The 115,343-nt window shown below is 52.4% G+C and carries 106 protein-coding genes and 2 tRNA genes (1 of these 108 running past the window's edge); 68 read left to right on the top strand and 40 right to left on the bottom strand.

Annotated features, from left to right (window positions below):
- Nucleotides 1-461: 461 nt before the first annotated feature.
- From JW885_06355 to JW885_06440, 18 genes are all read left to right on the top strand, one after another.
- A complete protein-coding gene (locus JW885_06355; protein ID MBN1881778.1) occupies nucleotides 462-2,216 on the top strand; it encodes a FecR domain-containing protein in 1,755 nt (584 codons plus the stop codon).
- 341 nt (nucleotides 2,217-2,557) lie between these two features.
- On the top strand, nucleotides 2,558-3,514 hold the full coding sequence (locus JW885_06360; protein MBN1881779.1) for a P1 family peptidase: 957 nt from the start codon (nucleotides 2,558-2,560) through the stop codon (nucleotides 3,512-3,514).
- A gap of 675 nt (nucleotides 3,515-4,189) precedes the next feature.
- The gene (locus JW885_06365; protein ID MBN1881780.1) at nucleotides 4,190-5,476 is read left to right on the top strand and encodes a DUF1015 domain-containing protein; all 1,287 of its coding nucleotides are present in this window, start codon (nucleotides 4,190-4,192) and stop codon (nucleotides 5,474-5,476) included.
- Between the two features lie 42 nt (nucleotides 5,477-5,518).
- Complete coding sequence (locus JW885_06370) at nucleotides 5,519-6,229, top strand: methyltransferase (protein MBN1881781.1); 711 nt, start codon at nucleotides 5,519-5,521, stop codon at nucleotides 6,227-6,229.
- A gap of 93 nt (nucleotides 6,230-6,322) precedes the next feature.
- Nucleotides 6,323-7,723: an RNA polymerase factor sigma-54 gene (gene rpoN / locus JW885_06375; GenBank protein ID MBN1881782.1), complete on the top strand. Its 1,401-nt coding sequence runs from the start codon at nucleotides 6,323-6,325 to the stop codon at nucleotides 7,721-7,723.
- Complete coding sequence (gene raiA, locus JW885_06380) at nucleotides 7,723-8,277, top strand: ribosome-associated translation inhibitor RaiA (protein ID MBN1881783.1); 555 nt, start codon at nucleotides 7,723-7,725, stop codon at nucleotides 8,275-8,277. The genes rpoN and raiA overlap by 1 nt, the downstream gene beginning before the upstream one ends.
- 20 nt (nucleotides 8,278-8,297) lie before the next feature.
- Complete coding sequence (locus JW885_06385; protein MBN1881784.1) at nucleotides 8,298-8,756, top strand: PTS sugar transporter subunit IIA; 459 nt, start codon at nucleotides 8,298-8,300, stop codon at nucleotides 8,754-8,756.
- A gap of 24 nt (nucleotides 8,757-8,780) precedes the next feature.
- Nucleotides 8,781-9,317 carry a hypothetical protein gene (locus JW885_06390; GenBank protein ID MBN1881785.1) on the top strand — a complete coding sequence of 179 codons (537 nt, stop codon included), beginning with the start codon at nucleotides 8,781-8,783 and terminating at the stop codon, nucleotides 9,315-9,317.
- A complete protein-coding gene (gene rapZ / locus JW885_06395; protein MBN1881786.1) occupies nucleotides 9,314-10,189 on the top strand; it encodes an RNase adapter RapZ in 876 nt (291 codons plus the stop codon). Before JW885_06390 ends, rapZ begins: the two co-directional genes overlap by 4 nt.
- A gap of 16 nt (nucleotides 10,190-10,205) precedes the next feature.
- Nucleotides 10,206-10,607: a PTS sugar transporter subunit IIA gene (locus JW885_06400; protein MBN1881787.1), complete on the top strand. Its 402-nt coding sequence runs from the start codon at nucleotides 10,206-10,208 to the stop codon at nucleotides 10,605-10,607.
- Between the two features lies 1 nt (nucleotide 10,608).
- The gene (locus tag JW885_06405) at nucleotides 10,609-11,103 is read left to right on the top strand and encodes a PTS sugar transporter subunit IIB (protein MBN1881788.1); all 495 of its coding nucleotides are present in this window, start codon (nucleotides 10,609-10,611) and stop codon (nucleotides 11,101-11,103) included.
- Nucleotides 11,104-11,108: 5 nt separating this feature from the next.
- On the top strand, nucleotides 11,109-11,828 hold the full coding sequence (locus JW885_06410) for a PTS sugar transporter subunit IIC (protein ID MBN1881789.1): 720 nt from the start codon (nucleotides 11,109-11,111) through the stop codon (nucleotides 11,826-11,828).
- Nucleotides 11,829-11,868: 40 nt separating this feature from the next.
- Nucleotides 11,869-12,570, top strand: coding sequence for a PTS system mannose/fructose/sorbose family transporter subunit IID (locus JW885_06415; GenBank protein MBN1881790.1), 702 nt, complete (start codon nucleotides 11,869-11,871; stop codon nucleotides 12,568-12,570).
- Nucleotides 12,571-12,598: 28 nt separating this feature from the next.
- Nucleotides 12,599-12,898 (top strand): HPr family phosphocarrier protein, encoded by a 300-nt coding sequence (locus tag JW885_06420; GenBank protein MBN1881791.1) that lies wholly within the window; start codon nucleotides 12,599-12,601, stop codon nucleotides 12,896-12,898.
- 10 nt (nucleotides 12,899-12,908) lie between these two features.
- Nucleotides 12,909-14,669 carry a phosphoenolpyruvate--protein phosphotransferase gene (gene ptsP / locus JW885_06425; GenBank protein ID MBN1881792.1) on the top strand — a complete coding sequence of 587 codons (1,761 nt, stop codon included), beginning with the start codon at nucleotides 12,909-12,911 and terminating at the stop codon, nucleotides 14,667-14,669.
- Nucleotides 14,670-14,801: 132 nt separating this feature from the next.
- The gene (locus JW885_06430) at nucleotides 14,802-15,971 is read left to right on the top strand and encodes a methionine adenosyltransferase (protein MBN1881793.1); all 1,170 of its coding nucleotides are present in this window, start codon (nucleotides 14,802-14,804) and stop codon (nucleotides 15,969-15,971) included.
- Between the two features lie 100 nt (nucleotides 15,972-16,071).
- Nucleotides 16,072-17,328, top strand: coding sequence for an adenosylhomocysteinase (locus JW885_06435; GenBank protein ID MBN1881794.1), 1,257 nt, complete (start codon nucleotides 16,072-16,074; stop codon nucleotides 17,326-17,328).
- A 79-nt stretch (nucleotides 17,329-17,407) separates the two neighbouring features.
- A complete protein-coding gene (locus JW885_06440) occupies nucleotides 17,408-18,340 on the top strand; it encodes a DMT family transporter (protein ID MBN1881795.1) in 933 nt (310 codons plus the stop codon).
- Between the two features lie 195 nt (nucleotides 18,341-18,535).
- On the opposite strand, the gene JW885_06445 is transcribed toward JW885_06440, so the two are convergent.
- From JW885_06445 to JW885_06460, 4 genes are all read right to left on the bottom strand, one after another.
- Nucleotides 18,536-19,126, bottom strand: coding sequence for a hypothetical protein (locus JW885_06445; protein ID MBN1881796.1), 591 nt, complete (start codon nucleotides 19,124-19,126; stop codon nucleotides 18,536-18,538).
- A 293-nt stretch (nucleotides 19,127-19,419) separates the two neighbouring features.
- Nucleotides 19,420-19,971 (bottom strand): CDP-diacylglycerol--glycerol-3-phosphate 3-phosphatidyltransferase, encoded by a 552-nt coding sequence (gene pgsA / locus JW885_06450; protein MBN1881797.1) that lies wholly within the window; start codon nucleotides 19,969-19,971, stop codon nucleotides 19,420-19,422.
- A 43-nt stretch (nucleotides 19,972-20,014) separates the two neighbouring features.
- On the bottom strand, nucleotides 20,015-21,361 hold the full coding sequence (locus JW885_06455) for a tetratricopeptide repeat protein (protein ID MBN1881798.1): 1,347 nt from the start codon (nucleotides 21,359-21,361) through the stop codon (nucleotides 20,015-20,017).
- A 42-nt stretch (nucleotides 21,362-21,403) separates the two neighbouring features.
- On the bottom strand, nucleotides 21,404-21,991 hold the full coding sequence (locus JW885_06460; protein ID MBN1881799.1) for a lytic transglycosylase domain-containing protein: 588 nt from the start codon (nucleotides 21,989-21,991) through the stop codon (nucleotides 21,404-21,406).
- A 356-nt stretch (nucleotides 21,992-22,347) separates the two neighbouring features.
- Here JW885_06460 and nadB point away from each other — a divergent pair, with 356 nt between their 5' ends.
- The 3 genes from nadB to JW885_06475 all read left to right on the top strand — a co-directional run bounded on the left by nadB (nucleotide 22,348) and on the right by JW885_06475 (nucleotide 26,627).
- Nucleotides 22,348-23,964, top strand: coding sequence for an L-aspartate oxidase (gene nadB, locus JW885_06465; GenBank protein MBN1881800.1), 1,617 nt, complete (start codon nucleotides 22,348-22,350; stop codon nucleotides 23,962-23,964).
- 612 nt (nucleotides 23,965-24,576) lie between these two features.
- Complete coding sequence (locus tag JW885_06470; protein MBN1881801.1) at nucleotides 24,577-25,026, top strand: YbhB/YbcL family Raf kinase inhibitor-like protein; 450 nt, start codon at nucleotides 24,577-24,579, stop codon at nucleotides 25,024-25,026.
- A gap of 104 nt (nucleotides 25,027-25,130) precedes the next feature.
- Nucleotides 25,131-26,627 carry a polysaccharide biosynthesis C-terminal domain-containing protein gene (locus tag JW885_06475; protein MBN1881802.1) on the top strand — a complete coding sequence of 499 codons (1,497 nt, stop codon included), beginning with the start codon at nucleotides 25,131-25,133 and terminating at the stop codon, nucleotides 26,625-26,627.
- Nucleotides 26,628-26,726: 99 nt separating this feature from the next.
- On the opposite strand, the gene hisB is transcribed toward JW885_06475, so the two are convergent.
- From hisB to JW885_06490, 3 genes are all read right to left on the bottom strand, one after another.
- Nucleotides 26,727-27,320, bottom strand: coding sequence for an imidazoleglycerol-phosphate dehydratase HisB (gene hisB / locus JW885_06480; protein ID MBN1881803.1), 594 nt, complete (start codon nucleotides 27,318-27,320; stop codon nucleotides 26,727-26,729).
- 73 nt (nucleotides 27,321-27,393) lie between these two features.
- Nucleotides 27,394-29,454, bottom strand: coding sequence for a hypothetical protein (locus JW885_06485; protein MBN1881804.1), 2,061 nt, complete (start codon nucleotides 29,452-29,454; stop codon nucleotides 27,394-27,396).
- A gap of 33 nt (nucleotides 29,455-29,487) precedes the next feature.
- Nucleotides 29,488-31,497, bottom strand: a complete 2,010-nt coding sequence (locus JW885_06490; protein ID MBN1881805.1) for a hypothetical protein — start codon at nucleotides 31,495-31,497, stop codon at nucleotides 29,488-29,490.
- Between the two features lie 727 nt (nucleotides 31,498-32,224).
- Here JW885_06490 and JW885_06495 point away from each other — a divergent pair.
- On the top strand, nucleotides 32,225-32,854 hold the full coding sequence (locus tag JW885_06495) for a 4-vinyl reductase (protein MBN1881806.1): 630 nt from the start codon (nucleotides 32,225-32,227) through the stop codon (nucleotides 32,852-32,854).
- 31 nt (nucleotides 32,855-32,885) lie between these two features.
- Here JW885_06495 and JW885_06500 read toward each other — a convergent pair whose 3' ends face one another.
- From JW885_06500 to xseA, 9 genes are all read right to left on the bottom strand, one after another.
- A complete protein-coding gene (locus JW885_06500; protein ID MBN1881807.1) occupies nucleotides 32,886-33,200 on the bottom strand; it encodes a hypothetical protein in 315 nt (104 codons plus the stop codon).
- 121 nt (nucleotides 33,201-33,321) lie between these two features.
- A complete protein-coding gene (locus JW885_06505) occupies nucleotides 33,322-34,158 on the bottom strand; it encodes a glycerophosphodiester phosphodiesterase (protein ID MBN1881808.1) in 837 nt (278 codons plus the stop codon).
- Nucleotides 34,151-34,921, bottom strand: coding sequence for a TlyA family RNA methyltransferase (locus JW885_06510; GenBank protein ID MBN1881809.1), 771 nt, complete (start codon nucleotides 34,919-34,921; stop codon nucleotides 34,151-34,153). Before JW885_06510 ends, JW885_06505 begins: the two co-directional genes overlap by 8 nt.
- Nucleotides 34,896-36,827 carry a 1-deoxy-D-xylulose-5-phosphate synthase gene (locus JW885_06515; protein MBN1881810.1) on the bottom strand — a complete coding sequence of 644 codons (1,932 nt, stop codon included), beginning with the start codon at nucleotides 36,825-36,827 and terminating at the stop codon, nucleotides 34,896-34,898. Before JW885_06515 ends, JW885_06510 begins: the two co-directional genes overlap by 26 nt.
- Before the next feature lie 6 nt (nucleotides 36,828-36,833).
- Nucleotides 36,834-37,730 carry a polyprenyl synthetase family protein gene (locus JW885_06520; protein MBN1881811.1) on the bottom strand — a complete coding sequence of 299 codons (897 nt, stop codon included), beginning with the start codon at nucleotides 37,728-37,730 and terminating at the stop codon, nucleotides 36,834-36,836.
- An 80-nt stretch (nucleotides 37,731-37,810) separates the two neighbouring features.
- Nucleotides 37,811-38,047: an exodeoxyribonuclease VII small subunit gene (locus JW885_06525; GenBank protein ID MBN1881812.1), complete on the bottom strand. Its 237-nt coding sequence runs from the start codon at nucleotides 38,045-38,047 to the stop codon at nucleotides 37,811-37,813.
- Nucleotides 38,048-38,283: 236 nt separating this feature from the next.
- Complete coding sequence (locus JW885_06530; protein MBN1881813.1) at nucleotides 38,284-39,141, bottom strand: M23 family metallopeptidase; 858 nt, start codon at nucleotides 39,139-39,141, stop codon at nucleotides 38,284-38,286.
- A 31-nt stretch (nucleotides 39,142-39,172) separates the two neighbouring features.
- Nucleotides 39,173-40,078, bottom strand: a complete 906-nt coding sequence (locus tag JW885_06535) for a M23 family metallopeptidase (GenBank protein MBN1881814.1) — start codon at nucleotides 40,076-40,078, stop codon at nucleotides 39,173-39,175.
- A complete protein-coding gene (xseA, locus tag JW885_06540; GenBank protein MBN1881815.1) occupies nucleotides 40,071-41,381 on the bottom strand; it encodes an exodeoxyribonuclease VII large subunit in 1,311 nt (436 codons plus the stop codon). The genes JW885_06535 and xseA overlap by 8 nt, the downstream gene beginning before the upstream one ends.
- Before the next feature lie 148 nt (nucleotides 41,382-41,529).
- Here xseA and JW885_06545 point away from each other — a divergent pair, with 148 nt between their 5' ends.
- The 4 genes from JW885_06545 to rsmA all read left to right on the top strand — a co-directional run bounded on the left by JW885_06545 (nucleotide 41,530) and on the right by rsmA (nucleotide 45,027).
- Nucleotides 41,530-42,264, top strand: coding sequence for a tetratricopeptide repeat protein (locus tag JW885_06545; GenBank protein ID MBN1881816.1), 735 nt, complete (start codon nucleotides 41,530-41,532; stop codon nucleotides 42,262-42,264).
- A 381-nt stretch (nucleotides 42,265-42,645) separates the two neighbouring features.
- On the top strand, nucleotides 42,646-43,644 hold the full coding sequence (tsaD, locus tag JW885_06550) for a tRNA (adenosine(37)-N6)-threonylcarbamoyltransferase complex transferase subunit TsaD (protein ID MBN1881817.1): 999 nt from the start codon (nucleotides 42,646-42,648) through the stop codon (nucleotides 43,642-43,644).
- On the top strand, nucleotides 43,641-44,186 hold the full coding sequence (locus JW885_06555; protein ID MBN1881818.1) for a DUF2062 domain-containing protein: 546 nt from the start codon (nucleotides 43,641-43,643) through the stop codon (nucleotides 44,184-44,186). Before tsaD ends, JW885_06555 begins: the two co-directional genes overlap by 4 nt.
- Complete coding sequence (gene rsmA, locus JW885_06560) at nucleotides 44,170-45,027, top strand: ribosomal RNA small subunit methyltransferase A (GenBank protein MBN1881819.1); 858 nt, start codon at nucleotides 44,170-44,172, stop codon at nucleotides 45,025-45,027. The genes JW885_06555 and rsmA overlap by 17 nt, the downstream gene beginning before the upstream one ends.
- A gap of 111 nt (nucleotides 45,028-45,138) precedes the next feature.
- Here rsmA and JW885_06565 read toward each other — a convergent pair whose 3' ends face one another.
- Nucleotides 45,139-45,762, bottom strand: a complete 624-nt coding sequence (locus JW885_06565) for an MBL fold metallo-hydrolase (GenBank protein ID MBN1881820.1) — start codon at nucleotides 45,760-45,762, stop codon at nucleotides 45,139-45,141.
- 461 nt (nucleotides 45,763-46,223) lie between these two features.
- Here JW885_06565 and JW885_06570 point away from each other — a divergent pair, with 461 nt between their 5' ends.
- From JW885_06570 to JW885_06620, 11 genes are all read left to right on the top strand, one after another.
- Entirely contained in the window at nucleotides 46,224-46,721 is a 498-nt protein-coding gene (locus JW885_06570; GenBank protein MBN1881821.1) for a chemotaxis protein CheW, read from the top strand.
- Nucleotides 46,722-46,742: 21 nt separating this feature from the next.
- Nucleotides 46,743-47,168: a chemotaxis protein CheW gene (locus JW885_06575; GenBank protein MBN1881822.1), complete on the top strand. Its 426-nt coding sequence runs from the start codon at nucleotides 46,743-46,745 to the stop codon at nucleotides 47,166-47,168.
- A gap of 71 nt (nucleotides 47,169-47,239) precedes the next feature.
- Complete coding sequence (locus JW885_06580; protein MBN1881823.1) at nucleotides 47,240-49,147, top strand: response regulator; 1,908 nt, start codon at nucleotides 47,240-47,242, stop codon at nucleotides 49,145-49,147.
- A 109-nt stretch (nucleotides 49,148-49,256) separates the two neighbouring features.
- Nucleotides 49,257-51,923 carry a valine--tRNA ligase gene (locus JW885_06585; protein MBN1881824.1) on the top strand — a complete coding sequence of 889 codons (2,667 nt, stop codon included), beginning with the start codon at nucleotides 49,257-49,259 and terminating at the stop codon, nucleotides 51,921-51,923.
- 37 nt (nucleotides 51,924-51,960) lie between these two features.
- Nucleotides 51,961-52,800, top strand: a complete 840-nt coding sequence (gene nadC / locus JW885_06590; GenBank protein ID MBN1881825.1) for a carboxylating nicotinate-nucleotide diphosphorylase — start codon at nucleotides 51,961-51,963, stop codon at nucleotides 52,798-52,800.
- On the top strand, nucleotides 52,797-53,600 hold the full coding sequence (locus tag JW885_06595) for a biotin--[acetyl-CoA-carboxylase] ligase (GenBank protein MBN1881826.1): 804 nt from the start codon (nucleotides 52,797-52,799) through the stop codon (nucleotides 53,598-53,600). Before nadC ends, JW885_06595 begins: the two co-directional genes overlap by 4 nt.
- Before the next feature lies 1 nt (nucleotide 53,601).
- A complete protein-coding gene (locus JW885_06600) occupies nucleotides 53,602-54,369 on the top strand; it encodes a type III pantothenate kinase (GenBank protein MBN1881827.1) in 768 nt (255 codons plus the stop codon).
- Between the two features lie 120 nt (nucleotides 54,370-54,489).
- Complete coding sequence (gene fusA / locus JW885_06605) at nucleotides 54,490-56,568, top strand: elongation factor G (protein ID MBN1881828.1); 2,079 nt, start codon at nucleotides 54,490-54,492, stop codon at nucleotides 56,566-56,568.
- A 155-nt stretch (nucleotides 56,569-56,723) separates the two neighbouring features.
- Nucleotides 56,724-57,635: an SPOR domain-containing protein gene (locus JW885_06610; protein ID MBN1881829.1), complete on the top strand. Its 912-nt coding sequence runs from the start codon at nucleotides 56,724-56,726 to the stop codon at nucleotides 57,633-57,635.
- Nucleotides 57,632-58,693, top strand: coding sequence for a hypothetical protein (locus JW885_06615; GenBank protein ID MBN1881830.1), 1,062 nt, complete (start codon nucleotides 57,632-57,634; stop codon nucleotides 58,691-58,693). Before JW885_06610 ends, JW885_06615 begins: the two co-directional genes overlap by 4 nt.
- Nucleotides 58,694-58,709: 16 nt before the next feature.
- Nucleotides 58,710-59,792 carry a hypothetical protein gene (locus tag JW885_06620; GenBank protein ID MBN1881831.1) on the top strand — a complete coding sequence of 361 codons (1,083 nt, stop codon included), beginning with the start codon at nucleotides 58,710-58,712 and terminating at the stop codon, nucleotides 59,790-59,792.
- A gap of 208 nt (nucleotides 59,793-60,000) precedes the next feature.
- On the opposite strand, the gene JW885_06625 is transcribed toward JW885_06620, so the two are convergent.
- The 3 genes from JW885_06625 to JW885_06635 form a co-directional block, all read right to left on the bottom strand.
- Nucleotides 60,001-60,453 (bottom strand): hypothetical protein, encoded by a 453-nt coding sequence (locus JW885_06625; GenBank protein MBN1881832.1) that lies wholly within the window; start codon nucleotides 60,451-60,453, stop codon nucleotides 60,001-60,003.
- A 107-nt stretch (nucleotides 60,454-60,560) separates the two neighbouring features.
- The gene (locus JW885_06630) at nucleotides 60,561-61,022 is read right to left on the bottom strand and encodes a hypothetical protein (GenBank protein MBN1881833.1); all 462 of its coding nucleotides are present in this window, start codon (nucleotides 61,020-61,022) and stop codon (nucleotides 60,561-60,563) included.
- Nucleotides 61,019-61,279 (bottom strand): hypothetical protein, encoded by a 261-nt coding sequence (locus JW885_06635; GenBank protein MBN1881834.1) that lies wholly within the window; start codon nucleotides 61,277-61,279, stop codon nucleotides 61,019-61,021. Before JW885_06635 ends, JW885_06630 begins: the two co-directional genes overlap by 4 nt.
- 226 nt (nucleotides 61,280-61,505) lie before the next feature.
- Here JW885_06635 and JW885_06640 point away from each other — a divergent pair, with 226 nt between their 5' ends.
- The 11 genes from JW885_06640 (at nucleotide 61,506) to mltG (ending at nucleotide 74,061) form a co-directional block, all read left to right on the top strand.
- On the top strand, nucleotides 61,506-62,489 hold the full coding sequence (locus JW885_06640; protein MBN1881835.1) for a MoxR family ATPase: 984 nt from the start codon (nucleotides 61,506-61,508) through the stop codon (nucleotides 62,487-62,489).
- 81 nt (nucleotides 62,490-62,570) lie between these two features.
- A complete protein-coding gene (locus tag JW885_06645; GenBank protein ID MBN1881836.1) occupies nucleotides 62,571-63,569 on the top strand; it encodes a DUF58 domain-containing protein in 999 nt (332 codons plus the stop codon).
- 62 nt (nucleotides 63,570-63,631) lie between these two features.
- A complete protein-coding gene (locus JW885_06650; GenBank protein ID MBN1881837.1) occupies nucleotides 63,632-65,737 on the top strand; it encodes a DUF3488 domain-containing protein in 2,106 nt (701 codons plus the stop codon).
- A gap of 108 nt (nucleotides 65,738-65,845) precedes the next feature.
- The gene (locus JW885_06655) at nucleotides 65,846-66,616 is read left to right on the top strand and encodes a glucose 1-dehydrogenase (GenBank protein MBN1881838.1); all 771 of its coding nucleotides are present in this window, start codon (nucleotides 65,846-65,848) and stop codon (nucleotides 66,614-66,616) included.
- 99 nt (nucleotides 66,617-66,715) lie between these two features.
- The gene (locus tag JW885_06660) at nucleotides 66,716-67,435 is read left to right on the top strand and encodes a creatininase family protein (GenBank protein ID MBN1881839.1); all 720 of its coding nucleotides are present in this window, start codon (nucleotides 66,716-66,718) and stop codon (nucleotides 67,433-67,435) included.
- A gap of 371 nt (nucleotides 67,436-67,806) precedes the next feature.
- A complete protein-coding gene (locus JW885_06665; GenBank protein ID MBN1881840.1) occupies nucleotides 67,807-68,634 on the top strand; it encodes a basic amino acid ABC transporter substrate-binding protein in 828 nt (275 codons plus the stop codon).
- Between the two features lie 1,228 nt (nucleotides 68,635-69,862).
- The gene (locus tag JW885_06670; GenBank protein ID MBN1881841.1) at nucleotides 69,863-70,627 is read left to right on the top strand and encodes an amino acid ABC transporter permease; all 765 of its coding nucleotides are present in this window, start codon (nucleotides 69,863-69,865) and stop codon (nucleotides 70,625-70,627) included.
- Between the two features lie 35 nt (nucleotides 70,628-70,662).
- On the top strand, nucleotides 70,663-71,385 hold the full coding sequence (locus tag JW885_06675) for an amino acid ABC transporter ATP-binding protein (GenBank protein MBN1881842.1): 723 nt from the start codon (nucleotides 70,663-70,665) through the stop codon (nucleotides 71,383-71,385).
- A 130-nt stretch (nucleotides 71,386-71,515) separates the two neighbouring features.
- Entirely contained in the window at nucleotides 71,516-72,439 is a 924-nt protein-coding gene (locus tag JW885_06680) for a transporter substrate-binding domain-containing protein (protein ID MBN1881843.1), read from the top strand.
- Nucleotides 72,440-72,582: 143 nt separating this feature from the next.
- A complete protein-coding gene (ruvX, locus tag JW885_06685; protein ID MBN1881844.1) occupies nucleotides 72,583-72,996 on the top strand; it encodes a Holliday junction resolvase RuvX in 414 nt (137 codons plus the stop codon).
- 48 nt (nucleotides 72,997-73,044) lie between these two features.
- Nucleotides 73,045-74,061, top strand: a complete 1,017-nt coding sequence (gene mltG / locus JW885_06690; GenBank protein MBN1881845.1) for an endolytic transglycosylase MltG — start codon at nucleotides 73,045-73,047, stop codon at nucleotides 74,059-74,061.
- 99 nt (nucleotides 74,062-74,160) lie between these two features.
- Here mltG and JW885_06695 read toward each other — a convergent pair whose 3' ends face one another.
- From JW885_06695 to JW885_06705, 3 genes are read right to left on the bottom strand one after another with little or no spacing between them, the layout of a single operon-like run.
- Complete coding sequence (locus JW885_06695) at nucleotides 74,161-74,757, bottom strand: hypothetical protein (protein ID MBN1881846.1); 597 nt, start codon at nucleotides 74,755-74,757, stop codon at nucleotides 74,161-74,163.
- A 36-nt stretch (nucleotides 74,758-74,793) separates the two neighbouring features.
- Nucleotides 74,794-75,390, bottom strand: coding sequence for a zf-HC2 domain-containing protein (locus JW885_06700; GenBank protein MBN1881847.1), 597 nt, complete (start codon nucleotides 75,388-75,390; stop codon nucleotides 74,794-74,796).
- Nucleotides 75,390-75,950 carry an RNA polymerase sigma factor gene (locus tag JW885_06705; GenBank protein MBN1881848.1) on the bottom strand — a complete coding sequence of 187 codons (561 nt, stop codon included), beginning with the start codon at nucleotides 75,948-75,950 and terminating at the stop codon, nucleotides 75,390-75,392. The genes JW885_06700 and JW885_06705 overlap by 1 nt, the downstream gene beginning before the upstream one ends.
- A 205-nt stretch (nucleotides 75,951-76,155) precedes the next feature.
- Between JW885_06705 and serS the strand changes: the two genes are divergently transcribed.
- The 7 genes from serS to JW885_06740 all read left to right on the top strand — a co-directional run bounded on the left by serS (nucleotide 76,156) and on the right by JW885_06740 (nucleotide 81,427).
- Nucleotides 76,156-77,427 (top strand): serine--tRNA ligase, encoded by a 1,272-nt coding sequence (serS, locus tag JW885_06710; protein MBN1881849.1) that lies wholly within the window; start codon nucleotides 76,156-76,158, stop codon nucleotides 77,425-77,427.
- Between the two features lie 91 nt (nucleotides 77,428-77,518).
- Nucleotides 77,519-77,604: transfer RNA gene (locus tag JW885_06715), tRNA-Ser, on the top strand.
- Nucleotides 77,605-77,735: 131 nt separating this feature from the next.
- A tRNA-Ser gene (locus tag JW885_06720) sits at nucleotides 77,736-77,829 on the top strand.
- Between the two features lie 106 nt (nucleotides 77,830-77,935).
- Nucleotides 77,936-78,382, top strand: coding sequence for a DUF3788 domain-containing protein (locus JW885_06725; protein ID MBN1881850.1), 447 nt, complete (start codon nucleotides 77,936-77,938; stop codon nucleotides 78,380-78,382).
- Nucleotides 78,383-78,685: 303 nt separating this feature from the next.
- Nucleotides 78,686-79,837, top strand: coding sequence for a tetratricopeptide repeat protein (locus JW885_06730; protein ID MBN1881851.1), 1,152 nt, complete (start codon nucleotides 78,686-78,688; stop codon nucleotides 79,835-79,837).
- Nucleotides 79,838-79,879: 42 nt separating this feature from the next.
- On the top strand, nucleotides 79,880-80,851 hold the full coding sequence (locus tag JW885_06735; GenBank protein MBN1881852.1) for a response regulator: 972 nt from the start codon (nucleotides 79,880-79,882) through the stop codon (nucleotides 80,849-80,851).
- A 15-nt stretch (nucleotides 80,852-80,866) separates the two neighbouring features.
- Nucleotides 80,867-81,427, top strand: coding sequence for a QueT transporter family protein (locus JW885_06740; GenBank protein ID MBN1881853.1), 561 nt, complete (start codon nucleotides 80,867-80,869; stop codon nucleotides 81,425-81,427).
- 82 nt (nucleotides 81,428-81,509) lie between these two features.
- Here the strand turns inward: JW885_06740 and JW885_06745 are convergent, their stop codons facing one another.
- A complete protein-coding gene (locus JW885_06745; protein MBN1881854.1) occupies nucleotides 81,510-82,388 on the bottom strand; it encodes a phosphoribosylaminoimidazolesuccinocarboxamide synthase in 879 nt (292 codons plus the stop codon).
- A 449-nt stretch (nucleotides 82,389-82,837) separates the two neighbouring features.
- Between JW885_06745 and JW885_06750 the strand changes: the two genes are divergently transcribed.
- The gene (locus JW885_06750) at nucleotides 82,838-83,323 is read left to right on the top strand and encodes a lytic transglycosylase domain-containing protein (protein ID MBN1881855.1); all 486 of its coding nucleotides are present in this window, start codon (nucleotides 82,838-82,840) and stop codon (nucleotides 83,321-83,323) included.
- A 529-nt stretch (nucleotides 83,324-83,852) separates the two neighbouring features.
- On the opposite strand, the gene JW885_06755 is transcribed toward JW885_06750, so the two are convergent.
- The 3 genes from JW885_06755 to JW885_06765 are packed head-to-tail and all read right to left on the bottom strand — an operon-like array spanning nucleotide 83,853 to nucleotide 86,665.
- Nucleotides 83,853-84,881: an AIR synthase family protein gene (locus JW885_06755; GenBank protein MBN1881856.1), complete on the bottom strand. Its 1,029-nt coding sequence runs from the start codon at nucleotides 84,879-84,881 to the stop codon at nucleotides 83,853-83,855.
- Nucleotides 84,882-84,896: 15 nt separating this feature from the next.
- Nucleotides 84,897-85,568 (bottom strand): HAD family hydrolase, encoded by a 672-nt coding sequence (locus JW885_06760; protein MBN1881857.1) that lies wholly within the window; start codon nucleotides 85,566-85,568, stop codon nucleotides 84,897-84,899.
- The gene (locus JW885_06765; protein ID MBN1881858.1) at nucleotides 85,565-86,665 is read right to left on the bottom strand and encodes a DUF763 domain-containing protein; all 1,101 of its coding nucleotides are present in this window, start codon (nucleotides 86,663-86,665) and stop codon (nucleotides 85,565-85,567) included. The genes JW885_06760 and JW885_06765 overlap by 4 nt, the downstream gene beginning before the upstream one ends.
- A 271-nt stretch (nucleotides 86,666-86,936) precedes the next feature.
- On the opposite strand from JW885_06765, the gene hflX reads away from it, so the two are divergent.
- From hflX to JW885_06785, 4 genes are all read left to right on the top strand, one after another.
- The gene (gene hflX, locus JW885_06770; GenBank protein MBN1881859.1) at nucleotides 86,937-88,616 is read left to right on the top strand and encodes a GTPase HflX; all 1,680 of its coding nucleotides are present in this window, start codon (nucleotides 86,937-86,939) and stop codon (nucleotides 88,614-88,616) included.
- 151 nt (nucleotides 88,617-88,767) lie between these two features.
- Nucleotides 88,768-89,724 carry an ATP-binding cassette domain-containing protein gene (locus JW885_06775; GenBank protein ID MBN1881860.1) on the top strand — a complete coding sequence of 319 codons (957 nt, stop codon included), beginning with the start codon at nucleotides 88,768-88,770 and terminating at the stop codon, nucleotides 89,722-89,724.
- Nucleotides 89,721-90,482 (top strand): ABC transporter permease, encoded by a 762-nt coding sequence (locus JW885_06780; protein ID MBN1881861.1) that lies wholly within the window; start codon nucleotides 89,721-89,723, stop codon nucleotides 90,480-90,482. Before JW885_06775 ends, JW885_06780 begins: the two co-directional genes overlap by 4 nt.
- 55 nt (nucleotides 90,483-90,537) lie before the next feature.
- Nucleotides 90,538-90,822, top strand: a complete 285-nt coding sequence (locus tag JW885_06785; protein ID MBN1881862.1) for a hypothetical protein — start codon at nucleotides 90,538-90,540, stop codon at nucleotides 90,820-90,822.
- Between the two features lie 63 nt (nucleotides 90,823-90,885).
- On the opposite strand, the gene JW885_06790 is transcribed toward JW885_06785, so the two are convergent.
- From JW885_06790 to JW885_06830, 9 genes are all read right to left on the bottom strand, one after another.
- Nucleotides 90,886-92,352, bottom strand: coding sequence for an AsmA family protein (locus tag JW885_06790; protein MBN1881863.1), 1,467 nt, complete (start codon nucleotides 92,350-92,352; stop codon nucleotides 90,886-90,888).
- A complete protein-coding gene (locus tag JW885_06795; GenBank protein MBN1881864.1) occupies nucleotides 92,349-92,903 on the bottom strand; it encodes a DUF4125 family protein in 555 nt (184 codons plus the stop codon). Before JW885_06795 ends, JW885_06790 begins: the two co-directional genes overlap by 4 nt.
- A 50-nt stretch (nucleotides 92,904-92,953) precedes the next feature.
- Nucleotides 92,954-94,064, bottom strand: a protein-coding gene (gene prfB / locus JW885_06800) for a peptide chain release factor 2 (protein MBN1881865.1) whose coding sequence is annotated in 2 segments (ribosomal slippage) — nucleotides 92,954-93,991 and nucleotides 93,993-94,064 — 1,110 coding nt in all. Because the reading frame shifts where the segments join, the coding sequence is not laid out codon by codon here.
- Nucleotides 94,061-95,704, bottom strand: a complete 1,644-nt coding sequence (gene lnt, locus JW885_06805; GenBank protein MBN1881866.1) for an apolipoprotein N-acyltransferase — start codon at nucleotides 95,702-95,704, stop codon at nucleotides 94,061-94,063. Before lnt ends, prfB begins: the two co-directional genes overlap by 4 nt.
- Nucleotides 95,705-95,749: 45 nt before the next feature.
- Nucleotides 95,750-96,193, bottom strand: coding sequence for an rRNA maturation RNase YbeY (ybeY, locus tag JW885_06810; GenBank protein MBN1881867.1), 444 nt, complete (start codon nucleotides 96,191-96,193; stop codon nucleotides 95,750-95,752).
- Entirely contained in the window at nucleotides 96,162-98,576 is a 2,415-nt protein-coding gene (locus JW885_06815) for an HDIG domain-containing protein (GenBank protein MBN1881868.1), read from the bottom strand. Before JW885_06815 ends, ybeY begins: the two co-directional genes overlap by 32 nt.
- The gene (locus JW885_06820) at nucleotides 98,563-99,555 is read right to left on the bottom strand and encodes a PhoH family protein (GenBank protein ID MBN1881869.1); all 993 of its coding nucleotides are present in this window, start codon (nucleotides 99,553-99,555) and stop codon (nucleotides 98,563-98,565) included. The genes JW885_06815 and JW885_06820 overlap by 14 nt, the downstream gene beginning before the upstream one ends.
- Before the next feature lie 4 nt (nucleotides 99,556-99,559).
- Nucleotides 99,560-100,708: a DUF4388 domain-containing protein gene (locus JW885_06825; GenBank protein MBN1881870.1), complete on the bottom strand. Its 1,149-nt coding sequence runs from the start codon at nucleotides 100,706-100,708 to the stop codon at nucleotides 99,560-99,562.
- 12 nt (nucleotides 100,709-100,720) lie between these two features.
- A complete protein-coding gene (locus JW885_06830; GenBank protein ID MBN1881871.1) occupies nucleotides 100,721-102,340 on the bottom strand; it encodes a tetratricopeptide repeat protein in 1,620 nt (539 codons plus the stop codon).
- 479 nt (nucleotides 102,341-102,819) lie between these two features.
- Here JW885_06830 and mazG point away from each other — a divergent pair, with 479 nt between their 5' ends.
- From mazG to JW885_06850, 4 genes are all read left to right on the top strand, one after another.
- On the top strand, nucleotides 102,820-103,605 hold the full coding sequence (gene mazG, locus JW885_06835; protein MBN1881872.1) for a nucleoside triphosphate pyrophosphohydrolase: 786 nt from the start codon (nucleotides 102,820-102,822) through the stop codon (nucleotides 103,603-103,605).
- Between the two features lie 111 nt (nucleotides 103,606-103,716).
- Nucleotides 103,717-104,046, top strand: a complete 330-nt coding sequence (locus JW885_06840) for a hypothetical protein (GenBank protein ID MBN1881873.1) — start codon at nucleotides 103,717-103,719, stop codon at nucleotides 104,044-104,046.
- Nucleotides 104,047-104,333: 287 nt separating this feature from the next.
- Entirely contained in the window at nucleotides 104,334-106,880 is a 2,547-nt protein-coding gene (locus JW885_06845) for a sigma 54-interacting transcriptional regulator (protein ID MBN1881874.1), read from the top strand.
- Between the two features lie 216 nt (nucleotides 106,881-107,096).
- Nucleotides 107,097-107,900 (top strand): response regulator, encoded by an 804-nt coding sequence (locus tag JW885_06850; GenBank protein ID MBN1881875.1) that lies wholly within the window; start codon nucleotides 107,097-107,099, stop codon nucleotides 107,898-107,900.
- A gap of 370 nt (nucleotides 107,901-108,270) precedes the next feature.
- Here JW885_06850 and JW885_06855 read toward each other — a convergent pair whose 3' ends face one another.
- The 3 genes from JW885_06855 to JW885_06865 form a co-directional block, all read right to left on the bottom strand.
- On the bottom strand, nucleotides 108,271-109,389 hold the full coding sequence (locus JW885_06855) for a 2-hydroxyacyl-CoA dehydratase (protein ID MBN1881876.1): 1,119 nt from the start codon (nucleotides 109,387-109,389) through the stop codon (nucleotides 108,271-108,273).
- 172 nt (nucleotides 109,390-109,561) lie between these two features.
- Nucleotides 109,562-110,029, bottom strand: coding sequence for a hypothetical protein (locus JW885_06860; protein ID MBN1881877.1), 468 nt, complete (start codon nucleotides 110,027-110,029; stop codon nucleotides 109,562-109,564).
- A gap of 3 nt (nucleotides 110,030-110,032) precedes the next feature.
- Nucleotides 110,033-110,869 (bottom strand): RNA polymerase sigma factor, encoded by an 837-nt coding sequence (locus tag JW885_06865; GenBank protein MBN1881878.1) that lies wholly within the window; start codon nucleotides 110,867-110,869, stop codon nucleotides 110,033-110,035.
- A 208-nt stretch (nucleotides 110,870-111,077) separates the two neighbouring features.
- Between JW885_06865 and JW885_06870 the strand changes: the two genes are divergently transcribed.
- Entirely contained in the window at nucleotides 111,078-112,565 is a 1,488-nt protein-coding gene (locus JW885_06870; protein ID MBN1881879.1) for a MerR family transcriptional regulator, read from the top strand.
- Nucleotides 112,566-112,705: 140 nt separating this feature from the next.
- On the opposite strand, the gene JW885_06875 is transcribed toward JW885_06870, so the two are convergent.
- Nucleotides 112,706-112,894, bottom strand: a complete 189-nt coding sequence (locus tag JW885_06875) for a hypothetical protein (protein MBN1881880.1) — start codon at nucleotides 112,892-112,894, stop codon at nucleotides 112,706-112,708.
- A 35-nt stretch (nucleotides 112,895-112,929) separates the two neighbouring features.
- Between JW885_06875 and JW885_06880 the strand changes: the two genes are divergently transcribed.
- The 3 genes in view from JW885_06880 to JW885_06890 are tightly spaced (at most 49 nt apart) and all read left to right on the top strand, a layout consistent with a single transcriptional unit that may run on beyond the window.
- Nucleotides 112,930-113,751, top strand: coding sequence for an MFS transporter (locus tag JW885_06880; protein ID MBN1881881.1), 822 nt, complete (start codon nucleotides 112,930-112,932; stop codon nucleotides 113,749-113,751).
- A complete protein-coding gene (locus JW885_06885; protein ID MBN1881882.1) occupies nucleotides 113,745-113,897 on the top strand; it encodes a hypothetical protein in 153 nt (50 codons plus the stop codon). Before JW885_06880 ends, JW885_06885 begins: the two co-directional genes overlap by 7 nt.
- Nucleotides 113,898-113,946: 49 nt before the next feature.
- Nucleotides 113,947-115,343: the 5' portion of a thiamine pyrophosphate-binding protein gene (locus tag JW885_06890; protein MBN1881883.1), read on the top strand. It continues 298 nt past the right edge of the window; only the first 1,397 of its 1,695 coding nucleotides appear in the window; its start codon is at nucleotides 113,947-113,949; the stop codon falls past the right edge of the window.

Here is a 115,343-nt window from a genome sequence, read left to right on the forward strand (position 1 = left end):
ATCAAGGGCGATTGCCGGTAGGCCATGTGAATGCACTCATCCAGCGTGTAGGTCAACTCCACCTTGCCGTCGGATATCCCCTCGTCCTGAGACAGGGCGGTATACGGTGCTGAAAACAAGAAAGCGAGAAGAAGTGAAATCAATACAGATGTGCGCAATAGTTTCATATATTTTCTCTGTTAAAATACGATAAGAAAAGAGCGTTTATTCAGAAATCATTACGGGACGGAAAAAACCGTGAGGAGAACAAATAACATGTATATGCATCAAGTAATCGATTATAACAATAGATGTGGTTTTGTCAAGACAAACAAAATAGGAGAGATAAGAAGATGAAAAATATTGATGATATCGGTACCTGTATTGTACGAGAGGGTGTTCCGAGTGTCCGGTAACGGGTTATTTTTTTCCTTGTATTTTTTTGATTATGATTTTATTGTGTAAAAAAGTTGAGAATGACCATGAAATATTCAATTAAGACGGCAAGAAATTGGATTTTTGCAGCCGTGGTACTGCTTGTACTGGTAGTGGGGATATTACCGGCTGTATTTCCACAACAGACAGACGGGAACGCGTTTGTTACACACATTGAGGGATTCGTGGACCTGAAGAAGGTCGGCGGTGATGAATGGGTGTCTCTCGTGGAAGGGTATGTGCCGAAAATAGGAGATGAGATTCAAACCGGATCGGAGGGGTGGGTGGAAATCACCCTGAAAGATTCAAGCCTGATGAAAATAGGACCGGACAGTTATGTTGTTATAAAGGAATTGGGCTATTTTGAGGTCACAAAGACGAGCACGAGCGTCATAGAACTGGTACAGGGGAAGGTCAGGGCATGGGTTACGCCGTTTCAGACAAAGGGAGCCGCTTTCTTTATCGAGACGGAAAACGCCTCAATCGGTGTAAGGGGAACGGACTTTGGGGCGATGTTCGATCCCGACTCACTGAGGACGACGATTATCGGCATAGAGAGCTGTGTAACGGTGGAATATCGCGACATTCCGGGCGCCGTAACGGCCATGGTATGCGAAGACAAGATGTTGGATGTGATCACCGGCGAGGCCCCCGGCGCGGTGGGAAATATAGACCCTGCACTCCTTCGTCAGTTTCTCGAGGAGATGAGTTTTTCCGATGTGTCGGGGGCAGGAGACTCGGGCGGAGCCGGTGACCCGTATATCGACAGGGCGTTCATAAACAACCGTATCGAACTTGATGATATATATGAAATAATCGTGAACAGGAGTAATATCTCTCCCACAGGAGAGATCGAAGTAAACGGAACCGCCGCCGACGATTCATACCCGGTGAGCGCCGTGGAGTACAGTCTCAACGGCGGCCTGAGCTGGGACCGGGCCGACGGAACGGAAAACTGGAGGTTTTCATTTATTCCTGAAGAAACCCGGGAGTACGAATTGATGCTCCGTGCGATCAACAGCCGGGGTACCTCGTCCGGGCCGTACGATATCGGTCCCTGGACCATCACATATCTGGATGTCGATACGGAAGAGATCGCCAAGGAATTTCTTGATTCCTTCATTATGTATCTTGAAACGGAAAACCAGAGCGGCCTTGAAGATCTTATCTCCGAAGAGTATGACGGCAACGTCGGCGGATACTACTCCAAGGGTGAACTGATATCTGAAAGCATCGAGCCGTTTTTCGACGGTGTATCGACGATCACGGTGAACTACAACGTGGACAGAGTGAATGAATCGAGCATTGTGGTGGAGACCACATGGAATACGACAATCGCGGGATTCAACAACGACGGCCGCACCACATGGTGGTTGAAAGGGGAGGATCAGTATCGGTTGACGCATGCGGAGGGTGATTGGCTCCTGGGGGGGAAAACCGCCGGTGTCAAAGAATCGCTGGAGTTGACCTATGCGTATCTTAACCTGGGTTCATGTGATCATGTCGTCAGGGTTTTATTGACCGTTCCGGATATCCCTCTGAACGTGACCGAAGTGGAGGTGGAACTCGAGGCGGAAACCTGTGCTTCCGAGTATCGGACGCTGACCCGGTCATATTATAAGAATTTTACCGGGTCCAGTGCCGGATTCGGGGGTGAATTTGTCGTAGAGAGTGTTACCAACTGTACGGATCCGCACCTGTGCGGCAGCGAAAGTATCATGTATATTTCAACCAATTCCTGGTTGGACGGCTATTTCTATGATTACGGGTACGATCTTTCAGGCTTCGTCGATCTGCCGTGATAGAGGGCATTGTTTCGATGGTTTGTCTCCGATAACGGGATGGGCGACTTCGAGTCGGATATAAGTATCCAGGCGGACGGAATTCACCGGCTGAGACGGTGATCGAATGATACACGGATATCGCATCCGCGGTCGGAAGAATGTGTCGCGTATCGATGCGGAATGGGGATGGCGCGTTCGAACGTGAACGATGCAGAGCGATATACCTGGCTACGCAGAAAAGCTCGTTCTGCGCGTTGACGGAAGAGACATGCCGATGTTGATTGACGTCGTTCTTTGTGGTGACGGGATCGGCGGTATCGATGGTGAGGATGCGGTAAAACCGAAACGAGGACATAACGATGGGTGCCATAACCGATATCGACGGAATACTTCTGGGGCATGCGACCGATGAGAAACATCATACCGGGACGACGGTGCTGGTGTGTGAGCGGCCAATGCCGTGCGGCGTGGATGTGCGGGGCGGCGCGCCCGGAACCCGGGAGACGGACGTCTTTTTATCTATGAATCTGGTCGAAACCGCCGATGCCGTCGTGCTGTCCGGCGGGAGCGCCTTCGGTCTCGACACCGCCTCTGGGGTTATGGCATGGCTGAAGGAAGAGGGCCGGGGGATGGATACCGGGTACGGCATAGTGCCCCTGGTGCCTGCGGCGGTGATCTTCGATCTCCCCGTCAGTAAAGGTGCCGTACATCCCGATGCCGATATGGGATATCGGGCGGCGAAAGGGGCCGTGTCCGGGGATGTGCCGATGGGGAATGTGGGGGCAGGGAGCGGGGCAACCGTGGGCAAGCTCTACGGTATGGAGTTCGCCGTAAAATCCGGCATCGGCACGGCGTCCGTCGTTGGGGCCGGTGGGGTGGTCGTCGGGGCGGTCGCCGCGGTCAATGCGCTGGGAGATGTCATCGATCCGGAGACGGGACGGGTAATCGCCGGGACGCTCAATCGGGAGCGAAACGGTTTTGTCGACGCCAGAAAGGTCATCCATGATGTCAGCTTTCCATTTATGCCCCCCGGCACGGCCACGATTATCGGTGTGGTCGCCGTCAATGTGTCTTTCGGAAAGACGGATATGAACCGAATTGCACGAATGGCACACGACGGCCTCGCCCGGGCGGTATTTCCCTCTCACACCATGCTTGACGGCGATACCATTTTCGCCGTTGCGGCGGGAGGAATTGCATATGCGGATGTCAGCATATGCGGTACGCTGGCGAATGAGGCCATGAGCCTGGCGGTCATCGATGCGGTCAAGAAGGCGGAAAGCATAGAAGGATATCCGGCGATCAGAGACCTGTGAGTGCGGGTATCCGGCGTCGTCCCGAGTCGATCATCAGACGGGAGGTACGCCCCGGATAAGGGTGAATATAAGGACGTACAAGGAGTGTGTTGTTGTCACAAAGAGCACTCGTATCTCTGACGTCTATCTGCACGTGTTACCTCTTGTCAAACGACGTCATGAAGACTCCAAGGAGCAAGACGGTGTACAGGATGACCATGATTCCGAGTACCCATAACGACCATTGACCTACCATTTTAAATATCACTCCTTTCTGAATTCAGCCGCACGTTCTATGACATTTATAGCCGATGTTTGTTTCATATATTCACTCCCTTTTGTATATTCTAGCATGTAAAATATAAAGAAGTTCAAATATTATTATATATTTCTATTTTTATCCTTTTATAGCTATATCGTAGCATTGTCATTTGGGGCGGTCTGTGACTCCGATTACATTACGAATTATTTTCGTACCCGCCGGAGTATGAGGCCGGACGGGAAATATACAGTGCTCCCTTTTCGACTCCGAATATTCGTACGCTTCATACTGAAACACCTGTTTTTTAAAACGGGTGAAGATAAAAGGATGAATACGGGTGGAATGCTGTTTTGCTTGACATCAATACACATATTCTATAACATTAGCAATTTATCGTTTGTGGCCATTCATGACGAAAAATGAGGTGAAAACATATGGCGGATATTAAACCTTTTCGGGCTTTTCGATATAACGAGAGACTGCTTAGTGCAGCCGAGCGGGTGACGACACCGCCGTATGATGTCATTTCCGATCGCGATCAGGAGTATTATTACGACCAGAGTCCCCATAATGTTATCCGATTGATTTTGGGCAAAAAATTTCCGGATGATACCGAGGTACAGAACCAATATACCCGGGCCAGAGAATTTTTGGACATGTGGATCAATGAGGGGATTCTCGTTCGGGAAGAGTCCAATTGTCTGTATGGATACACACAGACATTTGTAACGGATACTGGAGTAACGTTGACACGACGCGGATTTGTGGGATTGATGAAGCTCACAAATTGGGATACCGGTACGATCTTTCCCCACGAACGAACCTTTTCCAAACATAAAACCGACCGGCTTAACCTCATGCGTGAGGTGCGGGGCCAGTTGAGCACGGTCTTCGCCCTCTACGCAGATACGGAGAGGAAGACGGTGGATCTGGTGGATACGGTGGTTTCGAGCACGAAACTGGCGAAATTTACCGATGCGAAGGGGGTGGAGCATCGCCTGACACGATGTGATGATACGGAAGTGATCTCCTCGCTCACCGATCTGCTTGTCGATCTTCCCGTCTTTATCGCCGACGGACATCATCGCTACGAGACGGCGCTCATGTATCGGGATGAGATGGATGAAAAGGGCGCGTCCGGGGACGCCCACAGGTATATCATGATAAACTTCACGCCGATGGAAGACAGCGGGGTATACGTGTTGGCGCCCCATCGGGTGATTTCTACTCCCGCCGGATTCGATGAATCGGCGTTTCTTGGGCGTGCGGGGGAACATTTCAAAATAGAAGAATACACAATACAAGGAAGCGACCTCGATGAGTTTATGACATCGATGGAACGGTCAGGAAAGGGACATTTCGGGTATTATTCGGGAGGGGATACCGCGTATCTTCTTTCCATCAGGGACACCGATTCCATTATGAAGCTTATGCCCGATGATATGCATGAAGTCGTCAAGTCCCTTGATGTATCGGTTCTCCGCGAGGCGATCATCGGAAAAATCATGAACGTGTCGCTTGGTGAGATATCCTATACCCGGGAGCTGGACGAGGCTCTTGGAATGCTGCGCTCAGGAAACCGGGTCGTTTTTTTCATCAATCCGACAACGATCGAAGAAGTCAGGGACGTATCCATGGAGGGGCAGCTCATGCCGCAAAAGAGTACGTTTTTCTACCCGAAGGTATGTTCCGGACTGCTGTTTAACCTGATACGTGAGTAACGTGGTCGGTCGGCCCAAGGGTGTGAAAGGAGGGCGAAGCCGATGGGGGGGCTCGTCCTGGAACAGCCGTCTGACGGCTATCGATATTGTTTGGATCCGTTTTTGCTGGCGGATTTCGTCATCCCAAAAGATGCCGAGCGAATACTGGATGTGGGATGCGGTGTGGGTGTGATTGGTCTGGTCATCGCGTGGCTCTGGAAGAACGTCTCGATCGTCGGCGTGGAGATTCAACGGCGGCTGTTCGATTTTGCACGGGACAACACGGAAAAAAACGATTTGAGTGATCGCGTGGAGATGCTTCACGGCGATTTCCGTGAGATTTCACGTTTCATCTCCTCCGGCTCCATCACCTCCATTGTATCAAATCCACCGTTTCAACCAATCGGCACCGGAAGGATAAGCAAAAACAGCGAGGCGGCCGTCGCCCGGCACGAGATGTGTGGAGGCGTCGGGGATTTCATAGAGGCAGCGACCGCGGTGTTGGGGAAGGGCGGAGGCATATTCCTCGTGTATCCGGCTCATCGGTGGACACGACTTTCCGCACAGCTTGAGGATGCCGGTTTCGGGCCGAAGCGGATTCGGTTTGTTTATCCACGGCCGAAGGCCGCAGCACACCTTGTTCTTGTGGAAGCGGAATACCGCAAGGAACACGAGCTTGAAATGTCAACCCCGCTCGTCATATATAACGAGAACGGTGAATATACAAAAGAAGTTGGCAAGCTTTTTGCTAAATTATCAACACATTGTTATTGACAGACATGTCGTGAAGTGGTTTAATGAAATCGAGTAATGAGATGACACAGAGAAACAGTATAAGAAGAATAAGCCGAACACGGCTGATGTTCCATGGCTCAGGAATTACGACAAGAGTTAAAACTCGCCCAGAAACTGGTGCTGACACCCCAATTGCAGCAGGCCATAAAACTTCTTCAATTGACCAGACTGGAGCTGAGAGAACACATTAGCCAGGAATTGACGGAAAATCCGGTTCTTGAAGAAACTCTCGAAGCGTCGGACGGCGGTTCCGCCGAAGAATCCCTTGTTGAAAAGTTGATACAAGATGATGGAGTATACGGCTTCCCGGATGGGTATTCCTATCGTGACGGTTTTACCGATTCGGATGAAAAACAGAGTTTTATAGAGAACTCCGCACGGAAAAGCGGATCGCTGATGGATCATCTCATATGGCAGATTAGCATGAGCGATCTTGACAAATATAAAGTCCAGATCGCTGTGGAAATCGCTGGAAATCTCAATGACGACGGGTATCTCTCGGCGACGCTGGATGAAATTGCCGAAAACAACAATGTGCCGATATCGGGTGTGGAATCGGTATTGAAGAAGGTTCAGCTCATGGATCCGGTGGGGGTGGCCGCCAGGGGGTTGCAGGAATGTCTCATGGTGCAGGCACAATATCTCAACATGGCAACGCCACTGGTGCAGGGAATTATCGATGAATATCTGCCGAAGCTGCAAAACAGAAACTACTCCTTCATCGCAAAAAAGATGGGGGTGGATATTGGTGAGGTTATTGAAGCGGTTGAGGTGATAACCGGTTTGGATCCGAAGCCGGGAAGAGCATTCAACATCGAAGAGCCGCAATACATTATTCCGGACGTGTTTGTCTACAAGGTAGACAATGAATACATTATCAATCTGAACGATAACGGTTTGCCCCGGCTCAGAATCAGCAAATTGTATAAAGATATGCTCAACAGCGGCACTGAGCTACCGGACGCCACAAAAGATTTCATCATGGAGCGGATACGTTCCGCCACCTGGTTGATAAAAAGCATCCATCAGCGACAGCGGACAATACAGAAGGTATCGCAAAGTATCGTGGAGCACCAGAAGGATTTTCTCGATCGGGGTATCGAGTATCTGAAACCGATGGTGCTTCGGGACATCGCGGATGACGTGGGGGTTCATGAATCCACCGTCAGCCGGGTGACGAACGGGAAGTATATGTATACGCCACGGGGGGTATTTGAACTCAAGTATTTTTTTACGGGAAAGGTCAGCTCTGATATTGGTGAAGACAAATCGGTCGAGACAGTGAAGAATCGCATCAAGGAAATCATCAATGAAGAAAATTCCGCCCGGCCCATCAGCGATCAACTGATAACCAGGATGCTTAAAGAGGAAGGGATCAACATCGCTCGAAGGACGGTTGCAAAATATCGTGAGCAGTTGGGAATTCTTTCCTCGTCCCGAAGGAAAATATATACAGTCAAGGAGGCCAATTAATGCGGGTCAATGTTACGTTTAGACATATGGAGAATACCGAGGCGCTTCGGCAGTATGCCGAGGAAAAGCTTCAAAGAATCAAGAAATATCTCTATACCCCCGCCGATATTTCGGTCGTGTTGTCTGTTGAAAAACATCGGCACATTGCAGAGGTGATAATAAACGCGGAAAAGATGACCATTAAGGGCAAGGAAGCCACAGACGATATGTATTCGGCCATCGATATTGTTATTGAAAAAATCGAGAAACAGGCGAAGAAACATAAGGACAAGATGGTCGGCCATAACAAGGCGAATGTCAAAGATCGCCCGCTGGGGATGAATCCGTCTGAATCCGATTTCTCCGGCGATGTGTCTAACGATGCAACAATTAATATCGTTACACAGACCATCGACGGAAAACCGATGACGGCGGAAGAGGCGGCGATGCAGTTGGATGATTCCGGAAGGGAGTTTCTCGTCTTTATCAACGCCGAGTCGAAAGATGTCAACGTTGTATATAAGCGCAGGGATGGAGACTACGGCCTTATTATTCCCTCTGAAGAGCGAAGCTGATCATACGAAAAAGGTGATGGATGAAGATTCTGGACATTATCAACGAAGATCTCATCAAACCGGATCTTTCGGCGACGAACAAGGAAGAGGCTCTGGCGGAATTGGCGAGTCTGATCGCCACGAAGGAGGGCCTTGACGAGAATAGAATCGTGGGGGTGCTCAGAGAACGGGAAAAGCTGGGAAGCACGGGTATCGGAGACGGTATCGCCATTCCTCACGGGAAGCTCAAGGGACTCAAGAAGCTTGTCGCATCATTTGGAAGATCAACAAAGGGCATTGACTTTCAATCCATTGACGGAAGGCCCACGCATTTATTTTTCCTGTTGATGGCTCCCGAAAACACCGCCGGTGTGCATTTGAAGGCGCTTGCCCGCATTTCCAGGCTGCTCAAGGATAAAAAATTTCGGGAATCACTCCTGGTTGCCGGCACCACCGAGGAGATATTTCAGGCGTTGCAAGACCAGGATGAAAAATTATAATAAAGCAGTAATACAGACCGGCCCGTGAAAATCACGCGCAGAACAATTCACGGCACTCTCCTGTATATATTCAATCGAGGCGTTCTGATTATCGGGGAGAGCGGTACCGGTAAAAGCCGCATTGCCAGGGATATTCTCGGACATATGGACTTTTTCGGGCAATGCGGCTTGGTTCGTTCCGGGAGGCTTGTCGCGGACGATATTATAGAACTGGAGATGACATCGGAGGGCCTCGTTGGTGCGGCGCCACACACCCTCTTCGGGCTTTTGGAAATCTCGGGTGTGGGGATCATCGACGTACGACGGGTGTTCGGCCCCTCTCTGGTTCGGCGATCATCTTCCATCGACATCATTGTACGTCTGGAGGAATCGCCGGATGTATTGACGGCCGCTCCAAAAATGACGGTATCAATCAACTCTCACGGAGAGGAAGATATCCCGGTCATTTATATCGCTGCAGGGGTGTCCGGTGATGCGGTCGCGGCGGCGGTTATCGAACATATCATGATCGAGGCGGGCGTCGAGGCGCCGGTCCTCGATGAACTTGTAAAGCAGAGATGACATTCAGTGCACCAAGTATACATCTCTTTATTGTGACCGGGCTTTCGGGATCGGGAAAAAGCACCGTTATCAACGCCCTGGAGGATATCGGTTTTTTCTGCATCGATAATATGCCGGTCGTACTCCTGCCGACGTTTGTGGATCTGCTCCATCAATCAAGCTGGGATATCAACAAAGTCGCCATTGTGATGGACGTGAGGGAGCGGAGGTTTTTGTCTGAGTTCCCGGACGTTTTTGAAGAACTTACGGAAAAGGGACAGCCATACCATATCATCTTTCTCGAAGCCACAGATGATATCCTGATTCGCCGGTACAAGGAAACAAGACGCTCCCATCCCATGGCGGAAAATCCCCGGGAGGGCATCGCCCGGGAGCGAAAAGCCCTGGGCGAGCTGAAAGGCCAGGCGCATCTGATCATCGATACGTCTGATTTCACACCGCACCAGCTCAGGGACCGCATCTTCGATTATTTCAAGGAGCTCGTCCCGAAGCGTAAGCTGAGGGTGACGGTCATGTCGTTCGGGTATCGCCATGGGACCCCGTCGGAAGCGGACGTGATGATGGACGTTCGGTTTTTACCGAATCCGTTCTTCGTGGAGACGCTGAAAAAGAAGACGGGAATGGACGGGCAGGTAAAGAAATTCGTCCTGGGAAAACAGGAGACGAGCGAATTTCTTCAGTTGTTCAAGAACCTTCTTTCGTACCTGATCCCCCGGTACGTCGAGGAGGGGAGGTCCTATCTGACCGTGGCGTTGGGATGTACCGGAGGCATACACAGGTCGGTGGTTCTGGCGGGTGAGGTGGCTCGGTGGCTCGGAGATTCGGAAGACTGTATCATAAACGTGGTACACAGGGATATTAACAAAAAATAAAAAAATGAGTGACTGTATGGTGGGTATAGTGATCGTTTCCCATTTAAAGCTTGCAGAAGAAATGTTGAAAACGGCGGAGCTGATCGTCGGTCCCATAGAGAAGGCGAAAGCGCTTTCCCTTGATCCGAAGAAGGACGTCGACGTGATGCGAAATGAAATAAAAAAGGCCATAAAGGAAGTCCAGACGGGTGAGGGAGTCATCGTGCTGACGGACATGTTCGGCGGAACACCATCCAATCTTGCCCTGACATTTCTTGATGCGGGTATTGAAGTAATCTCGGGTTTCAATCTTCCGATGCTGATAAAGATCGCGACACACCGGGAAGGGTTGGAAGTAAAGGAGGTCGCGCGCATCGCCAAAACATACGGCATCAGTAATATCAACGTGGCCACTGAATTTTTGAGCACGAAGAAATAGTATGGGCATTATCCTGGTACGAGTGGACAGTCGTCTAATCCATGGACAAATCCTTGAGGCATGGATTCCGCATACCGGATCGGACGCTTTGATGGTGGTGGACGACGAGGTGGCGGGAGACCTGCTCCGCCGTACCGTCATGCAGATGGCGGTGCCAAGCAGTATCAGCGTGTCATTCGAAACCGTCCAGGACGCCGTAAGTCAATATAAACAAAACGGGTTTCAAGGCAGGAAAATGATGCTGCTGTTTTCGAAACTCGATGACGCCGTCAATGCATTCAGGAACGGCCTCAATTTCAACGCATTGAACCTGGGCAACATGCATTACTGCGAAGGAAAGGTCCAGGTGTGTGCGAATATCTGCCTGGATTCGGATGACCTGACCCGCATCATGTACCTGGAAAAAATGGGCGTATACATCGATTCCCGCTCGGTTCCGGGGGAGAAGAAGCTCGATCTTTCGAAGACCGCGTTTCTGAAGAAACAGCTTTTTTAACGAAGATGAGTATTTATTCATTTACCATACCATATGTGCTTCTTGGAATCGTCGGTGCCGTCCTGCATCTTGATCGGACGTACGTTTTGCAGGTCATGATATCCCGTCCGTTGATCGCCTCCTCGATCGCCGGTGCGATTCTGGGCGATGTTCTCATCGGGCTGACCGCGGGAATGACCCTTGAGTTGCTCTGGCTGGGGATACAGCCCCTGGGTACATCAATCCCCCCTCATGATACGCTCGTATCTCTGGTCGCTCCGTCCGCCGTGATACTTTCACTGAGGATCGTCGATACTCCACAGGAGAGCACCCTGGCGGGCATGATCGCGCTCTCCATACTCCTGTCGCTTCCCCTGGGAGAGATCGGACGAATCGCCGACATACAATTGCGCAAAAAGAACGGCACCATGCTGGCCGAGGTGAAAGAGGAAATCGGCTCCGGAGACGTCGCCCCCGTTGCGAGAAAGGTGTTCAAAAGCATCGGCATGGCGGGGATATGTTTTTTTGTGTTGTCCCTTATTTCCGTGGCGCTGATAACGATGATTCTGGCGCTTGTTGTCCCACTGCTTCCCGAAAGATTGTGGACCGGGCTGGAGATCATTTGCCTTTCCATACCGATTTTCGGCGTTGTTTCAATGATCGCCGCCGGCATGTCTCCGGTCAGGTTCGGTGTTTCATTCCTGGCGGCGTGTGCCGCGCTCTTTCTGATTGTGGGGGTAGTATAACGTGAGGGGAACGCTGGGACGAATATTTTTCCGGAGCTTCTTGATTCAGGCGGCATGGACGTTTGAAGGATTGCAGAGTATCGGTTTTACCTACGGCATCGCGCCGCTTCTCAAGCAGGTATATCCCGATCCCCGGGAGCGGGCAAAGGTGGTTGGAAAATATTTGGACTTTTTTAATTCACATCCATATATGTCTACAGCGATCCTCGGAGCCACGGCATCGCTGGAGCTTGCGGAGAAGCGGGAGAATAGGGGGACACCGGAACAGCTCAAGAATACCGTCTCCGGCCCGCTGGCGGCGATTGGTGATGCGCTGTTCTGGACGGGATTGAAACCACTTTTTTCCATCATCGCGGTTATTGCCTCGTTCCTTGGATACATGGCGGGCCCGCTTATATTTCTGGTGTTGTTTAACGCCTTTCACATCTGGATGCGGATCGTTGGATTCATCCAGGGATTGCACCACGGTTTCGGCCTGGTGCGTTTCGTGGATGCCCTGAAGCTGCCGGAGCTGACTCGATTTATCAAGCAGGTGACGACGATTCTCTTGGGTGTATTCAGTGCGTGTTTTTTGTTTTTTTTGCCGAATATTTCTACACTTTCAATACCACCGTTGTTTCGAATGCTGGCTGTCTGTCCTTTTTTCTGTGTCTATCTGTTGATAAAAAGGCGGGTGCCGGTGCTTGTCCAGATTTATGTTTACTCTGTAGCGGTTCTTGCATTCTTTCTCTTGTGGGGATGAGTATTCTGAAATGTGTGAAATAAGTGACATGACAAAGAAAAATCAAAACGAAGATCAGAGTACTGTTTCGGAACAATTCGAAATCGTCAACACGCTGGGCCTCCATGCCCGGGCGGCAGTGCTGTTCATCAAGGTTGCAAAGGAATATCAATCCGATATTCAGGTCGTCAAAGACGGGCTGGAGGTTAACGGAAAGAGTATTATGGGTATTCTTATGCTGGCGGCGACTAAAGGCAGCATAATCACAATCAATGCCCAGGGCACGGACGCCGAGGATGCCATACGTGAGCTGGGGAAATTGATTGAGAACAAGTTTGGAGAAGAGTAACGTGACTGCCATGAAGGAACTACATGGAATCGGTGTTTCTTCCGGTATCGCCATGGGGAAGGTACATCTGATAGATCGCAGTAAGGTCAAATATACCCCCCGTTTTATACGAGATGAAAACATTGATTCGGAAATCAGACGTTTCAGTCTGGCCATTGAGGATTCGTACAACCAGCTTCAGGAAGCACAGGAAAAAATATCCGAAGAGCATTTTCAGGACTTCAAGCACATTATTGAAGCGCATATGTTCATTTTGAAGGATCGAATGCTCAACAGTGAGACCATCAAGACCATCGCTGAAGAACGCGTGAACGCCGAGTGGGCGTTGAGAATGGTTCACGAAAATATCGTCAGCTTTTTCAAAAAGCTCGATGACGATTACATATCGGAACGCGTGAGCGATGTGGATTACGTCGTCGAACGGGTCATGAGAAATCTCGTGGGCAAAGAGCAGGAGAGCATAACCGGGATCAAGGAAAACGTCATCATCGTCTCTCATGATCTTTCTCCGGCGGATACCGCCCAGATTGACAGGAGCGTCATCAAGGGATTCATCACCGACATCGGCGGAAGAACGTCTCACACCGCTATTATGGCCAGGTCTCTCGAGATACCGGCGGTCGTGGGTCTTGAGTATGTCAGCGAGGAGACCAAGAGTGGAGATTACATCATCCTCGACGGCAAGAAGGGGGTTGTCGTTATCAATCCCACAGAGGAAGTCAAGGACATATACAACGAATGCCTGAAGCGATTTGAGGAGGAAGAGCGGGAGCTTCTGCTGCTCAGGGAGCTTCCCAGCATTACCACGGACAGCCACGCCGTTACGCTCATGGCGAATATCGAGATGCCCCAGGAGCTGGAATCGGTCATTGAACACGGCGCCGAGGGCATCGGCCTGTATCGAACCGAGTTTCTCTATCTGAACCGCCTGGAGCTTCCCAGTGAAGAAGATCACTTCGAGGTTTACAAGTACGTTGTGGAAAAAATTCAGCCGATGGTCACCACCATTCGGACTTTCGACCTCGGCGGAGACCGGTTCCTCTCTCCGGTTCACCTGGCCAAGGAGATGAATCCGGCGATGGGGCTTCGCGCCATCCGATTCTGTCTTCGAGAGCTGGAAATATTCAAGGATCAATTGCGAGCCATTTTGCGGGTCAGCGCGTATGGGCCGGTTCGAGTGCTGTTTCCCATGATCAGCGGTGTGGGAGAGATCAGGGAGACGAAAGTAATTCTGGATCAGGTTAAGGAGGAGTTGAAAAAACGGGGCACGCCGTTCGATGAAAACATCCAGATCGGTTCGATGATGGAGATTCCATCGGCGATGGCCATTGCGGACCTTCTGGCCAAGGAGGTGGATTTCTTCAGCATCGGTACAAACGACCTTATCCAGTATTCTCTGGCGATCGACAGGGTGAACGAGCACGTCAATTATCTGTATGAGCCGTTGCACCCTGCGGTCCTCAGGATGATAAAGGGCGTCGTCACCTCCGCCAAGGTATCGGGCGTCAACATCGCCATCTGTGGAGAGATGGCGGGCGAATCGATATATCTGCCGATACTGCTCGGCCTGGGACTCAAAGAACTCTCCATGAACGCACTCTCCATCCTGAGGGTGAAAAATATTCTCAGAGAGATGTCCTATCAGGAATGTAAGGAGATAACCGAGAAGGCACTCGGCTTTTCAACGGCGACGGAAATACATAATTTCGTCTTCACGAAAATGAGCGAACGGTTTCCTCACATTTTTGGACCACCGGATCAGAATGGATAATAGCCCTTGACGGAATGGTGTGAATAGGGATATACTTTATAGTTTGAAAAAAAGTACGAGTAATAAATGTGGCGTCGGGGTATTTTGTTTTGGCGTCATTTCGTATACAGAGAATAGGAGGGAAAACAAATCATGTCAATGACCGACTTTCTTTTCACTTCAGAATCAGTTACTGAAGGTCATCCGGATAAAGTTGCGGACCAGATTTCCGACGCCATCCTAGACGCGATGTTGGAAAACGATCCTGCCTCCAGGGTTGCATGTGAGACGCTGGTAACCACCGGCATGGCCATTATCGCCGGTGAAATCACCACACAGACATGGGTGGATATGCCTGAAATTATCAGGCAGACGATAAAGGAAATTGGGTACAATGATGCCGCAATGGGATTTGATTGGGAGACCTGCGCCGTTCTGACCTCTATCGACAAGCAGTCTCCCGATATCGCGCAGGGTGTGGATACCGGGAGAGGACTGCACGAAGAACAGGGCGCCGGCGACCAGGGGCTGATGTTCGGATACGCCTGCGACGATACGCCCGAGTTGATGCCGATGTCCATCAGTTTCGCCCACAAACTCTGCCGTCGGCTGGCGGATGTGAGAAAGCAGAATATCCTGGATTTCCTCAGACCGGATGGGAAATCCCAGGTTACCGTTCAGTACGTGGATGACAAACCCGTGCGGGTGGATGCGGTGGTTATCGCCGCCCAGCATTCGCCGGATGTTCCCTACAAAAAGCTGGAGGAGGGGATCATCGAGGAGGTTATCAAGAAAATTATTCCACGGGAGCTGATCGATAAAGACACGAAGTATCATGTAAACGCCACCGGCCGGTTTGTTTTGGGAGGACCTCACGCCGACTGTGGTCTGACGGGAAGGAAGATCATCGTCGACACCTACGGCGGTCAGGGCAGTCACGGCGGTGGGGCCTTTTCGGGAAAAGACCCCTCAAAGGTGGACCGATCCGGTTCCTATATGGCTCGATATGTTGCTAAAAATATCGTCGCAGCGGGACTTGCCAGGAAGTGCGAGGTCCAGGTTGCATACGCAATCGGCGTGGCCGAGCCGGTATCGCTGATGGTCGACACGGGGGGCACCAGCGTCATTCCTCCAGATGAAATTGCACGAATCATTCGGGAAATGTTCGATTTCCGTCCGGCGATGATGATACAGAACCTGGAACTTCTCAATCCCATTTTCCGAAAAACCGCCGCATACGGTCACTTCGGCAGGGAAGACGAGGGATTTCGCTGGGAAGAGACCGACATGGTGGACAAGTTGAAAAAAACGGCTGGGGTGTAGGATATCCCAGAGTTCTCGTCTTATCGGATCCACTATTCGATGAGATACGTCGAAAACAGTATCGGGCCGGGTGTGAATCCGGTCGTGGAGGCAATACACGGTGAAATGTGATATCAAGAACAAGGGACTTAAGGATATCGGCGTCAAGCGCATTGAATGGGCGCACATGGCCATGCCCGTGCTCGAGTCCATCAGGAAGAGATTTGAAAAGGAGCGGCCCCTTGAAGGACTGACACTGGGAGCGTGCCTTCACGTCACGACGGAGACCGCGAATCTCGCCATCACCCTCAATGCAGGCGGCGCCCGAGTATTCCTCTGTGCGTCCAATCCGCTCTCGACCCAGGACGATGTCGCGGCGGCGCTGGTAACGGAATTCGAGATACCTGTTTTCGCCATCAAGGGCGAAAACGACAAGACATATTACGAGCATATCAACGCCGTCATAGACGAAAAGCCGAATGTCACCATGGACGACGGCGCGGACCTGGTATCGGTACTCCACAGCAAGAGGACCGATGACCTGAAGAACGTCATGGGGGGCACGGAGGAGACCACCACCGGCGTCATCCGCCTCACCAGCATGGCCGAAAACGGCGTGCTCAATTACCCGATCGTCGCGGTAAACGATGCCAGCACAAAGCACTTCTTCGACAACCGCTACGGCACGGGACAATCGACCCTGGACGGCGTTGTGAGGGCCACCAATCGCCTGATCGCGGGATCGGTGTTCGTCGTGTGCGGATACGGATGGTGCGGCAAGGGACTGGCAATGCGGGCCTCGGGCATGGGCGCGAACGTCGTCGTGACAGAGGTGGACCCGCTTATGGCCCTGGAGGCGGTGATGGACGGTTTTCGGGTCATGCCGATTGCCGAGGCCGCGGAAATCGGCGACTTTTTCGTGACCGTCACGGGTGACATCAACGTCATCTCCGTGGAGTCTTTCGAGCGTATGAAGGACGGCGCGGTGGTGGCCAACTCGGGACACTTCAATGTCGAGCTCGACCTCGGGGGCCTTGAAAAGATAACCGAAAAGAAGAGGGAAATACGGGATTTTACCGTCGAACATACCCTCAAGAACGGAAAAAGGGTCTATGTGCTGGGTGAGGGAAGGCTCATCAACCTGGCGGCCGCCGAGGGACACCCGGCGGCGGTTATGGACATGAGTTTCGCAAATCAGGCCCTCTGCTCCGAGTACATCTTCAATAACTACAAGAAGCTGGAAAACAAGGTCTACCCGGTACCCATTGACATCGACAGAGAGATTGCTCGATTGAAGCTTGCGTCGATGGGGGTGAGAATCGACACGCTGACTCGCGAGCAGCAGGAATATCTCAGCTCCTGGCATATCGGAACGTAATCGCGGCGTTCATGTATCGAAAGATACGATCATGCGGGGGCATCGATACTGATGTCCCCGTTTTTTATGAGAGAAAAAAATGACTCCGAAAAAGGGATATATCGCAGACCTGTCTCTGGTGCTGATTTGTCTTTTCTGGGGCACCTCATTTATCCTGGTAAAAATGGCAATCATGGAGGTGGACCTCTACTATTTCGTCTTTCTCAGGTTTATCCTGGCGGTGTTTATCGTCGGGGGGCTGTTTTATCGGCGGCTTCCGCACTACAATCTCAAAATACTGAGGGACGGCGTCATCATGGGCGCGGCCCTGTTCGGGGCGTTTGCCCTTCAGACCATCGGCTTGAAGTATACCAGCGCCTCAAATGCCGGCTTCATTACCGGGCTGCATGTTGTGCTGGTGCCCCTGATGCTGGCACTGATATTCAAAAGAAAGCCGGCCCTGAACGCCACGATGGGCGCCGTGGTGTGTGCAATCGGTCTTTTTTTCCTCACCGTTGGAGACACGTTCACGATCAACCGGGGTGATGTCTGGGTGGTGCTGTGCGCCGTGTTCGTCGGACTGCATGTGATTTTTACCGGGTGGTTCGCCGTTCGCCACGATGTCTACCTCTTGGCCCTGACACAACTGGTGACCGTCATGGTTCTTTCCCTGGCGTCGTCGTTCATTCTGGGGGAGGGACCGGTCTCTCCATTCGCCCTCTCACCCTTCGTCATCCTGGTTGTGGTGGTCATGGGGATATTCGCCACCGCCTTCAATTTTACCGTGCAAACCTGGGCACAGCAATACACCACGCCCACCCGTGCGGCGGTGATATTCACCATGGAGCCGGTATTTGCGGCGATATTCGCATATTGGTGGGGTTCCGAGGTGCTGGGTTCCCGGGGATACCTGGGTGCGGCATTGATCCTTGCGGGCATCATTCTTACCGAAATCAAGATCACCGAATGGAGGGAGGGAAAGAACGGCTCACATACGGATGACAGGGCGGACACCGAAGGGTCCAGTTTGTGACGGGATCGTATCGCACGGGAAGGGAGATGGGCGCATTTCGCAGACAACGGAGCGGGCGTTAAAAAAAACGGGTCGTTCCCCTCAGCGGTACAGGATCATAAAAACGTCCCTTTTTCATCGGAATGTCGCCGTGGGGATTTTTCCCCGTCTGACTGATCAAAAAATCAGGAATTTTCGCCCACGGCAAGATCATCGTCAATGATCGGTATCGATCAGTCTATTGATAAGGATTTTCGTGGCGGTTGATATGAGGTCATCCCCGTCGGTGATTGTGAGCTTCTCTGTTCTCACTCCCTCGAGCGTGTCGATTAGGTCGGTCAGGATCTTGGGGGATTCAACGATCTCTCGCACCTCCATTAGAAAGGGCCCAATCTCACCCTCGGGCGCTCCGCCCGTCACCGATTTTACCGCGATCAGGTACAGTTGAAAGACCATACCGTACTGGTCGGCTTCGGAGATGATTTTCAGAGCCTCTTCGAAAGGGCGTTCCTGGGGGGTGCCGTTAACGATGAACTGGAGTCCGGACGTTAGGTATTTTTCCAGGGCTTGTTGGGCGAGTTCGGAGGTATCGGTCAGCGGCATGAGGCGTGCCATGACGTTCGCCCAGTTGTGATACGCCTCGGGAAATATATTCCTCTTCTGCACGGCGGATTCATACAGATCCGCGGCCTGTATGAAATGATCCACCGCCTCTTTATACCGCTTTTTGGAGATCATTTCCTGTGCGGTGCGATAATGTATGTTCCCCGCCTCGTAGTGGCGGTTTGCTTCAGTAGTATCGTCCATGAAGAGGGATCCTTTGTGGAGATCTATACGCAATTACGTCGTGACGTCGATTTGGTGTAAGGCCGTATCGCCCAAGGTGCCGTATGACGCACGGTAATGATGGGGATAACGAAACCGTGCCGTTTAGTCAAGGAAGATGAGGAGGTGGTGCGAAGTCGTTTCTTTGTATGTGCACGCTACCGCCTCATAGGTATCGACACCGATCGGTGGGGTGTCTGTCGGAAAAACGCATGTGCTGAGGGCTCAGACAGATACAGGCTCCGGAGATTTCGGCGTCCGGTCGTTTCGATCTTTTAATGCGAAGACTCGTCGTCACTGAGACGATAGAGCTTGAAAAAGTAATCGATTCCCGACCAGACGGTGAAGACCAGGGCGACCCACATCACCAGGATTCCCGCCGCGTGAAAATTAAATGATATAGGAAAATTGTTAATAGTGATGACCTGATAGTTGTGATGAACTATGAGAAACAAGGTGGCGATGACCTGGAACATGTTCTTGTATTTTCCCAGGAAACTGGCGGCTATGACGGTGCCGTCGGCGGCGGCGACGGCGCGCAGGCTCGTCACGCCGGTTTCCCTGAGGACGATGACGGCGACCATCCATGCCGGGACACGATCTAAGGGGATTAACATAATGAGCGCCGTCAATACCAGGAGCTTATCCGCAAGGGGATCGAGAATCTTACCCAGATTGGTAATCAGGTTGTATTTTCTTGCGATGTATCCATCGACGATATCGGTGAGAGAGGCGAGTAAAAACAGTATGCCGGTGAACAGGTTTATCCAGAATCCGGTGTGTATAAGCATAACCATGATGACCGGAATGATGAATATCCGAAACATGGTCAAAACATTCGGGACGTTAAAATTCTTCGGTTCTTTCTGACTATTCAATGATTACTTTTCCTTCTCCGTTCAATTCAATAAATGGGACGGTTATATGCCCGTCTTTACCCTTTTTCTGTGAAATCTCCGTCACCTTGGGAATGATTTTCCCCTCCCACCCGATAATCGAGGATGCGTTTACTTTTAAGGGTGTTTTTTTCGTGATTTCTTTTATAACCGGTGTTTTTTCGGACTGAATCGCAACGTCTCCCGCCCCCTTCAGGTGCACGATTTCCAGTGCCGTGGAATCGTCTATCCGGATAGCCCCGTTTTCCCACGAAATTCCGGATTGGAACGCCATGATCGCAGATTCCTTGATATAAAACACCGTGTCGGCGCTCAGTGTAATGATCTTCACCATTCTGTTTCCTGTGGAGAGCATGATTCTGCCAACGCCGTTTATCTCCACAAGCGGGTCATCATCCCCCCCCAGATCTTCAGCGGCTGTCTTTCCCTTGAAGATTCTTTTCGCGGCGTTGAAGGAGACATCACCTTCAACGGCTATCAAACCGCCCACCCTCCCGTAGGATATCCCGGTGGAATCGATGTTCAGTATATTCGGTTGCAGGTCCGGCTGTTTTGATTGATCCGTATCGACGCTGAATGTGGATGTTACCGATGGTGATGTGTCCGTCGTGGTTGAGGTGTCATTGGTCGAGTGGGTTTCGGCCTCGAGGAGGCCGTCGGTGCCCCGTTTCAATCCGATATGTTCTACCTGGGTGGAATTCTCGTAGACATCCAATGATTTGCCTTGTCTGAAATCATCGAGCATCTGCTTGAGTTCCGGATCGAGACTCAAATCACCCACGGGTACGGCGCCCTGGGGCGTATCTCCTTCATCCCGCTGGTCGATCATGATGGTTGACGGATCACGGTTTCCCGCGATTACCTCGTCAACCTTCTTCGCCATTGTTCGTGATCCGGCCCGGAGAAACTCCTCCCGTGCGCTCTTGTATTTTCCCAGTTCGGTATACACGAGGCCCAAGTAGTTGTGTGCCCGGGCGTAGTCCTGTTTGAGATTGACCGCCTCGTTGAGTTCCCGAACCGCGTCAAAGTATTTCTCTTCCTTGAAATAGACGAGGCCCAGATTGGCCCGGAGGGTGAACATGTCCGGATTTTTCTTGACGAGTTCACGATAGACGGATTCACACTTGTTGTATATCTCAAGGCGGAAGTATATCAATCCCAGTAGATTTTGAACCGCTTCGTTGCCCGGAGAGAGCTTATTGGCCTCTTCGAGGTTTTGCAGAGCCGAATCGTAGTTACCCTGGTCAAGATCAGTGCGACCCTGCTTGAACAGCCTGAGGAATTCTTCATCCTTCACAAATTTTTCCTCAACGGTGGACACGAAGCGTGAATTCCTCCTTCTTTTGGAACGAAAGAACGGGAACTATCGATAGTATTCCCAGAACTTCAGTACCTTTTTAACATAATTTTGCGTTTCTTTGTAGGGGGGAATTTGATTATCGTACTTGATAACCGCATTTTCTCCCGCATTATATCCGGCCAGGGCGAGTTCTGTATCTCCTTTGAACAGATTCAACAAATAGCTGAGATATTCGGTTCCGCCGTATATATTCTGACGGGGATCGAAGATGTCGGTTACGGAGAATCTCTCGGCGGTTTCAGGTATCAGCTGCATCAGGCCGCATGCGCCCTTATTCGACATCGCATTGGGATCGAAATTTGATTCGGTTTTAATGACCGCCTTTATTAATGATGGATCGACCGCATAGAGCATGGCGGCGGTGTTTATGATTGTGTCATAATCGCTTACGGAATAGTAGTAATAATCATAGGTGACATATTCATCCTCCAGCTCGTCGTAGATCATGACGAAGCCGCCGGTATTTGGAACATTGGTAAAGACGATACAGCCGTCGGGATCCACCTTCATGTAGAAATCGGCAGGTGCCGTCATTGGAGTGAACAGGCATAAAACAACCAGAGACAGAAGGACCAGATACAGATGTTTCATGATACTACTGTGTAAAAGTTAGGTATAAATATCTCTAATTACCTCAAAATTATAAACAGTTTAGTATAAATAAAACAAGATTACAAGTTTTTTATAACCATATGCGGAAAACGCATGAAAAAAGCAAAATAATAAGAAGTTTCGAGAAATTTATTATACACAAAACCGAGTAAAATGAAAACATAACTTGAATGGACACAGTACATTTTATATGGAAAGAACCACAAAAGGACAAATATGACGGTCATCTAGAAAGAAAAACGCATTTTCCGTATCAGCCGACTTGACGGTGTCTCGCCTGACTGATATAACATGAATGCACATGAGCATTCTGTTTCTATTGGTATGGAAGAGTTGTGAGCACACAATCGTATCGGTATGATTACCTCGTTATAGGCAGCGGTATTGCGGGGCTCTCGTTCGCCCTTGAGGCGGCGAGGAGCGGGCGGGTTGCCGTGATTACCAAGAAGGAAGAAAAGGAATCGAACACAAATTACGCCCAGGGGGGGATCGCCTCGGTCATGTCTCCGGATGATTCATTTCAGAATCATGTGATAGACACCCTCGAATGCGGGGCGGGGCTGTGCCATGAAGATGTGGTGGAGATGGTCGTGACCAGCGGGCCGGATATGATCCGGCGGCTGATTGATCTGGGTGTTCATTTCTCGAAATCGAAAAAGAGTGATGAGTCATATGACCTGGGGATGGAGGGCGGTCATTCCCATCGACGCATCCTCCATGCAAAGGATCTGACCGGGGCGGAAATCGAACAGGCCCTGGTGAATCAGGTGCGCGAGCACCAAAACATCGATGTCTTTGAAGATCACCTGGCGGTGAATCTCATCACCGATCGCACGGTGTCCGGAAAGCCGATCGCTCCCGAGAGGGTGTGGGGGGCGTATGTCTTGTCCAAGGAGGAAAACAGGATCGAGACATATCTCGCCAAGATCACATTTCTCGCCACCGGCGGGTCGGGAAAGGTCTATCTCTATACGTCGAACCCTGATATCGCCAGCGGGGATGGAGTGGCGATGGCGTATCGATCGGGCGCGACTGTGGCGAATCTCGAATTCGTCCAGTTTCATCCCACCTGTCTTTTTCACCCTGATGCGAAATCATTCTTGATCTCCGAGGCGGTCCGGGGTGAGGGCGGTATCCTCCGCCTGAAAAACGGCCGGGAATTCATGAAGGAGTACGATCAAAGGGGAGAGCTTGCGCCCCGGGATATCGTGGCGCGCTCCATAGACATGGAATTGAAGAAGAGCGGTGATGACTGTGTGTTTCTTGATATATCCCATCGGAGTGAGACATTCATCAGGGATCGATTCCCGAATATTTACCAATCCTGTCTGCAATTCGGCATCGATATCACCGCGCAGCCCATACCGGTGGTACCGGCGGCCCATTATATCTGCGGCGGGGTTGTTGTGGACATGGATGGAAGGACCAGTATTCGGGGATTATACGCCGCGGGGGAGGTGACATGCACGGGTCTGCACGGCGCAAATCGGCTGGCCTCAAACTCGCTTTTAGAGGCGGTGGTCTATGCCGACCGGGCGTCACGGTCGGCGAAGGAAGAGATGCTGGACACATCGGATCCGCCGGATGCACCGCCCTGGGATCCCAAGGGGGCGGTGGACAGTGACGAGCAGGTGGTTATTACCCAGAACTGGGAAGAAATCCGGAGATTCATGTGGAATTATGTCGGGATCGTGAGGTCCGACAAGAGACTAGAACGGGCCATGCGCAGGTCCACGGCCCTGTTCGAAGAAATTCAGGAATACTACTGGAACTTCACCATAACATCCGACCTGATTGAACTCAGGAACCTGGCACTGGTGGCTAACCTGATTGTCAGGAGCGCCCGGTGGCGAAAGGAAAGCAGGGGGCTTCACAGCACCATCGATTACCCGAAACGGGACGACAAACGATTTCACCGTGATACGGTATTGATGCGGACGGACTGGGATTGAAGCGGGGCAGCTTATGAGAAGAGGGAACGATATCCATACCATATATGACCTGACCTCATAGTTTGCATGCGGCCCGATACCCGGATGTGCCGCGTGACTTCAAGAAAAAAATTCTGTTTTCCTCATTGTCGAGGCCGATGGGGTTCGTGTGCCGTGCCAATGAGAGATGGTTGGAGGTTGTTCACAATGGTGTGTGTGCGGCGACTTTCTCTGATGCGGACACGATATGATTCCAGGCCTCCACATCATCCGAGAGGACGCATTTACAGACAACACCGCCGCCGACGATAATCGGGTTTCTCATCATATTGATGTCTCCGGGTAAGGGGACGAGAATTTTTTTGCTTGTCGCCGTCCCGACCGTTGATACCATTTCAGGCCCGTGATGCTTTCGCGATATCCACAGACGACAGCCCTTCACGTGAAAAGGAAGATGACATATCCGCCCGAATGTAACGTATTGTATTTGTACAGTATTATGCTATAGTATAAAAATATTATCTCATTCCTACTGGGAGGTTCGCCATGTGCAAAGCATTGAGATTCGGCATACTGGTGTCGTGTGTCTTTTTCCTGATGCTGGGGACCGCCGTCGCCCAGGAGATGGGGGACATGTCTTTTTCACTCATAAGCTCAGCATTCGATGACGGCCAGAGAATACCGAGCAAATACACTTGCAGCGGTATGGACGTGACACCGCCCCTTGAGTGGTCTGGGGTGCCGGAGGGGTGTGTAACCCTTGCCATTATCATGGACGATCTGGACGCACCCGGCGGCGTCTGGGTGCACTGGGTCATCTGGAACATCGATCCGGCCCTGGGGGGCCTGGACGAGGCACTGGATACGGAGGCGATCGGCGCCGTGCTGGGGAAAAACTCCTGGGGTAAGGCCGCATACGGAGGCCCATGTCCGCCCAGCGGCGTTCATCGATACAACTTCAAGATATACGCCCTGTCCGACTATCCCGACGTTGATCCCGGAGCGTCCAAGAGCAAGCTGAAACGAGCGATCAAGGACATCACTCTGGCCGAATATACACTGATGGGCACCTACAGCAAGTAGACGAAAAGAGACATTCGCCCTCCCGCTCACCTCGATTTTTCTCTCTCCTGTATGGGGCGGGTGACCGACATTGAAGACACCGCATCACCCGGAGCAGACAATTTATGATCGATCGTCCCCGCACGGGTATCATGTCCGATACGTATGCCGGAATAAGGACCGACCTGATTTTATTCGTGCTCGGATTCTTCCTCACCGTCTTCATCGGCAACCGATTCGGTCCCGGGGGGCTTGGTTTCTTCTCCATGGCCCTGACCATGTACGTCCTGGGGGTGTTGGCATGCTCCTCCGGCGTGACGCATGTGTTTGTCCCGAAACTCACCGGCATCCCGAAGAATGAGCAAAGGCGGCTCGTCACGACAGCGCTCCTGTTTGTCGTGGTATTCGGCCTAGCGGCGACCGTCTTCGGTTTCATGATATCGAGGCGGATCTCCCAGGCGTTTGATATCTACGATCTGTGGCGGGTGGTGTGTCTGGTATCCCTTGCGTTTGTTCCCGGTGTGTTCAACGAGACGATATGCAACTTCCTTGCGGTTCTGGACGGGCACAAGACGGCGAATCGATACCGGATGAAAAAGCGTATCATCTTCCTGTGTGTCGCCGTCGTCATGAGTGTGACCAAAAACATCTACCTGGTGCTCACCGCGTTTTTCATATCGGATCTGATTCTGACCATCACCCTCATACGCCGCGAGCGGGCTTGGTTCTTTCCGCTGGATTTCAGCGGATTTTCGGAAACGGCGCCGGGACTTCTTCTCTCTTCGGTACGAAGAAGCTTTTCCGGAAGCGCCGGTGAGGTGAACGTCCGTATCGATGTGCTTATCATCGGCTACTTCATGTCGGCCTCATCGGTGGGCGTCTATGCGGTTGCGATACTGGTGACTCGTCTGATCCTTCTTCCCTGGGAGGTGATCCGAGAGGTGATGCTGACGCGGCCGAAAGACACGGGCGATACAGGGATCGGCGTGGATGCGAAAAGAGGCATCCGGGGATACTTCGCATACGGGACGGCGGCGATGCTGGTGATCGCCGTGTGTACGGCGATCCTGTATAAAAAGATTATCGGTGTGATATTTCCATCCACCCACGACTATTTGGCGTCCACGGGGGCGTTCCTGTTTCTTTTACCGGGGGTCGTACTGTACGGCGCAACGACGATATATGAGGGAATACTTGTGAGGACGGGAAAGTCTGAAACGGTCGGCATTATCTCGATCCAGACACTTCTGATCAATTTTATTCTCAGTGTATTGATGGTCCACGCCTTCGGGATATACGGAGCGGCGCTTGCGGGCACGCTCTCATTTTTCTGGTATTACCTCGCCATGACCGAAACGCTGAATGATGTGAACATGCCGGTCGATCGATGGACGACGATCCTCTATGGGATCGTGGCCGCCGGTATCGCCGTGATTCTGGTAGATCTTCTGGGAGAATCGTTTCTTGTGGCTGTGCTTGCGGGAGTGACGACGCTTCTCATGCTCGTCTTCGTCGGATATCTTGATCTCTCCGTGGAAATCGGAAACGTCACACCGATGAATGTGATCGAGAAGGTCTGGGAGTCGGCGAGAAAGACAAGAGACACATCGCGACTTCACTGACCAATGCCCGCCCCGGATGAGGCGGATACTGTGTCCGGTGAGTGCCGAACAAAAGGAATCGACCGCCTCACGGGCGCATGCCCGTGAGGCGGAATGCTTTTATTCGGTGAGCGTTCCCTTGGTGGAGAGAACGCCGGAAAAACGGGGATCGAGACTCACCGCATTGGACAGCGCCCGGGCGAACGCCTTGAAACAGGCCTCGGCGATGTGATGGGCGTTGGCGCCGTGTTCCAGGACGATATGCACCGTGGCCCTGGCATGGTTTGCGAAGGCCCTGAAGAACTCCTCGAAAAGCTCGACGTCGAACTCCCCAACCTTGTTGGACGAAAACGATACATCGTATACCAGGTAGGGACGCCCGGAGAGGTCCACCGCGGCGGTGGCCAGGGACTCATCCATGGGGACCCGTGCGCTGCCGTATCTCGCGATGCCGGATTTATCACTTAATGCCTTCAGAACCGCCTCGCCGAGACAGATGCCGATATCCTCCACGGTATGGTGGAGGTCCACATGATGATCGCCTTCAGCGGCAACGGTCAGATTGAACATGCCGTGCCGGGCGAGCAGCTCCAGCATGTGGTTGAGAAATCCCGCGGGTCCGGAAACGGAATAATCGCCCGTGCCGTCCAGATCGATGGAGAGACGGATATTCGTCTCCGCAGTGGTCCTGGTGATCTCGGCCTTTCTCTTCATTGCTTCCTCATCTCTCATCTCGTTCGATGAATGTGTTTCTTACAGGTTTGGTACACACGCCAAGGGACGGCTTCTATCTCCCGTTCTCGGCGATGTCCGTGTAGATTTCCTTCAGGGTCTCATATGAGTGCTTCGGAATGCGATCTTTGGAGACGACTCCCTTCATGTTGTAATAGGGGACGACGTTCCCCGGAAACCAGGGGCAGTAGAAGTCGGCGAATATCCAGGGAGAAACACCCACGATGTACTCTCGCTCACGAAACGCATTGAGGTACGTGCGGATGACATATTCCTGATATTCTTCCGAGTATGTTTTCCCCGGGCTGACGCGATCGGCCACGTAGCTCCCGTCCTCGTCCGTTCGCCCGGGGGCGGCGCTGGCGCCGAACTCGGAGAGAAACACCAGTCGGTCCGGGTGCTGTTCGTGATAGGTGTCTAGCTTCATTCCTGCGTCTTTTGCCGTGCCGTAATACCAGCCGTAATAGCTGTTGACCGACGCGATGTCGAGATAGTCGGCCGACATGCGCTTGGTATCGAAGAAGGGAATGTCATAGGTGACTTCAGCCTTCGTTACCGGGCGCGAGTCGTCGAAGGCCCTGATGACATCCCTCAGGTGGCCGTAAAAACGGCCGCCGGATGTATACAGCGAGTAGCTCTCGTTGGAGACGAACCAGAGAACGACCGCCGGGTTGTTGATGTCCCGCTCCACCATTTCGATGAGCTGGCGACGGGTTGAGACGACCAGGGATTCTGAATGCAACTGCTTCATCCCGAAGGTCGAGGCGGGGAACCGAAAGAGCTCCCTGCCGGTCCCGAACCAGGTGGTCCAGCCAAGGCCGACCTGGTAATGGGGGATTTCCTCGGAAACCATGATTCCCCTGTCACGACAGGCCCTGATTTCCCGGATGTCGTGGGGGTAATGGGACATCCTGATGAAATTCGCACCCATCTCCTCTATCAGGTCGAGATCCCTGTCGATAACGGCCTCGTTCTGGGTGGCGCCAAGATACGGGTCGTCTTCGTGTTTCGATATGCCCAACAGCACCGTCTCCTCACCGTTTATCAGGAGCGCGTCATTTGTGATCTCGATGGTGCGAAAACCGGTCACCACCGACACCCGGTCATCAGACATACGGTCCTGGAGGTGGAGCTTCACGGTGTAGGTTGCGGGATCCTTCGTTGACCAGAGCCGCGGTGCGGGGATCGAGGCGCCGGCGGGATACAGCCGATATTCCCCTTCGGCAATCGGCGTATCGATGTCTATGGGATAGATCATTCCATCCGGACCGACGACCTCTCCCTCGATCGTACATTCGGTGCCGCCGGCAAGACGATGCACGACGATAGTCATGTCCAAAGTGCCGCCGGTTTCCTCCGGGACGGCCCGCGCCACGACCTTGCACAGGTACTGTCCGGGCAGCTTCTCCAGGTACACATCACGGTAGATGCCGCCGTATTCCCCCCAGCCTCCCTGGGTGTGGTACCTGTACTGTTTCGGGGGCAGGGTGTCGAATCTGATGCGATTGTCCGCCCGGACGATCAGGGTGTTCGTCTCGCCGGGCCTGATGAAGTCGGTGACGTTGAAGTAAAACGGCGTGTAGCCCCCGTCCCGGTGCCCCAGGTGGTTGCCGTTGAGCCACACATCCGAGGTCAGGAGCACGCCCCGAAAGCAGAGCCGGGTGATCGGGTTGGGAGGTGACGACCCATCCGCGGTAAAGGTGAGCATGTACCAGGTCACGCCGGTATGATGGCGATAGGGACCCTCGAATGCGTTGTACGTTGAGGGAACGGTGTAGTCCTCCCAGGAGTCGTCCGCATCCCGTATGAGGAACCATTCCTCATCCAGTCCCACCTCGTCGGGATCAAACCGCATCTTCCAGGAGCCGGAGAGATCCTGGATCGGGCGGTTGGTGTCCTCGAAGACCGTGGGGTAGGGGAGGCCGTATTCCACCAGGATGTTCGTATCCCCCACGGTGACGATGGTGAAGTCTCCGTCGCTGTCGGTATCCGGGAAGGTGTAGTCGACCCGGGGATATACCCAGGTCAGATACAGCCATGCACAGACGACGATGACGATCGCCGCGAGAATCACAGAAAAGATTCCGCATACGATTTTCTTCACGATCGATTTCATGGTATCCTCGCTTGAGGGGCTACAGGATTCGGTCTATCTTCCGTTTGTCTTGATGTCGTGATACATCTGTGTGAGAACATCATAGGCGGCCTTCGGTTCACGCCCCGAGGTCATCACTCCCGAAGAGTGTAAGAACGGTGCCGAGTCGCCGGGATACAGACTATCTGCGAAGACGGCGGGACATACGCCGGCGATGTAATTTTTTGAACGGGCGATCTCCATATATTCCTCGATGAGCATCGCCTGGTCTTCTTCCGAGTACGTGCCGTCTGCATCAATACAGTCGAGTCCGGCCGGGACACAGAAGTCTGAAAGAAATAGGAGCCTGTCGGGATATCGCCTGTGAATACGGTCGAGGTACAGTCCCAGGTCTTCGGGGCCGCCGGCGTGGAGGTCGGAGGAAGAATCGACGGCGATCAGATCCATGGAGGGCGCCGCTCGTTTTTCGGCGTCCAGAAGGCGAATGTCATAGGTGTATTCGAACGTGCAAACCGGGCGGGTGGAATCGAACGATCGTATCACATCACGCATCCAGCCGTGGAAACGCCCCCCCTCATCGAAGAGGGTGTACGACTCAGAGCCCGCAATCCATATGATCACCGCCGGATTGTTGATGTCCCGCTCCACCATCTCGATGAGCATGCGCTGGGCCAGGGACATGAGGTGTGGGTCGTTAAGCTGGCGCATCCCGAAAGTCCGCACCGGCAGCTCGAACAGGGTCCCCTTTTTATTGTACCAGTCCACCCAGCCCATGCCGATGTTGTTGTACGGAATCTCCTCGGAGACCATGATTCCCAGGTCACGGCACGCCCTGATTTCACGGACGTCGTGGGAGGAGTGGGCCATGCGAATGAAATTTGCGTTCATATCCTGTATCAGACCGAGGTCTTTGGCGATGTTATCAGTCATCGGCTCCGATCCCGAATCCACGACGTCCTCGTATCGAGAGACGCCCCTGATGAAGGTGTTGATGTCGTTGATGTAGACGCCCGGGTCGGTTCCGTAGCCCACGATCCGAACGGTGCGAAATCCGGTTTTCGTCTCCAGTGTTTCCACTCGACTCTTCGTCTTCAGGGTGAGCATGAGACGATAGAGCCGCGGGTGGTTCGGCGACCAGGTCTTCGGATTATCCACCTCGCACTTCAATGTGTGCAGTTCGAATTCATCGGACGATTCAAAGATGTACGATCCCAGGTCTATTTCCTCACCGTCAGGGGAGATGAGCGCTCCCGAAAGGATGTAGGGGCCGGTGAGATCGTGATTGTGGATGACCACCGAGACCGACACATCGCCTTTGTTTTTGGAGAGGGACATATCCGCCACTGCCTTACAGATGTAATGTCTCGGAATGCTTTCGAGAACGACGTCTCGATGAATGCCCCCGACACATTCCCGTTCGGGGCTTTGACGTTCCCATGTTTTTACCGGCAGTGTGTCGTAATCGGGACGATTGTCCGACCGAACAATGAGGATATTTTTATTGCGCTCAAGGTGGTCCGAGACGTCGAAATAGAAGGGGGTGTCTCCCCCCCGGTGACCGCCCAGGTATGTGCCGTTGAGCCAGACGTCCGCGCACATGTGCACGCCGTCAAACCCGAGGCGGGTGAAGGTCTCGGTATCTGTGTTGAGATCGGATGAAAAATCGAGAAAATACCAGGTAACGCCTCGATAGTTCGAAAAAGAACCGTCGGTGCCGACGTACGATGATGGAACGACGATGTCCATCCAGTCATCGCCGGGCTCGGTCGTGTGCTGCCACCCGTCGTCCATCCCCGTATCGTTCGGGTCCGTTTTCATCTTCCAGGTTCCGCCCAGGTTTTGAGCGGGGTAGGTCGATGCCTCAAAATCGGTTGGATAGGGGAGATTGTGATATACCAGGAGATTGATTCCGTCCACGGATTCAATGTGATAGTCGTTCTCCGTGCTTGTGAACGGAACCGTATAATCCGCCTTTGGATATACCTTGAACAGGTGGACCAAGAAACCTGCGATGATCACCAGTGCCGCAATAACACTGACACAGAGCAGTTTTATAATCTTCATGAAAAACTCAGAGCGTCAGAAAAGATGGACGTGAATTGTATATATGCGTATATATGATAGGTTATAAGTCGCTTGGGGTCCCATGTCAAGGGTAAAAGCCTTTCAGTCGTTGTGGAACACTCCTGTGATGCGTTTCCCTTTTGACTTTATCAAAAAATTTTGTTATAAAAAAAAAAGCATCATCAAAGAGAGAACGAAGCCGAATTCTCTGTTCCCTGTGATGCTGACTATCCTGGATGATATGATGAGGAAAAACGGTCCTCATCCCATTCTTAACATATCCGAAATGTCGACATTCAGGGATTTATATCCCCCGAATAACAAAAAACAGAAGCAAAAGTCTTCGGGCATCAGCCCCCTGATAAGTGGATTGATCGACCTTATCGGCGGAGACTGTGCTAAAAGTCCTACTGAGGAAGGCTGGTCGGCAGGAGGTCGGGCTCGCACGTAAGGATGGACCGGAACATGTGGGCATATTCGCCCGTAAGCTTGAAAAAGGTGGCACTGGGTCGGGGACATATTGCCCATGGATTCTCGGCGTACTGACATTATCCGGTGGAGGAAATCGACTGCCGGGACGCCGCTACAAAAAAGTGTGTTTTTCATATAGATAGATATTACCGAAACATTAGAAAGGAGGTGAACGGACGGATTCGTCTCTCAGGAATTTTTTTCGGAGTGATAGTGATTTTTTAATAATTCCTTCTCAATAGGTGTGAGAACTACTATGCTTGAAAAACAAAACATTCCCAACTCGCTTCTGTATATTGCGCTGGTGACGATTGAGGACGTTATGGGGAAAAACGGACTCAATGCGATTCTGAATGTCAGCTCGATGACAAAATTTCGTGATAACATCCCCCCGAACGACGCGGAACAAGTATACCCGGCAACGGATTTTTCATTCCTCGTGAAAGGATTGATTGAAGTTATAGGAGAAAAGGGCGCCCGGGCGATCATGACCAATGCCGGACGCAAGGGATTTCGAAACGTTGTTGAAAAGAGCCCGGAGCTGTTCGGCCTGGTGGGGATCGAACTTGAGAAGATGGCCGCGGACAGGGAGCGTATCTCGACATTGCTTAATGCTATTACATACGAAACAAATCAAATATTCGGAGAGGGGCATCAGACCTTCGAGGAAGTCGACGGTTCATTTATCGTCAGCATACATCGATGCAGCTGGTGCCACAGCATAGAGAACTCAAAAACCCCTATCTGTTACGGTGAGGTGGGATTTGACGACGAGGCGGTGTTCTGGGCCACGAAAAAAAGGTACAAGGTGACGGAGACCGCCTGTCGGGCAATGGGGGACCCGGCATGTGTATTTGAGATCAAGGAAAATCAGGGTGACGACTGAACACAACTGAAGCAGGGCATTCCCTGATGTGTCAGTCGATCTCCCTGGGAGAAACCACCTTATCCATCACCCGACGGAACTGATTGAGTTCCTTGATGATGGAAGGGTGGTTTCCTTTTTCGGAGATGAGTTTGGGAAGGTCCCGGGTTGCGTATATATGCATGGTGGCGGGGAGTCCCTTCACGTCCACAAGGATTTTTCCCTGGTCATGAAGGGATTTCGCGGCGTCAACCGCCCGGGAAAAATCGGACTGGGCGTCAAGAATACCGTCGCTGTTCTCCGACTCGAGGGAAGCAATAAGGTGAGTGAGAGAAGATCGTATGGCGTCTATGGACGATTGGGACATAATGAATCTCCGCTGCATGGGTGTAGAAAAAGAGAATCCAATCTCTGCGGGCATCTTTCAGCTTTTGATGTCGGTGAGTGAAAAACGATTCAGGGTCCGAAGGAGAGAAGAAGAATTTCGCCTATGCCGTGCGTCTCTCTTCGAGAACGGCCAGCGCCCGTTCGGGATGGTCTGTGAAGATACCGTCAACGCCCATATCAAAGAGCCGTCGCATATCCGATTCCTCGTTGATGGTCCACACGTGTACGTGAACGCCGTATCTATGTGCGTATGAGAGAAATCGGCGGGTGACGACGGGAATGATCGATTGCCGCTCCGGGACCTGCAGAGCGGTGAAGGGATAGTCACGGATCTTTCTGTCGCACCGGGCGGATCGAACAAGTACACGCAGTACGTCTTCCTTGCACGCACCGGTGAGGGTGGTCGGTCTCTCTCTTTGAATATATCTCATCGCATCAGGCGGGAACGACGCCAATAGAAACCGATCCAGGGCGTTGTTCGATTCGAGCACGTCAAGCACAATCTTCGTGCTCTGTTCGGTTCCCGCCTTGATTTCCATATTCACCGGGATATCCTGAAACGTCTGAACGAACTCCTCAAGGGTGGGGACCTGAACCCCCGTGCCGCGGAATGGATGCGTCGAACCATTGTCGGGAGAGAATGAATACCCTGCGTCTAAATCCTTCAGTTCCTTCAGCGTCAGGTCTTCGACATGCACGTCAACCCCGGCGGTGCGAAGGAGGCTTGGATCGTGGGCGAGCACCGGGATACCGTCTCGTGTGATGCGGGTGTCCGTCTCCAGCACGTGGGCGCCGATCTGTACCGCGGCCTGGAATGAGGGGAGGGTGTTTTCGGGATACGTTCCCGAGGCGCCTCGATGGGCGAAAATGATCGGTCGGGGAAGACCGAAGAATGATTTCATGGGAATGGTCTTTTTGGACGCATGTTTTTTAGACATTGACCCGCTCCGATGGTTTGTAAAGATAAATGAAAAATTCCGTGTTTCCCTTGGGACCCATTAAAGGTGAGGTGCAGGTGCCTTTCACGACGAAGCCCAGCTCCTGTGCAGCCGCGGCGACGGAGTCGACGGCTTTTTTGTGTTTTTTTTCATCCCGCACCACACCACCCTTTCCCACATCACCCCTTCCCACCTCGAACTGTGGTTTGATAAGGGCGATGGCGTAACCACCGGAGGTGAGGATGTCAAAGACCCTCGGCAGCACCAGTGAGAGCGAGACGAAGGATACATCGATGACCGCGAGGTCTATCGGTTCGGGAAAGGCATCGATAGTAGTGTGGCGGATGTTCGTGCGTTCCATGAGCACGACCTTAGGATCCGACCGGAGGCTCCAGGCAAACTGGCCATATCCCACATCCAGTGAGTAGACCCTCTGTGCGCCGCTTTTGAGGAGACAATCGGTGAAGCCGCCGGTGGACGCTCCCACATCCAGGGCGACGGCATTACCCGGGTCATGCCCGAATTCGTCCAGAGCGCCCTGGAGCTTTACACCGCCCCTGCTCACGTACGGGTGCGGCGGGGAGACGATCGAAAGGTCGTCATCGGTGCTCACCCGAAATCCCGCCTTGTCGACGCGGTCGCCGTTTACAAGAACGTGTCCCGCCATGATGACCGCACGGGCCTTCTCCCTGGAAGGAACCAGGCCCCCCTCGACAAGGGCCGTATCGAGGCGCAGTTTATCGCGTGCCGTGTACGGTTTCATCAATATCGGTAGGTGCCTTTTCTCTTGTACCGAGAAGGTCCAGGGCGGCCTGAAAGATGCCCCGGGATGACAGGTCGTATCGATCTCTGAGTACGCTCTGGGGGCCGTGCTCCACAAACCGGTCGCCGATGCCCAATCGTTTTATCGACCGGGGGAGGGCGGAGTCCGCAGCGAGCCCCTCGAGGATCGCGCTGGAAAAGCCGCCGCTCAAAATCCCCTCTTCGATCGTCAAAAGAGCGCCGGTTTTTTGTACCGATGCGCTGATGGCGCGGATGTCCAGCGGCTTGACGAAACGGGCATCGATGACCGTTGCGGTTATTTTTCTGGTTAAGAGTCGCCGGGCCGCATCCATGGCTGGCTCCACCATCGAACCGATGGCGACGATGGTCAGGTCATTGCCTTCGATGAGTGTTTCGGAGGTTCCGATGGGAATGGGCTGAGGATCGTCGTCCACAGCGACACCCAGGGCTTTCCCCCTCGGATATCGAACGGCGATCGGTTTTTTGCACTCGACCGCCGTGACAAGCATGCGGGCGAACTCGTTTTCATCCCGGGGGGCCATGATAATGAGGTTTGGAATGTTCCTGAGATAGGACATGTCAAACAGCCCGTGATGGGTGGGGCCGTCTTCTCCCACAATGCCGCCGCGATCTATGGCGAAGATCACCGGGAGGTCCTGCAGGGCAACGTCATGGAGTATCTGGTCGTAGGCGCGCTGGAGAAAGGTGGAATACACCGCGACGATGGGGATGAGCCCCTGAGTCGCCAGGCCCGCCGCAAAGGTGACCGCGTGCTGCTCGGCGATGCCCACATCGAAGAATCTGTCCGGGAAACGACCGGAAAAGGTGGTAAGCCCCGTACCCTCCGCCATGGCGGCCGTGATTGCCACGATGGAATCATGTTTTTTCGCTAGCTCCACTATCACATCACTGAACACCTTGGTGTAGGTGGGGATATCATTCTTCGGCCCGATGGGACTGCCGGTTTCCACATCGAATACCCCCACACCATGATACCGGGAGGGATTCTCCTCAGCCGGGAGGTAGCCCTTTCCTTTTTTTGTCAGGACATGAAGGAGGATCGGCCCCTCGATGTCCTTTATATTTGTAAGGGTCTCTATGAGTCGGTCTATGCGATGTCCGTCTATGGGACCGAAATACTGGAAATTCATCGCTTCAAAGAGCATACCCGGCATCAAAAAGCCCTTGATGGCGTCTTCGGCGCGTTTTGCGACCTTATAGATATCTTCGCCGATGCCGGGCACCGATTTGAGCAGGTGAACGATCTCTTTTTTAAGATTCATCACCGGACGGGTGGAGAGCTTGCGGGAGAGGAACGACGACAGCGCCCCGACATTGGGAGAGATGGACATCTCGTTGTCATTGACGATGACGATGACGTCCTTGACGAGATGTCCCGCCTGGTTGAGCGCCTCAAATGCCTGGCCCCCGGTGAGTGAGCCGTCGCCGATAACCGCCAGCGCCCGGGAGTCCTCGGGTTTCTTTTGGATATCCCAGGCGGTGCTGATGCCCAGGGCAGCGGATATCGAGGTGGAACTGTGACCGGTCCCGAAGACGTCTTCGGGGCATTCGGAGCGCTTGGGGAAGCCCGATATACCGTCGAGACACCTGAGTGTCCCGAAACAGTCCTTTCTTCCGGTGAGGATCTTATGGGTGTATGCCTGATGTCCCACATCCCATATGATCAGGTCTTTTGGCGGCTGAAACACGTGATACAGCGCGATGGTCAGCTCGACGGTGCCGAGGCTCGACGCCAAATGCCCCCCGGTTTTGGAGACCGTATCTATAATCAACTCGCGGATCTCCGCGGCGAGGAGCTCCATCTCCTCAATCGACAATGATTTCAGGTCTTCCGGACCGTTGATGGTGTCAAGTATGTTTTTCATGGTGTATTACGCCTGTCGTTCTATAACGTATCTGCCGATGGCCCTCAGCGCCTCGGCCCGCTCGCCGAATGATGAAAGGGCGTCGATCGCCCGTTCTATCAGGTCTTTGGATCTCTTTCGGGATTCCTCGAGGCCCAACAGAGAGATAAAGGTTCGCTTCCCCCGAGCCTCATCCATGCCGGTTCTCTTGCCCAGCTTTCCCTGATCCCCCACCACATCGAGAATATCGTCGGATATCTGAAACGCGAGGCCCACACATTCGCCGTATTCGCACAATTGTTTCACTTGTATCTCGTCCCCGCCCCCCAGGATCGCCCCCGTCCGAACCGAGACGATAATGAGGGCGCCGGTCTTTTTTCGGTGAAGCATCGTGAGCGTGTCAAGGTCTATGTCCCGATGTTCCGATTCCATATCTAGCATTTGCCCGCCGACCATGCCGGCGTCACCGGCGGCCCGGGCGATCTCGGACGAAATCTGAAGGAGAGAGGTCGGATCGGCGGCGAACCGTGTGATGTCTGAGAGCACCTCGAACGCCTTCGTTAAAAGCGCGTCACCTGCAAGAATGGCCGTCGCCTCGCCGAATACCTTGTGGTTGGTCAGGACACCCCGGCGGTAGTCGTCATTATCCATGGCGGGAAGATCGTCGTGTATGAGCGAGTAGGTGTGTATCAATTCCAAGGCGCACGCCGCCGGGAGGACCTGTCCCAGAGAGCCGCCCACGGTTTCGGAGGCGGCGATGGCGAACATGGGTCGGAGTCGCTTTCCTCCGGCGAAGATGCTGTATCTCATGGCCCGCCTCAGGTCGCCGGATGAATCGTCGATGGAATCGATGATGCCCGTGAGATACTCGTCCACCCGGCCGATCCGTTCTTTGAGATATGCGCTCAGGTCGAAGGATGACATCATCTCGACGCCGTCACGTAGGAGTCATGGAAAAGTGGCAACGATCCATCCTGTATGGTTTCGAGTGGGTTTCTCATCTATCACGATCCCGAATCGTCGGCGTCGAAACCGTCGAGGGTAATGTGTCCGTTTTCGCTGCTTGTGAGAATCTCGATTTTCTTTTCAGCCTCTTCGATGTGCCGCGTGAGGGTACGGGTCAGCTTGATGCCTTCCTCAAAAATTGAAAGGGACTCCTCGAGGGTAAGCTCCCCCCGATCGAGACGCTCCACTATCTCTTCCAGCTTTTTGAGGCCGTCGTCAAAATCAATATTCGACATTTGGTGTTCCATACAATACTGACGCGTCGGCACCGCGCACCCTAAAAAACGATTTTGTGTGCGCAATCCGACCGGTTACTCCATATCACATTTATAACACGAAATGGTTGGTATTTCAATATTATCATTGTCAACGCCATATACCCTCAGACGTATATTCGGTGTCTGTCTCCGTCCACACGGCGATAAAGATGAGTCTACTCGATTTCCCGATGTGTCGAAACGATCTCCAAATGTTACGGAGAGAGGGCGTTCACCAAGTCCCATGGATTGACCTTGTTGTTTGTGTGTCTCACGCCGAAGTGGAGGTGCGCCCCGGTTACCCGGCCGGTGGCCCCCACCAGGGCGACGGTATCGCCCCGGCGGACGTCGTCTCCTTCCTCCACCAGCACATCCGACAGGTGAAAGTACATGGTGTAGAGTCCCTGGCCGTGATCAATGAAAAGGGAGAGGCCGGAGAAGAACATATCCATGACGAGCACGGTACGGCCGTCGTTGGCCGCGAGGATAGGCGTGCCGGTGACGGCGCTGATATCGATCCCGCTGTGGGGCGATCGCGGCTCGTCGTTGATGTATCTCCTCAGACCGAACTCCCCGGTGATGCGTCCTAAAAGCGGCATCATGAAGGGCTCCGTCCAGAGCTTATCCGGCGTTTCGGTCTTGAATAGGGCGCCGATGATATTGTTTTCCCGCTGAATCCGGGCGAGGGTTTCCTCGTCATAACTGGTCCACTTCTCATCCAGTGTAAGATACTGGGTTTCGTAATCGCCGTCGACGATTGCAATCGATCGGCTGATGATCTCACTCGTGCCGTCAACGTACGAGATCTCGACTCTCAGGCTCGCGTCCTTCGGATCCGTCTGGAGGTGGGCGCTGACGAGGCCCAGGTATTCGGTGTCCGATGATGCCGGATTGAAATAGACGGTCCTGCCGTTGAAGGAGCCGACGGCGGTGCTGATGGGGCCGCCCCCGATGATGGTGACCACGTCGACCCCCCCCTGTTTAATGGAGGCGGGATAGGTGATCTCGGCGGAGAGGCCCTTGACGCCGAAGCATGCGAGTATTACGCAGCAGAAAATCAGAATGTGTTTCATTCGTCTTCCGGTGTGATGGAGAGAATACATGTCAGTCCGTTTCATTATCGTTTCCGTGGCGTTTGATTCCGGGGAGGTTTTCTGGATTCACGCAGGCGCCGTTCAGGAAGACACTGAAATGAAGGTGCACGCCGGTCACCCGTCCGGTGCCGCCAACCCACCCGATCTCATCGCCCCGCTCGACTGTGTCCCCCTCATCTATTGTGATGTGAGAGAGGTGGCAATAGAAGGTATACAGTCCTTTTCCGTGGTCGAGGACGACGGTCTTTCCTGAAATCACCCCTTCATACACCAGGGCCACACGCCCCCGGTTAGAAGCCGGCACCGGCGTGCCCAGGTTCGCGGCGATGTCGATGCCGCCGTGGGGATACTGGACCGTACCGTTTATGGTGCGGCGGGCGCCGAACTCCGTCGAAATACGTCCTTCCGCGGGCCAGAGAAAGGGCTCCTTCCAGAGGCGGTCGGGACTGTTTGTCAATAAAAGGTCTTCAAGAGTTTTATGTTGTTCTTTCAACAAAGCCTTGGTCGCTTCGTCGAACGAAATCCATCCTGAATCCATCGTGAGATTCTGCGTTTTAAAATCCGTCGGGGCCACCGTGATATCGCAGGCGGCCCTCTCTATGGTTCCGCCGGCGTAACATGCGCTGATGGAAAAGGACGTCGTTCCCGTCTCTTCCACCATGTCGATTCCCAGGTACCCGGTAAACGCCCCCGGGTAGTCGCTCTGGAAAAACGGGACGGTTCTGTCCATGAAGGAGCCGGTGACCGAGACGGCGTCCTCTCCGACCCAGACGCCGACGGTGTGAATCTCTCCCTGGTGGACGACATCGGGGCAGTTGATGCGGATGGAGCCGTCGTCGGCCCGGAGCGGTGAGGAGCAGATGATACAAAGAAACACGTAAAGCGATATGAACAGGGATCGTCTGCCGTCATTCATCTGTCAGGGTCCTTTTTTCTACAACGGTAACGAGGCTTCCCCGCATCAGCCGGATATCGGCCCGATCTCCCGGCTGGATGTCTCCCGCATCTCGAAGGATTCGGCCGTCTTCCGTCCTGATGACGATGGCGTATCCCCGTGAGAGCACACCCAGCGGGCTCAGGCGATCCATTGCGGCGGTCAGGGAAAAGAGACGTTCCCTCCTCGTTTGAAGGGACCGGTTTATGGAAAAGGTCATCACATCTGAGATGCGATCGATCTTCTCCCGGGCGTAGGCCAGGGATACGGCGGGACTCCCGAGCGATCGTCTGAGCCGGATGACATCGACCCGGGCGCGTTCTGTGCGTCTTTTCACGGCGTGGATGAGTCTGGTCGCCGCCTCGTCCAGGTCCATTAGTATCTCGTCCGTACGGGGCACCACCATCTGGGCTGCGGCGGTGGGGGTGGCCGCCCGCACGTCCGCGGTCAGGTCGGAGATCGTCACATCGATTTCATGGCCCACGGCGGATATAACGGGGATATCGGAGTTGTATATCGCATCGGCGACGATTTTTGTATTAAAGGCGAGAAGGTCCTCGAAGCTTCCGCCCCCCCTGCCGACGATGATCACATCACTAAGCCCATGGGCGTTGACCGTCTCGATGCCCTCGGCGATTCTTTTCGGGGCGTCTTCCCCCTGGACGAGGCACGGCACCACCACCACGTGGGCGCCCGGCATCCGCTGGTAGATGACGCGAATCATGTCAAACAGCGCCGCACCGGTCGGGGATGTGACCAGGGCGATGGTGGAGGGAAGGGTCGGGATCGGCTTTTTCCTCGATTCGTCGAAATAGCCCGCCTCAAAGAGCTCCCGTTTGAGCTCCTCGAGGGCCGCGGTCACGGCACCCATTCCCACCGGCTCCACCGTCTCGACAATGATCTGGTACTCGCCTCGGGCGGCGTAGACCCCGAGTCTTCCGAAGAGGACTACCTGCCGCCCCTCTTCCAGGAGAGGGGGCGGGCCGCCTGTGGCCTCCAAATCGGGAAACAGTGAATCGTTTCCGGGCCGCCCGCCCCGCTCAGCCGGCGTCTGAAGGAGATCCGATCCCTTTTTCAATCGCGCGGCCTGGTGGCGGAACAGGACCGCCCGAATCTGGGCGGCGTCGTCCTTGAGGGTGAAGTAGATGTGTCCAGAAGAGGGGGTGCGCAGGCCCGAGATCTCTCCCTGTACCCAGACGAAGGGGAATGAGGATTCGAGGATATCGGATATCTCCGAGGTCAGATCGGAAACGTTCCATATCGTATGAATAAGGTTGTCCTGCACGGATAATGCGTCCCCCCTTGACGCTGACTGTCTTCCGATGTATTGTGCCAGTGTAATCCAAAAGGAAGAGTGCCGCAAGGTGAATTTTTTACTTCCGGCGCATCTTATGTCGATTGTTTGATGGTACAACGTATGGGAGGGCGATGGGGTGAAATTCTGGAGTGGTGTCATCGGCGTGGCGGGTGCGCTCCTTATCATTCTTTCAGCTGCGGCATGGGCCGAGAGTCCGTGGTACTGGCTGGATAAAGGGATTGAGTATTCATCACAGGGGAAGTATCGGAAGGCGATCAGGTGTGACACGAAGGCGATAGAGCTCGCTCCCGACTGGGCGTGGGCATATTACTATCGGGCGATTGATTATGCGGATGCGGGCCGCTCCGATGACGCAATCGATGACTACACGAGGGCCGTCACGCTGGACCCGGAATTTCGTGACGCCTATTACAATCGGGGGATCGTCTACGATGAGATGGGGCGCTATGGTGATGCCGTCGATGACTATACAAGGGCCATCGATCTGGATCCGGCGTTTGTCGAGGCGTACAACAACCGGGGACTTATCCGCTTGCAGATGGACGACTATGAGGGCGCCCTGGAGGACGTCGCCCGTGCCGCCAGTCTCGTCGGCACCGACGAGACGCATCACCTTTCCGTCATCCTCGATACCCGGGCGAACATCTACCGGGAGATGGGGAGATATGACGAGGCTATGGCCGATATCGAGCGGGCGATCGCGCTGGAGGAGAATGCCGCCTCGTACTATACCCGCGGCCTGATCTATCGTGACATGGGGGATATGGAGAGGACGGAGGTCGATTTCGAGCGTGCATGCAACGGAGGCGTCACCGAGGCGTGTGCGACCCTGGAGGAGTTGTATAAATAGGATTGTGAAAAAGGAGCGTTGGGAAGCGTAAGGATGCCAAGATGTTTTGTCGTTGTCAGTACGGGGGGAGGGTGGTACAATATGCCGGTGAGGGGGTGGTCTGCTCTCAGTGTGTGGTTCGATTTGTGTATCAAAAAGCTGAAACGGCGTGACGCTGATTTGCCATACATCGGCGTTTTTTTAGCGCCGCGTGCCCGGCGGTCACTGTGGGCGGGGATGGGGTGAGTATGCGGTGTCGCAAGCGCCCAGAGGTCGCCGACATCGGAAATGATGTGCGGTGCATGCCGCAACATCGGTGGTATCGTGAGCGCCAGGGGCACACGCAGCGCGGCACGGACGGGGAGACCGCCTTATCGATAAGATTTCAGAAAACGGTTCTGCATGTATATTCTCGGTATTGATACGTCCTGCGACGACACATCGGCGGCGGTGGTGACGGACGATCTCACGATCAAATCCAACATCGTCTCGTCCCAGCATGAGATTCACGGAAAATTCGGCGGGGTGGTGCCGGAGTTGGCGTCAAGGCGGCATTTGGAAAACATTATCCCCGTCATCGACCACGCCCTGAGGACGGCCGACGTCTCCATCGATGAGATCGACCTCATCGCGGTAACCCGTGGACCGGGTCTCGTGGGATCGCTGGTGGTGGGGGTCTCCGCCGCAAAGGCGATCTGTGAGGCGAGGGGGATTCCCATCATCGGCGTCAATCACATCGAGGGGCACATCACCTCGAGCCTCATGACCGAGCATCCTTTGGAATTTCCCTTCGTGTGCCTCGTGGTGTCCGGGGGACACACCAACCTCTACCTGGCCGAATCCACCGGCACGTATCGATTGGTGGGCCGGACACGGGACGACGCCGCGGGGGAGGCATTCGACAAGGTGGCGAAGCTTTTGAATTTGGGATATCCCGGCGGACGCCCCATTGAGGAGAAGGCAAGAGAATACACGGGCGAGACGCTATCCTTCCCCCGGGCGTACCTGGAAAAAGACTCGTTTGATTTCTCATTTTCCGGCGTCAAGACGGCGGTGAGGAATTATATCAAGAAAAAGGCACGGATTTCGGACATTGATGTGGCCCGGATCGCCCACGGCTTCCAGGAGGCGGTGGTTGAGGTGCTGGTGGATAAGACGATTCGCCTCGCGGAGGAACACGGCGTTGACGCCGTGACACTGACCGGGGGTGTTGCGGCGAACGGCAGGCTGAGGGAGGAGATGGAAAAACAGGCGGTCCGCAACGGCATGCGCGTCGTCGCCCCGCCGATCAAACTGTGCACCGATAACGCCGCCATGATCGCCGCCGTGGGTGTCCTGAGGCGGGCCGAGGCGAAGGAGCACGATCTCTTCATGAACGCGATTTCCCGATGGAAACTATGACCAGAACGAATTCCTCAAAAGACCTCACTCCCGAATCAGTGAGAGGGGGGAAGGAAGAAAAGCGGCCGCTCTTTGAAAAGGGAGACAGCTTTCGCACCCTCCTGAAGAAGGCGTTTCTTTCCGACGACAGCCCCCGGCAGATAGCTCTGGGCGCCGCTATCGGGATGTTCGTCGCCTGCTCGCCCTTTATCGGGCTCCAGGCGTGGATCGCCCTTCCCATCGCCCTGGGAGTGCGGGCGAATAGATTGTCGACCCTCGGGTTCACACTCCTGGCCAATCCCTTCACCATGCCGATACTCTATACCGCAGAAGGACTTCTGGGAGGATATATCCTCGGCATCTCTCATCCCCTGCCGTCCGGGGGATTCTCGAATCTGTCCGGCTTTCTCGCCCTGGGAACGGATATCCTCCTTGCCGTCCTGGCGGGGTTTGTCATTATCGGCGCAGTCAGCGCCGTCATTACCTACGTGGTGACTCTGAATATCGCCGTCGTCATGAAGAGAAAGAAAAAATCGAGGCGGGTCGATGACGAAGACGTCTGATGTCCTGACCGCACTGGGCGCCTCCCCGTACCACGGGAGGGGGCAGCACTTCCTGACCAATAGGAATATCGCCCAGCGCATCGTGGACATCACGGCGCCGGGACCGGAGAGTGTGGTGGTGGAAATCGGACCGGGGACCGGCGCCTTGACGGATCTGCTCACGGAACGGGCGGGCCGGGTGATCGCCATCGAGTCCGACCGAAAGCTCGCCTGTTACCTGACCGACGCCTTTCGGGACAGGGCCGAGATCGTCTTCGGCGACGCCCTGTCGTTTGATTACCGGGAGCTGGGAAAGGGGATCGGCGCTTCCTTCCTGGTGGTGGCGAATCTCCCCTATAATATTTCGACGGAGCTGATATTCAGGCTCCTCGACGTCCGGGAGCATGTCGAAAGGATGGTCCTGATGCTCCAGAAGGAGGTGGCCCAAAGGCTCGTGGCGAAACCGGGGACGAAGGAGTACGGGGTGCTGACGGTGTTGGTGACGATGCTGTGTGACGTGTCCACGGCCCTTTCCGTGGGACCGGGGAATTTCCACCCAAGGCCGAAGGTCGACTCCCGGGTCGTCGTGTTCGATATGCTCCGTGAATCACGGGTACCCGTCAAAGATATGCAGCTGTTCCGGCGGGTGGTTCGTGCGTCCTTCGGAACCAGGAGAAAGACCCTTCGCAATGCCCTTAGGTCCCTCTCGGATATCATCGAACGGGATGCGCTTTCAGAAATCGAGGGGATAACCGGACTGGATTTCACGAGAAGGGGGGAGACGCTGACCATCGGCGAATTCGCGATTATCGCCGATACCCTGCATGACATCCTGCACCCGGATGCTCCTGATCAGTCATGATCCGTCGGGGGAAGAAAGCGGATACCGTATGGTGGGAGGCGTGCCGGCCGGGGTTCTGGGGATGGATGAAGGACTCACCACTGTCGTTGTGAAATCTGTCCGGGGATGTGCTTATTTTTTTTCCTTGATGACGACCCGGGCAAAACCACCGACAAGCTTCTCGAATTCGACGGCGTCGTTTCTCTCCCCCACGATTTCCCCCCAGTGCATGGGAACGGCGCTCACGGCGTTCATGAGCTTCACAGCCCGGGCGGCCTCGGAGGCGCTCATGGTGTAGGTGCCGCCCACCGGGACAAGGGCAACGTCAGGCCCGATTCCCTCCATCTCAGGTATAACGTCTGTATCTCCGGTGTGGTAGATCTTGTTCCCGCCCATGGTGAGGACGTATCCGACCCACCGATTTTCCTTCGGATGAAACGACTTGTTCGTATTGTACGCGGCGACGGCCGATACCCGGACACCCTTGACATCCAGGGTTTTGCCGGGCGCCGCACGAACCACATCGATATCGCCGGGGACATCCGCATCCCCGGTGATAACCAGTGTGGTGTCGGGGCCGGTGATTTTCTTGATATCCTCGGGGGAGTAGTGATCGTAATGGGTATGGGTGACGAGGATAAGGTCGGCGGTGGGGCCGTCGGAAAGATGAAAGGGGTCGAAATAGACGGTGATGTCTCCGTCGATGCGAAACGCCGCATGGCCGAGCCAGGATATGGTATCCATGATATCGTTCATGACGTAGATATCTCCCGTAATGTTCCGATGAAATGAGTCTCCTTTTTTACAAAATACTATGCCGATACGGTCGTGTCAAGGGTCTTCCATGACGTCGTGAAGGAAAGGCGTGTGTGGGAGAAAAGGGGGAATGAGGGAGACGAAATCGTTGCATATATATTCCATTGAAATAAACATATGTTGATATTTATGTGTGTCGAGTCGCAGATTTCTTTTTTATATCTTGACACTTACTGGTGATTGTGATACTGTTTTTAGCATAAAATATTAAAAAAAGTATAGTATTTGCAATGTTCTTCAGGATGAAGGAAAGACCGTTCAAGAAGTCCTGTCGGGCGGCAATGTAATGCATTTGGGCCGATGGAAACGAACCGTTTTCGGTCATGAATGCATCATTTAGTCAATATTCGCTTACATTACACATTTTGTAAAACGTTGATGACCCCGGAACAGGGAGAGATGTGCTTCATCGCGGAAGACATTTTCAGGATTCAAACAGGAATCTTGTTATTATTTTCTCGGTGGCTGATATCTTCTTCGCCCTCCAGGCTCAATACCTGGTGGAGATAATCCAGGTATCCGCCGTAGAGCCGGAGATGGCCGATGATAATTTTGTCGGATCGGTTAATCTCAGGGGATGGTCGATACCGGTATTCAATTTTCGAAAATTCATGCAACTAAGTGACGACATCACTGTTTCACCAGAGAATACGGCATTACTCAGTATGCTCGTGCTGAGAGGCGATCCGGGTGAATCAAAAAAGATACCATGGATAGGCATAGAAGCGGATCATATCTCCGGTGTTGTGGATGAAACGGAATGTCCACAGTTCGGAATGCCGGATAAAGTCAAGGACGAGCAAAGCGACGTATACAAGGGAATTTTGTTACGCGAAGATACGGTGATTTACCTCCTCAATATCCCCTGGTTGGTTGATACGTTTTCGCCTTTACAATGATAGAATACTCCCCCGGATTATATGGGATTACTGGACGGAAACATTGAGAGGCAATATTTTGTCTTTACCCTGGGGTCAAGATATTTCGGTCTATCAATATCCCATGTACGAAAGGTTATTTCAGTGGAGAGGCTGTTTCATGCGCCTCTGCTGAAAGAGTATTACCTTGGTTTTTTTATTCACGAAGATGCTCCCGTACCGCTTATCAGCATCAAGAAGCGTCTTGGTTTGGGAGGAGAAGATATCGGGAAAATGTCGGTGTTGATCACCATCGGATCTGAGACGTTCGGTCTTTCAATCGACGGGAATTATCAGGTTGTAGAGATTGAAAACGAACCGGAGCCGATACCCGAAAAATTTACCGGAGCGGTAAGAAAATACTTCATCGGACGCGGCGCAATGAATGAAATGAAATTTATAATCCTCAATGTTGAAGCATTGATGTAGTATCGATTTGTTTTATGAGTATGGGTATTTTTTTATCGAAACCGAAGTTAAAGAAAAAACGGTAACACACTATGTCAAAAAAGATTCTTTTGGCGGACGACAGTGTCACCATACAAAAAGTCGTCAGCATCACTCTCGCCCATGAAGACATCGACCTGACGATTGTCGATAACGGCGCGGAAGCGTTTGCAAAGGCACAGCAGATACAGCCTGATATTATTCTGCTTGACGTCGTTATGCCCGACAAGGATGGATATCAGGTGTGTGAAAAGATAAAGCAGATGCCGGAACTTTCCCATATCCCGATTATCCTCCTGACCGGGACGTTTGAACCCTTTGATGAAGAAAAGGCGGAACAGGTCGGAGCGAATGATTACCTCAAGAAACCCTTTGAGTCCCACGCCCTTATCAATAAAATAAAGGAAATGTCGTTCAAGGGTGCCGGAACTCCCGCCGCATCGCCTGTGCGGCCGGAACATGGTGCACCTGGCGCTGCGGGAGATTCATCAGGTTTTATCATGGGTGGTGAGATGGAGATCGGATCGGACGCGGCGATCCCTCCTCAACCCAAAGTGGAAAAGTCCGGATTTGAAACACCCCGGGAATCAGCCCCGGAGATGCAGACACCAAAGGAAGCGCCCGTACAGAGAGGACAGTCAGAGGATATCTGGTCCGTCGAGGAATTTGAAGATATCGCAGGACCCGCTCAAAAGAGTGAGGATTTCACTCCGGTCCAGGAGGAGTCGGATCCCTGGGGAGATGTGACGATTGAAACCGATTCCGTCCCTGAAGGATTTGATATCGGATCGGATTATGCAGAAGCAACACCGCAATCGCGGGATGCCGGAGAGCCTTCCCGGACGGGTGAGAGTGCACGGATGGATTCGAGCGGCTTTGAACTTGGTGAAGAAATATCCGAAGACGAGCTGTCGCAGTTTCTGGATGAAGAGGGGCTTGACATCGACGGGGGGGATGAAGCGACACCCGAGTTTGTCGCGGCTCCGCTTTCTGAGGGAGAAGTCGGAGCGGATACATCCTTTGATGAGATCGAGTTGGTAGAGGGAGAGCGATCGGTCATTAGTGACGATTTCAATATGGCGGATTTCGAAGAACCGTCATTGGATACGGCGATGTCTGAAGAAAGAGACGGCGTATTCCAGTTGAGTGACGATGATATGGAAATCCCCCTGGAAGATGTGGAGGATATCAGCCTCGGAGACGGGATGGATATTTCGGCGAACTTTGATGATGATTTTTCCAGTGAGGCTGAAATTCAGGTATCAGGAGATTTCGATGATGTGTCGGTCGAAGACACAGGCTCGGACGATGACTCCTTATCTCTCGATGACGTGGAGATACCGCCGGAATTCATGGAGGATATTTCCGAAGAAGAGCCGGATCTCGACCGGCGGGAAACGCCGGAATCCGCTTTCGAGATGGATGTGACAGAACCGTTTGAGCCGGAAACGAGAACGATTTTCGATGAAGTTGAAATGCCCGAAACATCCGGCAACGATGACATGTTCATTCCGGACGACTCCACAGATACTGATTTCCTCTGGGAAAACAATTCTCAAGGAGATGCGTCGAATCAGTTTACGGATGATATCGATGTCGACACCGCCGAGATTGATACATCCTTTTCAGAGAGAAGCGAAGAATTTGAAAGTCAGCACCGTTTCGAGTCGACTCGAATGCCTGAAAGGCTTCAAGATGATTCGGAATTCGACATTCAGGAGGAAACGGCGAACGTCGATGAGCAGATTATAACACGGGCCATGGAGGAGGTAAGCTCCAGGGTGGCGGGCTCGATGCCCGGAGGTTTGGGCGGGGCCGAGCCGGGTACCGAAGAATATGACCAGGCGGTGAACAAAATCGCCCGTGAGATCATTGAAAAGGTCGCATGGGAGGTGGTTCCCGAGCTGGCGGAGGTGCTGATAAAGGAAGAGATAAAGCGGCTTAAGGGAGAAAAGGGTTAATCGCCTTTTCATAGCGCACTAAAAAAACAGGGGAACACATATTCCCCTGATTTTTTTACATAGCGGACGACATACGAGATCACAGAATGTGGAGATGAGCGGACAGAAAATGAAGGAATCTACCGGATTGGACAGGGGATACGACCCCCGGGACATTGAAGACAAGTGGTATTCCGAGTGGGAAAAACAAGAAGTCTTTCGGGCCGATAATACATCCACGGCATCACATTATTCAATCGTCATTCCGCCCCCAAACGTGACCGGTTCACTGCACATGGGGCACGCATTGAATAATACCCTCCAGGATATTCTTATTCGATATCACAGGATGCAGGGAAAAAATACATTATGGATGCCCGGCACCGATCACGCCGGCATCGCCACTCAGAACGTGGTGGAAAAAGAACTGGCCGGCGAAGGGAAAACAAGGCACGATCTGGGAAGGGATGCGTTCATCGAAAGGGTGTGGGAGTGGCGAAAACAGTACGGCGGCGTAATCATCAATCAGCTCAAGAAGCTCGGCGCGTCGTGCGACTGGAGCCGAGAGCGCTTTACCATGGACGAGGGGCTCTCTCGGGCGGTCAGGCTGGTATTCGTGAGCCTGTACGAAAAGGGACTCCTCTACCGGGACGACCGTATCATCAACTGGTGTCCCCGGTGTCACACGGCCCTGGCCGACCTTGAGGTCGAGCACGAGGACAGCGCCGGAAGTCTCTACTATATCCGGTACCCGGTGAAGGGTGATCCGAGTGATTTCGTCACCGTGGCGACGACCCGTCCCGAGACTATGTTCGGGGATACGGCGGTTGCGGTGAATCCGGACGACCCAAGATACACACGTCTCAAGGGAAAAACAGTCATCCTCCCGATCATCGAGAGGGAGCTGCCCGTCATATTCGACCCCTACGTCAGCACCGAATTCGGCACCGGCGCCCTGAAGATAACCCCCGCCCATGATCCGAACGACTTCGAGATCGGCAACGATCACGAGCTCGAGCGGGTGGTGGTCATAAACGAGGACGGCACCATGAACGCCGACGCCGGTCCCTATGAGGGGCTCGACCGGTACGAGGCGAGGGAGCAGGTGCTTGAAGACCTGAAGGAACAGGGACTCCTTGAGAAGATCGAGGCCTACACGGTACCACAGGGGCACTGCTATCGATGCCGCACGGTCATCGAGCCGTTGCTCTCCAAGCAGTGGTTCGTGAACGCGGAAGTTCTGGCCGAGGAGGCGATCAGTGCCGTGGAGGACGGCAGGACGCGCATCGTTCCCGTCCAGTGGGAAAAGACATATTTCGAGTGGATGAGAAACATCAGGCCCTGGTGCGTTTCCCGGCAGATATGGTGGGGACACCAGATACCCGCATGGTATTGCGACGAGTGCGGCGAGGTGATCGTAGCCATGGAGGAGCCGACCGACTGCACCGCCTGCAAGGCGAGCTCCCTCACCAGAGAAACCGACGTCCTGGATACCTGGTTCAGCTCGGCGCTCTGGCCTTTTTCGACCCTGGGGTGGCCGGATGAGACAAAAGACCTGGCGACCTACTACCCCACGTCGTGTCTCGTCACCGGCTTCGATATCCTCTTTTTCTGGGTGGCCCGGATGATGATGATGGGCCTCTTCTGCATGAAGGAGGTCCCATTCACGGACGTCTACATTCACGCCCTCGTCAGGGACGAGCACGGCCAGAAGATGAGCAAGTCCAAGGGGAACATCATCGATCCCCTGGAGGTTATTGACAAGTTCGGTGCAGACGCCTTTCGGTTCGCACTGACGGCCTTCGCGGCCATGGGACGGGACGTCAGGCTGAGCGAGGGGCGAATCGAGGGATATCGATTCTTCGTCAATAAGCTCTGGAATGCGGCGCGGTTCGTCATGATGAATACGGGTGACGACTACCGTCCGGACTTCGATTTTGCGAAGCGTGAGTTGTCCCTGTCGGACCGGTGGATACTGGAGCGAACGGCCCAGGTCACGGAAGAGGTGCGCCGGGCGCTGGATACGTATGAATTCAACGCCGCCGCGGGGGCGGCATATCAATTCGTCTGGCATGAATTCTGTGACTGGTACCTTGAGCTGAGCAAGATCTATCTCGGGTCCGAGACTCCGGAGGATAAGAAACGGAGTCAGGATGTCTTGATGTTCGTGCTCGATACGATCGTCCGGCTCCTGCACCCGATCATCCCGTTCGTGACCGAGGAGATATTTCAGGCCATCCCCAAATCTGCGGGAAGCATCGTGAAGGCGGAGTATCCCGATGCCTCCGGAATGCCGAGATTCCCGGACGCCGTCGATGAGTTCGACCGCGTACAGAGCCTCATTACCGGCATACGGAACATTCGGGGCGAAATGAATATCCACCCGAAGAAGATGCTTTCGGCCATTGTGTCCTCACCGGACGCCGCGGTGCTCGACGGATTGCAGGACAATACCACGTATATCAAGACGCTGGCGGGCGTTGACTCCATCGAGTTCGGGGTGGATCTTCCCCAACCCGGCGCATCGGCCACCGTCGTGACCGGTCCTCTGACGGTATACGTTCCTTTGATAGGGGTCATCGATTTTGATGAGGAAAAGGCCCGCCTTGAAAAGGAACTCTCAAAAGTCACGGACGATCTATCCCGTGTGAGGAATAAGCTCTCCACCGAGAAATTCATCACGAAGGCTCCGGCTGAGGTGGTCCAAAAGGAGCGGGACAAGGAATCCACCCTCGTCTCGAAACAGGAGCGACTCACCGAAAGTATCGACCGGGTTGCGGAATATATCGGAAAATAGAAACGGCCGACGGCCCGCATCATGTGGATAGAAAAATATGGAGCTCACGGCGCATACACGGGCACTCATAGAACTGGCCCTCATGGAGGACATGAGCGGCGGCGACATCACCACCCGGGCGACGATCACCGATGACCATGGGTCGAGGGCGGTGGTCACCGCCAAGGAAGATATCGTGCTGGCGGGGATTGAGGTATTCAAAGCCGTTTTTAAACAGCTGGGGGGGGATGTTCTGTGCACCGAAAAAGTCACAGACGGGGATTTCATCTCCGGCGGGATGGCGGTTATGGAGGTGGAGGGGTCGACGGCGACGCTTCTCGGTGGCGAGCGGACGGCCCTGAATTTTCTCATGAGGCTCTCCGGCATTGCGACCCTCACACGGAGATGCGTGGATTCAATCGCGGGCACGGGAGCGACGGTGGTGGATACCAGGAAGACCACACCCGGTTGGAGATATCTGGAAAAATACGCCGTGAGGATGGGAGGGGGACGGAATCATAGGTATTCCCTGTCGGACGGCGTGCTCATCAAGGACAATCATATTACCGCGTCGGGCGGGATAACAGAGGCGGTCAATCGGGCGAAAAAAACCGCTCCCCATACCTCGCGAATAGAGGTGGAGGTATCGACCACGGAACAGATAACCGAAGCGCTGAATGTCGGTGCGGATATTCTGCTTCTGGATAATATGACGCCCGATGAGATCGCCGATGCCGTAACACTCATAGACGGACGGGCGTTGATCGAGGCGTCGGGCGGAATCACCCTCGAAAACATCAGGAAATATGCCGAGGCGGGGGTTGATTTCATATCATTGGGGGCGCTGACACACGGCGCTCGATCCGTTGATATCAATATGAAGATCGTGGCCGTATGAACGAGGACCTTCCCTTTTTCATAAAATCAAGGCTCAAAACGCGTATAGTCGGGAGCGAGGTCGTCTATTATCGGGAGACCGATTCCACGAACGATGATGCCGTGCAATTTGCGTCCCGGGGCGTTGAAGAGGGTTGGGTGATTATCGCCGGAAATCAGCGATCCGGTAAGGGGAGGCGGGGGAAAACGTGGAACGCCCCGGGGGGGCAGAACGTGTATCTCTCACTGATTCTTCGCCCCCGGATATCGACGAAACGGGCATCGCTGTTGACGATCCTTGCGGCCCTGGCGGTTGCCGAAGTCCTGGGAGAATATATCTTAAAGGACAGTGGACAGGTCTCCATAAAATGGCCGAATGATGTGATGATCGGCGATAAAAAAATATCCGGTATTCTCCTGGAGATGGGAAAGGATAAAAACAACGCATTGTTTTACGTTATCGGAATCGGCATTAATATAAACGCCCGCATTCAGGATATGCCGGAGGCGATACGAAATATCGCCACGTCCCTCTACATGGAACTCGGATACGCGGTTTCAGTGAAGGATGTTCTTTTTAAGCTTCTGTACCGCCTCGATTACTGGTATCGTTTGTATTGCGGACAGAGGTTCGATGAGATCATCGCCCGGTTTCGGACATATGAAAACACCACCGGAAAACGGGTCAGTGTGATGGTAGCGGGAAACATCATCGAGGGGGAGGCCATCGGCGTAGATGATAACGGATTCTTGCATGTACGGGACGATTACGGCAAGGTGCACATATCGACTTCAGGTGAGCTGACTATTGAGGATGAATAATATGCTGTTAGTGCTGGATATAGGAAATACCAATACCGTCGTCGGTGTGTATGACGGTGAAGATCTGGTCAGTGACTGGCGTGTTATGACGCTTCCCGAGCGGACGGCGGATGAATACGGAGTCCTGGTCCAGAGTCTCTACCATTCTTCCAGAATAAGCTCGAGGGATATCAAGGACATCATCGTTTCATGCGTGGTGCCGCCGATGGTCGGGATAGTAGATGAACTGTGCGAAAAGTATTTTCATCTGCATCCCATGTTCGTTGAGCCGGGAATCAAGACCGGTATGCCGGTTCTCTACGACAATCCCCGGGAGGTGGGCGCGGATCGCATCGTCAACTCGGTTGCGGCGTATCGAAGGTGTCAAAGGGATCTGATAGTGGTTGATTTCGGTACGGCAACGACGTTCGATTATGTCAGCGCCAAGGGAGAATACCTCGGTGGAATTATTGCACCGGGTTTGACCACATCCAGCGAGGCGCTTTTCTCCCGGGCCAGCAAGCTGCCGAAGGTCGAGCTCGTCAGACCAAAGACGGTTATCGGAAAGAATACGATTCACAGCATGCAAGCCGGAATCGTTTTCGGGTATGTTGATATGGTTGATGGTATCATTCAACGCATCAAGGATGAGACCGGCAGCGATCCATATGTCATCGCCACAGGGGGGCTTGCGGACCTGATAGCAAATGAATCGAAAATGATCCAGGAGGTGGATCATTACCTGACGCTGGAGGGTCTCAAGGAACTGTACAAGATGAACAAGGCGTAGAGCAAACAGTACGGGCATCCGGTAATTGTCCGGAAAATGTACGAGATGTCAAACTATCCTTGATTTTTTCCATCTGCATATATAAGATAAGTAAAATTTTTGCGCGAAGGAGCATGGTGTATGAAATTTGAAAGTGCAGATATTAGAAATGTTGCGTTTGTCGGTCATTCAGGATGCGGAAAGACAAGCCTGGCCGAGGCGATACTGTTTGACACCAAGGCCATAGACCGACTGGGGAAGGTGGACGACGGAAACAGCGCAATGGACTTCGATCCGGAGGAAACCAATAGAAATATATCGATCAGTTCGGCTTTATTCGATTTTGAATGGAAGAAAAAGAAAATAAACCTGATCGACACGCCCGGTGACGCGGACTTCAACACAGACGCACAGATATGCCTTTCGGTGGCGGACAACGCCGTGATCATCGTCGACGCTGTGAGCGGTATTGAAATCCAGACGGAAAGGATGTGGAAGAAGGCCGAGGAGCTGGGAATCCCGAAAATTGTTTTCATTTCCAAGCTGGATCGAGAGCGGGCGGATTTCACCAGGGCGCTTGATGCATTGAAGGCAGGCTTCAAGGGAAGTTTTGCACCGATCACCTTTCCGGTAGGGAAGGAGACGGACTTTAAAGGCGTCGTGGATATTTTCGCCAACAAGGCGTTGATATATGCCGATGATCACTCCGGGAACTACGAAACAGTCGATATCCCGGGAGATATCGCATCGACCGTCGAGGAGATGAGAAACGAGATGATCGAATCCATCGCCGAGTCGGACGATGAGTTGTTGGAGAAATATCTCGATGGAGGTGAGCTGACTCCCGAAGAGCTTGCAAATGGAATGAAAAGCGGTGTGATGAACGGAACCGTTATCCCGGTATTTTGCGGGTCCGGGCTGAAGAACATCGGCGCACAGCCGCTGGTTGATTTTCTGGCCCAGGCGGGCATATCACCCCTGGAGCGGCCGGAGATAACCGCCACGGACAAATCCGGAAATGCCATAACGGTACATCCCGATCCGGACGGCCCCCTGGCCGCCCAGGTGTTCAAGACCATCGCCGATCCGTATGCGGGAAAGCTCTCTATCTTTCGCGTGTTTTCAGGGTCCATGAAGGCGGACTCGAACCTGGTAAATAACACAAAAGATATCAAGGAGCGTGTGGGGCAGCTTCTCCACATCAGGGGCAAGGGGCAGAACCCCACGAACATCGCACCCACGGGAGACATCGCAGCGGTGGCAAAACTGAAAGAGACCGTCACGGGCGACACGCTTGCCGACCCGAACAACGATGTCATATTCCCCCAATTTGAGATGCCGACGAGGATCATGTCGTTCGCTCTTGTTCCCAAGAGTAAGGGCGATGAGGACAAGGTGATGACCTCCATCCACCGATTGATGGAAGAAGACCCCACAGTCAAGATCCACAGGGACGAGCAGACAAAGCAGCTGTTGCTGTCGGGTATGGGCCAGGTGCACCTTGAGGTGATCATCGCAAAGCTGAAGAGCAAGTTCGGCGTCGAGGTGGACCTTTTTCTCCCAAAGGTGCCGTATAAGGAAACCATCAAAGGAAAGGCCAGGGTTCAGGGACGGTACAAAAAGCAGACGGGAGGTCGGGGACAGTTCGGCGATACTTGGATGGAAATCGAGCCGCTTCCCAGGGGAGGGGGGTTCGAATTCGTCGATAAGATCGTCGGCGGCGTCATCCCGAGACAGTACATCCCCGCCTGCCAGAAGGGCATCGAGGAAGCCATGCTGGGAGGCGTCATGGCCGGGTATCCGGTGGTGGATGTGAAGGTGGATTTGGTAGACGGCTCATACCATGCGGTCGACTCTTCAGAAATGGCGTTTAAGATAGCCGCGTCCATGGGATTTAAAAAGGGCTTCATGGACTGTAATCCGGTTATGCTGGAACCGATCATGAAGATGGAAATAATCGTTCCGGAAGAGAACGTGGGTGATGTCATGGGAGATCTCAACAGCCGCCGGGGCCGGGTGGCGGGCGTGGACGTAAGGGACGGCATCCAGGTCATCAAGGCGCTCGTTCCCATGGTGGAAGTACTGACATATGCGCCGGACCTCAGGTCCATATCCAGCGGCAGGGGGACGTTTTCCATGGAACTGGATCACTATGAGGAGGTTCCCGCCCACCTTGTCGATAAGATCATCCAGGAGGCTGAAGAGGAAAAGAACGACTAACGGCATTCCCTGGGATTGAATCGAAGGCTTCCTGTCGCTCGCATGATGGTGTATAATTCGATAGTATACTTCGGCACCGTTATGTTTGAAGAGGTGTGCGGGTGAGAACGTTGTCGTGGCGATAACGTGAACATCGGTGGGGGTGGGAGAAGGCGATGGCGTTGTTGAATGCGGTTTCAAAGAACATACACCTACAAGCGAAAGAAAGTTTTTTCGCCGAGTGGGCGGAGCGGAGAACCGCTGCGGTTGATGGTATGCCGGGAAACAGGCGGCATATAGAGACGCGGCGGTTTTTTCATTTCACACGATCTTTTCTGTTTCTGGTCTCTGCCTTTCTGCTGTTATCCGGATGTGAATCGGATCATACACCGAGCGAAAAACCTGAGGGGCATCTTGTTATAACCGACGACGAAATCCTTCTTACCCTGCCGCGGGAATCGACCGAGGAGCCGTATTCCACCGTATCCTCGGCACCGATAGATGAGAATACCTTTTATGATTCGCTTTCCGATATTGGAGTCGAGAACGGGGTTCTTTCGGATGATGATTCCACATTAAAAGACGGGGATGATGGCGGCGTGACGACGAACGAATCCCCCGATGATCGGGCGCTTTTTTCACTGCAGGTCGGGGCATTCATCTTCGATCGAAACCTGGAAAAACAGGCCGAAGAACTGGAGGAGCACGGGTTTACCCACTACGTGGATGAAACGGAGAGGGTGGTGTTGATGTTTTGTCCGATCGTATCCCGTGGACTTTCCAGGGACGGCGCGGAATCGTTCATGGAGCGATTTCCCACGGACGTCGTCGATCCGGTGATGATTCCGATGGAAAAAGGGGCGTTTGACGTCACTGCGGGGCTTTTTTATTATAGGGAGGATGCGGATGTGATCGCCGGACGCCTGAAGGATTTTGGCTATGATCCGACGATCGAAGAGAGAACGGTGGAAGTGGTGATAAAGCGATTGCGGATCGGGTATTATGAAGAAATCGAACATGCAAAAAGTGATTCCCGGCTTTTGGAAAAACTGGGCTATGAGCCGATTATCGTGAAAGTAGAGAAGTGAAAATCAAACTCTCAAAGGAAGCGCTGAAATTCGTTCAACCGAACTCTCCCAGACAGGTCAAGCTCATGGCGGCCTCGGGATCGATCCCGCTCAATCCGAAAGAGCTCGTCGTGGTGCTGTATGTATTGTGCACCGACAAGGATGTGGAGATCAAAAAAAAGGCGATTCAGACACTCAGAACATTCTCAAAAAAGCTGATCGTCAATGTAATGGATGACAATCTTCATCCGGGCATTATAGATTTTCTTGTTCGATATCATGTAGACAGCCGCTCCTTCTATGAGAAGGCCGTTTTCAATAAAAACACGTCGGAAAAAACCATTTTGTTTCTGGCTTCGCTTACCGATCGCGACCTGTTGGAGCTGATCATCTCCAACCAGGAACGGTTACTGCAATCAAGGCTTCTGTATGACACACTTATCAAGAATGAGGCGGTTTCCGGCGCACTGAGGAGCAAATTAGTGGAGCTGGTGGAGGGACGGTATGTCGCAGACTCCCAGGTGGAAAAAATGCCTGTGGAAATCGAGCGTCAAAAAACGGAAGATGACACGGAAGACGAGTCGGAGGATCTGGCCGACCGGGAGACGGAAGAGACTCCGAAAGAGGGCGAGGACGAGGAAAGTCAAGAAGGGGACGATGCCGATCTCAACCTTGACCAGAAAATCAGAAAGATGTCCGTGGCGGAAAGAATCAGATACGCCTCTCTCGGGAACAAGGAGGCACGTACTCTTCTTTTGAGAGATGCCAGCAGGACGGTCATTAGAGCGGTTATGAACAGCCCGAAGCTGACAGAGGAGGAGGTCATTGCGATCGCCAAATCGAAACAGAGCAATGATGAAGCCGTACGAATGGTAACCAGAAATAAGGAATGGATGAAGATATACGCGGTGAAACACGGGCTTGTGAGCAACCCGAAAACACCAACGGGCATCGCAATGAGGCTTATTCCATATTTGAACGTAAAAGATATAAAAGAGATTGCGAAGAGCAAGAACGTACCGGGCGTTATAGCAAATACGGCGAAAAAGGCGTTGCAGAGCAAGGAAAAGAAACACTAACAAAGGATGGCGGAGAATGGCACTGATTAACTATGCAAATAAAGAGATAAACGCCAAGATTGTCTATTATGGTCCCGGGCTTTCGGGAAAGACGACGAACATTCAGTTTATCCATTCAAAGCTGAAACCGGAACATCGTGGAAAGCTGATCACTCTGCCCACTCAGACCGACAGGACGCTCTTTTTCGATTTTTTGCCGGTTGAAATACCGAACGTCAAGGGATTTACCACACGGTTCCACTTGTATACGGTTCCGGGACAGGTTTTCTATAACGCCACCAGGAAGATGGTTCTCAAGGGTGTCGACGGTGTGGTATTCGTCGCCGATTCCCAGGTCGAGAAATTGGACGATAACATCGAGAGCCTCAAGAACCTCGATGAGAACCTCCAGGAATACGGCAAGTCCATCAAGGCTCTTCCCCTCGTTATTCAGTACAACAAACGGGACCTGAAAAACATCAGCAAGATCATCGATTTGACGAAACAAATCAATCCATTGGGATATCCTTCCTTCGAAGCGATCGCGACAGAGGGAAAGGGAGTGATGGAAACCCTGGCCGCCATTTCACGTCAAGTACTCAAGCATCTGAAAGAATCCTACGACTCTCAGAAAATTCTGCGCATGTCCGAAGAACATGCAAAGATTATCGGGAAGGAGAAAGCACAACAAGTTGTCACGGAAGAGGTGGGGCAGGCGGATCGGTCATCCGTCATGCTTGGCGGCGGTGGATTGACAAATGGTATTGATATTAATAAAGTGAACTCAGTTATCGATGATCGGATAGACAGGAAGGACGATCAGCTTGGGGTGATGGGGGAATTCGATAACAACAACGATTCGACCGCCGGTGCTGCTTCAGATTCGGCGCCGGCTCCCGGCGGGGCGGCGGCCGAGACGGCCACCCCGCAACCGGGCGACTTCAAAACCCCAAGGGAGGCTGAACATGTCGAGTTGGTTCTTGGGGGAGAGATAGAGCGGATGGGTGTCAGTACATTCAAAATACCATTGACATTTCAGGTCGATGCCATAAAAAAAGACATCGTATTGAACATTTCCGTTCAAATTACCGACAGTGAAAAGGACCGGGACATCTTTTAATCCCGGCCCCAATATCTTTTTCTGACATATTGATACAAAAACTCCACGTTTAAAAAAGGGTGTTTCAATCGGATACCCTTTTTTTATATCTGGCACCTGGATTGTTTCACCGGCACATGACAGCTCATGGATGGATGAATCATTCATGAATCAGCCTATATCAGCGTCAAGTCGGTGACGGTCAGGTCCATTTCAGCATGCCTTCTTATTACGAAGTCTCCTGCTTATCTGTGTCCGGTTTCTTTTTGGGCGTGGTGGTTTTCTTGGGGGTGGTGCTCTTCTTGGGAGCAGTGGATGTTTTCGGCGCTTCCTTCGGCTCCGGCTGATCGCTCATGTGTTCCTTGATACTGCTGATCTCCTTTTCGATGGCGTCGACCTCGGCCTTGTATCCCTTTATCTCTTCGATCGCCGCTTTCACATCCGGATCAGTCAGGATCGCGGTTTCCTTTCCATCCTCGATGTGTTCGTAGACGAGTCCGCCGAGCTTGGTAAATCCCTGGTGAACCTTTCGCTGAATGGTCGACAGGTCGATTTTCTTTCTCAGTATCTTGCCCTGGCTCTCAACCTGTTTGCTGAGTTTTCCCAGTTCATCCTTGAGCACCCCAAATCCCTCGACGGCGTTTGTCTTGATGTCCTCCCACAGTTCATTGATTTCACTCATATCTCATATGCTCCTATTGAAAATGGTTACTACATAACAGACGGTCGGCGAAACGAGCGACCGTGTTCATACCGTGTTAATTAATATAAGCACCGGGCACATTATTTTCAAGAAGGTGAAAAGATCCGCGCAATGCGTACTTCCATATTATCCCGATGTGTGCCCGGCCATAGTATCTTTTTGCATTCGGGACACCGGGTAAATTCGGTGTGAACGCCGGAGACATACTCCGGCACAAGATCCGCCACATCATCCCGATTCACTGTTTCGACCGGTCGATTGCAGTCGATGCACCGGGTAAAGGAGCATCGGTTTTCATATATCGGCAGCAGAAGGTTGAGAAGTCGCAGCTGATCCTCCCAGAGATTCTGATCGAGAAAAACCACCGGGCGCCCCCTGAACGTGTGACGTCTGACGATATAAATGCGTTCATCCGGATCGGAGAGATCATCGACGGTGACCGATGTATCGTCGATGTCGTTCAGGATGACCGGATAGAGAGAATCGTATCCCATAATCCGGAGCCACTTCGCCAGCTTTCCTAGGGGGGGCGACACGGAAAACTTCATCGATTGTCTCTTTTAAATGTACCGTCACCAGGGAGGGCGCCGTCCTCGATGGCCGTGGAAATCAGTGATTCCGCCCGCTCAACCATGGAGAGGGGCACGGCGAATCGCTGTTCGGGGAAATGGTCGATGGTCAGGGGGTAGGGGGTGATCCGCTGGTCTCTGAGGATATACGGAATATTGTTTTTAGACAGGATATCTTCGATGAGATCCGCCTCGAAATCGTTGTACGCGAGGTATATTTCTTCATAACTCTCCATGGTTCATATTGTACCGTGAACCGGAATGTTTGACAAGACAAATAACCCGCCCAGGTGTGTGGACACGAACAAGCGGCATATATTATACGTATCCTGAGAAGAACGAATATCTCCGACATTGACGTAAGTGGAGAAGATGATTATAATAATAACATTACAATAGGGATATTATTATAACCCTCAACCTGAAACACCGGCACATTCTCGGAGAAAGCACATATAAGAGATGGACGGAACAAAGCTTCATGTGACACATGCAAAGCCGGAATCCGGCACAGCACAGATCATTGACACTCTGATCGAAAATGTCGAGTCGGTAATATTCGGAAAAACCGACGTCATTCGACGCGCCGTCACAACACTCATCGCGGGCGGGCATTTGCTCATCGAGGATATCCCCGGTGTTGGGAAGTCCACCCTCGCCCATACGTTGGCACGATCTGTCGGAGGGAGTTTTCGCAGGATACAATTCACCTCGGATATGCTGCCGTCGGACATCATCGGCATATCGGTGTTCAAAAAGGAGAGTGACTCGTTCGAGTTCGTTCCCGGGCCGATATTCGCCAACTTCGTGCTTGCCGATGAGATCAACAGGACATCGCCCAGGACACAGAGCGCCCTTCTGGAGGCGATGAACGACGCGCAAGTCTCGATCGAAAACACCACACACAGGCTGCCCCGACCGTTCATGATCCTCGCCACCCAGAACCCCCTGGAATCCCATGGCACCTACCCGCTCCCGGAGTCCCAGCTGGATCGCTTCATGATGAGCGTCACCATAGGCTATCCGAATACAAGCGATGAGATGAGGGCGGTTGTTTCCCAGGGACGTGAGACCGGTGTGGATGATATACAGCCTGTCATGAATACGACGGAGCTGGAGGTTCTCCAACGGCAGGTGGACCGGATACACATCCATGAGGATGTCCTTGATTACCTGATGCGAATGGTCAACGCCTCACGACTGTCACGGCACATTCGCCTCGGTGTGTCGACTCGGGGGGCGATCTTCCTCAAACGAGCCGCACAGGCGTCGGCCCTCATGAACGGGCGGTCATACGTGACGCCCGGAGACGTCAAGGAGCTGGTTAAACCGGTATTCACCCATCGTGTGATTCTCGCGTCAAATTCGCTATCCGAGAGAGACCGCATCGTGGAGACATCCCACGTGCTTGACGATATCATTGAATCCCAGAACGCTCCCTATTGACGATCCGTTCGTGAAATACATCGAAGAGACCTCGTTTCACGGAACAGGGAACGGATCGGCGGGGAGGATATTGAAACATACATGGGACGCACAATCGTAAAGATCAGGGCATTCTTCGTCAGGATTTTCACACCGCCAAGAACCCTCAAGATAAACACTTCGGGCAGGTACTTCATCGGCATTACCCTGGCCGTCGGGCTGGCCGCGACCAATACCGGCAATAACCTCCTGTATATTATTCTCGGGGCGCTCCTTTCGTTCGTTGTCGCATCGGGTATTCTTTCAAACAGCGCCCTGAAGAAGCTTCAATTCTCCCGGGTTCTTCCAGACCGGGTATTTTCTCGAACCCCAATCCTGTACGGTGTCTCCGTTTTCAATCAGAAGAAGTACGCCCCCTCGTATCTCATCACGATACGTGACGGATCGGTGGCCGAGCGATCCGGCCTTTTTCCCATCGTCACCGCAGGAGAGACGGCGTCCACGGTAATGGAGGCGGTATTTCCCAAAAGGGGCCGGCATACGATGGAAAAGCTCACGGTAACCACCACCTTCCCCTTCGGACTGTTTACCAAGGGGATGACCGTCGATCCCGGCGATGAAGTGATGGTTCTGCCCCGAATTAAAAACGTCGTCCGGCTCCCCGAGGAACTCAGGACGATCTCCGGGGACGAATCGAGATCGGCGTCCGGAACGGGTGAGGAACCGTGGAACATCGTCGAGTTTGCATCGGGAGACAATCCGAGGCACATCCACTGGAAGAGCAGTGCGAAGCGAGACGAGATAATGAAAAAGGAGTTTATGGCTCAGGCGGAACGGATGATGACTTTCAGGCTTGTCGATATCGAGGGTGACGAAGATATATTAGAGGAACGCATTGAGCAGGCGGCGACACTGACCGATCACTTTATACGAAAGGGACATCCAGTGGGCCTGTGGCTTCCCGATCGTTTCATCGCCCCGAAGCGGGGCGCGGCCCAGTGTACAGAGATCCTCGAGGCGCTGGCGCTCTTTGAGCCACACGGCGGGACGACCATCACGACGCCCAACCCCGACATCACCGGGATGGTGATTGATGTGTGAAAAAAGGGTAGGTGTCTATTTTTTATGTGAATGACGAATGACGGCGCACCCGTGACATGTCTATGCGCATCAACACACAGTTCAAAATAGCCAGTTACGGCGTTATCGCCGCAGGCTTCATCACCCTTCTTTTGACGGGAAGGCTCGGTATCGTCCAGACCGGTGTCATGGCGGTATCGTTCATTGTCAGCTGGAGGTTCGGATCGAGGATTGCCGATCTCCCGCATGCAACGAAGGCGGCGAACGTTCTGATCGTGTCGATACTCGGGATATTGCTTGTCAGGTTCATTTTTCTAGACGCCTCGTTCGTCACGACCACCGTGGACTTCTTCATCTTCGTACAGGCGATCCGCATACTGTTTCTCACCCAGTTGCGTCATTATCTCCAGTCCTACCTTATCAGTCTGTTTTCAGTCCTGGTCGCCACGGTGTTGACGTTTTCCCCGATCTTTTTTGCGATGTTCGTCGTGTATCTCTTTGTGGCGACATACGCCATGATCCTGTTTACCATGGTTTCCGAGATACACCGCATAAAGGGAGCGGTGAACGACGACCTGAAAATGCACGGCCGTCCGCTCATCGTCATGACGTTTCTGACGACGCTGTTCGTCATTGTTTCAGGATCGCTGGTGTTTATTACGTTTCCCCGGCTCTCGTTCGGATTTCTTCCCTCATCGATTATGGAGCCCGTGGGTATCACCGGTTTTTCCGAAAATGTGGCGCTGGGAGAGGTCGGTGAGCTGAAAATCTCCGAGGCCGTGATCATGCGGGTGGTTATCGGGGAGGACGACCTTGAACGAATGGGGGCGGGGCCCTACTATTTCAAGGGCACCGCGTTTGATCATTTCGACGGAACATACTGGGAAAGGACCGTCGTCGGGAGGACAACGATAGCGAAGCGATACAATCGGTTTATTCTTGAAAAAGACACCTCGGGTACCGTTATCACACAGGAATATTTTATGGAGCCCACGGACAGCAGGGTTCTGTTTACCTGGGGAACGCCGATAATCGTCGATGGGCCGTTTGTGAATCTTCATCATGATGCATACGGCACACTGGAGTTTTCCCGGTCGTTTCTGGATAAAATTCGATACACGGTTTATTCCGTCCCGACAGATGAGGTGTGGGCGAACGATTGGAGAGGCGATTTTCGCTCCGGACTCGATAATCGAGAGGAATATCTGCAGCTTCCCGTGGGGCTGGACCCGCGGATACCGGCGCTCACGGGGGATTTGACCGACGGACTGACCGGTGATGAAATAAAAACCGAGGCGATCCGTGATTACCTGATAGAATATCTCGCATATGATCTCAATACCGGTATGAGCGGCGATGATCCCCTGGCCGATTTTCTTTTTGAGGAAAAAAAGGGATACTGCGAGCATTTCGCCACCGCGATGACGATTATGCTCCGGACACAGGGTATCCCCGCCCGCCTTGCGACCGGGTTTCTCTCGGGAGAATTCAACGAATACGGATCGTTTTTTATCATACGGGCCAGCGACGCCCACGCCTGGGTGGAGGTCTACCTGGATGGGCGGGGGTGGGTGATATTCGATCCCACACCTCCCGCGGGCCGGACGACATTCACACGGAGGCCGGGCCTCCGAGCACTCGTGGATACCCTGATCATGCGTTGGAACATATACGTGGTCAATTACGAGATACAGGATCAGCTGGGTATGATCGAGGGGACGATCGAGGCGACGGAGAGGGGGAAGAAGAAGCTTTTTTCATGGAAGGGCGGTATCGACAAGATTGTCCTTCGAATACAGTCGCTTCGGTCGGGCGATGTCACACTCCCGGTCGTGGGGATTATCGGCATCGGCATGATCACAGCGGCGGTTTTCATCTGGTTTCTGGTTCAGGTCGTCGTCTTGAGACGCTCGCGAAGGCGTGCAGGGGTGGCCGGGGAATATGATCGTCTGGTGAAGCTCGCAAAAAGGAAAGGAGTAGTAAGGGAAAAATGGATTACCCACCGGGAATTTGCGGAGAAACTCGCCGATCACTGGCCGGGTATCGCAGATGATGTGTTTGATGTGACCGATATTTACAGCGGCGTTCGATTCGGCGACGTATCCGAAACCGAAGAGGAAATCAGAGATGTTCACCTGATGGTATCGCGGATCGCCGCAGTCATGAAAAACGAGACAATGATGAATTAATCGACGCTTTTTATGACATGATACGTCTTGCGTTTCGGGTATGGTCGTGATACAAGTACAGATACTTTGTGCGGCATTCAGAAAACCTCTTTGAAGGGGGTATGATCCATGGACGCCAACTTGTTCTCTTTGGATGGGAAAAAGATCCTGATTACCGGGGGGAGTCGCGGAATCGGTCGGGCCATCGCGGAAGGATTCGCCCTTGCGGGTGCGGATGAAATCGCGATCTGCGCCAGGAAAGAGGAAAGCCTTGCCGAAGCCGCGAGCGCCGTCGAGAAGAAGGGGGCTCGGGTCCTGTCGATATCGGCACATCTTGGCAAACTTGAGGATATAGACGGGATGTTCGAGACCATACAGATGGAATTCAATGGTCTGGACGTCCTGGTCAACAACATGGGCATGAATATCTTTACCCCTTCGGTGGTGGACGCCGACGAGGCGCTGTGGGACAAAATCATGGACCTCAACCTCAAGTCGGTGTTTCTCGTCTCCCAGCGGGCGGCGAAGATCATGAAAAACTCATCGAGGGGAAAGATCATCAACATCAGCACGGTTGCTGCACGCAAGGCGACGCCCGGGCTGGGCATCTACGGTGTCGCCAAGGCGGGGGTGGAGATGCTCACAAAGGTGCTGGCGGCGGAGCTCTCTCCGTTCAACATCCAGGTGAACGCCATCGCCCTGGCGATGATAAAGACGAAGTTTTCAGAGCCCCTCTGGTCGAACGATGTCCTCAAGCAGCAGATCGAGGCCAGCAACCTCATGGGACGTATCGCGGAGCCCGAAGAGGTTGTCGGCGCGGCGCTCTATCTGGCTTCCGAAGCATCGAGCTTCATGACCGGGTCGGTTCTGACCCTTGACGGGGGAACCACCGCAAAGTAGTCGTCTGTATGATGGGGGGCTCTTGTGGGGAGCCGCCGATTTCGTGGGAAGAGGGGCTCTGGTGAAATACCGCCGATCTGAGAACAGGGGAATTCTCTGATGATTATCGAAAATATATCCACCGTCGCATTCGAGGAGGGACTCAAGAAAACCCGTACCGTCATCATCCCCCTGGGGGCCGTGGAGGAGCACGGCCCACATCTTCCGATGAACACCGATATCCTCCACGCGTATGTGATTGCGAAAAAGACGTCGGAGAATATAGACGTGTTCGTGGCGCCGCCGATCTATTTCGGCGTGTGCAGAAGCACCGCCCGATTTCCGGGGACCATAGACATACGCCCGGAAACCCTTGAGATGCTCATCATCGATGTGGTGAGCTCGCTGTATAGACACGGCCTGCGGCGTTTCATCCTGTACTCCGGCCATGCCGGCATGAATCATCGGGCGTCGATGCTCAACTCCTCGGACGCGCTGCTTGAAATGTTTGACGATATCGTCGTCTCATCGATAACGGATGCGGATCTCGTGGACCGGGAGTTTGTCGAACTTGTGGAAACCGCCGGCGATTCGCACGCAGGCGAAATTGAGACGTCTCTTATGATGAGTATCGTACCGGAGCTTGTGGGTGATCCGCCGAAGGCGGACGCCCCGGTATTTCCAAGATCGATGGTGGTGAAGGATACCCGAACATACTGGAAAAGCGGCGTGTGGGGAAATCCTCAAAAGGCAACGGCGGACAAGGGCCGTCGCATGATGGAGATACTGGCCAAAAACCTCGAGACGCTTGTGACCCGTGTTGGATCTTTTTCGGAATGACTGACGAGCCTCTCACGAATAAAGGGTGCGGGTCGCTCACGCCATTGGTATAACGCATATTTGGAATAACAAAAACAAAATATCTATTGACATTGGATATGTTTATTGATATTTTGCAAAAAAGGTGGGTCTGCGGTGCATCCATCGAGTGGGCGTATCGCGCTGGTTAGAGATCAGGTGGGCATGAGAACTGCGGTGCTATAATTCACGGTTGAGTATGTAGTAAGTAGATACGGCTGGGATGAAGCGCTCTGCGGTTATCTGTATATTTCTGTGCGTACCCGATCGAACAATCCTGAACGAAAAGAAAGTACGAAAGTACGGTGTTTATTTTTTATCGTGACTTACAGTCTGATAAAGGAGGAACTTTAATGAACAGAAAAGTATTGTCTTTGCTTTTTGCATTCATCTTGATTTTCAGCCTGAGCGTGGTCCTGACCGGGTGTGCACCCAAGGAAGAGCCGGTCGAACCGACGGAAGGTGTGGTTGAAGGTGGGGAAGAGGCCGTGGAGATGGTGAAGATCACCGTCGGTACCGACGCGGCGTATCCGCCCTTTGAGCTCATCGACGAAGAAACCGGCGAAATCGTCGGATTCGACATCGACCTGATGAATAAGATCGCCGAGACAGGCGGATTTGAGGTCGAGTACAAGAACGTAAACTGGGACGGAATCTTCGTGGGCCTTGACAATGAGGACTACGACGCCGTTATCTCCGCCGTCAGCATCACAGAAGAGCGCATGGAAGTGTATGACTTCTCCGATCCCTACTACGCCATCAGCCAGGCCCTGATCGTTCCCATCGAGGATGTGGAAGCCATCGCCGGCGTCGATGACCTGGCGGGCAAGAAGGTGGGAGCCCAGATCGGCACCACCGGCGCCATCTTTGTCAGCGAGCTGGAAGGCGTTGAGCTGGTCAATTATGACGACAACGCTCTTGCCATAGAAGCCCTGCTTCGCGGCGACGTGGACGCGGTGGTCTGCGACCATCCGGTGGCTTATGACTACGCTCTGGTCAACGAGTCCTATGTCGGCAAGCTGGAAGTTGTCAACGACAACCTGAACGAGGGCGACCTGGAAAATTACGGCATCGTGGTCAAGAAGGGCAACGCCGCCGTTCTGGCACTCATCAATGAAAACCTGGCGAAGGTTCTCGATGAGGGCATCGAAGACATTGAGAAGAAATGGAAGCTGAAATAATTCAAGACGCTTCAAAAAAGGCGGGATCTCAACAGAGGTCCCGCCGATTTTTTTACCATAACCGGAAAATCATGTCATGACAGGCATCAGTCTTATTGAAATAGCGTTTTTTACGTTCTGGATCTGGACGTTGATGGATCTCATCAACCAGGAGGGTATTGAAGAACATCGCAAGGCCAGGATGACAACGTTCCATGCCTTTTTGGGCCTTATCGGCATCGCATTCTATTTCTTTTTATTGATATCCGTCTTCGCCTCCGAGGAAGTACTCAACCTCAAGGTCAAGGGGGTTGTCGCTATTAATAAGGCCACATACCTCCAGATTGCATATCATCTTCAGCCGGCGCTTGTCTTCGCGTTCGTCGTCATACTGCTCTTTCCGGTCGTTGCGGGTATCAACCTGATATTCAAGAAGAACCTAAAGGCGAAGCGATACATTACGGCGGCGAATGTCCTGGAGGGACTGGCGATACTTGGATCATTTATTTATATACTTTTTGTGACGTCGAGGCTTGAGGATATTAATTCTATAGGGCCTTTTATTTACAACGAATCAAATCTGACGCTTGTTAAAGGGATATTTTTTGGCATTGATTTCGATATTACCGCCATCAGTACGACATTTTGCATTGTCTTTTATCTCTTCTCCTTCACAATTCTCCTCTGGGTCTTGGTTGCGCTCCATTATCTGCTCACCTTAAAGATCCCGATCAAGAAAAGGGAGGTCATCATCCTCAACACCGAGGAGGTGAAGAAGATCACCGAGATGGCGAGTATTTATAGAAGCTCCTTATACTTCCTCATACCGGCGGCGATTATCCTCTTTCGAGACGTCTGGGACATGCTGACAGGATTTCGCATCAAGGCCTTCTTTATTAATCTGATCTCACGGTCTTCGGCCTTGGGACAAGACATCCTGGATTTACATCTCAGCAAAAAGGTGTTTAAAAACCTGCTTGTCGGCAAGACCCCGGCCTCTCTCCTGGATCGACCGGACGTCATTGAGGCCCTCAGGTCCACCGCCGAAACAACGTCGTGGTTCCGAGTTCGTTTCGATGTGGCTGTCTATAAGTTTTTCGACAACTTCTTCAACGGTTCAATGGAAGGCGTCATCTCCGCTGGATTCGTCATCGCGTGCATCCTGACGATATTCGCCCTGTTCATTACGGTCCTGATTACACGCATCAACAAGGATCTGGATGATATTCACGAAACCCACGAAGTGAATATGAACGGCGTCAAACACGCCCTGTACATGAATTCCTTTGACGCATGGCGGGTCTCCCTCTTCGCGGCGATCGTGACAATTACCCTGTTGAACGTATTCGGAGCCAATGAATCCGGGATAAATTACTTTCATGGAACATTCAAATTTGTCCCGGACGGTATCGTTGTCACCTTCGAGGTAACGGTGGCGGCAATGATCCTGTCTCTGATACTGGGACTGTTCGCAGGATTGGGAAAACTCTCCAGCAACGCCTTCATTAAGGGGATCGCGTCGGTATATATTGAAGTGATCCGGGGCGTACCGCTGTTGGTACAGTTGTTCTGGATTCATTTCGGGCTTGGGCGGGTGTTATTGAATCTTCCCGCCATGGGCTCCGCCATCTCGGCCATGGCCATCTGCTACGGCGCTTACATGGGCGAGATATTCCGGGCCGGCATTCAGTCCATATCCCACGGACAGGTGGAGGCAGCGAAATCCCTGGGCATGACCAACTACCAGACCATGCGTCAGGTCATTCTCCCCCAGGCCTTCAAGGTTATCCTGCCGCCGGTGGGCAACGAATTCATCGCGTTGTTGAAAGACTCGTCCCTGGTTTCCATTATCGCGGTAGGCGACCTGTTGAGGCGGGGTCGTGAATTTGTGGCGATCAATTTCAGTGCATTCCAAACATATACAATGGTGGCGCTGATATACCTGGTCATCACGCTGGTGCTTTCAAAGGTCGTTTGGAATATGGAAAAAATCATGGCCACGGAAAAGAAATAGAGGCCGATCTCGAGGTATCCACTATGGCAGAACCGATCATCAAGGTACGAAATATTTACAAAAATTTCGGTCATGTGCGGGCGCTCATCGACGTCAGCAACGACATCGACCCGGGTGAGGTGGTGGTTGTGTGCGGCCCCTCGGGCTCCGGTAAATCCACGTTTCTTCGCTGTCTGAACAAGCTCGAGGAAATCGATAAAGGGACGATCGCCATCGACGGAATGAACATAAACGATCCGGAGGTGAAAATACACAAGGTCAGGGAAGAGATCGGGATGGTCTTTCAACATTTCAATCTTTTTCCCCACAAAACAGTGATTGAAAACATCACTCTGGCGCAAATCGTGGTCAGAAAACGTACCCCTGAGAATTCTCAAAAGATCGCCCAGGAGCTTCTGGAGAAGGTCGGCATCCATGAAAAGGCGGAGGCCTATCCCTCCCAGCTTTCCGGAGGCCAGCAGCAGCGGGTGGCCATCGCCCGGGCACTGGCCATGCAGCCGAAGATCATGCTGTTCGACGAGCCCACCTCCGCCCTGGATCCGGAGATGATCGGAGAGGTGCTGGAAGTGATGAAAACCCTCGCCAGGGAAGGGATGACAATGGTGGTGGTGACCCACGAGATGGGATTCGCGCGGGAAGTGTGTGATCGAATCATTTTTATGGACGAGGGGAGCATCGTCGAGGAGAACTCGCCCAAGGAGTTTTTCAACAATCCAAAAAGCGACAGGACGAAGATTTTCCTGAGTCAGATTCTCTAGCATCGAATAATGATAACTGAGATAGTGATCCAAACCGGTTGGGAGCGGCGAGTAGGCGCTTTCAACCGGTTCATGCGTGAGGGAGGGAAATACAATCATGGAGCCGGTGAGAGGGAAGAGAGGAGGTACCATGCGGTTTGATACGATAAAAGACCAAAGGGGGAAAACATATCGATATGAGGGGGAGACTCGCAACTTCGGTCTGGGATCTGTTGCGTGGGTGGTGATCATCGCTGTTCTCACCGCTCTGCTCTCGATGTCATGTTCAAACAATGAAAACAATACCGTGACCGTCTCTCCGGACAGCTTGAGCGAGATGTCGACACTCAACACGATTCTGAAGCGTGGGAAACTGATCGTGGGTATGGATGTCTCCGATGTCCGGTATCAGCCCTTCGAAATGAAGAACGCGAACGGCGAGCTGATCGGATTCGACGTGGATCTGGCGCAGTTGATGGCCGATGAGCTCGGCGTAAGCCTCGAGATCGTGCAAACCGGGTGGGACGGTATCATACCCGCGCTGATAAACAGGAAGTTCGATGTGATCATCTCGGGGATGGGGGTAACCACCGAGCGAAATAAAGTCGTCAACTTTTCCGATCCATATTATTTATCGGGGAAGTGTCTGCTCATTCACATCAACAGCGCCGGCATTATCACCTCGTACAGGGACCTGAACACCGAGGATATGGTCGTGGCAACGGCGTTCTACAGCGATATGGCCCTTGATCGATACATCCCGAACGCCAGCGTCATACGATACGCCTCCGATGAAGAGGCGGTGATGGATGTCATAGAGGGAAATTCTGATGCGTATATCGCCGATAAGGCGCGGGTCGCTATTTACGCCAGAAGCTATCCGGACAATACTCTGGCGCTCCTGACGCCCTTCACATATGAACCCATAGCGATCGGTGTTCGAAAGGGCGATCCGGATTTTCTCAACTGGATTAACAACTTTATCAGGATCATCAACGGAGACGGACGACTCGCGATGCTGGAACAGAAGTGGATGGTCGATTACGTATACACAACCGACTGGGACCTGGAATAGCGACACCCGCCGAAACCGACTCTATACGGGGAATGTGGGCTTCTGTCGGTCATGAAATCCGGCGAAAAAAACGTGATAAAATAATAAAAAATGCGGCGTAAAGAGATAATTTTTTCCAAATCGGCGCCGTGGGGAGTGTAAACGTGCGTCTTTTAGGGCTCGACGTGGGTGAAAAACGAATCGGCGTGGCGGTGACCGATCCCACGGGGATATTCACTCAGCCCATCTCAACCATCATGCGCGGTACCGATGACATCGAAAAGATTCTTGATCTTGTGAGGGAATACGATATTACAGAGGTGGTCGTGGGGCTTCCGGTGAACATGAACGGAACGCTCGGTCCCGGAGCGCAGAAGGTCCAGGAGTTTGCACAGAGGCTGGAGGCGGTGCTCACGATACCGATCGTATTTGAGGATGAGCGCCTCACCACGAGCATGGCGGAGCGCATGATGATAGATGCGGATGTATCCAGGAAGAAACGAAAGCGATCCGTCGATAAAATCGCCGCGGCAATTATTCTGGAAGGAAGATTGGAAAAGATAAAGGCGAATATGTGATATGATCCTCTCACGATACAGATGCGACAGGATATGTGAAGGAACGAGATGAAACGAGTATTGAAAGCCCTTGTGTATACGTTGCTGGGCGTTCTCATCCTCTGCGGGGCGGCGGGGTACTATGTGTACTCCTTTTTCTGTGTGCCGACGGGCATGATATCGGAGCCAGTGGTGCTGACCATTGAAAAGGGCGACACCCTGGGTGAAACCGCACACCGACTGGTGGACATGGGTGCCGTCAAGGATGACCGGATATTTATCGCCCTCGCACGCTCTCTGGGGGCGGAGAAGAAAATTCGCGCCGGAGAATACGAGATAGCGCCGGACATGGCTCCCCGCGATATCCTGCTGTTGCTCATGGCCGGCCGCGTTGTCGAGTATCCGGTGACCATACCGGAAGGGTACAACATCTATCAGGTGTCCGAAACTCTTGCGGAGAAGGGATTCGGAGACGAATCAATCTATCTCGCGTTGATGGATAATCAGGATTTTATATCATCACACGGCATCGACGCGGAAACGCTGGAGGGGTATCTATTTCCCGATACCTATAACATGAATCGGGGCATGGACGAACGGGATATACTCGGATTGATGATCGCGAGATACAGTGCTGTCTTTGATGAGGAGAAGGAGAGTTCCTCATTGGATGTTGAGTTGAGTGATTACGAAATACTGATTCTTGCCTCCATCATCGAGAAGGAGGCAAAGGATTCGGACGAGCGGGCGCTGATTTCGGCCGTGTTCGTAAACAGGCTCGATATGGGAATGAAGCTGGACAGCTGCGCTACGGTCATTTACGGCATCTGGGACCGGTTCGACGGGAACCTGCGGAGATCGGATCTGGAAGAGCCGTCCGATTACAACACCTACATCATCACAGGGCTTCCGAAAACGCCCATCTGCAATCCGGGACGGGCCGCGATACGGGCCGCCCTCAATCCCGCGGACGTGGAGTATCTCTACTTCGTGTCAAAGAACGACGGCACGCACTATTTTTCCACAACGCTCTCGGAGCACAACCGTGCGGTATATAAGTACCAGAAACTGAGGGATTACCGATAAAAAAAGGGCCGAAACAATATCGTTTCGGCCCGCTTTAATCTTCATCTCATTCATCGACATGGGATACGTCGATAACGCTTCATCCGTCAGTATGAATCATCACATCGGCGGCTCGCCAAAGGGCGGTCCGAACGGCGGAGGGCCTTCAGGGCATTCGCCGGGCTCAAATTCCAGGCCTCCCTCGGGCGGCATTCCTTCTGGTCCCATTTCCCCGGGATAACCATGGGATTTTTCCATGATGACCATCCGGATCTCCCTATGAAACCGCTCGTTGAAGATAAGGTATCTGCCGAACTCCTCGGTGGAAAGGAGTGAAGATAACTCCTTGTTTTCCTTCTTTCGCAAAGCGGTGATGTCATCTTCGATGTCGAAAAGGTCGTCGATAAGGGCATCGATCTCTTTCTCGTTGACCTCTTCGGCCGCGTAGAGGGCCTCCAAAGCTTTCATGGTGTCTTTTTTCTTTGTGATATTTTCCATCATCAAAGCGAGGTACTTCTCGTTGATCTCGACGAGTTTTTCAGCTGTGGCCTCATTTAAGTCCAGTTGGGAGATTAAAAGTTCCTCCTTGAGATCTCCGACACGTTCCATGATCTTGTCACGTCTGTTGTCGGCCTCATCCGGCTGAAATGCCAGGGCGGTAAGTCCGATCGCAAGTATCGAAACCAGCGCCGTGAAAATGATGAGATATTTTTTCATTCAGTCCTCCTATTTTTACTGTGTCCCACCTCCCATTCAGGACATTCGTTCCTTTATTTCGTTGAAAATCTCCTCCTGCTCTTCATCGGAAAAGAGCAACATCGAGTCGACTGCATCGGTGTCCGAGTACCAGATGTCGTTGTCCGACGCGCCGTTGATGGCGGTCTCGAAGTTATCAAGCATCAGCGTTTCGTCGGTATGTTCTACAGAGGAGATGAACTCCGTGTACGTTTCGATCTGGTCGATATCGGTCAAGTCGGGGAGCGAGCCGGTCGGGGTGTTTGTTCCTCCCGGAAGTGTAAGGAAAAAGACGAGTACAACGAGAACGGCCGTCATGAGCACTGAAGCCGGTTTCCACCAACGCCGAAACGGGAAAAACAAGATATCGCGGGAATCATCTTCACCAGAGCATATTCGTGAAAGAACCTTCCCCGGCAGCACGTCGAAATAAAGCTCGGACGGATCGTTGATGGATGAGTCCGGGAAATGATTGAACAGCTCCCGGTACACGGAGAGGGATTCGTCGCAGGAGGAACAGGACTCTATATGCTCTTCAAGAAGTACCCTGTGTCTTTGAGAAATATCACCCAACAGATACTCGCTGAATAATTTCTTGGCTTGTTTACATCGCATTATACCCCCTCCTCAATGAATCTTTTTCGTTCACATTCCTTTATAATGCGTTTGACGCCGTAATGAAATGTGGTCTTGGCGTTACCCGTTGTTATCTGTAGAAGCTCGGCGATCTCCGAAAACGATAACTCCTGTTTGAGACGAAGAGAAACCACAATGCGCTGTCGCTCGGAAAGGGAGTCGAGGGCCGTTTCAATCAATTTGGAATCCTGAAAAGTACTCATCTGTTGTTCAGCGTTTGGTGTGTTTTCGGACGCCGCTTCTACATATTCACCGGCGGGTATTGTTTTGGTCCTGTTTCTTTTTCTCAGACAATCCCGTGAAAGGTTAATGGTGATACGCAACAACCACGTTTTGAAAGACGATGCGCCGTTGAATGTACCGAGTTTTGTGAAGCATCGGACGAACGTATTCTGCGTCACGTCATCGGCGTCGAAATGGTCCCTGACAATGCTCAAGCTGGTGTAATAGACATCCCGCATATAGGTTCTGACCAATTTCTCGAAAGCGGTCTCACTCCCGGAAAGCGCCTGTTCAATCAGCAGCTGCTCGTCTTTCATGAAAATCCCTTTACCCATTAGACGTGCACGGCAATCGAAAGGTTAATACTGAAAGAATATTGTATCGTATCGAATGATAATAGACAACGAACACGTCGTGATACAGAGAAAAATATTGACTCTTGAGATAAGGAGTGATACAGTAAAAAATCTTTGTGGTGTCAAGTATTGGAAATGATAAAGTTTTTTTACGGGTGCAGGACAATTGCTTGATTTAAAGTACATTCGAGACAATATCGACCTGATTGAAGAAAAGCTTCATCACCGGGGGACGGATGTCGATCTGAAGGAATTCAACAAGCTGGATGAAACGCGAAGGAGCATCCTCGTTGATGTCGAGTCGCTCAAACATGAGCGCAATAAGGTCAGTGACGAGATTGCCAGAATAAAAAAACAAAAAGGCGACGCGTCCGGTTTGATTGAACAAATGCGCGGCGTGTCTGACAGGATAAAGTCACTGGACGGCGACCTGACGGATATACATCAGAAGCTCGATGATATCATCATGGAAATTCCCAATCTTCCTCATGAGTCGGTCCCGGTGGGAACGAACGAGGAAGACAACACCGAGGTCAGAACGTGGGGCGAGAAGCCGAAATTTGATTTCACACCGAAGGATCATGCGGATATCGGAGAGGATTTGGATATCGTCGATTTTTCGGTCGGAGCGAAACTGGCAGGCGCCCGTTTTTCCATGATGAAGGGGATGGGTGCTCGCCTGGAACGGGCCCTGATAAGCTTCATGCTGGATATTCACACGACGGAGCACGGGTACACCGAGGTGCTTCCTCCGTTTATGGTCAATTCGAAGACGATGACCGGCACGGGACAGCTCCCGAAATTCGCTGATGACCTCTTCAAGGTGGCGGACACCGATTACTGGCTGATACCCACCGCAGAGGTGCCGGTGACGAACATCTTTCAGGACGATGTCGTCGATGCCGGGAACCTTCCGATTTACATGACCGCCTACACCCCCTGTTTCAGAAAGGAGGCGGGCTCATACGGCAAGGATACCCGGGGACTGATACGGCAGCACCAATTCGACAAGGTGGAGCTGGTTAAGTTCGTACATCCCGATACCTCGTACGATGAGCTGGAGAAACTTCTGGAAAACGCGGAAGAGATCCTCAAAAGGTTGAACATCCACTACCGAGTGGTGAACCTTTGTACCGGTGACCTGGGATTTTCCGCCTCTAAAACCTATGACATCGAGGCATGGCTTCCGAGCCAGGACGCCTATCGGGAGATATCCTCATGCAGCAACTTCGAGGATTTCCAGTCCCGCAGGGCGAACATACGCTTCAGGGAAAAGGACAAAAAGGGAACCCGCCTTGTGCATACGCTGAATGGATCTGGTCTGGCCGTTGGACGGACGCTGGTGGCAATCCTTGAGAACTACCAAAGAGCCGACGGCAGTGTTGAGATACCCGAGGCCCTGAGACCGTACATGAACGGGATCGAGGCTATAACATAGAAAAAGAATTTCCGATGGACGTAGAGCAAAAAGGCGGGTATAATTATATTTTTAAAGTTCAATATACATAAGTCCATGTTCACTCATGAACGGAGGGATGGCCGAGTGGTTTAAGGCGGCGGTCTTGAAAACCGTTGAACGAAAGTTCCGTGGGTTCGAATCCTACTCCCTCCGCCAGTTGTCGATTGCATGATCATAAAACTTTGTGGGTCTTTTCAAAAAGACGGCGTTTTTTTACATATCATTTATTTCATTTATTGACACACACGACATAACCATGATATAGATTTTCGAAATTATCAAGATCAGGAGAGATGGCCGAGCTGGCTGAAGGCGCTCGCCTGCTAAGCGAGTGTAGGGTTTAAAGCCCTACCGAGGGTTCGAATCCCTCTCTCTCCGCCAATTTCTTATACTGAACCGTACGACGAGGAGTAACGAAAAGTCTGTCAACACTGATTGTGAATACAGATCCAAGAAATATATTTTTCAAATCATACCTGAACATAGAATGGATGAAAAAATCCTGAGAATAGTAGGGTCAGATAGGCCTCCCGGTATTGATGAGGTGAAGGCCTGGATAGGGGAAGAGGCCTTTGGTTTTTTTGACCAAATAACACAAACAATAGAGAGGAGATACCCGGGAGTATTTGTCCCGGAATGGTTATACGGCGGAAAAAAACACGGGTGGTCTTTTAGGTATAAAAAGGGGAGATCCTTTTGTACACTCATTCCGGAAAAAGGCTGTTTGAAAACGTTAATAGTTTTTGGCGCCAAAGAAAGAGCGAAGGTGGAGGATATCCGGGACAAATTATCCGTGTCTGTTGAAAAACAGTATGATGCCGCGAAGACATATCATGATGGTAAGTGGCTTCTTTTGACTGTTGATTCAAATGAGATTTTGAAAGACATAGAAGTTCTATTAACGGTAAAACGTAAGCCAAAAAACCAACAATAGTCTTATTCAGTATCGGAAGAAATAATCGCGGCGTTTAGGGATAGATGCCATCCCATACTTCGTGCATGATAGATTGTGTGAAGTGGTTTTACGAGTAGTTGTAGGGTTCACCTCCCATATACAATTACCCGACATTCACTGTGTCGTCTTACATATTCAGAATACGCCAGAATGAAACGTATTTCCTTTGTCATAGCATCAATATGTATCGCTTGTGTTGCGATGTGTGTTTTCGGTTGTGGACCGGACGTATCTCCGGAAACCATCGCGTTGTATGATCAGGCGGAGATGTATTACGAAACGATGATGTACGATGAGGCCATCGCATCATATACCTCCGTTATAGATGAGGAACCGTCATTCGCCCTGGCGTATCTGGGAAGGGGGAAAACCCTTACCGCCATGGGGAGATTCGATGAAGGAGTGAGGGATTTCAGCGTGGCGATGGATCTTGAGCCGAAAAACGATGAGGTTCTTGCCACCGTCGCCATGGCGTATATTGAGCGAAATCTTCAGGATGAGGGGCTTATCATTCTTGAAAAGGCGGAAGAACAGAACCCCCTTAATCCCACGATACACCTTGCGAGGGGCCTGTACCATGTAAAAAATCTGGAATACTCGAAGGCGATCGAGGAATACCTGAAGGCGACGAAGAGGGACAAGGCAGCGAAAGAGGCATATATACGCATCAGCGGCATCTATTGTTGCGCCGAGAATCCCATGTATCGTAATGACGACCTCGCCCTGGATTATGCGGGAAAAGCGCTGGAAATCGCACCGGACGACCCAGCGGCCCTCGACGCACTGGCATACGTGTATTATTCCAGGGGAGATATGGAAAAGGCCATAGAATACGAGACGAAAGCACTGGAAATGCTGCCGGAAAACCGCACACTGACGGAACATCTGATGCTGTTTAAGGGGACGGTTGCAGAGACGGCGGAGGAACGTAACAACAGGGGGGCGGAGCTCCTGCTGGAGGGAAATTATTCGGAGGCGGCGGATGAGTTTCGGACGGCCATCGAGATCGATCCGAATTATTCCGATGCGTATTACAACCTGGGGAAAGTATATTCCCACCTGGAGGACTACAGCTCGGCGGAGGAATACTACATCACGGCGATTGAGATCGATCCGGATGACGCCCGCTATCACTATAATCTTGCCATTGTGTACGGAAAGATGGAAATGCTCGATAAGAGCGAAGAGGAATACCTCTACGCAATCAGCATAGATCCATTTTATGATAAGGCTCATAATAATCTGGGCGCACTGTATGTCAAAACGGGAAAGCTCGAACAGGCCCTGGCGGAATTCACCTACGCATACGAGATAAACCAAAAAGGCACCTATAAGGCGAATATAGATATGGTCAGGGAAATGCTGGGAGAAGACGCCCCCGTTTCCACGAATTCACCGACTGGCGCATCCGAGACGGATATGCTACAATACTGAGTAATTCGACGAATATCGGATGTGTTGCGGGAGGTTCATTGCATGGACAGTTTAGAGGGAAAAGTCCCACAGATTGAGGGTAATTTCACCGCTCTTTCACTGGTAAGTCTCATCCAGGGTATATCGAACAACAAGAAGATGTTGATCACTCTCTATTCTCTGGATGGAGGGGAGGGGAGACTGTACTTCGATAACTCGCGGATTGTCGGCGCTTTCGTCGGCGATAATCTTGTGGGACGAAAAGCTTTTTTTCGCATGATCGAGTGGGAAGACGCCCGCTTCCAGGCGTATGATATCAACAACATTAATCCGAAAATGCAGAACATCAACCTGGAAGTGTCACATCTTCTTCTCGAGGGCCTTCGACAAAAAGATGAAAAGAACAAGATAAAAGAGAAGGTTGCTCCCATCTATAAAATAAAACGGAGCGAAGGTTCCTTTGAACTTGATGAAAACGAGAAACAGATGTGGGAGAGCCTGCCGGAAGACGGGATATTCGTAAATAGTCTTGTCAACCAATCGTCTATGACCGATTGGGAGGCGTATAATGTACTTTCCTCCCTCATGAAAAAACGCGCCCTGGTGTTTATGCGCCTGAAGACGCTGGTGGTGGATGACAGTGAATTTATGATCAAGATTATAAAGGATATTCTGGAAAAGATATACAAGAACATGATGATCATAAAGACCTTCACCAACGGCGCGGACGCAATCAAGCTTATCTCATCTTCTGATCCTCGAAATCGTCCCGACCTTGTACTCACCGATATCATGATGGAGGGAACAAGCGGGATGGAGGTCATCAAGGCGGCCAGAAACGCCCAGCCTCCGGTCAATATCATCGCCGTAACGTCCCTCCAGAGAGAGATGAAGGATATCCTTGAATCCGGTGCGAATTATCTCCACAAGAACTGGATAACCAAGGATAATATCGGTGATATCATGAAGGACCTCATCGAGCAGACCATCTGTGGAGAATTATGGGTCATCGGCGGCGAGGGTGAAAAAACATAAAGAAATCCATTCACCATGAAAGTCCCGCCGAGATCCGATCGGTTTCATAATCAGCTCCGCGATTCATTTCATCCGGCCCGCATTATTGCCGAAGTTTCCATCCTGAGCGCGCTGTACGTTGCGCTGACACTGCTTCTGGCTCCCGTTTCATACGGACCCATTCAGTTTCGCGTCAGCGAGGCCCTTGTCATTCTTGTGGCAACGAGAAGACACCTTCTTCTCTTCGTCCCCATCAGTTGTTGTATCGCAAATCTCTTCTCACCCTACGCGGGCCCCTGGGATCTGATTTTCATGCCTCTGGTCAGCATGATCGGTGCGCTGCCGATGTATATCCTCAGGACGCGTTGGCTCCTCTTCTCCTCGTGGGCATATGCCTTCATCACCGCCGTCGGCGTGGGAATCATGCTGTCGGTTCTTGTTGAAAAGGGGTTTTTGGTCATGTTCGGGCCGGTCCTGGCGAGTCAGTTGATTATCATGACAATCGCGTTTTTCGTATTTAGGGGCTATCTTCTGGCCGCGGTGAGAAAGAAACCACACGACGGTACGAACGGCGGGAGAGAAGAAAAAAACGGGTGAGAAGAAGTGAAGGGCACCGTTTCCAGTGAGATCACACCGATGCGGGTGGGGAGTAACCGGGTGACGGACACGATTCCGGGTATTATCCGATACCCTTGATTATCTCGAGAATTTCACGATACCTATTTCTGGTACCCTGGATGATTTCATCGGGAAGGGGAGGCGCCGGTGGGGTCTTGTCCCAGTCGGTGGTTTCCAGGAAATCACGCACATACTGCTTGTCGAAGCTGGGGGGGGATGTGCCGATCTCGTAGGAATCCATGGGCCAGTATCGAGACGAGTCGGGAGTGAGGGCCTCATCGATGAGAATGACCGTGCCGTCGATGACGCCGAATTCGAACTTCGTATCGGCGAGGATGATTCCCCTCTCTTTCATCAAATCATGGGCGAACGCATATATCTTGAGGGAGAGCTCTTCTATGGTTTTGGAGAGATCGGCGCCGATGACGTTCGTCATCTCCTTTCTGGTGATGTTCTCGTCATGACCGACATCCGCCTTGGTTGAGGGGGTGAAAATCGGCTCGGGAAGCTCCTGGGCCATCTGGAGGCCGTCCGGGAGTGCATGTCCCGATATCATGCCGGTCTTCTTATAGTCCTTGTAACCGGATCCCGCAAGATATCCCCGAACGATGCATTCAACATCGACACGCTCGGCCTTTTTGACCAATACAGATCGTCCCGAAAGAAGCGGTTCGGTATTGAACGGTTCGGGAAACCGGGTGCTGTCCGTCTCAATGATATGGTTCGGCACAAAGTCGATAAGAGAAAACCAGTGGTTGGATATCTCGGTCAGGATTTTCCCCTTTTCGGGTATGCCCTCGGGAAAGACCACGTCAAACGCTGAGATACGATCCGTGGCGACGATGATCAACTGATCACCGAGATCGAAAATCTCCCGAACCTTTCCGGTGTAATCGGCCTGTCTGCCTCCGGGGGAAACGCTGGTAACTGCTCTTTCCATGTCGACGAATTTTAGCAAAAACCAGAGAGAAGGTCAAAGAAAATCAGGACGACCGCTGTATTCCTATATATTATATATAATTTATGCTAATATATACCATATTATATATAAAAGAAATATCATGAACATATCTTTTATATGTACATTATACGGAATCCCCTTGACACACAAAAAAAAGTTGTTATAATAATAACAGTAAGCATATTGCGCGTGTTCGGTGTGTCTCTTCATGCTGCACTCCGTATTATTGAAAATCACGCGACACTGACGACTAAGGCGGTACACGGAACATGTTAAAAGTACATGTACGGTACGAGGCCGTTGTAAGCGGCCTCGTTGTTTTATGTATGGGGGCTGCTCTTCTTTTCACCACACTCTTCCCACCACGCACACGGCCCATTTCCCACGAACGTCTGGTGTATCTGTTCATCAACGGGGAAGAGAAACGGATGTCGGATACGGGTTTTTCCATCCTCGACCATATCAGGTCGTTCGAGACCGGACTTACATCAGAAGAGGAATGGGAGTTGGCGTCCCTTATCTATTTTGAATCCCAAAAGTACGGCTACGATCCGGAGTTCATCCTCGCACTGATTCAGATTGAGAGCGCGTTCAACTCGAGTGCGGTGTCCGTTGTGGGTGCAAGGGGGTTGATGCAGATCATGCCCGCCACCGGAAGAGAGATAGCCGGGGAGTTCGGCATTCCCTGGGAGGGGACGGATACCCTCGAAAATCCGTCCATCAATGTCAGGATGGGCATGTATTACCTCTTCAAGATGCTCCTGAAATACGAGGACCTGAGACTTGCGCTGGTTGCATACAACTGCGGACCGGGCGCCGTTGACGGCATGCTCCATCGGGGTGCGATGCCGCCCTCGGATTACGTCGAAAAGGTGATGGGGACCTACGAGAGGATCAAGATCCAGGGCATGTGACGGTCCGCCGGAGGGGCATGATCGCCACGAAAGCGGCACTGCCATGTGCGACTCGCTGTATCCGACGCCTCCTGGGGGTAATGATTGCTCCCGAGTCGGTCCCCGATATTTCAACTCCTGCATTTCAGAGAAGGGGGGAGATGAGCCGCACGGCGCCGTCTTCCGTATGCGGTTTCGATACCCCGTATCGCCCGACTCCTTCGGGGATTTCCCACATGCCGCCTTCCAGATAATTGCGGATATCCTTCACCACCATCGATCGGGAAAGTCCGACACGTCGTATTGCGTTTGATCGACGGAAAACGGAGAGGAAAGACGGTGAGGCGGGGGAAGACCCGCCGCGATCGCATCACACCGGCGACGTCGCCGTTGCTTTCCATGTAGGATTTGTATCTGCATAGAGGGAAGGCGATCGGCGGCAATGGAAACACCGATGACTTGCGGAAGCGATCTTGCCGCGCATTAATAATATCGAAATCATTCTTGGTGACGCTGCGACGATCCCGGAAACTGTGACTCGGGAAAGCGATCAGTCGAAGAGCTTGAGGATCTCGTCCCGTTCACGATAGGGGAGGGGCGAGCGATCCCTCTTTTGATTTTCTATATATACCCGCTCGTGTGACGGTTTTTCCACTCGTCCGATAACACTAAGAGATATTCCTGCGTTTGAAAACGCCGTTTCAAGGCGCTTTTCTTCTTTCTCATCCGCCGTGAAGATCAGGGAGCCGGATGATATCGTCATGAGCGGATCGATATCGAAGAGGCCGCAAAGTATTTTCCCCTCGGGATAGACAGGAATCGCGTCTCTTTTTACCACTATTGATACATCCGCCGCCAGGGCCACTTCGTTCAGGCCCGCCGCCAATCCCCCTTCGGTGGGGTCGTGCATCGACGTGACGGCGGCGGTTTGTGATGCCAAAAGCGCGTCTTTCACCACGCTGATTCCCGGATCGCACAGGAAATCCCTTGCACGCCGAATCTCCTCGGGCGTAACGCCGCTCTCGATAAGCTCCTGCGCCTTTTCCGCCGCGATGATGGCGATCCCCTCGATGGGGATGCCCTTTGTGAGAAATATTAGGTCTCCGGGACGACACCCCCGTGTGGTGACGAGGTCTCTTTTTTTCACCTCACCAAGCATCATGCCGCTCACCACGGGGCTCTGTACCGAGTCGGTCACCTCGGTATGGCCGCCGATGAGATTTATACCGAGGGGCAGCATGGCCTGTTTGATTGATTCGAATATATTCCTGACCGTTGTTTCGTCCGCCGCCCCCAGGGGGAGGAGGATTGTTGCCATGAACCAGCGCGGCTTCGCGCCGTGCACGGCGATATCGTTCGCGTTGACGTTTATCGCGTAATAGCCGATGTTTTCCGCGGTAAACGTGATGGGGTCCGCGGTGGCGACGAGGTAGTGATCGCCCATGTCGATGACCGCGGCGTCCTCTCCCACTCGGGGTCCCACGGTGACCCGAGGGTCCGTGCACTTCAGTTCAGAGAGGATCTCTTCAAGCAGTTCGTATCGCAGTTTTCCGCTGGGAAGTGAGGTGATGTGTGTCATAGAAGCCTGTTCCATTCAGTCTGTAAGGTGTTCTATCATATCCGACGCACGATCGAGCACAAATAATGCGCCGGCGCTTTTCAGGTCATCATGACTCGCCTTGCCGGTCAGCACGCCTACAGATTCCATGCCGACGGCCTGTGCCGATGTCACGTCTATGGGGTGATCACCCACCATGATGCTCATTTCAGCCTCCGTGCCCATTAGGAAGAGGGCTCTTTGGAGGTGTTCGGGATCGGGCTTTATCCTTTTCACGTCGTCCCTGGGGAGAAAAACGTCCACATCGCTCGTGATCTCGGGATACACCGTCAGGACCGCGTCCCGACAGTTCCTGGTGACCAGCGCCACCCGCTTGCCCCTGGCCTTCAGAGCGCGTATCAGCTGCCGGGCGCCGGGAAAGAGCGAGGCGTTTTTGGCGGCGTTGAGCTCTTCGGCGATGATCATATCGAGGGCGTCCCTTCGAAACTTCGCTCCGTCGTCTCCGCTGATGATCGAGGCGATTTCATCGATCACCTCGATGAGGTAGCGTTCCGTAAGCCTCGTGGTGTCGACGTCGTATTTCTGTGACATCTCGAAAACCCGGGTATAGAGGGGCGGGAAGTCGATCGTCAATTCGGCAAGCGTCCCGTCGAAATCGAATACAACGCCTGCGGCGGTATCTATCAACGATGTGAGTGTGGGTGTCATGGGGACGCGGTCGTAAAACGGTCATAGAAACGGTCGAGTCTTTTGAGGGCCTTAATCTTTTCGGTGCGTTCGATCCGAGACGACTGGGTGGTTCTCCTCAGGATGTCGATGGACGTATCGTAGTTCTCCCGGTCGACCGGGTACGGGTGCCCGTCCTTCCCGCCGTGGGCGTAGCTGAATCGCGCCGGGTCCGAGAATGACGCGTTCGCGCCGTGTATTACCTCCGCGATGAGGGAGAGGGCACGGATCGTCTTCGGCCCCACGCCTTCTGAGGCGAGCAGCGTCTCGAAATCTTCCGGCCGTCTCTCGTAGGTTTTCAGCATGATCTTATAAAGCCTGTCGGGATGGATATCCCGGGAGATGATATGGTGCCGGCGGGGAAGCGTCATGCCCTTGATCGTCGTCAGGTCCTTGGTAAGGGTATCCGGACGTTCATGCGAGAGATCGGTGACAATCGTACGCGCCGCGTCGGAGCGGGTATCGGTCAGGTTTGTGACCGTTTCCTCGCGTGCGTCACAGCATATCGCAGAGTGCGGTTCCACGACCATGTCATTGACGTCGTCGCCCAGCCAGTGATATCTCCGGGCGGTGCCGTTCGCGTCGTTCATGCCCTGCTGCACCACCGACCACCGTCCCTCGCGGGTGAAAAAGAAGTGGTGGAGATAAATCTGGTAGCCGTCCATCACCGCGTTGTTGTCCACCTTGGCCGACAGGCGGGAGAGATACACAAGCTTTTCAGGGTCTGGATCGATGCGATCGGCGACGGCCGTGATTTCATCGGGCGTGTTTCGGGACCGACCTCCCTTGCCGCCGGCGGCGAACAGGTTCAGATCACTCTCCATACCCGCTATGCCCTGTTTGACGGCGGCGGATACGGTGGTGGTGACGCCGCTGGAGTGCCAGTCGAATCCCAGCACGCACCCCAGGGATTGGAACCAAAACGGGTCGGCAAGCCTTCTCAACACCTCGTCGGAGCCGTATTCCGCAACCAAAATGACGACAATCTCTCGAGCGAGCCTGATCATGCGCTGCATCAGCCATGCCGGGGCCTTCCCGCCGTGGAGCGGGAGCGTTGCGGTGGTGCGTCGTGGGGCCATGTGCCGAGGTCGATTCCCCAAAAATCTTGAAAAAACGCCCAGATGGGCGTATACTGATCATTCGGACTATTATATGAAAAAGATACTCGTTTCTCAAGGAGAAAATAGATGGCGATATAGACGGTCTGAAGTCGAATCAGATGAAACGCCCGGAACATCCTTTTTAGAAGAGGATGAGGACGAATCGCGTCTTTCAGTCGGAATCCGCACGGGCATTCGCCGATATGTCTTATATATTTACGAATAAGACATTCTTTTCTCAGGAAAAAAAATGAAGGTATACGGCAATACAACCGGTCTGAAGTCGAATCAGATAAAGCGTCTGGAGAATCTCTACCGGAGAAAGATTCCGACGGATCGTATCGTCAATCCGGAATTCGCCCGGGCGCTCACGGAGATGTCTCTTGAGATCAAGCGCCAGATCGGCGCGATTATCGACAGGAGGGGCGCGGTTCAATTCGTGGTCGTGGGAGACCACGCGATGATCGTCATCCCGGACCTCTCCCGTCACCGGGCGGGCGGCACCAGGTTTCGGGGCTTGAGGCTTATACACACACACCTGAAGGGAGAGCCGCTCTCCCGGGACGACCTGACGGACCTGGTGCTCTTGAGGTTCGATCTGGTCGCCGCAGTCGGTGTGGAGGCGGACGGACTCCCGGGGGACGTATTCGTGGCTCATCTTTTACCGGAAAACGGTGACGGGGATGTGTGGACCGAGTGGGAGCCGGAATCCATCCATGATCTGGATGAGGATTTCGATGAGCTGATCTCGTCGCTGGAGGAGGAGTTCGCTCGGACCTTTCGGGCCCGGAAGGTAAAAAAGGGCGAGGGGGCGATTTTGATCGGATGCTATGCGGATTCATACGCGAATCCGGAAGACTCCATGGCCGAGCTGAAGGAGCTGTGCGTCACCTCCGGTCTCTCGGTCGTCGATACGGTCATGCAGAAGCGATCGAAAATCGACCCGAAATGGGTGCTCGGTCAGGGAAAGCTGAAGAACGTGGTGATTCGGGCCATGCAGCGGGACGCGGATCTTTTGGTATTCGACGGGGAGCTGAAGCCCGCGCAGGTGGACAGCATCACCGACTTCACCGAGCTCAAGGTGATCGACAGGACCCAGGTGATACTGGACATATTCGCTCGGAGGGCGAAAAGCCGACAGGGGAAAATCCAGGTGGAGCTGGCACAGCTCAACTACATGCTGCCGAGGCTTGTGAAGAAGAACACCGCCATGAGCCGTCTGACCGGCGGCATCGGCGGCAGGGGGCCAGGCGAGACGAAGCTCGAGATCAACCGCCGCCGGGTGCGTGATCGCATCAACCGGCTGGAGAAGGAGATACACGGGCTCGAGCGGGAGCGGGGACAGCAGCGGGCGCTCAGGGTGAGAAAGGAGCTACCCATCATCTCCATCATCGGATATACCAACGCGGGAAAGTCGACGCTGCTCAACACCCTTACCAAAAGCAACGTGGACGCCCGCAATATGCTCTTTGCCACGCTGGATCCGTCGAGTCGCCGACTCAGGTTTCCCCGGGAGATCGAGGTGATCGTCACCGATACCGTCGGATTCATCAGGGACCTTCCGAAGGAGCTGATGGCGGCGTTCTCGGCGACGCTGGATGAGCTGAAAATCGCGGACCTCCTGCTGCATGTGGTGGATGTATCAGACCCTTTGTTTTTGGACCGCATCGGTGCGGTGAACGAGATTCTCAAGGAGCTTGACCTCCTTGACATACTGCTGCTTTTGGCCTTCAACAAGATGGATAAAATTGATATCACCGAGGCAAAAAGTCGGGCGGAGAAGCACGACGCGGTGTTGATATCCGCCGTCGACAACAAAACCCTTGCCCCGTTAATCTCCCGGTTGGAGGAGGAAATGACGCTGGTGATAGAACGGGAGAGAAATGAAGATACGATTCCTCTCGAAACGTCTTTAATCGGAGAGGCGTGATCATTTTAAACGCCTGAAGTTTTTTCCCTGTCTCGCATGTCCGTGCGGAACAGGGTGTTTTGTGCACCATACACTCCATGTAATCCGTAAAAAACCTGTGAGAACGGCGGGAGCTTTTGACAGACTGTGTCTCAACACAGGAAAGACGATTATGATACGAACAGACAAGCTGACAATGCGGTTTAACGGTTTTGTCGCTGTGGATAAGGTGAGCTTCTCCGTGGGCGAGGGGGAGTTGTTCGGATTTCTCGGTCCAAACGGGGCGGGAAAGACCACCACCATTAAAATGCTGACAACCCTCCTCCCGCCGAGCGGGGGAAGGGGATGGGTCGCGGGTCACGATATCGTGACGGAGTCGGATGCGGTCCGTGACCGAATCGGGATCATCTTTCAGGACCCGAGCCTCGACGAGCGCCTGACCGCCACCGAGAATCTCTTCTTTCACGCAATCCTGTACGGCATCGGCCGGAAGGACGCGAAGGCGCGCATAGATAAGGCGCTTGCGATGGTGGAGTTGAAAGGCGTCAAGGACAAGGTGGTCAAGACCTTCTCCGGCGGTATGAAGAGACGTCTCGAGATCGCCCGGGGATTTCTTCACATGCCGTCTGTGCTCTTTCTGGACGAGCCCACCCTGGGCCTCGATCCCCAGACCAGGAGGGTCATCTGGGAATATATCAGGGGTCTGAAGGAGACATTCGGCGTCACCCTCTTTTTGACGACACACTACATGGAGGAGGCTGAGCACTCTGATCGTATCGGCATCATTCACAAGGGAAAGCTCATTCGCGTGGATACGCCGGAAAATCTCAAAAAGGCCCTCGGGGGGAGCGCGATCGCCCTTCGAGCGACCGACGATAATGTAAAAAAACTGGCAAACGCCGACATAGACGCGATCCGGGAGGATTCATCATTGATTGTCAAAACCGAACAGGTCGATGAAACCATCAAGAGAATGGTGGAAATCGGTGCGGACATGATGGGGATATCCGTCAGGCAGCCGACGCTGGAGGATGTGTTTATCGACATGACCGGAAGCGCCATCGGGGAAGAAAGCGGCGATGCGATGGGGGTCATGAGGGCCGCCGTGAGAATGAGGAGGATGCGATGAGGCGACGTATGGGCGCGTTCGCGCGTGGAACATATATCATCTGGCTGAGAGACGTCAAACGGCTCCTCAAGGACAAGCATCAGTTCTACGGCTCATTTGCCCGTCCTATTCTCTGGCTTGTGTTTCTCGGCATGGGTCTCAAGCCGATCTTCAACGAGACGGAGGGATTCGACTATGTGCAGTATATCTTCCCCGGCATCGTCGTCATGACGCTGATCTTCTCCGGCATGTGGGCCGGGATATCGGTGGTGTGGGACCGCGAATTCGGTTTTCTCAAGGAGATCCTGGTAGCGCCGGTGCCAAGAACGTCCATCGTCGCCGGGAAGGTGGCGGGGGGGGCGACCCAGGCGATGTTACAGGGCGTGATAACTCTCTTGTTCGCGCCGCTGGTCGGGGTTTCCCTCACCTTCGGCATGGTGTGTCAAGTGATCGGGGTGATGCTCATCATCTCGCTGGCACTGGCGTCCCTGGGATTGGTCATCGCAAGCCGAATGTATTCCTACGAGGGATTCGGCACCATCTCGAACTTCATCATCATGCCGCTTTTCTTCCTGTCGGGCGCAATTTATCCCGTGCATACCCTACCGAGATGGCTCAAGCTCATGGTGAGCATCAACCCGGTGACCTACGGCGTCGACCTGATGCGATCGGCGGTACTGGGAATATCGGCGTTTTCGGTGACCATGGACGTTGTATACATGGTCGGATTCGGCGTCGTTATGGGCGCCCTGGCGACGATTCTCTTTCGGCGCTATTGACGTGTACCGTATATTTCAGGTCAACAGACGATAAGGAGTTCCCGTGCAGATTGATATGAGCGTCTTCGAGATCATCATGCTGCTCTGTTTCGGCATAGCGTGGCCGTTTTCCATATACAAGTCATTTACGTCTCGAACGAACAAGGGCAAGAGCTTTCTCTTTATGTGTGTCGTGTTTTTCGGATACGTATCCGGTACGATACACAAACTGCTGTACAATTTTGACCCGGTCACCTTCATGTATATATTCAACGGATTGATGGTGCTGACGGACATATCACTCTATTTCAGGAACATGTATATCGAGCGGCTCCAAAGCGCAATGATTCCGAAGACCTGATCATGATTTCCCGGGGAACACAGGCGGCGACATATCCGGGATGTGTTTCCATCCGGACTTTTATTAAAATTCTATTCCAAATTGTTCCAGCGCGTCGAGGAGGCGGGTGAGAAACGGAGAGTTGAGGGAGATATCGAACTCCACATCGTCGATTGTTTTGTAGACCGTAAAGGGGATAACCCGAAACAGGTTTTCATTCCCCGAGAGATTCGCCAAGCGCTGAAGCTTCGTGGTCTCCAGTATCTCTTCCGTCGGATAGATCTCACCTGTAAAGTCCAGGCTCTTATCGAAACCCACATACCCGGAAGATGTGGCCGTGTACGTTGGGGCGGTGACGTGTGAGTCGTCAAACCATACCCTTTCGTTTCCTACACGATAGCTCCCCCCCAGGTAATCAAACGCCCCGGTATCGAGCTCCTCGGGCAGCAGAAACTCGGGGATGTGTATCGCATCCGCCAGCTCCTTCCTGATGGAAAAATCGGTCACGTAGCCGTCGACAATGGCATATTCACCCCGTCCGATGAGGGCCGCAGGAATGGTTGACGGTGAGCGGGCCGAAAACACAAAACGTCCGTCGGCCGTGAACGTTCCCACAACCAGATCCTTTTCATCGGAGAAGGTATTTAAGAGCCGGTGGATGGCGAGGTCCGTGACCTCTAATGTGAGAGACGTTGGGAATGAGGGATCGGTCATGTCGATGGTGCCGGACGCGTCGAACGTCCCCTCGTAGGCCTTTACCGATATCCGCTTTGCGGTCACAATGCCCTTCTCGATTGAGTGGCTGAATGATTCGACCTCAAAGGTCAGATCCTTGATGTCGACACGATCGATGGATCCGTTCATGCTTCCCGCGATCAGCGTCAGGGGGTCTGTGGTCTCCATGAGGCTCCGAATGGGGAGGGCGCCGTCCAGGGTGAGGGTGGCGTCGATGCCCCGGGAGGATACCAGAGATGTGACAACGCCGGTATCCTTCTCGTGACGGTAGAAGAGCGAGCCGTCGTCTATCGTCAGGCGTTCGATGATAATGTCGGTGTCGAGAAATCTCTGAACGATCACCTCAACGACGCCGCCGTTGAGCGCGGAGGATGAGAACGCCGGGGTTTTCGAGGATGTCTGGAGCCTGTCTGATCGATTCGTGTGCGCCAGGAGGTCCCAGGTGTTCATTCCGTTTCTGTATTCCGTCAGGTGCAGATCCGGCATACTCATCGATACGTTGGATACGATGAGTGTTTCGCCGAACAGAGAACGCAAGGCAAGCCTGGTCTTTACCCGGGGCACATAGAGGATGTAGTCCCCCACGAGCCGTGGGTCTTCGACCATCAGACCGTCGACGACGAGCACCGGCCCTGTCGTCCATGCAAGCGAGAGGCGGGAGATGGTGACTTCAACGCCGAGGGAATCCGTCAGTGCAGACTCCAATTCGTTCCGATAGGTCTCCAGGCTCAGCCGGAAGAGCAGGACCAGGGCGGTTACTGCGAAAACGACCGCAATGACGGTAATAAAGAGAACTTCGCGGATCGATCTTTTCATGAAGCGCGGTGAGTCATCTGTTGTTCCACCTGGTCTATGCCGGTATATCCGAGGGACTCGAAGAGCAGGCGGTATCTCTCCTCGGTCAGGTTTTCACCCCGTTTGAGCGCAAGGGAGACATCCCGGTGATACAGGGCCAGTGTGGCGTCTGAATAGGTCTCAAGCTCAGAACAGAGATATATCTCAAAGGGCGTTCGGTCGCCCCGAAAGGTTTTCGGGAATCGATGCTTCAGGGCTTCCATCCAGTCCGCCTCGATGGTGACGATCTCACCGATGAGGGGGTTGTCCGAAAGGGGGGGGATGACGTTGTCCATCCGGGCGTATTTCTCCGTCAGGAGATTTCTGCCGTTCTTTTTGGCCAACTTCAGATCCTTCAGGTATGAAGAGAGTGTATCGGATGAGAGGACCGCATGGGACATCTCCCGCATGGTCCGAAAGGTTTCGGGACGTTCCTGACACAGGGAGGGAATAGATGTTCGAACCTGCAGGAACATCGAAAGCTCGCGTTCCACGATATCGGAGAGCAGTTTCTTTCTCTTCTTTTCTTTCATTTTATTTAAATGGACGATCTGTTGATGTCGTCAGATTGTCGGCGACCTCCTTATTCAGAACCCGCGGAAAGGAGATACGATTCGATGAATCCATCCAACTCGCCGTCGAGAACTGCGTCCACATTTCCCACTTCAACGCCGGTGCGGTGATCCTTCACCAACCGATAGGGTTGGAGGGTGTACGTTCGTATTTGGCTTCCCCAGGCGATATCCTTTTTCTGTTTGTGCATTTGTTCCATCTTCGCCATCTCTTCCTCCCGCTTCTTCTCGTAGAGGCGGGATTTGAGAATTTTAATGGCGATGGATTTGTTTCGATGCTGGGATTTCTCGTTGCTGCAGGTGACGACGAGCCCCGTGGGAAGGTGCGTGATGCGTACGGCGCTGTCGGTTTTATTGACGTGCTGACCGCCGGCGCCGGACGCCCGGAAGGTATCGATACGCAGATCGCTCTCGTTGACCTCGATGTCCGTGTCGTCCTCCACCTCGGGCGTCACGAAGAGTGATGCGAACGAGGTGTGGCGTCGTTTGCCCGCGTCGAAGGGGGATATGCGGATGAGACGGTGCACCCCCACCTCCGCCTTGAGGAGTCCGTAGGCGTACTGGCCGGTCACCACGAAGGTGACGCTTTTCAGACCCGCCTCATCCCCCGGCTGTGCGTCCACGACCTCCACCGAAAAGTCCTTGATCTCGGCCCATCGGGTATACATGCGAAAGAGCATCTCCGCCCAGTCCTGAGCCTCGGTACCGCCGGCGCCGGCGTTGATCTGGACGATTGCCGGACGCCCATCGTCGGGACCGGAGAGCATCCGCCGGGTTTCCATGGAGGAAAACTCCTGTTCCAGGTGCTGTATCTTTTTTTCTATTTCGACCGGGGCGTCGGAATCACCCTCGTCAAGGAGCTCGATGAGGATGGAAAACTCTTCAAGGTCGTTTTCGCGGTCGGTAAACCATGTGAGCTGATGCTGGAGGGTCGTCTTTTCCCTTCCGGTTTTCTCGGCGTTTTCCTGATCCGTCCAAAAGTCGGGATCCGCCATCTTTTTATCCAGCTCGTCTATTTTCTCTTTGAGCCTCTTCGGTTCAAAGATACCCCCTGTGTGTATCGAGACGCTCCCGGTAGCCGTCAAGTGTTTCCAAAAGCTCGGATGTCGATGCGGGTATCATGAAACCTCCTCATGTGAAAATCCTTTTCGTATTATACCACCCCAGTGGATGAAAATGGGAGTGAAAAAACAGAGTGTGACAAGCCATGCGAACACGTCGCCGAACCTGGTATAGAACGTCGTGCGGGGGCAGGGCCGTATGTACGCAACGGAGATGGTGCGGCGAAAGAGCGGCGTCATCATCTCCACATCCCCCGTGGGATGAACCACCGCGGATATCCCGGTGTTTGCGACGCGTATCAGGGGAAGACGCGTCTCAATGGCGCGCATCCGTGCAAGGGAAAAATGCTGGTAGGGCGCGCTGGTGGTGCCGTACCATGCGTCGTTTGTGATGTTGACGAGAAGTGCCGCGTTCTTACGGGCGAACATCCGCGATATCTCGGGAAAGATGGCCTCGTAGCAGATGAGGGAGCCGACGGCGCCGAACTCCGTCTCCATGGGATCGGTGATGGAGCCCGGCTCGGTCTCACCGACGCTTTCGGTCAGCTTATCGACGAAAAAGAGCAGCTTCTTGAGCGGTACATACTCCCCGAAGGGTACGAGGTGCCTCTTGTCGTAGTAGCCCACGATATCCCCTTCGGGGGAGAACAGGTAGGCCCTGTTGAAAAAGGCGATGGAATCATCACCACGAATCTCGTACGCAGGGATCCCGAAGAAGAGATGTATATCGTTTTCGTCGGCGAGGTGGACGATCCGGTCGACGAACCGCTCGGAATCCTGGTAAAAGAACGGCATCGCCGTTTCCGGCCAGACGACGAGATCGGGACTGTCTTCGATGGATGCACGTGTCATCTCTTCGTAGAGGGAGACCGTCTCCTCCCGGAATGACGGATTCCATTTCAGGTTCTGGGGAATGCTTCCCTGAATGAGCGCCACGGTGACGGGCTCAGGCGACAGGTATATGCGTGATGGATCAGTAAATATGCGCTCTTCCCGATTGAGGGCGAACAGACCGTAACCTATCACCGCGGCCACGAGAATCGCTGCGACGGCCGCCTCCTTAAAGGGAAAGGTCGTGATGGTTCCGATAAGACGCTTCACGATCAGAAACAGGGCGACGTTCACGGCGGCGATGACGAATGTCACGCCGTACACACCGGTGATGTCAAGCACCTGCATGAATGTGAGCCACTGAAGCTGTGAATGGCCCAGATACCCCCATGGAAATCCGGTCAGGAGATACGCCCTGAAAAACTCCAGCGCCGTCCAGGCCACCGGGACCGTGACGAAAAGGGGAAGTGAAAAACGAAGCCTCGACCAGGAGACCAGATAGGCAAACAGTGAGGAATAAATTGAAATATAAGTTGCAAAAAGGAGCACCAGGATCATGGAAACGGGAAGCGATATCCCGCCATAGAAGTACATGGGCGTATACGTCCAGTAGAAGATGCCGGTATAGGCAAAGAGCCCGAAGACCAGACCGAAAAGGAACGATCGGTGGGGAGGCTGGTTTTCGATGGCGAACAGAAGCGGGACGAGGCAGACCCAGGCGGTGAAGAAGAAATCAACCTTGGGAAGTGACAGGGCGAAGAGCACACCGCCGACCGCGGATAAAAAAAACGGGGTCAAGCGACCCGTCGGGGAAGGGACCTTGTGAGAAGACGTCAACCGCTTTGCCTCTTTCTCTGGTTTCTTTTTCATTGTGTCGATATTCTCAAGTGGTGGTTCGGTCGTGAATAGGAAATATTACAGGGAAATTCCGAAAAGGTCAAGCAGGCGGGACTCTTCCGATTCCATCAGCATCCGGTCTTCATCGCTCGCCCCCTCCCGGATGTCGTGTATGTGGCCCAGAAGATGCAAGAGACCGTGAACCAGAAGAATCGTCACCTCATCGAGAAGCGAGACGCCTCGATCAACGGCCTGTCGTGCTGCGGTGTCGTAACTGATTGCAATATCTCCCAGGATATCAAGACCGATGGGCGGGTTGACGCCCGAGGCGAATGACAGGACGTTCGTGGGTCCCGAGCGTCCCAGGTAGTCCCGATTGAGCCGGGCGATGGTATCGTCGTCGGCCAGAAGGATTGAAAGCTCTCCATCTCCTCGACCGGTTATGGAGAGCAGTTCCTCGGCGCGCTTCGTGAGAGCCGTCAGATCTATATTAGTGGGTGCTCCCTCTGTTCGAATAAGCACTGTCACCGATGATTTGTTCCTTTGGTTTTTCCTCCACCCAGGTTTCCCGAATAACCGGTTCGGGATAATCGATCCGCTGGTGGAAAATGCCCGTGAGCACTTGGGTGAAACTGCGGGTGATGGCGTCCAGGTCCTTCAGGGTCAGTTCACACTGGTCGAGCTGTCCGTCAAGAAAGATACGGTCGATAATGTTTTGAACCATGGATTCAATGCGGGCGGGTTTTGGGTCGGACAGCACCTTGGATGCCGCCTCCACGTTATCGGCCAACAACACAATGCCCGCCTCCCGGGTCTGGGGTTTCGGGCCGGGATATCGAAAATTCTTCTCCTCGACGGTCATCCCCTTGGTGGTCTCAGCCATCTCCAGGGCCTTCTGGTGAAAGAAGGAAATCAGGTGCGTGCCGTGGTGCTGCATGATGATGTCGATGATCTCCTGTCCCAGCCTGTAGCGTCTCGCCAGGTCGACGCCGTCCTTGACGTGGGATATCAGGATCAACGCCGACATGTGCGGCGTGAGACGATCGTGGGGATTGTTGCCGTCAGTGATATTTTCGATAAAATAATTCGGTTTCTTGATTTTCCCGATATCATGATAATAGGAGCTGACGCGGGCGAGAAGCGGATTCGATCCGATGGCGGTGGCTGCGGCTTCGGCCAGATTGCCGACGATGATGCTGTGATGATACGTGCCGGGCGCTCGGATCACCATCTCCTTCAGCAGTGGATGTTCAAGGTTTGAGAGCTCCACAAGCTTGATGTCGGTCGTATATCGGAAGAGCAGCTCCACCAGCGGCGTAATGCCAAGAACCACCACAGACGAGATAATACCAGCCGAGAAGCCGAAAATTATATTGGAAACCATCGTTTTGGTGTCGGTGGTGATAGTCGTCAGTATGTCCTGAGAGAGCAGGTTGAGCCTGCTTATATAAATGGATACGATCGTCAACACGTTTATCATGCCGACCATGAGGCCCGCGTACACGATGGTCGAGCGCTGTTTCGTCTGGGCGACAAGGTGCGCACCGATGAGTGAGCCGATAAAAATGAACACTGAGAAGAATATATCCCCCCCCACCATGATACCGGTGAAGATGCTGGAGAGAACTGCGTATATAACTGCCGATTCGGAATTGATGACGATGCGAACGAGCATGGCCCCCGCCACGATCGGCAGGATAAACTTGTATGCAGGCTCTGGAATGAGGATGAATTCGTCGACCAGGGCGTCTTTCAGGAAAAGGAATATCTTGGTGAAGGCGCTGAAGAGAAGCAGAGTCAACCCGATGAAGAGGAAATCCTTGTTGCGAAGGGTAAGCTTCTTGATGTTCCGGACGGAAAAGACATACACCGCATACGTCATAATGATAATGAGCAGGAGAATGCCCTGGTAGGCAAAGTAGATATTGTAGTCGCTTTCCGACTCGATTATCGCGTCGAGTATGGTGACGTGACGCTTCTCCACCTTTTCACCGTCACGGATGATCATCTCTCCCTTGTTTATGGAGATCATCACCGGTTTCACGCTTTCCCGGGCTGAATTTCGGCGATTTTCCGTTTCGGTTGGATTGTAGGTCACGTTCGGTTTGATGAGGATCTGCGAGAAATCCACCGCTACGGCCAAAACAGCACGAGACGCATTCGGAGCGGACGTCGATGCGTTTTCGGCGATGATATCCCGGGCGTCGTTCAGATTGACGACGTGGTCTGTCGAGGCAAGAATTGTTTCGGCTTTGGTCTGGCTGTTGATGAGGACGATATTGGTATTGACGATGTCTTCGATAATCTGGGTGTACGATTCGACGATATACAATCCATAGAGGTTTTCAAGTAATAATTTGACCGACTCTTCGATATCCGTGTCAAACTCGGCATCCGCAAGTCTCAAGAAGACATCGTCGGGGACATCCACACCGATAAGCTCATTGAACAGATGTCGATTCTGCATGAACCATTCGCGGGTGGTGATGTTTTCCGGCTTCTTGCCGCCAAGATCCCTCATATGTTTGAACGAGGAATCGATTCGGTCAAACAGGGATACGAGGCTCGTGACGTCCGCATCATAAACCGGATATACTTCTTTTGCGGCCTCGGTCTGTTTTTGTTCGGTGGCGTCCTTATCGACGATGAGGTAATCACGAGTCGCCTTGATGTCCTTCGTGGCAAAATCACCGACGGTGTAGGTTACAGTTGTTATCTTGTTTTGAGGCGCCAGGATGAAAGACATGATGACCACGAACGATACAAACAGAAGCACTCGTTGTATCTTCGGATTCCTATATGTCTGCCCATCAATGACAAAGGTGAGAGGACGTGTGAATCGATTCGAAAAGAGAGATCGATACAGCTTGAGATATATATTATGAACGGTGTTAAAAAACTTCATTGCTGTTTTCCGGTTCCCGCTGTCTTTGCTGATTGTCGATTTCGTACGCCTTGATGATTTCCCGGACGAGCCTGTGTCTGACGACATCGGTTTCGCTAAAGTAGGAAAACTGTATCCCCTCGATCGAAGAGAGGATGCGGCGTGCCTCGACCAGCCCGGACACCTTTCCGTACGGAAGGTCTATCTGCGTGATGTCTCCGGTGATAACGGTCTTTGAGTTGAATCCAAGACGAGTCAGAAACATCTTCATCTGCTCGCTGGTTGTATTTTGCGCTTCGTCAAGAATAATAAACGAATCATTGAGCGTTCGACCCCTCATAAAAGCCAAAGGCGCCACCTCAATAATCCCCTTGTGAACGAAGCGCTCCGCTTTTTCAATATCCATCATATCATGAAGCGCGTCATAGAGCGGCCTCAAGTATGGATTGATCTTCTCATTGATGTCTCCGGGGAGAAATCCGAGCTTCTCTCCCGCCTCTACGGCGGGTCGTGTTAAGATAACACGATCGACCTTACCTTTATTAATATAATCCATGGCCATTGCCATTGCAAGGTATGTCTTGCCGGTGCCGGCGGGACCGATACCGAATACGATATCGTTTTTTCTAATGTCTTCGATATATTTTTTTTGGGCAAGGCTTTTCGGTGCTATGTTCCGATTCTTGGCGGATATATAGATAGTATCGAGGAATATATCATGCAGCTTCACCTTCCGGTTGGATTTTATTATTCTGAGGGCGAAGTCTACATCCTGAGCATATATCGGGTATCCCTTTTTAATGAGTTCTGAGAGTTGTGTGAGGACATCCTGAGCTATCTTCACATCATCGGACATCCCGGTAATGGTGACGCTGTTTCCCCGGGTGTCGATGCTGGTGTGTGTATCCTTTTCGACAATGGCAAGATGCGCGTTATGCTCTCCAAAAAGCGTACGCGCAAGGTTATTGTCGTCAAATTCTATTTTTACGGTGTTGCTCAAACGGTTATTCCTTGACTATAAGAGAATACCCGCTGCCGGTGAGAGTGTATTCAAAGCGATCTTTCCAGTCGTAACGGACGTTTTCCACGTATCCGTTTGTATACAGCTGCTGGAGATTTTCAGGATAGCTTGAATGGATGAAATAATAAATTTCAATTGCTGATTCTATGTTGGCACGTTCCATATTAAGCTGGGATTGGTTGAATAAAGTAGTATTGGAGGGTGATATAGTGAAATTAGATTTGATCCGTGGATATGCAATAAAGAGATACCCAACAAGAATGATGACAAAAACGGCGACAGCCAGATAGGAAGAGACATTCTTGACAGAAATATCTTGAGAGGTTGTGATTCTTTCTTCCTCAAGTTCATATCCGACGTCAATCAGCCTTTTTGATATGAGCATGGACAGAGCCTTGAGGGTTTCAAATTCCCCGATTCTGCCGATATTGATTATCTCCGAGACGGACCGCTCGCCGTCTATAAGATCGAATATCCGCTTTTCGCTTGAGTTGAGTATTCTTTCGGAAGGGTCAGGTTCATCACTATCGAAAAACAGATCATCCTCATCTTCATCACGATCCTGGACTCTCCAGAATTTGATTTCATCTTCAGCCCCGGGCATCTTTTCAAAAACGATGTTTTTTGAATATACTTTTTTCCTGATTTCCGGCAGTTCGTCGGTCATCCGCAGACTGTCCATCAGGAAGTGCTCTGTATTTATGGGGCTCGTTGTCTTTTTGTTGTATGTGACTATTCTCTGGTGGAAGTTATACGTTCCGCTTTTCCACATCAGGAGCTTGAAAATGGTCTCATGGGTCTGGAGCTTAAGAAAGTGGCGCAACTCTTCCAGGGTAATATATCCCTGCTCGATAAGGATATCGCCAAGCTTCTTGAGAGTTTCTCTTTGAATTTCAAGTGTGCGGAGCAATTGTGTCTTGGTGATGAGGTCCGCCTTCAACAGCATCTCTCCGAGGTACTCGTTTATATTTCTGATAGAAGACGTGGCGGATATGATCATGCCGTTGTCAAAGAGGACTTGTACCTGTTTGCTTTTATCGGCGAGAGTCAGTACGCCGCTTTTTTGTTGTTGGTAGAGCAGTTGAAGAATATCGACAACCGACAGATCTTTTATATCTCCCTGTAGGGCCACGCTGATCTCCTGTTATGTCAATCGTTCCGATACAAAAAAGTCTCTCTGCGCGATAATATACACAATGATCAGTAAAATGAAATAGAGGAAAAAGTTATGAATGATAGGAAATCCCGCCGCGTGCATCGGATATACAATAATCCCATCAATGTACACGATATTTATCACGCAGAAAATATAGAGCAGCAGGAAAATAAAACCCTTTATCGTATATCCTCGAAATATCGATCCAAATCCCGGGAGGAGCAGGTTTATAATCCGGAGCACGATTCTGATGACGTTTCTTTTCCGTTCCACTCTCATACGAAGATCGGCCTTGGTCTTCGGGTCGACACCCTCCCGGCGGATAAACACTGAGAAACACCGATTACATGAATCACGTTTATCCATGTGAGTCAGGGATTTCAACAGAAAGGGCTCCCAACAATACTTACAGGCCTTGGAGAATACATACCGGTTTCTTAACGTGGCGAATATAAAAAGCAGTGCAAGGATGAATACACTAATACCCGATGTGAGACGAAACGTAACCCCCTTCATCAGGTCGGCCCATATGGAGGCCGAGATGGTCTTGGCGCTCGAGGAAGAGAGGATTCTGCCCCAGAAGACCGTGTCGGAAATGTAGCGATCCATGACGACTCGATTGACGCGATCAAGATATGTCAGTGTGTCCTCACTGCCCCTGGCCTCCCTGTCGACAAAACTGTTTATCAGATCTGGAGAAAGCTCATCAGCCTTCTCTCGATATTCCTCCGCCTTATATATGTCAAATTCATCTCCGGATATGCTCCGCTTGTACAGATTGTAATACGTCGTCGCCGAATTGGAGTCGATGTCCAAGGACTTGAGGTAGTACACTTCCGCCCTATCGTATTCACCGAGAATGAAATATATATTGCCCAGATTATTGAGTGCCAGCGGATGATTCGGCTCGATTTTAAGGGTTTCCAGGTAGTATTTCTCCGCAAGTTTTAGCTCACCCCGCTTTTTGTTCATCAGACCGAGGGTAAACAGCACATCGGTATCGTCAGGATGATTCAGGTTCCAGACTTTCAACTCCTTTTCGACCATATCGGAGTATGTGTCTTCCCTGACGGAGATCATCTCGTCGATGACCTGCTGATGCGTGGAGAGCATCATTGTTGCGGTGTTGTTCATCAGGATGGGTGAAATAACCAAAAGAACATAAAACACGGCGGAAAGATACCGTTCCGTTTTTGTGTAGTATATGGACAATGTGAGGGTCATAAAAATGATTGTCCAGATGATTCCCAGGTTGAGGGACGCGAATATAACCAACAAAAGGATGATAAAGAGGATGAAAAGCCACAATGACACGTCCCAATCGAGGAACACCTTGATATCGTTGGCCGCCAGCGGGATGTATTTCACCGCAAGGATAACAGCGAGGAGTGCGAACGAGATCAGCAGGGTGATGAGGATCATCAACATGAGATTTGCGATCAGTGTTGTGAATATCGTTGTGTCGGCCAGTGAATGAGAAATGCCCAGAATATAGAAGTTTATGATATTAAAAATCTTCGACGGCGTGTGTCGCCAGGTGAACTCCGCCAAGGCGAAATATACGCTCGGTTTGTTGGGTGAAAAGGTTTCTGCCTTGTGAAGGAGCATTTCGGCGTTTGATAGATCCCCCGAATTTTCAAGCATTTCGGACAGATGAATCAACGCGAAAGAGTATTCGGGTATATTTCGGTCACTCTGGCGATATTTAATCGAGGTAAATGAATCAAGGATATTATTTGCTTTTACTCTGTTATTGTCCTTCATCGCCTCCATAAACTGAAACCAAATGTCATCGTAGCTGAGCGTGGGAGGTGTCTCGGACACGGGAGGGGTGGAAGGAGCGTCATCGGCGGTCGAATTGTCCTGGGAGACGACGGAAAGTGGAGATAGAAGAAGTACAACAAGAAATGCAATGAGAACGGTGCATCCTCTTTTAAGAAACCGAAATTGCACGTAATTCTCCAAAAAAAAATTGTTACTAAAATGTAGCATATGGCTATAGGAAAAGCAATAGTAATGTTTTTTACCTTGCCATTTTCCAACAACTGTTTTATTTTCGAAAAGTTACGTATTCGAAGAGAGCACACATGAAATTTGATGGACTGGTGAAAATAATGGCACGGCTCCGCGGCCCGGATGGATGCCCGTGGGATCTCGCTCAAACGCTTTCTGATCTCCGTCCCTTCATCATGGAGGAGGCGATGGAAGTCGTCGATGCGATAGATTCCGGCAATCGTCTCTGTGTCTTCGAGGAGCTGGGGGATTTGTTGTTTGAAATCGTGTTCGCCGCCCGAATACTTGAGGAAGAGGGCGTGTGCGACATGGATGACATTATCGCCGCAATCGCGGAAAAGATGATAGAGCGGCATCCGCACATTTTCGGAGATAAAATCCTCACAACCGCCGAAGAGGTGAGTAAAAGTTGGGAGGAGATCAAGGCTGAAAAACGCTCCAGTGATTCAGTGCTGGACGGTGTTTCGGAATCTTTGAGCGCACTGGTGGTTGCGGAAAAATATGGTCGGAGGGCTTCCGAGATCGGGTTTGACTGGAAACATGTAGAAGATGTGATCGCAAAGCTCAACGAGGAGATCGATGAGCTGAATGATGCGATCAAGGGAGGCGGGCGCTCTGATATTGAAGATGAGATCGGCGATATGTTGTTTACCGTGGTGAATATCTCCCGATCGGTCGGTGTTAATCCTGAACTGGCGCTCAGAAAAACAAACAGAAAATTTTCCAATCGCTTTCGCCATATGGAAAAACATGCGGGTGAATCCGGCAGATCATTTCGGGAGATGGACATTGACGAGATGGAACGACTGTGGCAAAATGCAAAAGAGGTTTTGAAGAACAGAGATCGCGAAATAGAATGACGTATCGGTAACGCGCTCAGTACGCAAGCAGCTTTTTCCGAGAGGAGAGGGGAAACGGTATACGACACCGGCGATGATACTTTACGTCCGCTCAAAATGGAGAAGACACGTATGAACAAGCGATTCCTCTCTCCGATAATATCCGGATTAATCTATCCAGGAGCGGGACAACTTCTGAACGGTCACCACTTAAAAGGATGGACCATTATCACAATCACATCCCTCAACCTGGTCTTTCTGATCTTTTTTATATTCAAGGGGTTTATAACGGTCATAAAAAATATTTCCGCTCCTTTCGGGAGCATGTGGGAATTTATTGCGGCCTCTCTCGCCATGAATGGGAGGCATGAACTGGTTCTCTTGATCGTGTTGTTTGCATTATGGATATATGCAATCGTAGACGCTCATATCGGCGCTCCTCCGGAAAAATCGACCGTGTGAAATCACTCTGAACCTTTTTTCGTACGACTAAAACCGATATTCGGATTTTCTTTGAAAACATAACTAGATGCATTTTCTCACCTTGACCCTCAGTGACAATTGCGATATCATATTAACGATTTCTATATCGACTATGTCTATACGTATACAGCCTGCTGTTCGAAAACCGTATCACCCTTTTAACAAATCGAAATCATATGCCGCATGTGACATGCACTCGTACTGACTCACTCGCGATATCGGGTCTTTACAGGTTCTCCTCTTATACAGAAAGGGTCATTCGTGTCATGCCGAAAAAATCTATCAATATTTTATACATTGAAGATGACGGCATCATACGTGAGCTGGCAGCGTTTCAGTTACAGGACTCTGAAGAAGACTCCTTCCAGCTGATCACCTCCGAGGACCTTTCCGAAGGATTGGTAAGACTTGAGAATGATGATGTCGATGTCATCCTTTTGGGTCTGAATGCTCCGGACGGTTCAGGTTTGTCTGCCCTTTCTTCCGTTCGGGACGTTCGGCCCGACCTTCCCATTGTGGTGTATGCCGGACTGGATGATGAAGAGACGGGCATGGAGGCCCTCAAGCGGGGTGCAGATGATTACGTGATTAAGTGCAAGACGGATAGGCCGTTTCTCCTCAGGTCGCTTCGATACGCCGTTGAAAGGAAACGATTCAGACAGAAACTCCACATCGCCCATGACGAACCTGAAAAAAGAGTCGTTTCTCAAACAGAAGAACATCACAAAACAAACAAACAGATTCAGCGACCTTTCGACGAAAAAAGGAAGTCGGACAAAGAACCGCTGCACCGGATGAACATGCCGATGAATGTGTCCGACGCGGTGATAGTCTGTGATGCGGATATGGTGATCACCTCTTGGAACAGTGCGGCGGAAAGCGTGTATGGTTTTTGCGAAACCGAGGTGATGGGACACACAGTCGACGACATACTCTGGACACAATATCTGTCAGAGAACCGTAAAGATGTCCGGGAGCATCTTTGCGAGAAGGGGATGTGGCAGGGCGAGATCCGACAGACGACAAAAGACGGGCGACTCGTGAACAGTATGGCGTCGATATCCGTCATCAATGATGGAGACGGCGTGACCGTCGGTCTTGTTATTATGAATCAAGACGTGACAACATACCGTAAGACGATCGAAGCCCTGAGAGACTCAGAAGAGAAATGGCGAAATTTGATGGAGATCGTGTCGGATCCGATCATCATCGTCGGAGTGAATGAAGAAATTCTGGACTGCAATCAGGCGTTTCTGGATCAGTTCGGCTATACACGATATGATCTCGCCGACCTTCGATCCGACGCATTATACCAGAAAGCAAACGAAGATGAGACGCTATCCCGACTATTACATGAACAGGGGACCATTAAAAACCATAATCTGATATGTGTTCGAAAAGACGGCAGTGTTTTTGAGGGAATCATTACCGCAAAGCTCATGAAGGATTTATACGAAAACATCGTCGGATATCAGGGAATTGTACGGAATGTGACGAAAGATAGGAAATTCATCTCCGGCACCTTGAGAAGCATCACGGACGGTGTTATCACCCTTGATCATGATTACAGGATTATCCTCACGAATCCAGCTGCGGAGGAGATATTCAACATCCCAAAAGAAAGAATGCTGGGCAAGAAATATGACGAGCTGTTTAGGGATACGATTTCCCAGGACGGCTACAATATTAAACGTGCTGTGTTATTGGGAGAATCCCTCTCACATTACAGGACGGACATCCTTTCGGACAACACGAATAAAGTACCCGTTTCCATAAATGTTTCTGTTCTCAGAGAGGAAAACGGAGAAGAGTTCGGAAGTGTCATCACGATCAGGGATCTGTCGGTTATCGAGGAGTTGAGAAAAGAAATATCATCCAAATATACGTTTGCCGACATCGTCAGCCGCAACAACACGCTTTTTGACATCATGCGTACACTGCCGAGTATCGCAGAGAGTGACAGCAATCTTCTTATTGAAGGGAAGAGCGGAACCGGGAAAGACCTATTCGCCAGTGCGGTGCATAATCGTTCTCATCGGAGGGACGGTCCGTTTATTGTGCTGAACTGTGCGGCTATCCCGGATTCGTTGATGGAATCGGAGATGTTCGGGTACACCAAAGGAGCCTTTACGGACGCGAAAACCGACAAACAGGGTTATTTCGCCAGGGCCGACGGGGGGACGCTGCTTCTTGACGAGATCGGGGAAATCCCGAAAACACTCCAGGCCAAGCTTCTTCGCCTGATTGAGGAAAAGACATTTGTCCCCCTGGGAGCGTCAGATCCGGTGCGGGTGGATGTGCGTATTATTGCATCCACAAATAAGGACCTCGCACTGGAAGTCATGAAGGGACATTTTCGCGAAGATCTATTCTTCAGGCTTAATGTGGTCAGAATATGCATACCCGATCTCAAGAAGAGAAAGGAAGACATTCCGCTTCTTGTGGAGCATTTTTTAAAGAAATTCAATATTCAAAAGGACAAGGGCATACTCGGAATCACCGATGACGCCATGGAAATATTGATGAAATACGATTACCCGGGCAATGTAAGGGAATTGAAAAACATTGTTGAGTACGCCTGTATCATCTGCGACGAGAAATACATTTCGAGGGGATACCTCCCGAAGGATCTTGTGGACGGTATAGAGTCAGGCCGCGTACGTACGTTAAAGAAAGCTATTTCAAACACGGAAAGACAGTTGATTGTTGAAACGTTGTCTCGTTTTGAAGGAGACAGACAGAAAACGGCACATGCCCTCGATATGCACCGGGGGACGCTCTGGAGAAAAATGAAGGAATATCAGATTAACTGATAAAGACGACGCGTGTTGCCGATGCTTTGGATCAATGCGGTTATGATATGCCGGGTCTTTATGAAATACTGTTTTCCCGACTGAGTGGGACATTCTGTTATTTAGTCTTTACAAATCATACGATCGAACGATTCGAACCACTTGTACGTTCCTCGCGTGATAATTACCATATTTCTGTTTACCTTTTTATTTCGTATCTGGATGAAGGGAGGAAAGATGAGAATTCTTATAGTTGATGACGATACAGATGTGAAAGATTTCCTCGTTGAGTCTATGAAACTCATGGATCATCATGTACATGCGGTCGAAAACGGATACGACGCCATCGACTACGTCAGAGATCATGAAGTCGATCTGGTGTATATGGATGTATCACTGCCGGGAATTGATGGATTTCAAACACTGGCGAAAATGCGGGAAATTGATCCATCGATAACGGGAGTCATGATGTCCGGCGATGAGACGAATAAAATGCTCGATCCGCCGACCCAGGACGGGATATATGTCAGCATTGCAAAACCGATCGAAATCGATAAAATCCAGGAAATAAACGACTCCTTCGAAAGGGTGAGCAACGCCGTCAAGTTCATCTATGACAATCCGTTCGGATTTGACATCGAACGATTCAATGAGGCCAAAATCCTGATTGTCGACGATGAAAAGGATATCGTCGATATACTGGTTACCGCTCTGGAAGATGTCGGTATGAAAAATCTGGATACGGCGTTTGACGGACAGGAAGCCGTTGTCGCCGTGAATAAAAAACACTACGATGTGGTGCTTACCGATATCGTCATGCCGGAGTTAAACGGTATCGATTTGATGAGACACGTGAAGGCGTTATCGGAGGATACACAGGTTATTATTTTAACGGGCAACGCCGACAAGAAATCGGCCATCAGCGCGGTGAAGCTGGGGGCCTATGACTTCATTGAAAAGCCGTTTGACCTGAATATCATGGCTCGTGTCGTTCACAGGGCCGTTGAACACAAGCTGCTCTTGGAAGAGCGAAAATTGTAGCTCATTCCTGATGGATCCGAACATATAACACACCCCTTCGATTGTGTAATACGGAGCCGAGATGAGTATTGCGAGCCCGTGTATTGAACAGGGAAGGGAAGAAAACAACCTGTCTATTGACCGTAACGATCGGGATGGATGCATCGGGCGATTCGCGTCGATAGGTAGGGCGTAAAGCCCTCATCGTCGGTGGAGAATGGCGCCGTCGATGGGACATCGCTCGATGATCCGGTCCGTCACGCACGCACAAAGAGTGAAACCGTCAAGATATACAAGCGAGCTCCGCATCAGTCCGGGACATAACGAAGGATTCCCTCATACGTACCGATGCCGGTCGCTCTGACCTCCCGCAATTTCAATCCACAACACATCAGCCCTCCAGAAGCTCCGCATACGCCTCGATACGCGTGACGACGGTGCCGATGTGCTCGGAGTTGTCTATAGAGAATTCCAGGGCAAGGGGCTTTATGCCGAGTTCCCTCAGTTTTTTTTCAAGGTGCGGGAACTCAAAATATTCGTATTCACAGAATTTCTCTCCCAGGAAGACGAAACCGTCGGCCTTCAGCTTACGGCAGAGGGAAAGGATCGTTTCAATCCGTCGATCCGCCAGGTAGTATAATGTCGTGCAGGGATAATGATCTTCATAGAACCCGGCGTAGTATGCCCCCGGCTCCTTTATCGGGGCGGGCCGGTATGAAAAACTTCGGCGGAAGATCGCCAGGTCTTCGCCCACCACTCGGAGTCCTGATCGTTCCATCGCTTCGATAACCGACCGGGGCGGTGGGAGGATGCCGCTGACGATGATCCGTTTTTTGTCGTCATTTATTTTAGGGGCGTTCTTCAGGTCATCGATTGCGGCCGAGAGCGTGGAGAATTGTCCGGTGATCGGCATGAAAGACACATCCAAAAGCAGGGTGACGAATCGAGCGAAATCGATCCGTCCCTCGGAAAGGTGGTCGTTGACGGTGCGATACAGACCACTGACCGCGTTGTATAATTCAACGCTTTCCAGAAACCTGTAGGCGTTGAAGGATACACCGAAGGACGACTCCAGCTCACGGATCAGCCGATTTATTTCATTTTCTATATACACCCGGACGTAATCGGAGCGTGATCTCCCTATGGCGCCCGTCATGGGAATATGATACGTGAATACAGGGATGGATGTGTGTCTTTCCTGAAGACCGCTCAGGATGATTTCGGGCATGTTTCTGAGGGTGTCACAGGCGTTATAGGCGATAATGCCGTCGACCTGTTCTGCGCCGCGGGTCAGGAGGTACTCGACGAGGTGACGGGCCACGGAGCAGACATAGTTCTGAAGGTGTCGATCGCTCTGTTCCGTGTTTTGTATGTGCGCCTTGAGATTCCAGGGGATGAACGGATGAAAACCGAGGGAATCCAGAAGCGCCAGCGGCGGATAGAGGGGGAGACAGGCGATAATCGGACGAGACGTCGACGAAAGTTCCTGGAGGGGAGAATCCATGGTCACCGTTTGATGAAGTGTCCGGGAGATTGAGTTCTCTCTCAGTATGCCCCTTTTCGTGGAGAAGTCAAGGGGTTTCGCCGGGGGAATCACTCAGAATGAAAGCAACCATACCAGAAATAACCGCCGGCCGCATGTACACCGAAGAAATGCATGAATCCTCCGGGAAACAGGCCGGTCATTTTCCCCGGTTCCGGTCCTCCACCCGAAGCTCCATAATGATATGTCCCCACCCACCGCACTTCACTCCAACGTCAATGCATCCCGCCCGACTGAACTTCAGCGTATTTGGGTCCATATCGGCATAGAGAAACTCCGAGGCACCGTAAATCAGGGGTGCGAGAGAATGAAGCGCATATATGCACATCCGTTTTGGATTCAGAGAGGTTATCAGATTTCCCGCCGCGTCAAAATAAAATCGATCCCCGGTCCTATGTGCCGAATTGCACCCCTTTGACGAGACGACCTCGACGACGATGGTTTTATCCGCGAGGGTGGACATTTTTGAGAGTATATCACCGTTATTGGAATCTGCAAGGAACATCTTCATTTCTTCATCGGTATACTCGAGATGTTCCTGAACTGCTTTTTTGATATTCTGATCCGATTTCATCGATATTCTCCTTTTTATACACGTGTTAAACAACCTTTATTGCAGAACCTTCCAGGTTTCCGTTTCAATGAGATTTCGGATGTTCGCCGCAAATCCCTCACCCAGCGTATGATCGGGATGGCTCCGAAACAGGACCGACAGGCGCTGAAGGGCATTGATCTCCTGGAGGCAATGTTGTATAGTATCTTCGACCGGCGGATCTTCTGAGAAGACGAGGCGATCGGGCCGGACACGGCCGATTGAGATCTCATAGACAATCTGCTTTTCGCACCGGCAGGATGCGTCTGGATTGAACAGACCGCACTTTTTGTCCATGAAATCCCTGAGTTTTCTTTTAGATCGGGAGACGCGCTGTCGGTATGCAGCAGGCGTACTGTTCATTATTTCGGAACCTTCGACACCGGAAACGTCAAAGACTTCTGAAAGAATAAACGCGATGCGATCCATCCGGCTGAGACACAAGAGCATTCCATACATGCACATTATTTTAATCTCCCGGACGATGAGACGTTCATCTGCCCGGGGATAGTTGACATTTTTATCCAGGGCGCATCCATAATCGATCATTTCCCCGTATGTGGAGAAATTCAGCTCAAGACGTTCCGCCCGGGATTTTCGGGCGGTGAGAAGGTGACGGGACGCAATGCTGAATACCCACGTAGTAAGGGCGCTTTCTTTACGAAAACCGGAAAGATTGGTAATCACCTTCACAAGGATTTCCTGGGTTGCGTCCCGAGCGTCTTCAGGGTTGGACAGCATCCTCAAAGCGAGGTTATAGACCTTGTCCTGAATGAGGAGTACAATTTCTTCGAGGGCCTGTCCGTCTCCATTGACCGCCCGGTCTACAAGATCAAAAACTGCATCAGTTTTCATAAGACAACCACATGTTGAGGGTTTACATCATTGTATATCATAGAAGATGAAGACAAAAAAATATTGTATCTGTATGGTGTTTATACATTGAGACTGAAAATATGTCTTTGTGTGACATGAAGGGATTATTTTCTTGACAAAATGTTTTGGGCATGACATGAATTAGAAAGTCGAACCTGCTACTTTCTATTCTATTGAGGATAATCGTGTGTCAAAAAAGGCGGGACAGAAACCCCCCGGGTTGAAAATCAGTGAACTGGCGAAACGCGCCGACGTAACCATCCCCACCATCAAGCACTACCTGAAAGAGGGTCTGCTTCCCAGACCCATCAAAACCGGTCGCACCATGTCATACTACGACGAGGCTTGCGTCGACCGGGTCAGGCTCATCAAGCGACTTCAAAATGAACGGTTTCTCCCCCTGTATGTGATAAAGCAGATACTGGAGAGTGATACCGACCTCGATCAAGAGTTGATACTGAGGGAGGGAATCCTGGGTGTCTCACGGCTGGACATCCCCACACGGGTCGTATCGCCCGAGGATATCGAAAAGGCGACAGGATATGGCGCCGCGCGCCTGAAGGAGGCGGAGCGTATGGGCGTGATCCTTCCCCAGTCAACCGATGGGGGGACGATATACGATACCGTCGACCTGGAAATACTCTCACTCATAAGAAAGCGGGAGGACATCGGGATTCCCTTCGAGTACACCCTCGAGATGATGTCCATATACAAAAAATATATGAAGAAAATCGTCGAGGAGGACGGCGTCCTTTTCGTCCGGAACCTGCTTTCATTGAAGAGCACCGAAGAGGTCATTACATACGTCTGGGAGGGTGACAGCGCCCTGGTGGCGTACATGCCGCTGATTCGTGCCAAACTCACCCGGGCGAACGTCGAGCGATTGTTCCGTGTCCTTCGGTCCGTGCCGGAGTTAATCGATGAGGCGCTCAATTTTCGATGTCTGCCCGGCGCATGGGAGACGATTGACCGGGATCTGGAATCGATAGATCCTCAATCGGTGTCGTGGAGGCTTGTGGCCGGTTCCGTCGTCCATCCTGAACGACGGGACGATACGGCGTCTCTTTTCGACGGGGGACCGTCAGCGGAGGAAGCACGGGAGTTGTTATCGGCACTATGTGATATCACCCGCGGCCGGGCGGACGACGCACTTTCTCATCTCGCCGCCGTATCCGAGAATGATACATGTGTGCAGATGAAACACGCTCTTTTAGGAGTGGCGTATATCATCAAAGCCACACAGACATCGAGATTCATGCCGATCATCGATAATATAAAAAATGCGATGTCGCATTTCGACCGATCTCGGGAGACATCCCGTTACCGGTCGTCACATCTTTTTGCCACCTATATCCGCGGCATGGGACTCTCGGTCATCCCCGAAGAGTTCGGCGCCTATGACAACGCACTTCTCGATCTTACGTGTGTCATCGAGTGGGGGGGCGATCAGAATGATGACGATAAGGGGGACATCGATTTCCACATCATCCGTGAGCTGATATACAAGTCCACCTATTTTTTGGTGCTGATGCAGCGCGCCGCGGGGAGGCTCGAGACAGCGGTAGATCGCTTAGGAAAATTGATTGAAACGGGTGCGGAAAAATATTACCTATCCTGGGCGAAAAAGACGCTGAAAGAGATCAAAAAGGAGCTTCTTGACCAGAAGAAGACGTAAAAGCAACTCGTACCACGATGAACGATACTATTGACGTGATTTGAATAGAGAAAGAAGAAGGGTATCGTATGGAACAGACGAAGGTTCGGCTCGAAGCGGTGGGGACTGCCGGTGGTGCTCCTGGTGACACTCCTGATCGCCTATCTCGATCGTCTGAACCTCTCACTGGCGCTGCCGAAGATCGCCGAGGAATTCGGCTGGACCGACGCCCAGATCGGCGAATACGGTGGTCTGCTTATCAGCATCTTCTTTGTGGGATACGGCCTGACGAACATGTTCGCAAGCCCCTTGGGCGAGAAGATGGGCGCCAGAAGAAGCCTGATTGTCATTATCATCCTCATTTCCATTTTCACCGCAATCACCGATGATATCGGCGGTCTTTACCGCCTTCGTCGCGGTTCGGTTCCTGCTGGGTGTCGGCGAGGGGATTCATTTTCCGATGATGAGTCTTTTGACGAAGACCTGGTTTCCCCCGAAGGAACGATCCCGGGCGAACGGCATCTGGATCAGCGGCGTGATGTGGTCCACCATCATTGCTCCGCTTGTGCTTGTGCCCGTTATCGGGTGGCTGGGGTGGCGGGGGATGTTCTACTTCCTCGGCGTTATGGGGATTATCATCAGCATTCCACTGGTTGTTGCCTTTGTGTTCAATAGCCCCAAATCACACCCGCGGATAACAAAAGCGGAAGTCGCGTATATAGAAGGCAATATGGAGCCGGAAGCGGAGATGGATGAGCGATTTAGTTCCCAGATCAAGGAGATCGCCAAAAAGCCGACGTACTGGATATTGATGCTGGCGGGCATTATGAACAACATGACGGCGTACGGGCTGATCATGTGGCTCCCCACCTATTTCGTCCGGGAGCAGGGCCTCGATTTCGGAAAGCTCACCTTCGTGGCGGCCGTCCCCTATCTCTTTTCCATTGCGGGGATCGCCGTGATGGCGTTTCTCGGTGATCGAACGGGGAGACGATCCCTGCTGGCCGGTCTCGGGTACATCATCACCGCCGTCATCACCTACTTCGCCGCAACGTCCCCAACCATCTTTATGACCGTGGCGCTCTTTTCCGCGGCCGTCTTCTTCCAGATGGGTTTTGCACCAACGAGTTCGCAATCCTCTAGCATATCCTCCCGAAGGAGAGGGTGGGAACAGGGACCGGTTTTTACAACGGAATGGCCATGCTGATCGGGGGCGGGGTGTGTCCGATCGTCGTTGGACAGGTGGTCGGCATGACGGGAGGCAGCTACACCGCCGGGATTATGGCACTGATGGGGATGGCGTTTCTCTGCGGAATCATCATGCTGATATTACATAGATTGGTAAAATATTGATCAATCAAGGCCGGTCATCCCGGACATAAAAGGCATCAAGGAGGACAGTATGCCGAAAGCAACTGAAGTAATGGCGGACATTCTCGTACAGGCGGGTATTGAATATATCTTCGGCATCCCCGGAGGATGCACGCCATTTTTATTCGAAGCCCTGGAGGAAAAACAAGATAAAATCAAGATGATCCTCTCCAGGCAGGAGGGAACCGCATCCTGCATGGCGGATATGTATGGACGGATAACGGGAAAGCCCGCGGTTATCATGGGGCAGGGGGCGTGGATGGGCTCGAACGCCGCGTTCGGCATCATGGAGGCGTATCTTGCCGGCGTGCCGATGCTGATCATCACGGAAACATCCGATTACGCAAGCCTCCCGCTGCACCAGCCGTACCAGAACGCCACGGGCGATTACGGCGCTTTCGACCTTCCGTCCATCATGCGCTCAATGACAAAATTCACCACCGTCGCCACCAACGCCAGCGAATTCGCCCACGGCATCCAGCTTGCCATCAAGCACGCCACGACCGGGAAGCCGGGGCCGGCGGCGGTTATCATCCGCTGGAGCGTGATCAGCGAGGAACTGGACCCCGATACCGCGAATCCCCGACTCTATCCCATTGCGGGACATCTGAACGTATCGCCCCCCTCGATCACAATGGATGACGCAGACCGCATCGCGGATATGCTCATTGCAGCGAAAAACCCGGTGATGATCACCGGAAGGGGCATCCACGCCGCCAAGGCGTACGCGGAGGTTCAAGAGACGGCCGAGCTTCTGGGTATGCCGGTTGCGACCAGCTACATGGGAAAGAGCACCATCCCCGAGGTACACGACCTGGCCCTCGGCACCACCGGGATCATCGGCCAAAAGGCCGCGAACGAGCGGGTGACGAATGCGGACGTCATCTTCGCCGTGGGAACGGGATTGGCGCCGGAGAATATGAAGATGCTCTCCCCCGATTTCATCCGTCCGATGGAGCAGAAGATCATCCAGGTGGACATCGAACCGCTCCACGTGGGGTGGACGTATCCGGTGACAATCGGCGTGACGTCAGAGGCGAAGTGTGCACTTCGGGCGATTATCGACGCCGTCAAGGAGAGAAACCCGAAGATCGACGTGAAAAAGAGGATCGAGGAGGTCAAGGCGTTCAAGAAGGCACACGGCTATTTTGAAAACATCTCTCACGACTCCACCGACACGCCGATCCCGCCGGGCAGAATCGTCGGCGAGGTCTCGAAGGTGCTCGGTCCCGACGACCTCCTGGTGCTGGACGCAGGAAACAATCGGATATTTTTTACACACCTGTTCCAGTCCACACATGTGGGGCAGATATTCGCCGGCGGCGGCGCAGCCGCCATGGGATGGGGGCCGCCGGCGGCCCTGGCCGCGCAATTGCTCAATCCAAAGAAGAGGGTGATGTGCCCGACCGGTGACGGCTGCATGTTCAT

It is taken from the genome of Candidatus Zymogenaceae bacterium, from assembly GCA_016931225.1.
Classification (GTDB): Bacteria; Desulfobacterota; Zymogenia; order Zymogenales; family Zymogenaceae; genus JAFGFE01.

What these genes read in the sequence shown, in the direction of transcription:
- JW885_06790 (MBN1881863.1), bottom strand. Translation starts at nt 92,352, where the DNA reads ATGAAAAGATCGATCCGCGAAGTTCTCTTTATTACCGTCATTGCGGTC.
- JW885_06620 (MBN1881831.1), top strand. Translation starts at nt 58,710, where the DNA reads ATGGCACTGATTAACTATGCAAATAAAGAGATAAACGCCAAGATTGTC.
- rsmA (MBN1881819.1), top strand. Translation starts at nt 44,170, where the DNA reads ATGACGAAGACGTCTGATGTCCTGACCGCACTGGGCGCCTCCCCGTAC.
- JW885_06530 (MBN1881813.1), bottom strand. Translation starts at nt 39,141, where the DNA reads ATGAAACACATTCTGATTTTCTGCTGCGTAATACTCGCATGCTTCGGC.
- JW885_06510 (MBN1881809.1), bottom strand. Translation starts at nt 34,921, where the DNA reads ATGAAACCGTACACGGCACGCGATAAACTGCGCCTCGATACGGCCCTT.
- JW885_06730 (MBN1881851.1), top strand. Translation starts at nt 78,686, where the DNA reads ATGATGTACGATGAGGCCATCGCATCATATACCTCCGTTATAGATGAG.
- JW885_06580 (MBN1881823.1), top strand. Translation starts at nt 47,240, where the DNA reads ATGTCAAAAAAGATTCTTTTGGCGGACGACAGTGTCACCATACAAAAA.
- JW885_06830 (MBN1881871.1), bottom strand. Translation starts at nt 102,340, where the DNA reads ATGCTCCTTCACAAGGCAGAAACCTTTTCACCCAACAAACCGAGCGTA.
- JW885_06760 (MBN1881857.1), bottom strand. Translation starts at nt 85,568, where the DNA reads ATGACACCCACACTCACATCGTTGATAGATACCGCCGCAGGCGTTGTA.
- JW885_06500 (MBN1881807.1), bottom strand. Translation starts at nt 33,200, where the DNA reads ATGTCCCAATCGTCCATAGACGCCATACGATCTTCTCTCACTCACCTT.
- JW885_06585 (MBN1881824.1), top strand. Translation starts at nt 49,257, where the DNA reads ATGAAGGAATCTACCGGATTGGACAGGGGATACGACCCCCGGGACATT.
- JW885_06875 (MBN1881880.1), bottom strand. Translation starts at nt 112,894, where the DNA reads ATGACAATCAGGCTTCTTCTGGCGCCCATCTTCTCGCCCAAGGGGCTT.
- JW885_06565 (MBN1881820.1), bottom strand. Translation starts at nt 45,762, where the DNA reads ATGAACGATATCATGGATACCATATCCTGGCTCGGCCATGCGGCGTTT.
- JW885_06775 (MBN1881860.1), top strand. Translation starts at nt 88,768, where the DNA reads ATGATACGAACAGACAAGCTGACAATGCGGTTTAACGGTTTTGTCGCT.
- JW885_06705 (MBN1881848.1), bottom strand. Translation starts at nt 75,950, where the DNA reads ATGAAAGACGAGCAGCTGCTGATTGAACAGGCGCTTTCCGGGAGTGAG.
- ptsP (MBN1881792.1), top strand. Translation starts at nt 12,909, where the DNA reads ATGAAGGAACTACATGGAATCGGTGTTTCTTCCGGTATCGCCATGGGG.
- fusA (MBN1881828.1), top strand. Translation starts at nt 54,490, where the DNA reads ATGAAATTTGAAAGTGCAGATATTAGAAATGTTGCGTTTGTCGGTCAT.
- JW885_06840 (MBN1881873.1), top strand. Translation starts at nt 103,717, where the DNA reads ATGAACAAGCGATTCCTCTCTCCGATAATATCCGGATTAATCTATCCA.
- JW885_06640 (MBN1881835.1), top strand. Translation starts at nt 61,506, where the DNA reads ATGGACGGAACAAAGCTTCATGTGACACATGCAAAGCCGGAATCCGGC.
- JW885_06635 (MBN1881834.1), bottom strand. Translation starts at nt 61,279, where the DNA reads ATGGAGAGTTATGAAGAAATATACCTCGCGTACAACGATTTCGAGGCG.
- JW885_06880 (MBN1881881.1), top strand. Translation starts at nt 112,930, where the DNA reads ATGATATCGGCGGTCTTTACCGCCTTCGTCGCGGTTCGGTTCCTGCTG.
- JW885_06630 (MBN1881833.1), bottom strand. Translation starts at nt 61,022, where the DNA reads ATGAAGTTTTCCGTGTCGCCCCCCCTAGGAAAGCTGGCGAAGTGGCTC.
- JW885_06485 (MBN1881804.1), bottom strand. Translation starts at nt 29,454, where the DNA reads ATGAAATCGATCGTGAAGAAAATCGTATGCGGAATCTTTTCTGTGATT.
- JW885_06460 (MBN1881799.1), bottom strand. Translation starts at nt 21,991, where the DNA reads ATGAAACATCTGTATCTGGTCCTTCTGTCTCTGGTTGTTTTATGCCTG.
- rpoN (MBN1881782.1), top strand. Translation starts at nt 6,323, where the DNA reads ATGGCTCAGGAATTACGACAAGAGTTAAAACTCGCCCAGAAACTGGTG.
- JW885_06655 (MBN1881838.1), top strand. Translation starts at nt 65,846, where the DNA reads ATGGACGCCAACTTGTTCTCTTTGGATGGGAAAAAGATCCTGATTACC.
- JW885_06440 (MBN1881795.1), top strand. Translation starts at nt 17,408, where the DNA reads ATGACTCCGAAAAAGGGATATATCGCAGACCTGTCTCTGGTGCTGATT.
- JW885_06765 (MBN1881858.1), bottom strand. Translation starts at nt 86,665, where the DNA reads ATGGCCCCACGACGCACCACCGCAACGCTCCCGCTCCACGGCGGGAAG.
- JW885_06785 (MBN1881862.1), top strand. Translation starts at nt 90,538, where the DNA reads ATGAGCGTCTTCGAGATCATCATGCTGCTCTGTTTCGGCATAGCGTGG.
- nadC (MBN1881825.1), top strand. Translation starts at nt 51,961, where the DNA reads ATGGAGCTCACGGCGCATACACGGGCACTCATAGAACTGGCCCTCATG.
- JW885_06660 (MBN1881839.1), top strand. Translation starts at nt 66,716, where the DNA reads ATGATTATCGAAAATATATCCACCGTCGCATTCGAGGAGGGACTCAAG.
- mazG (MBN1881872.1), top strand. Translation starts at nt 102,820, where the DNA reads ATGAAATTTGATGGACTGGTGAAAATAATGGCACGGCTCCGCGGCCCG.
- JW885_06505 (MBN1881808.1), bottom strand. Translation starts at nt 34,158, where the DNA reads ATGTCTAAAAAACATGCGTCCAAAAAGACCATTCCCATGAAATCATTC.
- tsaD (MBN1881817.1), top strand. Translation starts at nt 42,646, where the DNA reads ATGTATATTCTCGGTATTGATACGTCCTGCGACGACACATCGGCGGCG.
- JW885_06625 (MBN1881832.1), bottom strand. Translation starts at nt 60,453, where the DNA reads ATGAGTGAAATCAATGAACTGTGGGAGGACATCAAGACAAACGCCGTC.
- JW885_06520 (MBN1881811.1), bottom strand. Translation starts at nt 37,730, where the DNA reads ATGTCATCCTTCGACCTGAGCGCATATCTCAAAGAACGGATCGGCCGG.
- JW885_06535 (MBN1881814.1), bottom strand. Translation starts at nt 40,078, where the DNA reads ATGAATGACGGCAGACGATCCCTGTTCATATCGCTTTACGTGTTTCTT.
- JW885_06700 (MBN1881847.1), bottom strand. Translation starts at nt 75,390, where the DNA reads ATGCGATGTAAACAAGCCAAGAAATTATTCAGCGAGTATCTGTTGGGT.
- JW885_06410 (MBN1881789.1), top strand. Translation starts at nt 11,109, where the DNA reads ATGAGTATTTATTCATTTACCATACCATATGTGCTTCTTGGAATCGTC.
- JW885_06360 (MBN1881779.1), top strand. Translation starts at nt 2,558, where the DNA reads ATGGGTGCCATAACCGATATCGACGGAATACTTCTGGGGCATGCGACC.
- JW885_06795 (MBN1881864.1), bottom strand. Translation starts at nt 92,903, where the DNA reads ATGAAAGAAAAGAAGAGAAAGAAACTGCTCTCCGATATCGTGGAACGC.
- JW885_06845 (MBN1881874.1), top strand. Translation starts at nt 104,334, where the DNA reads ATGCCGAAAAAATCTATCAATATTTTATACATTGAAGATGACGGCATC.
- lnt (MBN1881866.1), bottom strand. Translation starts at nt 95,704, where the DNA reads ATGAAAAAGAAACCAGAGAAAGAGGCAAAGCGGTTGACGTCTTCTCAC.
- JW885_06745 (MBN1881854.1), bottom strand. Translation starts at nt 82,388, where the DNA reads ATGGAAAGAGCAGTTACCAGCGTTTCCCCCGGAGGCAGACAGGCCGAT.
- rapZ (MBN1881786.1), top strand. Translation starts at nt 9,314, where the DNA reads ATGACATTCAGTGCACCAAGTATACATCTCTTTATTGTGACCGGGCTT.
- JW885_06750 (MBN1881855.1), top strand. Translation starts at nt 82,838, where the DNA reads ATGTCGGATACGGGTTTTTCCATCCTCGACCATATCAGGTCGTTCGAG.
- JW885_06475 (MBN1881802.1), top strand. Translation starts at nt 25,131, where the DNA reads ATGATCGATCGTCCCCGCACGGGTATCATGTCCGATACGTATGCCGGA.
- JW885_06595 (MBN1881826.1), top strand. Translation starts at nt 52,797, where the DNA reads ATGAACGAGGACCTTCCCTTTTTCATAAAATCAAGGCTCAAAACGCGT.
- JW885_06495 (MBN1881806.1), top strand. Translation starts at nt 32,225, where the DNA reads ATGCTTGAAAAACAAAACATTCCCAACTCGCTTCTGTATATTGCGCTG.
- JW885_06420 (MBN1881791.1), top strand. Translation starts at nt 12,599, where the DNA reads ATGACAAAGAAAAATCAAAACGAAGATCAGAGTACTGTTTCGGAACAA.
- JW885_06670 (MBN1881841.1), top strand. Translation starts at nt 69,863, where the DNA reads ATGAACGGCGTCAAACACGCCCTGTACATGAATTCCTTTGACGCATGG.
- JW885_06885 (MBN1881882.1), top strand. Translation starts at nt 113,745, where the DNA reads ATGCTGATCGGGGGCGGGGTGTGTCCGATCGTCGTTGGACAGGTGGTC.
- JW885_06515 (MBN1881810.1), bottom strand. Translation starts at nt 36,827, where the DNA reads ATGAAAAACATACTTGACACCATCAACGGTCCGGAAGACCTGAAATCA.
- JW885_06490 (MBN1881805.1), bottom strand. Translation starts at nt 31,497, where the DNA reads ATGAAGATTATAAAACTGCTCTGTGTCAGTGTTATTGCGGCACTGGTG.
- JW885_06405 (MBN1881788.1), top strand. Translation starts at nt 10,609, where the DNA reads ATGGGCATTATCCTGGTACGAGTGGACAGTCGTCTAATCCATGGACAA.
- JW885_06665 (MBN1881840.1), top strand. Translation starts at nt 67,807, where the DNA reads ATGAACAGAAAAGTATTGTCTTTGCTTTTTGCATTCATCTTGATTTTC.
- JW885_06470 (MBN1881801.1), top strand. Translation starts at nt 24,577, where the DNA reads ATGTCTTTTTCACTCATAAGCTCAGCATTCGATGACGGCCAGAGAATA.
- JW885_06695 (MBN1881846.1), bottom strand. Translation starts at nt 74,757, where the DNA reads ATGAAAAAATATCTCATCATTTTCACGGCGCTGGTTTCGATACTTGCG.
- JW885_06865 (MBN1881878.1), bottom strand. Translation starts at nt 110,869, where the DNA reads ATGAAAACTGATGCAGTTTTTGATCTTGTAGACCGGGCGGTCAATGGA.
- JW885_06600 (MBN1881827.1), top strand. Translation starts at nt 53,602, where the DNA reads ATGCTGTTAGTGCTGGATATAGGAAATACCAATACCGTCGTCGGTGTG.
- JW885_06355 (MBN1881778.1), top strand. Translation starts at nt 462, where the DNA reads ATGAAATATTCAATTAAGACGGCAAGAAATTGGATTTTTGCAGCCGTG.
- JW885_06850 (MBN1881875.1), top strand. Translation starts at nt 107,097, where the DNA reads ATGAGAATTCTTATAGTTGATGACGATACAGATGTGAAAGATTTCCTC.
- JW885_06740 (MBN1881853.1), top strand. Translation starts at nt 80,867, where the DNA reads ATGAAAGTCCCGCCGAGATCCGATCGGTTTCATAATCAGCTCCGCGAT.
- JW885_06385 (MBN1881784.1), top strand. Translation starts at nt 8,298, where the DNA reads ATGAAGATTCTGGACATTATCAACGAAGATCTCATCAAACCGGATCTT.
- JW885_06780 (MBN1881861.1), top strand. Translation starts at nt 89,721, where the DNA reads ATGAGGCGACGTATGGGCGCGTTCGCGCGTGGAACATATATCATCTGG.
- JW885_06430 (MBN1881793.1), top strand. Translation starts at nt 14,802, where the DNA reads ATGTCAATGACCGACTTTCTTTTCACTTCAGAATCAGTTACTGAAGGT.
- JW885_06645 (MBN1881836.1), top strand. Translation starts at nt 62,571, where the DNA reads ATGGGACGCACAATCGTAAAGATCAGGGCATTCTTCGTCAGGATTTTC.
- hisB (MBN1881803.1), bottom strand. Translation starts at nt 27,320, where the DNA reads ATGAAGAGAAAGGCCGAGATCACCAGGACCACTGCGGAGACGAATATC.
- JW885_06445 (MBN1881796.1), bottom strand. Translation starts at nt 19,126, where the DNA reads ATGGACGATACTACTGAAGCAAACCGCCACTACGAGGCGGGGAACATA.
- raiA (MBN1881783.1), top strand. Translation starts at nt 7,723, where the DNA reads ATGCGGGTCAATGTTACGTTTAGACATATGGAGAATACCGAGGCGCTT.
- JW885_06725 (MBN1881850.1), top strand. Translation starts at nt 77,936, where the DNA reads ATGGATGAAAAAATCCTGAGAATAGTAGGGTCAGATAGGCCTCCCGGT.
- JW885_06555 (MBN1881818.1), top strand. Translation starts at nt 43,641, where the DNA reads ATGACCAGAACGAATTCCTCAAAAGACCTCACTCCCGAATCAGTGAGA.
- JW885_06755 (MBN1881856.1), bottom strand. Translation starts at nt 84,881, where the DNA reads ATGACACACATCACCTCACTTCCCAGCGGAAAACTGCGATACGAACTG.
- JW885_06680 (MBN1881843.1), top strand. Translation starts at nt 71,516, where the DNA reads ATGCGGTTTGATACGATAAAAGACCAAAGGGGGAAAACATATCGATAT.
- JW885_06370 (MBN1881781.1), top strand. Translation starts at nt 5,519, where the DNA reads ATGGGGGGGCTCGTCCTGGAACAGCCGTCTGACGGCTATCGATATTGT.
- JW885_06400 (MBN1881787.1), top strand. Translation starts at nt 10,206, where the DNA reads ATGGTGGGTATAGTGATCGTTTCCCATTTAAAGCTTGCAGAAGAAATG.
- pgsA (MBN1881797.1), bottom strand. Translation starts at nt 19,971, where the DNA reads ATGTTTCGGATATTCATCATTCCGGTCATCATGGTTATGCTTATACAC.
- JW885_06525 (MBN1881812.1), bottom strand. Translation starts at nt 38,047, where the DNA reads ATGTCGAATATTGATTTTGACGACGGCCTCAAAAAGCTGGAAGAGATA.
- hflX (MBN1881859.1), top strand. Translation starts at nt 86,937, where the DNA reads ATGAAGGTATACGGCAATACAACCGGTCTGAAGTCGAATCAGATAAAG.
- JW885_06735 (MBN1881852.1), top strand. Translation starts at nt 79,880, where the DNA reads ATGGACAGTTTAGAGGGAAAAGTCCCACAGATTGAGGGTAATTTCACC.
- mltG (MBN1881845.1), top strand. Translation starts at nt 73,045, where the DNA reads ATGAAACGAGTATTGAAAGCCCTTGTGTATACGTTGCTGGGCGTTCTC.
- JW885_06575 (MBN1881822.1), top strand. Translation starts at nt 46,743, where the DNA reads ATGGGATTACTGGACGGAAACATTGAGAGGCAATATTTTGTCTTTACC.
- JW885_06650 (MBN1881837.1), top strand. Translation starts at nt 63,632, where the DNA reads ATGCGCATCAACACACAGTTCAAAATAGCCAGTTACGGCGTTATCGCC.
- JW885_06365 (MBN1881780.1), top strand. Translation starts at nt 4,190, where the DNA reads ATGGCGGATATTAAACCTTTTCGGGCTTTTCGATATAACGAGAGACTG.
- JW885_06815 (MBN1881868.1), bottom strand. Translation starts at nt 98,576, where the DNA reads ATGAAGTTTTTTAACACCGTTCATAATATATATCTCAAGCTGTATCGA.
- JW885_06610 (MBN1881829.1), top strand. Translation starts at nt 56,724, where the DNA reads ATGGCGTTGTTGAATGCGGTTTCAAAGAACATACACCTACAAGCGAAA.